Source organism: Leisingera sp. UBA4491 (assembly GCF_002388965.1).
Taxonomy (GTDB): domain Bacteria; phylum Pseudomonadota; class Alphaproteobacteria; order Rhodobacterales; family Rhodobacteraceae; genus Leisingera; species Leisingera aquaemixtae.
Map to the genome: position 1 here is coordinate 56694 of NZ_DGNN01000021.1, position 82630 is coordinate 139323.

Genomic DNA, 82630 nt, shown 5'->3' on the forward strand with positions numbered 1-82630 from the left:
TCCGGGCCCGGGCGCGGCCGCGGGCCAGAAGGGTGATCATCGGCAGCGTGAAAGACGCGGTCTTGCCGGTGCCGGTTTGGGCGATTCCCAGAACATCGCGCCCTTCCAGCGCAGGCGGGATTGCCCCGGCCTGGATCGGCGTTGGGGTTTCATAACCAGCTTCCTCAATAGCTTTGAGGACCTTGGGATTCAGGTTCAGATCGGTAAATTTTGTCATCTGTGTCCGTCATTGCGGACACTGACCTGGCCCGCGCGTGTGTGTTCCAGCCGGATCCGCAAATGGTCATGCGGGATGGCAGCTTCCGGCTCGTTGCGGGGCATATCAAAATCCCGGGCGATCGTCAATTAATGCCGGATTTTACAGTATTTTCGCCTGTGAACTATGCAGAAAGGAAACAAATCAGCCAGAATCCGGGCAGTGTTCTGCCAATTGCGGCGCTGCGGCCGGGCCGGCGAATCTGTTGGCGGCCGCAGCAGGACGCAGGAAAAACGCCCGGAGGGCCGGGCGTTTTTTGTTAAACCATCATTTCCTTGGTCGCGGTCAGTTTCAGATCGGGGTAGTCGCGCACCACCCGGTCGATGTCCCACTGCAGCCGCGTCAGATAGACAATGTCGCCGTCGTGGTCATGGGCGATGTGCTGCTTGTTGGCGTTGATGAACTTGTCCACCGCCGCCTTGTCGCCGCTGACCCAGCGTGCGCTGGTGAACTGGCTTGCCTCAAACCGCACCGGCAGGCCGTATTCCATCTCGATCCGGCTTGCCAGCACCTCGAACTGCAGCTGGCCGACCACGCCGACGATGAAGCCGGAGCCGATCGAGGGTTTGAACACCTTGGCCGCGCCTTCCTCGGCAAACTGCATCAGTGCCTTTTCCAGGTGCTTGGCTTTCATCGGATCACCCGCCCGCACCGTCTGCAGCAGCTCCGGCGCAAAGGAGGGGATGCCGGTCACCCGGATCGCCTCGCCCTCGGTCAGCGTGTCGCCGATGCGCAGCTGGCCGTGGTTCGGGATGCCGATGATGTCGCCAGCCCAGGCTTCCTCGGCCAGCTCCCGGTCGGAGGCCAGGAACAGCACCGGGTTCGACACCGACATCGGCTTCTTGGTGCGCACATGCGTCAGCTTCATGCCGCGCTTGAAATGGCCCGAGGCCACCCGCACAAAGGCCACCCGGTCGCGGTGCTTAGGGTCCATGTTGGCCTGCACCTTGAACACGAAACCGGCGACCTTCTTTTCTTCCGGGCTCACTTGGCGCGGCTCGGCCGACTGGGGCTGCGGCTCGGGGCCGTATTTGCCGATCCCATCCATCAGCTCCTTGACGCCAAAGGAGTTGATGGCGGAGCCGAACCAGATCGGGGTCATGTGGCCCTCGAGCACCGACTGCGGGTCCAGCGCGGGCAGCAGCTCGCGCGCCATTTCGACCTCTTCCAGCAGCTTCTCAAGCAGGTGCTCCGGCACGTGTTCGGCCAGCTTGGGGTCGTCCAACCCGTTGATCTGGATGCTTTCCGCCACCTTGTTACGGTTGGCGCGGTCCATCAGCTCCAGCCGGTCGCGCAGCATGTCGTAGCAGCCGATGAAATCGCGGCCCACCCCGATGGGCCAGCTGGCGGGGGTCACGTCGATCGCCAGCATCTCTTGGATTTCATCAATGATCTCAAAGGTGTCCCGGCTCTCGCGGTCCATCTTGTTACAGAAGGTCAGGATCGGCAGGTCGCGCAGGCGGCAGACCTCGAACAGCTTCTGGGTCTGGCTTTCCACACCCTTGGCGCCGTCGATCACCATCACCGCTGCATCCACCGCCGTCAGCGTCCGGTAGGTGTCCTCGGAGAAATCCGAGTGGCCGGGCGTGTCCACCAGGTTGAAGCGGAAGCCGCTGAAATCAAAGGACATTGCCGAAGCGGAGACAGAAATCCCGCGGTCCTTCTCCATCTGCATGAAGTCCGAGCGCGTCCGCCGCGCCTCGCCCTTGGCGCGTACCTGTCCGGCCATCTGAATCGCACCGCCATAGAGCAGAAACTTTTCAGTCAGCGTGGTCTTGCCGGCGTCCGGGTGCGAGATGATCGCGAAGGTCCGGCGCCGCGCAATTTCGGGCGGCAGTTCGGGGCGGTTTACAGCGGTGTCCAACATGAGCGCGCGTATAGCAGGAATGCCGGAAGAGGCAAGAAAAACAGGGGGTGCCACGCGTGCACCCCCCGTACACCCCCTGTGCACCGGGCGGCTGCCCTTTGAAAAGGTGTGGCGTTTCCTGCGCACGCCCCGCTTGCCGGGATTTAACCGGACTAGGGCAGGGTTGGGATCAGCGCGGGAGTGCCGCCCCGCTGCGAACCGCCGCCATCAAGGGAACGCCACGGGATGCCCAGTAAACGGTATTACGACAATGAGATGCAGCTGGAGCTGGACGACCTGCAGCAGAAGCTGCGCCGCGACTGGCTGGACAAGAGCCTGCCGGAGGATTGGGACGGCATCCTGAGCTGGGAGCGGCTGGACAAGCCCAAGACCCGGGTGACGATCCGGCTGGACGCGGACATGGTCAAATGGTTCCGCAAGCTGGGCCCGAACTATGGCCGCCGCATCAACTCAATCCTGCGGATCTACTGGCTGGCGCTGCTGGCCGGGCATATCCAGGCCCATGACAAGGACAACACGATTCTTCGCATTGCGGTGCGGGCGCGGCGGATGCAGCGGGATCTGCGGGAGCGCGGGGTGGGAGAGTGAGGGGAAAAAGAACAGAGAAAGATGGCATCTCCAATAGCAACTGCAGACCTGTGCTGTATTCTTCAACAAGAGCTTCAGTTAATAGCTCCTGTTGAAGATTGTGGTCACCGCGACTTAAATGCCTGAGATGTTTCGAATGCAGTTGCTAAGGTCTTTGAACGTCGCCTCAAAGGTGTCTCGGTTTTCTTTCATGTTCTCAAGAATTTTACCGCCTTGCTCAATTTGTTCATCACTTAAAGCAAAAACGGGGACGTTGTGTTTTTGAGATTGGGCGATCAGTGAGTTAAAGTCGGGAATGTTGGCTAGATTGTAAGGTTCGTCAGCTGCACCTGAGGCTACAAACTCAGCTTCCGTGATGATCATGGAGGACTTTTTTAGTACAGGTACTAGAGTATTATCTACATTGGCTTTAATCGTATCGATCCAATTTTGAAAAGATTTCGCGGGCGCTCCAGATCTAGGTCGGTAGCGCTGTGAAATAATTCCACAAAATTGCGGCGGCGTTTGAGGGATGGGGTAGGTTAAAGAAGTATTACGAAACGCAGCAACCGACGAACTCCAGCCTGGTAGGACCTTCGCCAAAGAACTGATTGCTTGATTGCAATAATAGTCTGGGGACGTTGGTACTATGAAATAGTCCGATGACATCAGGAAACACTGGTTTAGAGCGCCGACGCTTGGGCTCATGTCAATGAGCACAATGTCGATTTCGTTGTAAGTTGCAGTGATTCGAAGGAATTCGCCAATTGAGCCAGGTATGTTTTGGAGTGCCGGAATCGCGGTACTTGCACTCAGTGCAACAGAGATTTGTGTTTCGTGCAAGGCGAGGTTAATACTTCCTGCTAGCAAAAAGAGATTTTCGTGATTTGTACCAAAGGTCTCGATGGGTTTTAAATGGGACCCTGATCCGCTGAAAACAGGGTCGAGGCCATCGGCAATGTTTTGGCCGGGATTTTTAGTATAGAAACTGTCGAAATCAGCAACTCCAGCGAACCCCAATACGGTGCCGGTCAAATTACATTGTGGGTCGCCATCAACAATCAGTACTCGATACCCCTGATCCGCTAATGCCCATCCTAGGTTGAACGTGGTAGTGGTTTTGCTGACGCCACCCTTATGATTGAATAGGGAAACGAGTGGGGCCATGTTGCACGCTCCTGGATTTATGTTGTGCCGTTTAGTTTCGCATAGGTGGAGCGTAGGTAGCGTGAAATACTTCGAGTGTCCACTGGCGAGTGCATAATTTGCGAGGCAACTTCAGTGGTGAGCGTTTTCCTCTGAACCCAAGACGTTGCTTTTGTCAAAGGTCCTTTGGTTACATCACCGCAACGACGCCCTTTTCAACAGCCCCACCGCATCCGGCCTGTTCAGCAGCGCCCGGCTCACGTCCAGGCCATGCGTGCCGCGCTTGTGGGCGGCGGGCAGGGGGGCGTGCGGGTGTCCTGCGCGCGTGATCCAGATATCCTCCGGCAGCGCCGGGCGGGTGACGGGGTCGAGGAAGGTGCTCTCGGCGGCGATGCCCTCGGCGTAGATGATGTGGTGGCGGTCGAACAGGATCTGGAAGTAATCGGCAAAGCCGCCGTCCAGCACCACCACGCTGTCGCCGTTCACCAGGTCGCGGGCGCGGACCAGGATCTCGGGCGCGCCGGCGCCGATCTCGTCGCTGCGCTGGTAGACCATCAGCCGGTGGCCGGGGCTGACGATCAGGTCGCGGGCGTTGTTCAGGGCCCCCTTGCGGATCAGGACCGGGGCCAGATCGCCGACCGCGCGCAGGGTGGACTGGCCGACCCAGCGCACCTCCTGGATGCCGTCGTCGCGGGTCAGGACGCGGTCGCCGGGGCGCATGTCCTCGATCGGGCGCTGGGCGCCGGTGGACAGCGTGATGCGGGTGCCGCGGGTGAAGGAGACGCAGGCCGATTGCGCCAGCTTGCGCCGGGCGGGCTCGCGCACCGCCTTGACCAGCGTATAGGGCACCTGCGGCTGCAGGGGTGCCAGCGGCACCAGGTAGATGGCGGCGATATAGCCCTCGGCATCGGCCTCGACCAGCACCAGGATTTCGGTGTTGGGGCCGCGGTCGGGCATCAGGGTCAGCAGGCAATCCAGGTGCAGCGCGGCACCGGGGGTGCCAAGCGCGGAGGCCTCCGCCACAGAAAGGCTGCCGTCGTGACCGGCGGCGATGCCCAGCCGCCGCGGGGCGGAGGCGGCGTCCAGCATGTAGACGTCATCCAGCACTAGATCCTCAAGCACGCCCAGCGGGTCGCCGGTGTTGGCACCGTATTCGACGCGGAAATGCTCGGCCAGGCAGGCCTGGACGGAGGTGAGGCTGGCGGTCAAGGTCTGTCCCATAAGCGGCGTGTGTTTCGTTTCCACTGTGAACCCGCGCGGGGCGCTGTCCAATAGATCTGCTGCAGGAATGTGGCAGAAAACGGTCCGGAAGGGGCTGATTTTCCGGCGGTTTGACGATTGGCGCGGAGGGCGCGGGGCTGGTCTTCGCCGGGCAGGCGGTGCAAGCTCTGCGGCGACTGAAAAGATTCCCGAGGGAGGACGGCAATGGATCTGGGTATTTCGGGCAAGCGCGCGCTGGTTTGCGCCAGCAGCAAGGGGCTGGGGCTGGGCTGCGCCGAGGCGCTGGCGGAAGCGGGTGTGAACCTGGTGATGAACGCCCGCGGGGCGGAGGCATTGGAGGCGTCGGCGCAGGCGATCCGCGACCAGTATGGCGTGGATGTGGTGACGGTGGCCGCCGATGTGACCACGCCGGAGGGCCAGCAGAAGGTGCTGGAGGCGGCTGAGGACGTGGACATCCTGGTCACCAACGCGGGCGGGCCGCCGCCGGGCATGTGGACCGACTGGGACCGCGAGGATTTCATCAAGGCGCTGGACGCCAACATGCTGACCCCGATTGCGCTGATCAAGGCGCTGGTCCCGGGCATGATCGAGCGCGGCTGGGGCCGGGTGGTCAACATCACCTCGGTCTCGGTCAAGTCGCCGGTCCCGGTGCTGGGGCTGTCGAATGCGGCGCGGGCGGGGCTCACCGGCTATGTCGCGGGCACCGCGCGGCAGGTGGCGGGCAAGGGTGTCATCATGAACAACCTGCAGCCGGGCCTCCATGCCACCGACCGGGCCGAGGCGCTGGACGGCGGCGCGGCCAAGGCGCAGGGCATTTCGGTGGAGGACGCCAAGAAGCAGCGCTGCGCCACCATCCCGGCGGGCCGCTATGGCACCCGTCAGGAGTTCGGCGCCACCTGCGCCTTCATGTGCTCGCAGCATGCTGGATTCATGGTCGGGCAGAACATCCTGCTGGATGGCGGCGCCACAAACACCACGATGTAAGGAGCGCCGCATGGCCAGCGGGTTTTCCCTGAAGGACCAGCTGTTCAACCGCGAAAAGGTCCGCTATCTGGCGGGCCTTTTTTCCGCGGCTGAGGCCGGGTTTGATGCTGAGGCTTTTGAGGCCCAGGTGATGGCGGAGCTGCCGGCGCTGGAGCTGAAGCAGAGAATCGCGCTGATTGCGCAGGTGCTGGCGGATCATCTGCCCGCAGCCTTGCCCGAGGCAGCGCCCATTCTGCTGAAAGCGCTGCCGCCGCCGCTGGATCCCGGCAAGACGGATGATGACTTCGGCGACTTCATCTTTGCCCCCTTGGGGGAATATGTCGCCGCGCTGGGCCTTGAGGCGCACCGGGATCTGTCGCTGGACCTCTTGGAGGAAATCACCCAGCGGTTTTCGATGGAATGGGCGATCCGGCCTTTCCTGAACCGCTGGCCGGATGAGGTGCTGGCGCGGATGCAGGACTGGGCCGGGCACAGCAGCTATCACGTGCGGCGGCTGGTCAGCGAGGGCACCCGCCCGCGGCTGCCCTGGGGCGAGGCGGTGGGCCTTGCGCTCGGCGCCCCGCTGCCGCTTTTGGACCGGCTGCACGGCGATGGCGCCCGCTTTGTCACCCGCTCGGTCGCCAATCATCTGAACGACATTGCCAAGAAGGATCCGGATCTGGTGATGGACCGGCTGCAGCGCTGGCGCCAGGCCGGGCAGCAGCAGCGCAAGGAGCTGGACTGGATGACCGGCCACGCCCTGCGCGGGCTGGTGAAGGCGGGCCATCCGCGCGCGATGGCGATGCTGGGCTATGATCCGGATCTGGCGCTGGACGCGCGGATCAGGGTCCCGGAGACCGTGCGTATCGGCGGGGCGCTGGATCTCTCCTGCCGTCTGGACGGGGCTGCGGGCGCGCCGGTGCTGGTCGATTACATCCTGCATTTCCAGCGCCCTGCGGGGAAAACCTCGGCCAAGGTGTTCAAGCTGAAACAGGCAAAGATCAGCGGCGGCACGCTGGAACTGGGCAAGAAGCACAAGCTGAAGGGGGATGCGACCACCTTCAAGCTGGTGCCGGGGCCGCACCGGGTGGAGCTGATGGTGAACGGCAAGGTGCGCGCCGAGGCCGCGTTTGAGCTGCTGCCGGAAGGGTGAGGTAACGCAGACACTGCTCTTTCGCCCGGCGGCACGCCGGGCAGCGCCCGTCCGCCCCCATGGGCGGGCGCTTCGCTTCCGCCCGCGGACGGGCGTTGCCCTCAGAACTTTGTATCGCACACTCCATCACACTTGCGTCAGACCTCTCGCAGGACCGATTGAACGGGTGACTGGTGGCCGCTATCCAGTCGGTCCGCAACCCTCAAGGAAAGGCGTCCCCATGAACCACGAAAACGTGCAGGCTTATTACGGCGAGGTGCTGCAGGGCAGCGCTGATCTTCAGACCAACGCCTGCTGCACGCCGGACGACATGCCGGACCATGTGAAGGCTGTGCTGTCCAAGGTCCATGACGAGGTGCTGACCCGCTATTACGGCTGCGGCCTGATTGCGCCGGAGGCGCTGGAGGGCGCGCGCATCCTTGATCTGGGCTGCGGTGCGGGCCGCGATGTCTATGCGCTGTCGGCGCTGGTTGGGGAGCATGGCAAGGTGGTGGGTGTTGATATGACGCCTGCGCAGCTGGAGGTGGCGCGGCGCCATCAGGACCACCACGCCGAGGCCTTCGGCCATGCCCGGTCCAATGTCGAATTCCATCACGGCTATATCGAGACTCTGGACGCGCTGGATCTGGAGCCGGGCTCTTTCGACATCATCGTCTCCAACTGTGTGATCAACCTGGCCACCGACAAGGGCGCGGTGCTGCGCGGGGCGTATCATCTTCTGAAAGAGGGCGGGGAGATGTATTTCTCCGATGTCTACGCCGACCGCCGGGTGCCGCAGGCGCTGGCCGAGGATGAGGTGCTGTACGGCGAATGCCTGTCCGGCGCGCTCTATTGGAACGACTTCCTGGCCATCGCGAAAGAGGCCGGGTTCAAGGACCCGCGGATGGTGACCTCACGGCTATTGACCATCGAGAATCCGGTGCTGGAAAAGCGGGTGCAGCCGCTGAAGTTCCTGTCGGCCACCTACCGGCTGTTCAAGCTGCCAGCGCTGGAGCCGGCCTGCGAGGATTACGGGCAGGCGGTGATCTACAAGGGCACAATCGAGCACGCGCCGCACCGTTTCGTGCTGGATGATCATCATGTGATGGAAGCAGGCAAGGTATTCCCGGTCTGCGGCAACACCTGGATGATGCTGCAAGACACGCGCCTGGCACCGCATTTCGAATTCATCGGCTCGTTTGAGACCCACTACGGGATTTTCGAGGGGTGCGGCGGCAATTCTCCCTTTAACGGGCTGGAGCTGGACGGCACCGCTCAGGGGTGCTGCTAGAAGGAAGGCCGTAAACCAGGACTTGAAAGCTCAAACAGAGAGCGGCGCCCGGCCCGGCGGGGAGGGCGAGAAGCGCCCGCCCCGTGGGGGGCGGGACGGGCGCTGCCCGGCCTATAGGCCGGGCAGTAGGTTTTTCACGCAGTGCTGACCGCTTGCGGCGGCTGAGCAGGATTGCTATCCCGGCGTGACCCCAAGCGTTTTTATCGGAAAAGCCCCGAGGCCCCATGAACACTGCCCCAGCGAAGATGCACAGCACCATGGCCCCGCCGCGGCTGGAAATCCGCAATATCCGGCGCTTCTTCGAGGGCCGCGCGGTGGTGGATGACGTCTCGCTGAAGATCCGGGCGGGGCAGGTCACCTGCCTTTTGGGGCCGTCGGGCTGCGGCAAGTCCACCACCCTGCGGATGATCGCCGGGGTGGAGATGCAGGACAGCGGCGAAATCTATGTCGATGGCAAGCTGATCTGCGACACCGTGTTCCGGGTACCGCCCGAACGGCGCGAGATCGGGCTGATGTTTCAGGACTTTGCCCTGTTCCCGCATCTGAGCGTGGCCGACAATGTGGGCTTCGGCCTGAAGGGCAGCCGGGACGAGAAGCGCGCGCGGGTCGAGGAGCTGTTGAACCGGGTGTCGCTCAAGCGCTTCATCGACGGCTACCCGCACCAGCTGTCGGGCGGCGAGCAGCAGCGGGTGGCGCTGGCCCGCGCGATTGCGCCCAGGCCGCGGATCATGCTGATGGATGAGCCGTTCTCGGGCCTTGATAACCGCTTGCGCGACGGCATCCGGGACGAAACCCTGAGCCTTCTGAAGGAAGAGGACACCGCCGTCCTGCTGGTCACGCATGAACCGGAAGAGGCGATGCGGATGGCCGACGAGATCGCGCTGATGCGCGGCGGCCGGATCGTGCAGCAGGGCGCGCCCTACAACGTCTACACCCATCCGGTGGACAAGGCGGCAGTGGCGTTCTTCAGCGATGTGAACGTGCTGAAGGCGCAGGTGAACGGCGCGCTGGCACGCACGGCCTTTGGCGAGTTCCTGGCGCCGGGGGTGGCGGACGGCACCGCGGTAGAGATCGTGTTCCGCCCGCAGCATCTGCGCATCGACTTTGACCGCGGCGGCCAGGGCCCGCTGCCCACCCCCAGCGACGGCGTTGCCGCCCGCGCAGTGGTGGAGCGCGCCCGGTTTCTGGGCAGCGAGAGCCTGGTGGAGTTCAGGATGGATTTCGACGGCTCGATCCTTAAGGCGACGGTGCCAAACGTCTTCCTGCCGGAAAAAGGCCGCGTGATGTGGCTGACGGTGCGCCGCAACCGCTGTTTCGTCTTTCCTGCCTGAGTCTTAAGGGGCATTCTGCACCCGGTGAAACAGGAGATGCAGATGCAAGGCAGCTATCAGATCCGGGCGTTGACGCCTACGGAGATCCGCACCGCCGCGGACTGGGCTGCGCGCGAAGGCTGGAACCCTGGGCACAGCGATGCCGCGTGCTTTGCCAGCGTTGACCCCGAAGGTTTCTGGGGCGGCTTCCTGGACGGGCAGATGATCGCCTGCATCTCGGTGGTGAACTACGGGCAGGCGTTCGCCTTCCTCGGCTTTTACATCGTGGCGCCGGCGCACCGCGGCCAGGGCTATGGCTATGCCCTGTGGCAAAAGGCGCTGGAGCATGCCGGGGGCCGGGTTGTCGGCCTTGACGGGGTGGTGGATCAGCAAGCGAACTACCGCCGCTCGGGCTTTGAGCTGGCGTACCGCAATATCCGCTTTGGCGGGGTGCCCGCCGGCGGGCTGCAGGCCGCCGCGGATTTCGAGCTGTCGCCGCTGAGCGCCCCCGCGGCAGAGCTGGAGGCGCTGGACGCCCGCGTCTTCCCGGCGCCGCGCCCGGTCTTCTGGCAGCAGTGGCTGGGCGCGGCGGGGCATCACTCCTTTGCCGCGTACCGGGACGGACGCTTGGCCGGGTTCGGCACCCTGCGGCGCTGCGGCAGCGGCTGCAAGATCGGGCCGCTGGTGGCGGTCTCCCGCCCGGCGGCGGTGGCGGTGCTGGCGCGGCTGCTGCAGGAGCTGCCGCCCGGGCAGGAGGTGTTCCTGGATGTTCCGGAACCCCATGCCGCGGCGGTCGAACTGGCGCGCGGCCTGGGCCTGGCGCCAGTGTTCGAGACCGCGCGGATGTATCGCGGGCCTGCGCCGCAGCTGGAGACGGATCTGATTTACGGCGTGACCAGTTTCGAACTCGGGTAGGGGGCGCTGCCCCCGCCGCCGCTGGATAGGGGTTCCGCCCCGTTCAGCCCTGAAACCGTCCCCCGGACGGTTCCCGGGACGGGCTTCACCCCCGGAGTATTTTTGCAAAGGTGAAGGCCGCGCTTGCACACAGGCTGCCGGTGCGGCGGCGGTCAGCGCAGCGCGCGCCCGTAGCGCAGGAACAGATGCGCCAGCGTGCAGACGGCAACAATCGCCAGCAGGCCCAGGCCGCGCTCGTACAGGCCGTCGATGCCGGTGGGCAGGAAGAAGAACACCGGCGCCGTCAGCGTCCAGAGAACTGCAATGGCCCGCAGCATCCGCGTGTAGCCCTGGCCCATCTGCCCCGCCGCACCTGCCATCACCCAGGGCGCGACCGCCATCAGCACCCCCAGCGCGTAGACCAGGTAGATGTGGATCACGACGCCCTCGTTATCGCTGTCGCCGTATTCATTGCGCGCGCCGACCAGAAAGACGATCAGCCCCATCAGCGCAAAGGCGACGATCCCGAAGCTCCAGCCGCGGCCGCCCAGATGCACATGGGCAGCGGCGACGGCGATAGCGACCAGCGCGGCGGAAAAGGCGTACAGCCCCGAATCGACGATGAATTCATAGCGTCCAGCGCCAAGGTCGCTGATCGTGTCTGCCGCCCAGTCATGGCCGGGCACGATGACGCCGGCGGCAATCACCGAGGCGGCCAGCAGGACACAGCCGAGAACGGCATAGCACGCGAGCAGGATGATGAGGGTGGGGGCGCTGTGCAGGGCGGGGGGAAGCGAAATCTGGGACATGGGCGCGGGCTCCGGTTGCGTACAGCGACTCAACGCGGCGGCGCGGCCAGCTGTTCCGCGTTTGCAGCGCAGGCAGCGGAAGGTGCGGCCGCCCAAGCGGGGCGTGGCCCCAGGCCGCGGCTGGAGGCGGATCCGAAATCCGGTGCGGCGCGTGCAGAGCCGGGGCAGGGGGCTCTGCCCCAGGCGCTGCGCGCCTTCCCCGGAATATTTTCAGCCAGAAGAAGAGCGGATCTTAGCGTCCGTATGGATCGTAGTCCTGCAGGCGCTTGCCGGGCTCGTCCACGAACAGCTCCGGCAGGGCAGAGGCGTCTTCGATCAGGTCAACCCGGAACACCCGGAAATCCTTTCGCGTTTCGCACCACGCGGTCAGGGTCCAGACCCGGCCCCAGTATTCCATGTGCAGAGGGCGGATCTTCCGCTCTGTCAGGGTGCCGTCGATGCGGCGGTAACTGAGCTGCAGTTTCTGCCGCGCCTTTATCGCAGCACGCAGCGCCGGCATGTGCGCCAGGGCGCGGGCGGCGTCCGAGAAGGGATAGACCGCGAATTTCCAGGCGTCGGCCTCGGCAATGGTCTGCTCCGGCAGCACCGCGTCCACCTTGGCCGCCAGCGACAGGGCGGCGGCCTTCAGGTCCGGGTCGGCGGCCTCGGCCACGATGGCCATGCCGAGGTTCAGCGCCTCCAGCTCCTCCGGCGTCAGGGTCAGCGGCGGCAGGCTGATCTGCTCGCGCACCATGTAGCCGACGCCGCGCTCCCCCTCGACCGGCACGCCAGAGGCCATCAGCGTGTCCATGTCGCGGTAGATGGTGCGGGTGGAGACCTCCAGCCGCCCGGCGATGTCCTGGGCGCGGTGCAGCTTCCCGTCGCGCAGGATCTGGATGATTTCGAAAAGGCGGTCGGTGCGGCGCATGGGCCTAGCCTTTGCGCGGGGGAGGGAGGAGGTCAAGGGCTGCGCCTGCTGTCCTTTCAGCGGACAGGCGCAGCCCTCAGGTCTTAGGGCGTCATCTGCCACTGCACCTCTTCATGGCGCATGGCCGCGCTGTCCGGTGCAAGCGCTGCAACCACCTCGGCGGCAAAGTCCTGCTGCATGAAGGTCTGCGCCGCCTTTTGCGCCGTCGCCATGTCCTTCCACACCACATAGTCGGTCCAGCTGCCGTCCGCGCCCCGGCTCAGATGGCGGGTGACAAAGCCGTCCTGGGCGCGCACGAAGGCCTCGGTGCGCTGCATCAGCGCTGTGAAATCCGCAGGACTCACGCCCTCGGCCAGTTTGAAGGTCACGATTTCGGCGGCATGTTTGCTCATCACGTTTCTCCTTTGTTCATGTGATGGGCTGGATTTACCGCGTTGCAACTGACATAAACCTGTCAGTTGGATGCGGGCCGCCTGCAAAAACGATGAAATCCTTCGCTTGCAGGCGCTTTGCACGCGCGGAGTTGCTTTCGCTCAAAGCGGGCCGCGCGCTAAACCCGTAGCGAACAATTCCACCGGCGCTGCAAACCCGCGCCGGATCACGTAAGGAGAGATACTTATGCTCAACAACATCGGCCTGCCTGGCCTGCTGCTCATCGCCGTTGTGGTTCTGGTCCTGTTCGGCCGCGGCAAGATTTCCTCGCTGATGGGCGAAGTCGGCAAGGGCATCACCTCATTCAAGAAGGGCATCAGCGAAGGCAGCAACGAGCTGGAGCAGGACGCCTCGGACACGGCCAAGGACGTGACCCCCGAGACCGAAAAAGACAAGGCCTAAGCGCGGATGTTCGATCTTGGGTGGACCGAACTGCTGGTCATCGGCGTTGTCGCGCTGATCGTGGTCGGCCCCAAGGACCTGCCGGTGCTGTTCCGCAATGTCGGGCGGTTCGTGGGCAAGGCCAAGGGGATGGCGCGCGAATTCAGCCGGGCAATGCATGACGCGGCGGATGAGGCCGGGGTCAATGAGGTCGCCAAGGGCCTGAAGACTGCATCGAACCCCGTCGGCTCTGCCATGGACGGGATCAAGCAGGCGGCGCAGGAGATGGCTTCGTCGATCGACCCGGCGAAATTCGACCCCGGCAGCGAGACCGGCAAGCTGGCGGCGCAGCGCGCCGAGGATGCCAAGAAGATCCAGGCCTCCACCGCGCGCGCCGCGGCGGAGCGCAAGGCGCGCGAGGCGGAAGAGGCGCTGGCCAAGGCGGAAGCCGCCGAGGCGGCGCTGAAGACGGATGATGAGGCCAAATCATGAGCAACCCGGATGAGATCGACGACTCAACCGCACCGCTGATCGAGCATCTGGCCGAGCTGCGCACGCGGCTTATTCATTCGGTTCTGGCCTTCATCGCCGGCATGGTGATCTGCTTCACCGTGGCAACACCGGTGTTCAACTTCCTCACCGCGCCCTTGTGTGAGGTGCTGGCGGAGAGCGGCCAGGACTGCGCGCTGATCTTCATCAGCCCGCAGGAGGGTTTCTTTGTCGCGATCAAGATCTCCTTCCTTGGCGGCTTTATGCTGGCGTTTCCCTTTATCGGGTTCCAGCTGTGGCGGTTTGTGGCGCCGGGGCTGTACAAGTCTGAGAAGGGGGCGTTCCTGCCCTTCCTGGTGGCGTCGCCCTTCATGTTCATTCTGGGTGCCAGCTTTGCCTTCTATGTCGTCACCCCGCTGGCCTACGACTTCTTCCTGGGTTTCCAGCAGTTCGGCGCCACTGGCGAGGCGATCACTGGCGAGGAGGTCACACAGGGCCTGAGCGTGGTGTTCCAGGGCTCGGCGCAGGAATACCTGAACCTGACGATCAAGTTCATCGTGGCCTTTGGCCTGTGCTTCCAGCTGCCGGTGCTGTTGACGCTGATGGGCAAGGCCGGTCTGGTCAGCGCCGAAGGCCTGGGGTCTGTCCGCAAATACGCGGTGGTTGCGATCCTGGTGCTGGCAGCCCTGGTGACGCCGCCGGATGTGATCACCCAGATCATCCTGTTTGTGGTCGTTTACGGGCTGTACGAGATTTCGATCTTCCTGGTGGCCCATGTCGAGAAAAAGCGCGAGGAAAAGCTGCGCGCCGACGGCTACTATGACGATGAGGACGAGATGGATGCGCATCCCGACGATCCTCTGATGGCTGAGTTCGAGGCCGAGGACGGCAAGGACAAGTAAGCCGGAGACGGTTTGAAATGAGAAGGCGCGCCCGGAAGGGCGCGCTTTTTTTGCTTTAAGGCTCAAAAGGCATCTTGCCGGCTGCATCGGGGGCCCGGTGAAAGAGGCTCGTGTCGCCTGCCGCCGCTGCATTTGCATGCGGTTCCACTCCTGCCGGCAGCAAGTCCAGTGCAGGCAGAAGGCTTGATGGCGGACCCCAAAACCTGCAGCATCATACTAAGCACATTTGCCGCAGGCGAGTTCCACAAGGCGGTGTCCGGTTTAGTAACTAGGAGGTTTGTTATGCCTGATCTGATCCCAGCTGCCGCCAAAAAGAAGATGGAAAGCGAGTGCAAGAAGATTGCCAAGAAAGTGGGAAAAACCATAAAGCCAGAACTTGCCGGTAAGAAAATCGAAGACGCGGTGACAAAGGGCGTCTGTAAAGAAGTCAAATCAGTCGACAAAAAGGTCGTTCAATTCCTGGTCGATCAGCTTAAGAAAGAACTGGACAAGAAGAAGAAAGGGGCGGCGGGAAGCAGCCCGCCGGTTATCCCGAAAGCCACTGCCAAATGGTCTCCGAAGAAGCCGGGTGCCGGGGTGCCATCAATCACCATTCCGATCACCGAATGGGTTTTGGACCCCAAGCTGGACACCAAGGCTAAGTTTTCGATCAAGGTTTGGGCCGACCCCCGGGAGTTCGAAAAAAAGGACAAGGGAGTGATGGTGAACTTCACCGTGGTCAACTTCTGAAGGAAGTGACCGGGCTTCGGATCGACTCATTTGTGCGTGGCACATTTAAGGGGGCAATCTGTGCGCCAAGCACAATCCTGGGCTCCCGGAAGATGCGCGTGGCCTTCACCCAGCCCCCTTGCCGCTTGCCTCTGAACATGCTTTGAAATCCGGCAACTGACGGACGGAGGCCCCCCATGGACGAGAACGCATTGACCCGCATTGCCGAGGCGCTGGAGCGGATGTCTCCGGCGCCATTGGAAACCCCTGATTTCGACGCGGCCAGCGCCTTTGTCTGGCATGTGGGGCCAGAGCGGCTGGAACCGGTGGAGGCGGTGAACCGGGTCGATCTGGATCTGCTGGTCGGCATCAACCGCTCCCGCGATACGCTGCTGGAGAACACCCGCCGCTTCGCCCAAGGGTTCGCCGCCAACAACGCGCTGTTGTGGGGCGCCCGCGGCATGGGCAAGTCGAGCCTGGTGAAAGCCGTGCACGGCGCGCTGGCCGGGGATCACCCGGAGCTGAAGCTGGTGGAGCTGCAGCGCGAGGATCTGCCTTCGGTGGCGCGGCTTTTGAACCATCTGCGCGGGTCCCAGCACCGGTTCATCCTGTTCTGCGACGATCTGTCGTTCAGCCATGACGACCAGCATTACAAAAGCCTCAAGGCGGTGCTGGACGGCGGCATCGAGGGGCGGCCGGAGAACGTTGTGTTCTACGCCACCTCCAACCGCCGCCACCTGATGCCGCGGGACATGATCGAGAACGAGCGCTCCAGCGCCATCAACCCGTCGGAGGCGGTGGAGGAGAAGGTGTCCCTGTCCGACCGTTTCGGGTTGTGGCTGGGCTTCCACCCTTGCGATCAGGACGAATACCTGGCGATGATCGAGGGCTATTGCGCCGCCTACGGGATCAAGGCGGACGTGGAGGGCTTGCGCGCCGAGGCGATCGAATGGCAGGCGACACGCGGCGCGCGCTCGGGCCGGGTGGCCTGGCAGTTCTTCACCGATCTGGCCGGGCGGCACGGAGTGGCGCTGCGCTGAGACCGCTGAGTACAGTAAAAGAAAAGCCCGGCTGATTGGCCGGGCTTTTCTTTGTTAACAGTCTGTTAACGCCGTCAGTTCAGGTAATTCAGCGGGTCGATGCTCTCGAACCCGTCGCGCACCTCGAAATGCACATAGGCATCGTCGCCGCCGCGCAGGGAGGCGATGCGCTGGCCGCGGGCGACGGTTTCGCCCTTCTTCACCGTGATATTGGCGACGTTCTGATACACCGTCAGCAGCTTCTGGCTGTGACGGATCACCACGATCGGCACGTTGTTGGAATCCTTGGTGATCGCCGCCACGGTGCCCGCTTCGGCGGCATTCACAGGCGCACCGGCGGCTCCGGAAATGTCGATCCCGTCATTGCGGCCCTTGGAGTAGGTCTTGATGATCTTGCCCTGCACCGGATAGGCCATCGCCGCACTGCTGGCGCGGGTGGGTTTCGGCAGTTCCGGCTTGGGCAGGGTCTCTGCCGCGGGCTTGACCGCGGCGGGCGCGACCTTTTCTTCCGGCAGCGGCTTGCTGGCGCTGGGCGGCACCGGCGTCTGGGTGCCTGCGCCCGGTTCGGTCACGGCAACGGGGGCTGCGGCCGGGGTCAGTTCGGCCGCCGGTTGCTCCTTCAGCGGGATCAGCAGGAACTGGCCCTCGCGCACCGCAAAGTCGCTGCCCAGGCCGTTCCATTCCGCCAGCGATTTCACCGGCACCTGATACAGCCGCGAGATGGTATAGGCGGTCTCGCCGCGTTTCACCTTGTGGCGCACCGGTTCCGGGCCGCGCTGCACCTTGGCGGGCTGCGGTTTGGGCGCCGGCTGGATCGCGGTGGTGGTCACCGAACCCGGACTGGGAGAGGTCAGCGGCGCGGTCTCAATCGCCTGTCCGGCCAGGGTGGCGATATCCACCGAGCCCGGGGCGGCGGTGCCGTCCGCGGGGAAATCTGCCGGGGCGCGGCGCGGCAGCGCCAGCACTTCGCCCTGGCGCATCTTGTCACCGGCCGCCATGCCGTTGTAGCGGGCGACCTCCTCCGGCGGCAGGCCGATGCGCGCGGCGACATCCGCGACGGTGTCGCCGCGCTGCGCCACCGCCACCTGGTAAGAGGGGTAAGTTATCAGCCCGCGGCCATCCGGAGCGGGACGGCTGGAGGTGGCCGACTGGGCGGCGGTGGCGGTGTTGAAGGCGCCAAGCTGGCCGCGCAGGTCATAGTCCAGCGGACTTTGGCAGGCTGCCAGCACCCCGGCCATGGGCAGCAGCGCCAGCAGCCGGGCCCGGGGCAGCCGGAAACGGGGCAGCCCGCGGGACGCGGTCCGGGTGGGGGGGGTCCGGGTCATCTTGCTCTCCTCAAAACACGCTTCCCCCTTTTTCGCGGGGATTCTCTCGCGTCAATCACTATAGCCCATGCAATTCAGCGGGCGGCTGAATTCCGCCGCCAGTTTACGGGGCCAGCGCAGGAATATCAAACGCAGCTTGCGCAATTGCGGCAGCGGACCTAGCTGTCCTTGCCCAGCCCTTCAAGCAGCGGCACGAAGCGCACCGGGCGCAGCTCGTCATATTCCAGCCCGTCTTCGGTCTTGCGTACCCGGATCAGGGTCTGCACGTGGTCCGACTGGCCCACCGGCAGCACCATGATGCCGCCGGTCTTGAGCTGCGCCAGAAGCGGCCCGGGCGGGTCCTCGGCGGCAGCGGTCACGATGATGCGGTCAAAGGGCGCCTGGTCCGGCAGCCCGTGGCTGCCATCGCCGACCAGCGAGGTCACATTGGCGAGCCGCAGGCGGTCGAACACGGACCGCGCCTCGCGCACCAGCCGGGCGTGGCGGTCGATGGTATAGACCCGGCGCGCCAGCTTGGACAGGATCGCCGCCTGGTAGCCGGAGCCGGTGCCCACCTCCAGCACCGTGTCGCGCTGCGACAGCTGCAGCGCCTGGGTCATCATCCCCACCACCGAGGGCTGCGAGATGGTCTGGCCGCAGGCAATCGGCAGCGGCACGTCTTCATAGGCGCGTTGCGAGAAGATGCCGCGCACGAACAGGCCGCGGTCGATCTCCTCGATCGCCTCCAGCACCTTCTGGTCGGTCACCCCGCGCGAGCGCACGGAGTAGAGGAACTGCATCTTGGTTTCCGGATCGGGTCCGCTCATTGCCGCGCTCACTTGCCCGTCCATTCGACCGCCTTCAGCGCATCCAGGGCATCGCCCGCGGTCAGGTCGGCGCGCATCGGGGTGACGGAGATGTAGCCGTCCAGATTGACCGCAGCGTCGGAGCCGGGCGTGGCCTCGACATGCTGGTTGCCGCCGCGGATCCACAGGTAGCGGCGCCCGGTGGGCGACAGCTGCTCCTCGGCCGAGAAATGGCAGCCGGGGCGCCAGCCCTGCGGCGCCACCCGGGTGCCCTTGACCTCCGCGGCCGGGACCGGCGGGAAATTGATGTTGTAAAACAGCCGGTAATCTTGCGCATCCTGCGGCTGGGCGGCCAGGATCTTCTTAATCAGGGCAGCGCCGTGCACGGCAGCGGCCTCAAACGGATTGCCGGTCTCCCGGTTGGCGGGGCCGTAATACTGCGACAGCGCCATCGCCGGGATACCCTGCAAAGCGGCCTCCATCGCGCCGCCCAGCGTGCCGGAGTACAGCGCGTTTTCCGCCGAGTTGTTGCCGCGGTTCACCCCCGACAGCACCAGGTCGGGCCTTTGGCCGTGCATCACCACATGCAGCCCCGCCAGCACGCAGTCGGCAGGCGAGCCTTCGGCGGCAAAGCGGCGCTCGCTCAGCTGGCTGAGCATGGTGGGGCGGGTATAGCTGATGCAATGGGCGACGCCGGATTGCTCAAAGGCCGGCGCCACCGTCCAAACCTCGCCTTCCGGTCCTGCGACCTCATGGGCGATGGCCTCCAGGATGGTGAGCCCTTCGGCGCTGATGCCGTCGTCATTGGTGATCAGAATGCGCATGGGGTGTCTGCCTGCCGTCTTCAACCGGGTTTTCGATTGAATAGGACCTGTGCCGGAACGGGGCAAGGTTTTCGCTGGGAGAAGCGGCATCCGCCGCAAAGCGGGGCAGGGAGGCAACAGGCAGAGCCGCCGGGGGGGGCGGGGGCTCCCGCCGCTTTGGCCTGCATCGCAGATGCCGTCCCAAGCGTTGGGCCGGGCGCCGCGCGGGGGCGCGGCGCGGGGCCGGTTTCGGGCGTCAGTCTGCCAGGATCAGCGGCAGCAGGCGCGCGGCCTCGTCCTGGATCGGGGTCAGCGCCTCGCGGTCCTCGCCGGGGTGGAAGCGGGCGCGCAGGGCCGTGGCCATCGGCTGCGGCTCCAGAATGCGCACCTTGGGGCCGGTGCGTCCGGTTTCCGCCTGCCAGCTGCGGGCCAGCGCCATCTGCGCGGCCTTGGTGGCGCCATAGGTGCCATAGAACTTTTCGCCCGCCTTGGGGTCGTCAAAGAACACTGCGCGCCCCGTCCGGCCCAGCAACGGCGCCACATAGGGGATCAGCACCGAGGTGGCAGTGGCGTTGACCGCAACCGCCTTGGTCCAGTCCTTGGCCGCAACGGAAGGTGCCGGGCAGAGCGCGGTGGCATGGATCGCGGTGTGCAGCCACAGGTCCAGCTTGCCCCAGCGGTCATGGATGCCGCGGCAGAGCGTTGCCATCGCCTCCGGCACGGTGATGTCCATCGGTGCCAGGGTGGCGCTGCCGCCCGCGGCCTTGATGCGGTCGTCCAGCTCTTCCAGCGCGCCGGTGGTGCGCGCCACGGCGACGATGTGATGGGTGGGCGCAAGGGCCTCGGCCAGGGCGCTGCCCAGGCCGCGGGATGCGCCGGTGATGAGAGCGATTTTGTCTGTCATGGGCGCCTTCTTGGGCCGCGGGCGAAGGCAGGTCAAGAGGCAGCGGCCCGGGGCAAGAATTTTCGAAAATTCTTGGCAAATTTCTTCGAAGAAATTTGCGGCGCTCCCGCGCTTAGCTGCCGGGCATCGGCAGGCGTTTTGTCTCGCCGTTGGCGCTCAGCACCAGGCCCTCGGCGTCGATCGCCACCACCTGGCCCAGCGAGGACAGGCGGGTGCCGCGGGTCACGGTCTTGGTGCGGCCGTTGGGCAGGCGCACCAGCGCGGTCAGGCTGTTCTCGGGGCCGTAGATGCCCAGAAGGTTCAGCCGGTTGCGGTTCACTGCATTGCCTTGGGTGGCCAGTCCGGCCACCTTGGCGGGTGTGCCGCCCGCCGTTTCTGCGTTTGCCATGTTCTTCATCCCCGATGTGTCAGGGCGTATCTGGTCAATCGGCCGGGCCGGTTCAACCAGCCTGCGTGCGGCTCGGCGGGAAGCCGCGGACCGGCGGGGATGCAATCGGTGGAAGGCCGCCGCCGCGGCCGGTCGCACGCGCCTGCGCTGAAATGCCCCGTCAGGCGTCGAAAACCAGCGACGGCAGGTCGTGGCCATAGGCATAGAGCAGCTCCAGAAGCTCCTCCAGCTCGGCGCCGTCCTTTTGCAGCGGATAGAGCGGGTGGTTCTGCTCGGTGACCTGGAGCTCCGGATACTGGCCCTCCGGCCGCATCTCCAGAACGCAGCCCGCGGGCATCGGCATATCCGGCGGGATCGCATTGGCCAGCCAGGCCGGGCGGTCGCCCAGCTTTTCCGTCTCGCGCATCTCGAACAGGTCGAGATAGGCGTCGAAGTCATCGCGGCTGAGGCTGGCCCAGGTGCCCAGCAGAAACTCCTCGCCGCGGCTGCCGGGCAGCGGGATCGCCAGCACCGCGCGGACAAAGCGCAGATCGCCCAGACGGCAGAAATCGTCGGTCAGGATATCGCCGCGGGTGGCCAGGACGGCGGAGTTGTCCTCCACCTCCATATCCTCGGAGCAGATATCGGGCCGGTCGCAGCTCAGGCTCAGCAGTTGCGCAAAGGTGGCGCCGCAGCAGCGGCACTGGCGCGGAGAGGTCAGCATGCGGGCAAGATGCGCGTCCAAGAGGCGGCCTTTCGTCTGGAAGCATAAAAAGGCGCGGGCCGTCACGGCCAGCGCCTTGTCCATGCAGTGGTCGCGGCCCTCATACGCGGATGCGGCCGGAAGTTCAAACCCCCCTTTCCGCAAGGGGGCGGGGCGGGGTCAGCCGGAGGCCAGGTTGGGGGCGTTCCAGGAGGCGCCGGGGACCGGCATGTCCTGGATCTTGGCGCTGACCCGGCTGCTGCTTTCCAGCGCGTTCAGATACTCGCTGGTGACGCCGGTGACATAGTTGCCGTCAAAGCAGGAGCAGTCGAACTGCTCAATATCCGGGTTGCCTTCCTTGGCGGCCCAGATCAGGTCGTCGAGGTTCTGGTAGAACAGCGCGTCGGCGCCCAGCTCGTCGCGGATTTCCTCGATGCTGAGGCCGTTTGCGATCAGCTCGTGCTTGGTCGGCATGTCGATGCCATAGACGTTGGGGTACTTCACCGGCGGCGAGGCGGAGGCGACATAGACCTTCTTGGCGCCGGCTTCGCGGCACATCTGCACGATCTTCTTGATGGTGTTGCCGCGCACGATCGAATCGTCGATCAGCAGCACGTTCAGGTCCTTGAATTCCAGCGGGATCGCGTTGAGCTTGCGGCGCACCGACTTCTGCCGCTCGGCCTGGCCGGGCATGATGAAGGTGCGGCCCACATAGCGGTTCTTCACCAGCCCTTCGCGGTAGCGGATGCCGGTGGAATTGGCGACTTCCAGCGCCACGGGGCGGGCCGAATCGGGCACCGGGATGATGCTGTCGATCTCCAGCCCCGACTCCTCGATCTGCTTGGCCAGCGCCTGGCCCATGCGCAGCTGGGTCTTGTAGACCGACACCCCGTCCATCATCGAGTCAGGGCGGGCCAGGTAGACATATTCGAAGATGCAGGGGGTCAGCTTGCCCTCGACCGCCTGGAACTCGTGCAGGTTGCCGTCCAGGTCGACCAGGATCGCCTCGCCCGGCTTGACGTCGCGGGTTTTCTTGAAGCCGTTGATGCCAAAGGCCACGTCTTCGGAGGCAAAAGCGTAATCGGTGCCGCCGTCCGCCGCCGGGCGCGCCGCCATCGACAGGGGCCGGATGCCATGCGGGTCGCGGAAGGCCAGCATGCCGACGCCGGCAATCAGGCAGAGCACGGAATAGGCGCCCTGCACCCGCTCCATCGTCATCTTGACGCCGGCCAGGATGTTGCGGACGGGGTCGGCATTGCCGTTCACCTTGATCGCATCGGCGACCTTGTCGGCCAGCACGTTCAGCAGGATTTCCGAATCCGAAGTGGTGCGCAGGTGGCGGCTGTACTTGCCGGTCACCTTCTCGCGCTGCTCGGCGGTGTTGGTGATATTGCCGTTGTGAACCAGGTAGATGCCGTAGGGCGCGTTGACGAAGAACGGCTGCGCCTCGGAGGCGCTGAGCGAGCCCGCAGTGGGATAGCGGACGTGGCCCATGCCGACGCGGCCAGTCAGGGTCTCGGCGTCTGCGGGGCCGAACACATCCTTGACCAGTCCGTTTTCCTTGCGCTCGCGGAAGAACTCGCCGGTGTAGGTCACGATGCCCGAGGCGTCCTGGCCGCGGTGCTGCAGCATCAAGAGCCCGTCATAAATTTCCGCAAAGACATCCGTGTCCCGGCTTGCGATCCCCAAAATCCCGCACATTGGCTGGCTCCAATCCCACTTAGGCTTTGCTGTTCGGTTGATGCTGGAAGCGGTGGTGCCGGCAGTCTAGCGCATTTGTGCGCTTGGGCGCCAATCCGGCTGCTTTGGCCGCACTCCGGCCCGGTGCTTGGGCGCAGGCCCGGCCGCCGGCCTGAGGGCCGATTGCGGCAGCAGACCCCGGCGCCGGGCGCGGCAGGTCAGGTCCACAAAGGCAGGCGGGCAGCAGCGGCAAGGCGGTGAGGCTCCGAATCCGTTTCCTGTTCGCGCCCTCACATAGTGGCTTTCGCCCCTGCTGTCATCAAAGGATCACACTTCCCCGCTGCACTGCGGCGGCGGCGGGGCAGCACCCCTGCCGTCAGGGCAGCGTCAGCAGCGAGATGGACCCGACCAGCACCAGGCTCAGCGCCCAGACCAGATCCAGGTTGAACCATCCTTTGGACAGGAATTTCAGCCCCACCCAGCGGTAGATCCCATAGGCCAGCGCGCCGCCCGCTGCGGTCATCGCAGCGGTATGAAGCAGCGCCACCAGCGCGGCGATACCCGCATTGCCGGTGATCAGCGTGCCTGCGGCGGCGTGGCCTGCATCCGTCTCAACCGTGCGGCAGATCCCAAGGTAGATCGGCACCAGCATCAGCCCCGCGCCATGCGCCATCGCCGCCAGGAACGACCACAGCACCAGCCGCGACGGCGGAACCCGCGCCAGGAACCGCGGGTGGCGGCGGTTCCACAGCAGGTAAAGGCCCAGGGCGATCACCAGGCAGGCCGCACCAATCTGGATTTCCCGCTGCCATTGTGCAAGCACCATCAGCGCCGAGAACGGAAACAGGATCGCCGCCATCGCCAGCAGGTGCCCGGCCGCCAGCGCCGCCAGCGCCCGCCACAGGCTGCCCTGCTTCCGGTCCATCAGCGCGGCTGACACCGCCAAGGGCCAGCCCATGCCTGGGTTCACCCCGTGATAGATGCCAGAGGCGGCAACGGCCCCCCACAGGGCCGCCGCCGTGCTGATCTCTGCCACGCGTCAGGCGGAGGGGTAGCAGAAACTGTCGGTGGAGCAGTCGCCGCCCTCCAGCCGGATCTGGTGGCTGCGGTAGCCTTTGGGGAATTCCACATAGAAGTCCTTGTCCAGCTCCAGCCCGCCGTTTTCACCGGCATTGGCCATCACCATCTGGCCGCCCTCGGCGTCCGGATAGAACTGGTCATCCCAGGTGGAATAGAGCGAGTTGGTCCAGTAGACCCGCTTGCCGTCGCGGCTGATCTCGACCATCTGCGGGCCATAGGCAAAGTCCTTGCCGTTGGGGTGCTTGGCGTTCCGCGCAATGCCGCCGATCTCCACCTTGCCGGCCAGCTTGGGGTTCATCGGGTCGGACACATCATACTGATGCATCTCGCCCAGGCCCCAGCAGGCGACGTACAGGAACCTGTCATCCAGGCTCAGGTCGATATCGGTGACCAGGGGCGGCACCGCCTCGAACCCCTGCAACAGCGGCGGCAGGTTTTCCGGCTTCTCGGGCCGCGGGTCGATAGTGATGGTCTTCTTGGCCTCAAAGCTGCCGTCGGCCTGCTGCCACCAGGTGAAGATCGCGCCCTGCAGGTTGGTGGTGTCAACCACCACTCCGCAAAAGCCGTAATCCTTGGAGGGGTCATGCGCGGGCCGGATCTCCAGCGCCATCTGGTGGTTTTCGCCCAGGTCGATGGTCTGCACGTTCTTGCGCTGACGCAGGTTCCAGAAATGGATCGAGTGGCCGTATTTGTTGCTCAGCAGATCCTCCGCCACGATGCCGTTTTCGAACTGCGGCGGCAGGCCCCATTCCGAACTCACCATGTAGTCGCGCGGCAGGTTCCACCAGAAGTCATAATGCTTGTCCTGCTTGCCGCGGTCCATCTCGTAGCGGCCCAGGATCTCGAAGGTCTCGCAATCCATGATGAAGATGCCCGGGGGGCCGTCGGTGCCATCCTCGCCGCCGCCGCCCAGGGTGGAGACATAGATGCCTTCAGGGCCGCAGTGGATGGTGTGCGGGCGCGAATAGCCAGTCTTGGCAAAAACCTCCTCGGGCTCGATGATCTTGTGGATCTTCGCCGCGCGCGGCTCCTTCACGTCCACCACGTAGATCCGGCTGGAGCGGATGCCCGGAATGATCAGGTAGCGCCGCTCCAGAAACGCGTGGCCGGACAGCGGCGACAGCGACGAGGAGCAGGCGTTCCAGCCGAAGTGGTGAAATTCGTCGCCTTTGTTGGGCATGATCAGCTGATGCACGATCTCGCCATAGCTGTCGGACTTCGGGTCGACATCGACCACCGCCAGCCCGTCGGGCTGGGAGCCGTCGGGGCTCAGCATCAGGGTAAAGGCCAGCGTTTCCGCCGGGGCCTCCATGGCAAGCCTGGGGGTGGCATGAAAAGTGGGGTCAGGCCTCAAGTTCATCGTCAAATCCTCCCTGGAAAACAGGCGCCTGAAATTTTGGTCTTCTAGCTGCGCCCGGGGTGATGCTGTCACACATCCGGATTTCGGGCAAATTTTTTTGAATTGCGCCCGCCTTGGGGAATAATGTTCTGCCTGAATGGCCGTAATGCGCGCGTTTTGGCCGCTGCCAGGCCGGCCGGGCGGACCTCTGCACGATCGCCTTGGGTACGCCGCTGCAAAAGGAAAGGCCCGCAGCAAGGCGGGCCAAAGGTGGGGGAGGGAAAAACGGTTGGCGGTCAGGCCGCCAGAATGCGGTCCAGCAGGTTGTCCAGCGGCGCAGGCAGGCGGGCGTCTTCCGCGCCCATGCCGGTGTCCGCAAGGGCACGGCCCTCGCCGCTGGCCAGGACCTGGCGGGTTTCGGTCAGCGACAGATGGTGAAAGGCAGAGCCTTCGGAGTCATCGCCGGCGGGCAGCAGCATGCCGCTTTCGGCCCAGACCAGCTCTTCTTCCGCAAATTCGAAATGGATCCGGCCCAGACGCTCGGGCGCGGCGGCGGTGATGCCCTTGTAGCCGGCCAGGGCGATCAGCTTGGTGACCACAACCGGCAGCCCGAAAAGGCGCTCGGCGGTGTCCATCTCCAGCGCCACTTTCTGGTCTGAGGGCAGCATCAGATCGGTGTCATTGCCCAGGGCGCCGGCGGGGACATGCATGCAGGTGGTCAGGCGCGGCACGGCATGGCGGACCGCTTTCACTTCCTGGGCGCCGCCGTCAAAGGTGAACACCATGTCGCCGGGCTTGATGTCGCGGGCTTGCTTGAAGCCTTCTTCGGTCTCCAACAGGGTGGCGGGCAGAAAGCCGCCGCTGCGGATGCGGGCACGCTTCGGCGCCGGGTTGCAGGACTGCGGCAGGGGAGTGTTCAGCAGCATATCAACCGGCAGGAAGTCGGCGAAATCTGTGGTGTGATCCAGCTGCATTTTGTGTCCCTTCTGAGCGTCTTTGGCCCGGCGTCTTGCCGTTGAAGCCATCAGGCCCCCGAATTGGGACCAAATTGGGGCAGGGGTGCGGCCCCTTCCGGGATGCGGCGGATTTTTGGGGACAAAAGCACGGTTTTACCCGGCATTGTTAACCTTTTGACGGTGCAGCCTGAGGATTTGTTAAGAATTGACCGTCGTTTGACGCTCGGCGCCCGCGCGGCTCGAATCGCGATTCCTGTTGGTTAACAAGGTATTAACGCAAGGTTGCGCTGTTAATAATTACGGTGATGACTCTGTGGATAACTGTGTGAACGCTTTGATAGCAAAGAAAAACGGGCGCCACTGCGGCGCCCGTTCGGATCTGTCCCGGAAATGTGCTTTGCGCGGTTACTGCCCGCAGCTGCCGATCAGCGCCTCGTACTGCTGAGTGACCCAGCCCAGGGCCTGCTCGGGATTGCGCTCCTCGATCTTGCCGATCATGCGCTCGAACACCACCGCGGAGCGGCTTTCGTCAACCACGGTAAAGCTCTGCCCGGTCATCACTACCGCGTAGAGGAAGAAGGCAATCGCCACCAGAAGGATGCCGCGCAGCACCCCGAAGAAGAAGCCCGCGCCCTGGTCCACCCCGCCAAGCGCCGAGCGCTGCACCAGGGTCGAGAACAGCGGCGTGAAGAAGGAGACCACGATCAGCGCCAGCGCGAACACCGCGGCAAAGGCGGCGATGATCGACAGCTCGCAGCTGTCGGCGATGAATTCGCCGATCACGGGGATCTCCGCCATCAGCGGCTCGACCTGCGGCGCAAAGATGAAGGCGAGGATGCCGGCGGCGATCCAGCCGGCGATGGCCATGGCCTCGCGCACGAATCCGCGCGAATAGGCCAGCAGCGCCGATACGACGATGACCAGGGCCACGACCCCGTCAATGATTGTGAAACCTTCCATGTCCCTCGCCCGTTTACCTGCGGTATCAAATTTTTTGCGACTTTAGCCGGCCCCGAAGAATTCGCCAACAAAACCGGCCAGGTCGCTGGACTTTCGCAAGTTCAGGCCATTTACGGACACGGTTTTGCTGCCGCTTGGGGCAATCGCCGCCGTGAAACCAAGTTTTTGCGCCTCTTTCAACCGGTTTTCGGTCTGCGGTGCCGGGCGCAGGGCCCCGGATAGCGAAATTTCTCCGAAAACCGCGGTATCGGCGGGCAAAGCGACGTCTTCCCGCGCACTCAGCAGCGCCGCGGCCACCGCCAGGTCGGCGGCCGGCTCGGAAATCTTCATGCCGCCCGCCACGTTCAGATAGACATCCAGCCCGGCAAACGGAATGCCGCAGCGCGCCTCAAGGACGGCCAGGATCATCGCCAGCCGCGAGCTGTCCCAGCCGACCACCGCCCGGCGCGGCTGCGAATGCGGCGAGGGCGCAATCAGCGCCTGCATCTCGACCAGCACCGGGCGGGTGCCTTCGATGCCCGCAAACACCACCGATCCCGGGCTGGGCTCGCCGCGTTCGGACAGAAACAGGGCAGAGGGGTTCACCACTTCCGCTAGCCCGCCGCCGGTCATCTCGAAGACGCCGATCTCATCGGCCGGGCCAAAGCGGTTCTTGACCGCGCGCAGGATGCGGAACTGATGGCCGCGCTCGCCCTCGAAATACAGCACCGTGTCGACCATATGCTCGACCACCCGGGGGCCTGCGATCTGGCCGTCCTTGGTAACATGGCCCACCATGATCACCGACACCCCGTTGCGCTTGGCAAAGGTGGTCAGCTCATGCGCCGCCGCGCGCACCTGGCTGACGGACCCGGGGGCGCTGTCCACGTGATCGGCCCACATGGTCTGGATCGAGTCGATGATCGCCAGCTGCGGCTTCTCCGCCTCCAGCGTCGTCAGGATGTCGCGCAGGTTGGTCTCTGCTGCCAGCTGCACCGGCGCATCCGCCAGCCCCAGCCGCTGCGCCCGCATCCGCACCTGGGCCGAGGCTTCCTCGCCGCTCACATAGACCGTCTTCAGCCCCGCATGGGCAAACCGCGCCGCCGCCTGCAGCAGCAGGGTGGATTTGCCGATGCCCGGATCGCCGCCCACCAGGATCGCCGAGGCCGGCACCAGCCCGCCGCCCAGCACCCGGTCCAGCTCTCCCGCGCCGCAGCAGGTGCGCGGCGGCGGTGTTTCCCGCGCCGACAGATCCGTCAGCTGAATGGTGCGGCCGCGCTTGACGCCCAAGGATTTCTTGGCGGGACCGGAGGACAACCCCTGATCTTCGCTGATGGTGTTCCAGTCGCCGCAGCCTTCGCAGCGGCCCGACCATTTGGAAAAGCTGGCCCCGCAGGCCGAGCAGGAGAAAGTTGTTTTTGCCATGCCGGATCAGTGGCAGATGTTTCTGTTTTGTTCAAGAGGGCTGCGGCTGGCTGCACCGCCGGATGCGAGGCTCTGCCTCGCGCTCCGGGATATTTAGGGCCAGATGAAGATGGATCCGGTCTTCATCTGGCTGAAAATATCCCGGGGGAGGCCCGTGAGGGCCGGGGGCAGCGCCCCGGCACCCAGGTCAGTCGGCGCGCCGCGGCGGCTTCATCGCGACCACGCTGCCGGTTTCGGGATCGGTGCCGTCCGGCGGGCTTTGCAGCTGCGCCGACAGTTCCGGGAGCAGCTCGAACAGCTCCTCGCGCAGGCGGCCCAGGTGCGACTTTGCCAGCGATTCCTCGATTTCCACATCGCGGGTCCACTGGCGCAGCTCGTGCATCACCATCTTGGCATCCTCCAGCCGGGCCTGGAAGGCATCCAGTTCCTGCTGGCGCTGCTTCAGAAAGGTGCGGGCGCGCTCGACATTGGCGTCGGAATAGGTGCTGGCCAAATCCTGGCTGACCTGGCTCATCTGCGCCGCCAGTTCCAGCACTTCCGGTTCCAGGTCGCCCAGGTCCGGGTGGTTGCGCATGAAGGCCAGCCGTTCCTTCACCGCGTCGAACTCGGAGCGGGCGGTGAACAGCCCCTTGCGGTCGTCGGCATGGGCGGTGTGATAGGCGCGGGCGACATCCTCCATCTGCACGCTGAATTTGCGGTGCGAGTTTTCCAGCGCCAGCATGCGGCCGTTTGCTGGCAGGAAAAACGCCAGCATCAGCACCAGCGCGGTCAGCGTGATCTGCGCCACCATGCCGGCCTGCGGATAATAGGTCCCGTCCAGCCCCGCCTGCAGCGTCAGCCAGGGCCAGACACCGGCAGCAGACAGCGCTGTCGCCAAGACCGCGCCCAGAGCGGCAATGCAGATCAGAGCAAACGTGAGGCGCAGGAACAGCGCCTGGGATTTGAACAGGACAGTGTGAACAGCGGACATGAATACCCCTCCAAAATAGCGAAACCACCCGGGGGCCGGTGGCAGGGGGGGTGGCCTTCTCAGGCCGTCCACGGCGGCACCCTCGGAACACAACAACGCGGTTCGTCGGCAAAATGTTGCACAAGAATCAAATTTTTGGCAACTATCCGCTGATATCTTTCCTGAACGCCTGCGCCGTATTTGCCATGCCCAGCCCCAGCGAGGCCAGGATGCAGCCGGTGAACAGGTAGAGGCCCCAGGCGGTCTCGATGGTGGCGAGGCCAATGCCCTTGGCGAGGGTGATATAGAGCGCGATCAGGAACACATCGGCCATCGCGAGCTTGCCCAGCACATGCAGCACCGGCTTCAGCCGCGCGTCCAGCAGGTTCCACTGCACCAGCGCCAGGCCGATGGTTTTGAGGTAGGGGGCGAAGATCGCAAAGAAGGTGACGATCAGCGCCAGCACCGCGTCGCTGCCCCACAGGGATTGCAGCCCCGTGATCACCGAGATCTCGCTGAGGCCGAAGACCGGCAGGAGCCCCGCCCGCATCAGCGGCGCAAACCAGGCCACGGGGTAGAGGATCAGGAGCGAGAGGGTAAGTAGGCGGAGGGTCATCTGCGTCTCCAAAACTGGCAGCGGCCCGGGCCGAGGCCGGTCCGCGATGGGGCGCTGCCCCCGCCGTGCGGGGCGCGCGGCTCCCCCGGGATATTTGCAGGCAGAAGAAGAGGATCAAGCCCGTTCAAGCCGAGCTGTTACCGCACCGCCTCGATCGGCCCCTCGGCGCGGCCGTGGATGAACTGGTCGAGATAGGGATCGCCCGAGTGGTCCATCTCGGCGACGGGGCCGGTCCACTGGATCACCCCGCCGTGCAGCATCGCCACATTGTCGGCAATGGCGCGGACGGATGTCATGTCGTGGGTGATGGTCATCGCCGTGGCGCCCATCTCCACCACGATCTCGCGAATGAGGTCGTTGATTACGCCGGACATGATCGGGTCCAGCCCGGTGGTCGGCTCATCGAAAAAGATGATCTCCGGCTCCGCCGCAATGGCGCGGGCGAGGCCCACGCGCTTTTGCATCCCGCCGGACAGCTCCGACGGGAACAGGTCGGCCACATTGGCCTTCAGGCCCACGCGGCGCAGCTTTTCGATGGCGATGGCGCGGGCTTCCTCCGCTGGGCGCTTCAGCGTGCCGCGCAAGAGGCGGAAGGCCACGTTCTGCCAGACCGGCAAGCTGTCAAACAGCGCTCCGCCCTGGAACAGCATGCCGAAGCGGGCCAGGAACTTGTCGCGGTCGCCGGAGTCTGCGGGCTTGCCATCGACAAAGATCTGCCCCGAGTCCGGGGTGATCAGCCCCAGGATGCTTTTCAGCGCCACCGATTTGCCGGTGCCGGAGCCGCCGATGATCACCATCGAGGTGCCCTTGGGGATCTCCAGGGTCATGCCGTTCAGCACCTGGTTGTCGCCAAAGGCCTTATGGACGTTTTCCATGCGGATCATAGCGAGAAGAACACCCCTGTGAGGACAAAGTTGGCGGCCAGGATCAGCACCGCGGCGGCTTCCACCGAGCCTTTGGTGGCCCGGCCCACGCCCTGCGCGCCGCGGCCCGACTGCATGCCGTAGTAGCAGCCCATCATCGCCGCGATGGTGCCGAATGCCGCGCCCTTGACCAGCGAGGAGACGATGTCGAGCGGCTCCAGGAAGTCGACCGTGTTCTTGAGGTAGGCGGCGGCGTTGAAGCCGAGGTTCTGCACCGCCACCGTATAGCCGCCCATGATGCCGATGATGTCGCCGATGCCGACCAGCACCGGCACCGTGATCAGCGCCGCCAGCACGCGGGGCGCGACCAGGTACTTCATCGGATGGGTGGACAGCGTCACCAGCGCGTCGATCTGCTCGGTCACCTTCATGGTGGCGATCTCCGCCGCAATGGAAGAGGTCACCCGTGCCGCGATCATCAGGCCGACCAGAACCGGGCCCAACTCGCGCACCATGCCGATGGCGACGATCTGCGGCACCACGGCTTCGGCGTTGAAGCGGGCGCCGCCGGCATAGATCTGCAGCGCCAGCGCGCCGCCGGTGAAAATGGCGGTCAGACCGACCACCGGCAGCGACAGCCAGCCGATGTTCAGCAGCGCGTTCAGCACTTCCCGCGGGTAATAGGGCGGGCGCAGCATATGGCTGAAGGCCCCAAGCGCAAACAGCGCCGCGCGGCCAACAGCCGACAGCCCCGCCAGGGCGGTGCGGCCCAGCCGGGCCAGGAGAGCGATTGGAGTCATCCCAGATATGTCCGTGCCGATCGGTGGCCTGAGGAGGTCAGGATTTCATAGCCGATGGTGCCCGCCGCATCGGCGAGCATGTCCACGGTCTGGCGCTCGTTCAGGATTGCCATCATCTCCGGCACTTCGGCCAGGTCGGTGACATCCACGGTGATCAGATCCATCGAGACGCGGCCGACAACGGGGCAGGGGGTATCGCCTGCGTAAACCTGAATGCCGCCCTGGCCCATCGCACGGTGCAACCCGTCGGCATAGCCTGCGGCAACGGTGGCGATGCGGCTGGGGCGTTTGGCGACCCAGGCATTGCCGTAACCGGCGCTTTCGCCCGGCTCCATATCGCGGACCTGGATCACAGGCAGGTCCAGCTGCACCACCGGCAGCGCGTCCTTGAACGGCAGCCCGCCATAGAGGCCGATGCCGGGGCGGCAGAGGTCGAAGTGGTAATCGGCGCCCAGCAGCATCCCGCCGGTCGCCGCCAGCGAGCGGGGGATGTCCAGCCCGTCCGTCAGCTCGCGGAAGGTGTGCAGCTGGCGGGCGTTCATGCCGTGGCCCGGCTCATCGGCGCAGGCCAGATGCGACATCAGGAGCACCGGGTTCTGGCCCAGGGCGATTTCCGCCACCGCGGCCCATTCGCCCGCCTCCATGCCCAGCCGGTTCATGCCGCTGTCCAGCTGCACCCCGAACGGGTGGCCCGGCAGGGTCTCGAAATGGCGCAGCATCTGGTCCAGCGAATTCAGCATCGGCGTCAGCTGGAAATCGTTCAACAGCTTGGCGTCGCCCTCCATATGGCCGGAGAACACCGAGATGCCGGGGCCCGGCCCCAGCGCGCGGCGCAGCGCGCCGCCTTCCTCGGCCGCGGCCACAAAGAAGTTGCGCGCGCCCGCCCGGGCCAGCGCCTTGCCCACCCGGCCTGCATCCAGGCCGTAGCCGTTCGCCTTGACCACCGCGGCTGTCTCGCAGTTGGTCAGCGCATCCAGATTCCGCCAGTTGGTGACCAGCGCATCCAGGTTGATTGTCAATCTTGCCGTGCTCATGCGGTGTTCATGACATGGGCGGGGCGCAGGTCAAGGGGGAAAAACCGGAATGCCGGCGGAGGTTTGCCTTTGAAGAAGCAAAAAAGCCCGGTCCGGCGGGGGAGCCGGCCCGGGCTGGTGCTGATGGCCTGACGGTCAATGGATCCGGCAGGCAGCAGCGCTGAAATTCCGCGATCCGGGCCGCAGGGGCCGGGATCAGTGCTCGTCGTAGCCTTGCTGCCAGGCTTTGGCGAGGTTGCCGAAGCGGGTGAACTGCGCCTCAAACGACAGCTCCACCGTGCCGATGGGGCCGTGACGCTGCTTGCCGACGATGACTTCGGCCTTGGCGTGCAGCCGCTCCATCGCCTGCTTCCACTCCTCCATCTTCTCCAGCTCGTGGTCGCCGGGCTTTTCCCGTTCCTTGTAGTATTCCTCGCGGAACACGAACATCACCACGTCGGCGTCCTGTTCGATCGAGCCCGATTCCCGCAGGTCCGACAGCTGCGGGCGCTTGTCCTCGCGGTTCTCCACCTGGCGCGACAGCTGCGACAGCGCGATCACCGGGATGTTCAGCTCCTTTGCAATCGCCTTCATCCCCATCGAGATTTCGGCGATCTCGTTCACCCGGTTGTCGGCCATGCCGCGGCACAGCTGCAGATAGTCGATCACCAAAAGGTCCAGCCCGTGGGTCCGCTTCAGGCGGCGCGCCCGTGCGGCCAGCTGGGAGATCGGAATGGCCGGCGTGTCGTCAATGAACAGCGGGCAGCTTTCCAGATCCTTTGCCGCCTGCACGAAGCGGCGGAATTCGCTTTCGGTCATGTCGCCCTGGCGGATCTTGTGCGAGGAGATTTCCGACGCCTCCGCCAGGATCCGGCCTGCCAGCTGTTCGGCGCTCATCTCGAGGCTGAAGAACCCCACCACGCCGCCATCCAGCGCGCCTTCCGATCCATCGGGTTTCACCCCGCGTTTGTATGCCTTGGCGACGTTGAAGGCGATGTTGGTCGCCAGCGACGTCTTGCCCATAGAGGGGCGGCCTGCGAGGATGAGGAGGTCCGAGGGATGCAGGCCGCCAAGTTGTTTGTCGAGGTCTGTCAGGCCCGTCGAGATGCCGGCCATGCCGCCACCCCGCTGATACGCCTCGTTGGTCACATTGACCGCTTCTGTGACGGCCTTCAGGAAAGATTTGAAGCCGCTTTCCGTCTGGCCCTGCTCTGCCAGCTGGTAAAGCGCCTGCTCTGCCTCAACAATCTGCTCTTTGGGTTCTGATGCCACGTCAACGCGGCGTGCCTTTTCTGAAATACTCTGGCCCAGGGCGATCAGCTCGCGCCGGATCGCCAGGTCGTAAATCATCTGCGCGTAATCCCGCACCGCAAAAGCGGAGATCGACGCGCCGGCGAGCTTGGCCAGATAGGCCGGCCCGCCCAGTTCCTTCAGCCCCTCGTGGTCCTCCAGGAACGCCTTCAGCGTCACCGGCGAGGCCAGCGCGTTCTTGGAGATCCGCGCCGCCGCCACCTCGTAGATGCGGGCGTGGACCGGGTCATAGAAATGCGACGAGTCGATGATCAGCGCGATCTTGTCGTAGACCTCGTTGTTGGTCAGGATCGCGCCCAAAAGCTGCTGTTCCGCCTCCACCGAATGGGGCAGCTCGTTGTCCGGCATCGCGGCCGCCGGCGCCGCGGCCGGTTCGGGCATCGGGGCAGCAGGGGGCATATCGCCGTCGAAAGGGGTAATCTCGTTCATCACTGCTCTCGTCTTTCCGGCCGCCTTATACGGTGCGCGGGGCCATTCGCCTATCTGGGAATCTCTGGGGATTCCCTGTGGATATCCGCACCGGGCCTGTGGGCTGTTTACCGCAATGGGCCAGCAAGCCTGTCCTATGCAGGCTACATGATGCGGCCGTGTTTGGATAGGCCCCCATATCTGCGCATCAGCTGCCGCGGGGAACGATTCGAGGCGGGCTTTTCCACAGCCCGCCGGGGAGCGCTTAACTTTGCGTTAAGCGGATCTTCGCGTGCCGCGCCTGCTGCGGCCCTGGCGGCGGACTGGCGGGCAATCTGCCCGCCGCAGCCTCACTCTGCCTTGTTGGCTTCCTGCCAGGCGCGCGGATCCTTAAGGAATTTCTCCACCTCGGCCAGCGTCTCCTCGCTGAAGCTTTTCTGTGCCTTGGCTTCTGCCAGAACGTCCCACCAGGTGCACAGGTAATGCAGCTCAACGCCGTGGTCGCCCAGGCGTTTTGTGGTTTCGGGGAAGATGTCGTAGTAGAAGATCACCGCGGTGTGGCCGCAAGACGCGCCGGTTTCGCGGATTGCATCGACAAAGGACAGTTTCGAGCCGCCGTCGGTGGTCATGTCTTCCACGAGCAGCACCCGCTGATCCTCGGTCATCACCCCTTCGATGCGGGCGTTCCTGCCATAGCCCTTGGGCTTCTTGCGCACATAGGTCATCGGCAGCGCCAGCCGCTCTGCCACCAGGGCCGCGAACGGAATGCCCGCAGTCTCGCCGCCGGCAATGTTGTCAAACGCCTCAAAGCCCGCGTTGCGCATCACGGTCACCGCCATGAAATCCATCAGGGTGGAGCGGATGCGCGGGAAGGAGATCAGCTTGCGGCAGTCGATATAGCTGGGCGAGGGCAGGCCGGACGCCAGCGTATAGGGCGTCTCGGTATTGAAGTTCACCGCGCCGATTTCCAGCAGCATCCGGGCCGACAGGCGGGCGATTTCTTCTTTCGACGGGTAGGAAGAGGGGATCATGGCGGCGGGCATCCTTTGCGGCAGCGGTTTTGCTGTCCTTAAACCGGAACGCCACCGGTTTGAAGCCCCGGCGAAGGGCCGGCCCCCAATGATCGCGGGGGCCGGCCGCAGCGCGGGTCAGAAAAGGAAATCGTTGCCCGACAGGTCGGCGATCCCGATCCCGTCCAGCGTGATCGTATTGCCGTTGTTGTCGCTGATCACGGCATCGCCATCGCCGTTTTCGGACAGGTGGTTGTTCTTCAGATCGCGGAACGACTTGATGGGGGTGACTCCGGACAGGTCGATCTTTTCCTTGCGCCCGGCGGTCTCGAAATCCGACACGGTGTCGTCGCCGAAGGCGCCCCTGAAGATGAACCGGTCGGCGCCGCCTTCCCCGAACAGCTCGTCGTTGCCGCCGTCGCCGAGGATCTTGTCGCGCCCGGCGCCGCCCAGGATCAGGTCATCGCCGCCTTTGCCGGACAGCGTGTCATTGCCGCCCAGACCCATCAGGCGGTTGCCGCCGCCGTTGCCCAAAAGCTTGTCCGCGCTTTCGGAGCCGCGCGCGCGTTCGATGCTTTTCAGCGTGTCGCGGTCGCCGAACCCGTCGATGGCAAAGCCCTTGGCCAAGTCCACGGTCACGCCGTCCTCGCCGCCATAGCGCGCGTCGCGGTCATAGCGGACCTCGTCCTTGCCCTTGCCGCCGTTGATGGTGTCGTTGCCTTCGATGCCGCGGAAGTAGTTGGCCTTGCCGTTGCCAATCAGCTTGTCATCATGGGCGGAGCCGCGCAGCGCCTCGATGCTTTTCAGCGTGTCGGTTTTGCCCCAGCCGTCCGTCGCGGTGCCCTTGCCCAGATGCGCAATGACCCCATTCGGGTCAGTGGTAAAGGCAACCTGATCAAAGGTGCCGCTGCCGCCGTTGTAGGTGTCGCGCCCGTTGGAACTGACAAAATAGTCGTCGCCGGCGCCGCCATCATAGGTGTCGCGGCCCGGCGTGCCGTAGAACTCGTCGTCTTCGGTGGAGCCGGTGGCGGCCAGCGATGACCAGGCAATGACCTGACCCGGCGCCAGTGCCCCGGTGGGGTCGGTCAAGCCGGAGATCGAAGCGTCGAAGGCATTCCAATCCGCCGGTGAGCTCACTTGCGGCAGCGCGGCCCCGTCGATCACGAAATAGAACTCTGTGTCGGTGTTGTCGCCGGTTTCCAGGCTGACAGCCAGGATCACAGTGGTGCCGCCGGACCAGGTGATCTGCGTCATCAGGGTTTCGTCGGACAGGACGTCGAAACCCAGGTTGTCCAAGTTGACGCCGCCTGCAATCGCCTGAAGGACCTCGTCATCCATATCGATAAAGGCAACACCATCTTCGTCACGGTCGATAATGGAGTAAGTGAAGGTCGAGCTGGCGTCCGGAACCGTCACCTGCGCTTCGATATTGCTGACCGAAGACGGTTCGCCGTCCACAAAATCGACCCGCGCGCCACTGAACGTAAAAGTTGTCATACCCTTGCCCCTTACCGGTAAATGCCAGCGGCAGCCGCTGGCGGAAATCAATAGCCCGATACTTGAGTGGGGCTGCTGATTCCCGGCAAGGCGAAGGGGAGAGAAATTTTACTGTTGGTTAACAAGTGTTGCTATTCGGCACGCCAGTAAACCTCAAAGCCCGGATCAAACACGGTGACAGGCCCGTCGCCGGTCTCGATCTTCTCCGGGAACTGTACCGGCGCCTCACCCTTGGTCAGGGTCAGCGTCTGATCGCTCACCGGCAGGCCATAGAACGCCGGGCCGTGTTCGGAGGCAAAGCCCGCCAGCTTGTCCAGCGCGCCCTCTTCCTCGAACACATGCGCCAGCAGGGACATGGTGTTGGTGGCGGTGAAGCAGCCCGCACAGCCGCAGGCGCTTTCCTTGTTCGGGTCGGTGTGCGGGGCGGAGTCGGTGCCCAGGAAATACCGCTTGTCGCCCGAGACCGCAGCCGCCCGCAGCGCCAGCCGGTGCTCCTCGCGCTTGGCCACCGGCAGGCAGTAGTAATGCGGCTTGATGCCGCCCACCAGAATGTGGTTGCGGTTGATGATCAGGTGGTGCGTGGTGATCGTCGCGCCCAGATCACGCTCCTGGCTCGCCACGTAGTCAGCCGCGTTCTTCGTGGTGATATGCTCCATCACCACCCGCAGCCCCGGCGTGGACCGGCGGATCGGGTCCAGCACCCGGTCGATGAACACCGCCTCGCGGTCGAAGATGTCGATGTCGTGGTCGGTCACTTCGCCGTGGGTGCACAGCGGCAGGCCGATCTCGGCCATCTTCTCCAGCACCGGGCGCACCTTGTCGAAATCGCGCACGCCGGAGGCCGAATTGGTGGTCGCTCCCGCCGGGTACAGCTTCACCGCCTTGACCAGCCCGCTGGCATGGGCGGCGGCCACATCTTCCGGATCGGTGTCCTCGGTCAGATACAGGGTCATCAGCGGCTCAAACGCCATGCCGCCGGGCAGCGCCGCCAGAATGCGGTCGCGGTAGGCGGCGGCCTGGTCCCCGGTCACCACCGGCGGCACCAGGTTCGGCATGATGATGGCGCGGCCGAAATGGCGGGCGGTTTCGGGCAGCACGGCCTGCAGCATCGCGCCGTCGCGCAGATGCAGGTGCCAGTCGTCGGGGCGGGGGATGGTCAGCGTCTGGGTCATGCGCCCGCGTTACCACATGGCAGCGGCGAAACAAAGCGGCGGATTGACCGGGCGGTGCCGCCGTTCAGCGTTTGGGCGGGAACCGGAATTCGCCGCTTTCGGCCCGCTGTTCCAGCTCCTGCAGGCGGCGGCGGAACCGCGGCGCCCGCATCCGCTCGGTCACGTTGCGGCACACCAGCGCAACCAGATAGTTGCGGTCCTCGCGCTCCAGCCGGCCCAGCAGGTTGCGCAGGTAGAAAGAGTTGTTGCGGCGGCTGCGGAACAGCTTGTGAAACGCCGCCGCCGTCAGCTTGCGGCTGCCGGCCAGCGACAGGATGTGATACAGCATCTCCATCTCGATCAGCCGGGTCTGCACCGCATCGCCCAGATACGCCGCCCGCAGCCGGGTCACGTTCTTGCGGGCAAACAACGAGGCGTGCATGGCGTCCAGACGCTCCTGCGGATCATAGATCACAAAGGCCTGTTCCGCCGCATCCAGCATATCCGGCGCATAGCCGTAGCGGTCGGTGAACGACAGGCGGCGCATCTCGGTGAACCGGTCGTCCCATTCGGTCATCCGCGGCTCCAGGGTCGCCTGCGGCTGCACCGCCGCCACCACAGCGCCGGGGGCTGCCACCGAATAGGCCGCCGCCGCATAGCCGCAAGGCCCTGCGCCGTAGAAGATCACATTGTCGAACTCGTCGAAGAAGCCGTCATCGATCAGCTGGTCAAAAAAGCCGTAGATTTTTTCATCGCGGAACCAGGTGTCGCCGTCGGAGACCACGCACATATGCGACCAGCCCAGGTTCTTCACCAGGTCGAACCCCAGCGGCTGCGCCAGATCGGACAGGTTGTGAATGCCCTGCATGGTCTCAAAGGTCACCAGCAGCGTGTTGCCCTGGTCGATGAAGGTGGCGAAGTGGCGGCTGCCCAGTTGCTGGTGCATTCCGTACTCTTCCGCCAGGGCCGCCATCCGGGCCTTCCACTGCACAGGCTTCAGCCCGGAGAGGTCTTCTTCCAGATTTTCAAGTCCGTCCGGCATACCTGCTATCCTCTGCGCCCGTCGCAATACTGCGGGCTTGCTGCTCGGAGTCACAGTTAGGAGGCAATTGAGGCCAAATTTGGAAAAACTTCTGCCTCTTTAGGGCGTTGCAGCGTCCTTTCGGCGGCCTTCCGGCGCGGCGCCTGCGGTTCAGCTGCCGTCTTCGGGCTGCGCTCTGGCGGTCTGGCCCTGCAGGGCAAAGCCGCGAAGCAGCTCCGCCGCCGCCGGGCTCACCGCGCGTGAGGGCGGCGTCATCAGCAGCCGGGCAAAGAGCGCGCGGAAGGGCTCCTGCTGCATCAGCGCTGCAAACCGTTCATGGCGCCACGCCACCGCGCCGGCATGGAGCCGCGCCAGCTCCGGGTCGCGCAGCAGGCCCGCTTGCAGCTCTGCCCGCGCCGCGCTGCTGCGCGCGATGGAAGTGTCGCTGGCCGCGCAGTAATTGCGCTCCACCCAGTAATCCATCCCCAGCTCCGCCTGCCGGTTGACCCGGCCGCGGTCGGCCTTCAGCACATAGCTCTCCATCGCGCCCAGCGGGTAGTGGTTCAGCTGCGCCAGGCGCCCGTTCGGCTGGCCATAGCTGGAGAACAGCCGCTTGGTCTTGAACTCGGCGCCCAGCTCGCGCCCCTCGCAGTCGAACCAGCGGAAGCGGTCCAGCCGCGCCGCGTCTTTCACATCGCGGGGCCGGTGGACGCCGCATTTGCGGTAGGTGCCGTTGTTGCGGTACAGCGTCTTGAACATCACCGCCCGCCAGGGCCAGTGGATCACCTCCGGCGCGCAGCGGGTGAACTGTTCCGTCACCGGCACATCCTCAAAGCGCACGATCCCGGCATTGCCGAACAGCCGCCAGGTCAGCGTCACCGCATCCGCCTGCGGCAGCGCCGCCAGCAGGTCCGCCACCGTGCCATCGCCGGTCTTGATGCAGACAAACTCGTCGATATCCAGCACCAGCACCCAATCGGCCTGCTGCATCAGCGGATGCCGGTCCGCCTGTTTCAGCGCGGTGAACTGGATGCCGCCCTTGTCGTAAGGCCCCTCGTTGCGCACATGAGCGAGCTGCCCCAGCGCCTCCAGCCGGTCCAGCATCCGCGCCGTCCCGTCCTGGCAATTGTTGGAAAAGACCAGGAAATCGGTAAAGCCGGCGGCCCGGTGATGGGCCAGCCATTCCAGCAGAAAGGCAGCTTCGTTGCGCACGCAGAGGATCGCCAGAACCCGCATCGCTCTCAGGCCTCCCGGGTCGAGGCAGGCTGGCAGAACAGCTTGTGCGGGGCTTTGCGCATGGCGTGCTTCTCGGTCCTCGTAACCCGCGCCCGGGTCAGCGCATCTCTGTTGTGAAGTTTTACCTGCCCGGACGGGATTTACAACTCTGCGGCCGTCCAGGGCCGCCGCCGCCGCAGCGTTGCCGCGCCGCGCGGCTTGACCGGCGCCGCGCAGCGTGGCCTGTTGGGCGGGGCAAAGGGAGGCTCAGCATGCAGCAGGCGCAGTCAATTGATCAGGTTCAGCAGGTTCTCTCCGGCCAAGGCTATGTCTGCGGCCGGGCGCTGGCCACGGTGGTGTTCCTGTCGCTGAAACTGGGCCGCCCGCTGTTTCTGGAGGGCGAGGCCGGCACCGGCAAGACCGAGATCGCCAAGGCGCTGGCCGCGGGCCTGGGCCGCCGCCTGATCCGGCTGCAATGCTACGAGGGGCTGGACGCCGCCAGCGCCGTCTACGAATGGAACTTCGCCGCCCAGATGGTCGCCATCCGCACCGCAGAAGTTTCGGGCGAAGCCGCAGGCGCCGCCGGCCGCGCCGCGCTGCAGAACGAACTGTTCTCCGCCGATTACCTGATCGAACGCCCGCTGTTGCAGGCGATGCGCCCGGATGAGCACGGCGCGCCGGTGCTGCTGATCGACGAACTGGACCGCACCGACGAGCCGTTTGAGGCGTTCCTGCTGGAGGCGCTCAGCGACTTTCAGGTGACGATCCCGGAACTCGGCACCATCCGCGCGCCGGAGCCGCCGATCGTCGTGCTCACCTCCAACCGCACCCGCGAAGTGCATGACGCGCTGAAGCGCCGCTGCCTCTACCACTGGGTCGACTACCCGGATTTCAGCCGCGAGGTGGAAATCCTGAACGCCCGCGCCCCCGAGGCCAGCCAGCAGCTCAGCCGCGAAATCGTCGCCTTCGTGCAGGCCCTGCGCACCGAGGATCTGTTCAAGAAGCCGGGGGTGGCCGAAACCATCGACTGGGCCAATTGCCTGCTGGCGCTCGACGTCATCGCCCTCAGCCCCGAGGTGATTGCCGACACCCTCGGCGCCATCCTCAAGTACCAGGACGACATCGCCCGCCTGCAGGGCTCCGAGGCCAAGCGCATTCTGGATCAGGCGCGCGCCAGCCTGGACGCCGCCTGATGGTTCATCTTTCCAAAAATACTCCGGGGGAGGCCGCAGGCCGGGGGCAGCGCCCCCAGGGCCACTGATGCCTGACTATCCGCCGCTCACCCTGCCGGACGACCCCAAGCTGGTCCGCAACATCACCCATTTCGCCCGCGCCCTGCGCAAGGCCGGGCTGCCGATCGGCCCCGGCCGGGTGCTGGACGCGGTGCAGGCGGTGGCTGCCGCAGGCTTCACCAGCCGCGAGGATTTCTACTGGGCCCTGCACGCCTGTTTCGTCACCAAGCCGGAGCAGCGGCTGGTGTTTGCCCAGGTCTTCCGCCTGTTCTGGCGCGACCCCAGATACCTTGAGCAGATGATGGCCGCGATGCTGCCCGCAATCCGCGGCGTGCAGGAAGAACGCGCCGCCAAACCCGCCGAAAAACGCGCGGCAGAGGCGCTGCTGGACGGGATGCTCAACCCGCCCGAAGCCCCGGCGGAGGAGCCGGAGGGCACGGAGATCGGCATCGACGCCTCCCGCACCGCCTCGGCAGAGGAGCGCCTGAAAACCCTCGATTTCGAACAGATGAGCACCGCCGAAGTTGCCGCCGCCAAGCGCATCCTGGCGCAGCTCGCGCTGCCGGTGACGCCGATCCAGTCGCGCCGCCTGATGGCCTCTCCCAACGGGCGCCGGGCCGACTGGCGCCGCACCCTGCGCAAGGCCGCGCGCCAGGGCGGCGACCTGCAGCAGATCGCCCGCGCCAAACGCCGCATCCGCTGGCCCAACCTGGTGGTGCTCTGCGATATCTCCGGCTCGATGAGCCAGTACAGCCGCATCATCCTGCATTTCCTGCATTCCGCCGCCAACGCCAAGGGCGCGGGCTGGGCGCGGGTGCATGGGTTCACCTTCGGCACCCGGCTCACCAATATCACCCGCCACTTGCACCAGCGCGACGTCGACGCGGCGCTTGCCGCCGCAGGGGCGGAAGCGCAGGACTGGGAAGGCGGCACCCGGATCGGCGACTGCCTGCACGCCTTCAACCGCGACTGGTCGCGCCGGGTGATGGGGCAGGGGGCGGTGGTCCTGCTGATCACCGACGGGCTGGACCGCGGCGAGCCAGAGGCCCTGGCGCGCGAGATGCAGCGGCTGCAGCTGTCGTCACGCCGCCTGATCTGGCTGAACCCCCTGCTGCGCTGGGACGGCTTTGCCCCCAAGGCGCAGGGCATCCGCGCCATGCTGCCCTATGCCGACAGCTTCCGCGCGGGCCACTCCATCGCCTCGCTGGAGGAGCTGGCGCAGGTGATCTCCAGCCCCGCCGACGCGGGCGAGAAGGCGCGGCTGATGGCGCTGCTGCCGCCCGGCGGAAAATGAATTCCAAAACCGGAATGTGACTTGATCTGAATCAAACCGTTTCTTATGGCTCTGATATATTCTGAAAACAGAATGTAACGTGCGAAAGGAGAAATCATGCCACTCAACTGGAAAGCCGGGGGGCTCTTGCTGGGGCTGGTGTTCTTCCTGGCGGTGCTGCTGGTCAAGCCCATCGGGGTCTCGACCCAGTTCGTGATCCTCGACGGCATCCTCGCGGACGCCGTGAACCCGCAGCTGGTGACTCAGACCGCCGACGGGTATACCTCAACCAACGCCTATCTGGCGAAATCGGACGGCAAATACGCCAAAGCCATCGCCAATCCGCTGAACTACAGCTTCGTCTTCGTGCTGGCGATGGCGCTGGGCGGGCTGCTGTCGGCCAAGCTGCGCGGCGGCATCACCGGAGCGGAGCGCAACGTGCATGCCCTGTGGCGCGCCAACTTCGGCGACAGCACCGCGAAACGCTATGCCGCGGCCTTCCTTGGCGGCTTCATCGTGCTCTACGGCGCGCGGCTGGCGGGCGGCTGCACCTCCGGCCACATGATGTCCGGCATGATGCAGACCGCGCTGTCGGGCTACATCTTTGCCGCCGGCGCCTTTGCCGCCGCTATCCCCGTCTCGCTGATGCTGTTCAAGAAGGAGGCCTGAGCCATGACCACCATTATCCTGGCAATCGTGATCGGCGCTGCCTTTGGCGCGGTGCTGGACCGGATCGGGGCCTCCAACCCCAACTATATCGGCAAGATGCTGAACCTCACCAACCTGAACCTGGCGAAAAACATCCTGCTGGCGATCGGCACCGGCTCGGTCCTGATGTTCGGCGGCCAGATGGCGGGGCTGGTTGATGTTGGCCACATGTCGGTCAAAGCGGCCTATGCCGGCGTCTTCATTGGCGGGCTGATGCTGGGCGCGGGCTGGGCGCTGGCGGGCTACTGCCCCGGCACCGGCGTGGTCGCTGCCGCCTCGGGCCGCAAGGACGCGCTGTTCTTCATCGCGGGCGGCCTGTTGGGCGCGGCGGCCTATATGGTCACCTACCCGGCGTGGAAGGCCAGCGGCCTCTTGAACAGTTTCGCGGGCGGCAAGGTGACATTGGGCGCAGTGCCGGGCGCCGGATACGACGGCCTGACCGCGCTGCCCGGCGACCTTCTGGGGATCGTCCTGGGCCTTGGCTTCATCGCATTGGCCTTTGCCCTGCCGGAACGGCTGCTGCCGCAGAAACCTGCCGCGCAGCCTGCGGAATAAACCGCGCGCAGGGCAACAGGGGAGCGCCCGCCGGGGATGGCGGGCGCTTTCCGGTCTTTCGCCCGCCTTTTGCGGGCGCTTCGCGCTTGAAACTTCCCCTGCCAGCGCCGAGGTTTAAAGGCAGCCGCCGCCCGGGCGGCCCGGGGAGAGACGCAAGATGCAGCACACCGCCCAGTTTGAGACCGCGCCGGAGACCGCGCTGGAATGGCACACATCCGGCGCAGGCGCGGCCCTTGCGACCGTGGTGCAGACCTGGGGCTCCGCCCCGCGCCGCACCGGGGCGCAGCTGGCGGTGTCGGGCGATGGCAGGATCGAAGGCTCCGTTTCCGGCGGCTGCGTCGAAGGCGCGGTTGTGGTGGAGGCGCAGGAGGCGCTGGCGGACGGCAAGCACCGGCTTTTGGAATTCGGCGTCAGCGATGCGGACGCCTTTGCCGTCGGCCTCGCCTGCGGCGGCACCATCAAGGTTTTGGTGGAACCCATCGGCGCTGCGCTGCCCGCAGACCTTCTGGCGGAGCTGGTAGAGGCCCGCGCCAGCCGCGCGCCCGTGGCCTATGAGGTGAACCTGACAACCGGCGCCCGCCGCCTGGCGCGCGGCGCATACCCCGACCGGATGCGCATGGACCGGTCCGGGCTGGAGGACGATGGCGAGACCTTCGTGGCTGTCCACAACCCGCCGCTGCGGCTGGTGGTGGTGGGCGCGGTCCATATCGCCCAGGCCCTGGTGCCGATGGCGCGGATTGCGGGCTATGACCCGGTGATCATCGACCCCCGCGCAGCCTTCGCCTCAGCGGAGCGCTTCCCCGGCGAGGCCCTGATGGATGACTGGCCGGACGAGGCGGTCCAGAAGCTGGGCCTCGACAGCCGCACCGCGCTGGTGCTGCTGACCCACGACCCGAAACTGGACGACCCGGCGCTGCAGGCGGCGCTGGCAGCGGATGTCTTCTACATCGGCGCGCTGGGCAGCAAGAAAACCCACGCCGCCCGCGCCGCCCGGATGCAGCAGGCAGGCTTCACCGAAGACCAGATCAGCCGCATCCACGGCCCTATCGGTCTGGATATCGGCGCGGCGGGTCCGGCGGAAATCGCCGTCTCCATCCTCGCGGAAATAACCGCCGTCCTGCGCGGCAAACAGCCATGAGGTTCGGCCCGGTTCCCCTGAAGGACGCCGAGGGCGCCATCCTCGCGCACTCGCTGCAGGGCGCCAGCGGCAAGGTGGCCAAGGGCACGGTGCTGACGGCTGACGACCTCAAGGACCTTGCCGCCGCAGGCCACGAGACACTGACCGTCGCGCGGCTCGACCCCGCCGACATGCATGAGGACGCGGCGGCAGAGACACTGGCAAAGGCGCTGGTGCCGGACCCGTCCGCGCAGGGCATCCGGATCTCCGGCGCGGGCACCGGGCGGGTGAACCTCTATGCCACGGGCGCGGGCCTGGTGCGGCTGGACCGCGGCAAGCTTGAAGCCGTCAATGCGGTGGACCCGATGATCACCGTCGCCACCGTGCCGGACTATCACCGGGCCGATGCCGGGGGCATGCTGGCCACCATCAAGATCATCTCCTATGGCGTGCGTGCCGATGCCATCCGCCGCGCCAGCAGCGGGGCCGGGGACGCCATCCGGGTGCTGCCGCCGGTCCTGTCCTCCGCCACGCTGATCGAAACCACGGTGAGCGAGGACACCCCGCCCGACAATTTGCCTGACAAGGGCCGCGCCGCGATGGCAGGCCGGCTGCACCGGATGGGCCTCAGCCTGTCGGCGCGGGTGGTGGTGCCGCACCGGGAGGACGCGCTGGCCGAGGCGATTACCCGGGCACCGGGGCAGCTGGTGCTGATCCTCACCGGCTCCGCCACCTCTGACATTCACGACGTCGCACCCGAAGCGCTGCGCATCGCAGGCGGCACCATGACCCGCTTCGGAATGCCGGTCGACCCCGGCAACCTACTGTTTCTGGGCACCTGCCGGGACAAGCCGGTGATCGGCCTGCCGGGCTGCGCCCGTTCTCCGGCCCTCAACGGTGCCGACTGGGTGCTGGAGCGGGTGATCTGCGGTCTGCCTGTCCGCTCTGCCGATATCGCCGCCATGGGCGTCGGCGGGCTGTTGAAGGAAATCCCCACCCGCCCGATGCCGCGCCGCGATGCAGAAGGCTGACGCCGCAGCGCAGCGCGGGATTTGTGACGCAGGGTCACAACCTTGGGTAAGCCCTTCTGACGCGAATTTTACCCCTTGCCCCCCCGTTAAAACACTTCGCGGACGGCGCGGCCCGTGCTTAACTCCCGTCAGCCAGACAAAAACAAGCTAAAGGGAGGGTACTATGGCCAAGGTCTCCATGACCGTGAACGGCAAGGATGCCAGCGGCGAGGTTGAAGGGCGCACGCTGCTGTCCTCATTCCTGCGCGAGCAGCTGGGGCTGACCGGCACCCATGTGGGCTGCGACACCAGCCAGTGCGGCGCCTGCGTTGTGCATGTGGACGGCAAGGCGGTGAAGGCCTGCACCATGCTGGCGCTGGAGGCCGAGGGGGCCGAGGTCGCCACCATCGAAGGCCAGGCCAACGCCGACGGCTCGCTCAACACCATCCAGCAGGCGTTCCAGGACCACCACGGGCTGCAATGCGGCTTCTGCACGCCGGGCATGGTGATGTCGGCGGCAGCACTGCTGAAGGACAACCCCAAACCCAGCGAACAGGAAATCCGCGACTACCTTGAGGGCAACCTGTGCCGCTGCACCGGCTACCACAATATCGTCAAGGCGATCATGGCGGCCTCGGGCCAGGATGTCTCCTCCATCGCGGCGGAATGAGCGCAAGACCCCAGGCCGGACCGCGGCCTGAGCTGACCAAGGAGTAGGTGACAAAGAGGTGCGCCAGAGGCAGCACCCTCCAGGGAGGAAAGACCAGACATGCCCAAGGACCAAGGCATCGGCGCCAGCCCCAAGCGGCGCGAGGACGTGCGGTTCCTGACAGGAGCCGGAAACTACACCGACGACATCAACGTGAACGGCCAGGCCTACGTGCATTTCCTGCGCGCGGATGTGGCCCATGCAACCATCAATTCCATCGACACATCCGCGGCTGAGACGATGCCCGGCGTGGTGAAGATCTTCACCGGCGCCGATTTCGCCGAGGTGGGCGGCATCCCCTGCGGCTGGGGCGTCACCGACCGCCACGGCAACCCGCAGCAGGAGCCGCGACACCCGATCATCGCCGACGGCACCATCCGCCACGTGGGCGAGATCGTCGCTGCCGTGGTCGCCGACACGCTGGAGCAGGCCCGCGATGCGGCGGAAGCGATTGAGCTGGACCTGAGCGACAAGCCCGCCGTGGTGAACATGGCGTCGGCCTTGGCGGAGGACGCCACCAAGGTGCATGAGGACCTGACCTCAAACCTCTGTTATGACTGGGTGTTCGGCAATCCCGATGACGATGCGGTGCAGGCGGCCTTTGACTCTGCGGCGCATGTGACGACGCTGGAACTGGTCAACAACCGGCTGGTCGCCAACCCGATGGAGCCGCGCGTGGCGATCGGTGAATACACACGTGGCACGGACGAATACACGCTCCACACCACCAGCCAGAACCCGCATGTGATCCGCCTCCTGATGTGCGCTTTTGTGCTGGGCCTGCCCGAACACAAGGTGCGGGTGATTGCGCCCGATGTGGGTGGCGGCTTCGGCTCCAAGATCTTCCACTATGCCGAGGAAGCCTTCTGCACCTTCGCCGCCAAGGCCTGCGGGCGGGCGGTGAAATGGACCTCAACACGGGCCGAGGCCTTCATCTCCGACGCTCATGGCCGCGACCATGTGACCAAGATCGAGCTGGCGCTGGACGCGGACAACAACTTCACCGCGCTGCGCACCAACACGATGGCCAATATGGGCGCGTATCTGTCGACCTTCTCCACCTCGGTGCCCAGCTACCTGCATGGCACCCTGATGGCGGGGAACTACAAGACGCCGATCGTGCAGGTGAACGTCAAGACCGTGTTCACCAACACGGTGCCCGTCGATGCCTACCGCGGTGCGGGCAGGCCGGAGGCGACCTTCCAGCTGGAGCGGGTGATCGACAAGGCCGCGCGCGAACTGGGCGCCGACCCGATTGCGCTGCGCCGCCAGAACTTCATCACCGAGTTTCCCTATGAAACCCCGGTGGCACTGACCTATGACACCGGCGACTATGTGGCGACCATGGACAAGCTGGAGGAAGTCGCGGACATCGCCGGCTTTGCCGCACGCCGTGCGGAAAGCGAGAAGAACGGCAAGCTGCGCGGCTTCGGCGTCAACTGCTATATCGAGGCCTGCGGTATCGCGCCCTCCAACATCGTCGGCATGCTGGGCGCGCGGGCGGGCCTGTATGACGCCGCCACCGTGCGGGTGAATGCCACCGGCACCATCAGCGTCTTTGTCGGCGCGCATTCGCACGGGCAGGGGCATGAAACCTCCTTTCCGCAGGTGGTTGCGGATATGATCGGCATTGATGAAAGCATGGTCGATATCGTGCATGGCGACACCGGGCGGGTGCCCTTCGGCATGGGCACCTACGGGTCGCGCTCCATCGCCGTCTGCGGCTCCGCCATGGTGCGGGCGACCGAGAAGATCATCAGTAAGGCCAAGAAGATCGCAGCCCATCTGATGGAGGCGTCTGACGCCGATATCGAATTGAAGGACGGCCAGTTCACCGTTGCAGGCACCGACAAATCGGTGGCCTGGGGCGATGTCACCCTGACGGCCTATGTCCCCCACAACTACCCGCTGGAGGAGCTGGAGCCGGGGCTGGAGGAGACCGCGTTCTATGATCCCGCCAACTTCACCTATCCGTCCGGTGCCTATGCCTGCGAGGTGGAAGTGGATCCCGACACCGGCAAGGTCACCATCGAGCGCTTCGCGGCTGCCGATGATTTCGGCAATATCATCAACCCGATGATCGTCGACGGCCAGGTTCATGGCGGACTGGGGCAGGGCATCGGCCAGGCGCTCTTGGAAAACGCGGCCTATGACGAAGACGGCCAGCTGTTGTCGGCCTCCTTCATGGATTACGCCATGCCGCGCGCGGATGACGTGCCGTTCTATCAGGTGGATCATTCCTGCCAGACGCCCTGCACCCATAACCCCCTGGGGGTGAAGGGCTGCGGCGAGGCCGGCGCCATCGGCTCACCGCCCGCGGTGGTCAACGCGGTGATCGACGCGCTGCAGTCGGGCGGCAAGGGTGTCACCCATATCGACATGCCGCTGTCGCCCGCGCGGGTCTGGGCGGCGATGAACGGGTAAGGGTTCATGGGGGCTCTGCCCCCATACCCCCGGAGTATTTTCGGAAAGATGAAAGCCGGTCAGCCGGTTTTCGGAAAGGATACGCGATGTATGAATTCGAATTCGAGAAACCCTCGACCGTCGCTGAGGCCGTGGCCGCGCTGGCGGATGAGGACGCGCAGGCGCTCGGCGGCGGGCAGACGCTGATCCCGACGCTGAAGCAGCGGCTGGCGATGCCGTCGAAGCTGGTCTCCCTCACCGGCATTGCGCAGCTGAAGGAGCTGAGCGACAACGGCGGCATGCTGACCATCGGCGGCGCGGTCACCCATGCCGAGGCGGCCGAAGCCGCGGCGGGCCCCTATCCGGCGCTGGCGGATCTGGCCAGCCATATCGGCGATCCGGCGGTCAGGAACCGCGGCACCATCGGCGGCTCGCTGGCCAACAATGACCCGGCGGCCTGTTATCCGGCGGCGGCGCTGGGCAGCGGTGCCACCATCGTCACCAGCCGGCGCGAGATCACCGCCGATGACTACTTCCGCGGCCTGTTCGAAACCGCGCTGGAAGAGGGCGAGATCATCACCGCGGTACGCTTTCCGGTGCCGCAGAAGGCCAATTACCAGAAGTTCGAGCAGCCCGCCTCCCGCTTTGCGCTGGTCGGCGTGTTTGTTGCGAAATACGCCGCCGGCGTGCGGGTGGCCGTTACCGGCGCGTCAGAGGAGGGCGTGTTCCGCTGGCGCGAGGCCGAGGCGGCGCTGGATGCCAGTTTCGCGCCTGACGCGCTCGACGGCCTCAGTCTGGATGCCGGCGGCATGATCGGCGATCTGCACGGCACCAAGGAATACCGCGCCCATCTGGCGGCGGTGATGACCAGGCGGGCGGTGGCGGCGGCGGCCTGAGACCGGCTGAACCGCGGAGAAGCAGCAGGCACCGGGGTCCGGTGCCTGTTAGCGTTTGGGGCAGGGGGCACACCGTCCAAGGCATAAAAAGGCCCCGCAGGACGGGCCTGCGGGGCTGTGCCGTGCACCTGCGGCGCGGCTTACTTCTTGGCCAGCGGGCCGATCATCATGATCATCTGGCGGCCTTCCATCTTCGGCATGTTTTCGACCTTGCCGATTTCCTTGGTGTCTTCGGCCACCCGTTCCAGCAGCTCGCGGCCGAGGTTCTGGTGCGCCATCTCGCGGCCGCGGAAGCGCAGGGTGACTTTCACCTTGTCGCCGTTTTCCAGGAACTTGAAGACGTTGCGCATCTTCACGTCATAGTCATGAGTGTCCGTGTTAGGACGGAACTTGACCTCTTTGACCTCGATGATCTTCTGCTTCTTACGGGCTTCGCTCTCGCGTTTTTGCTGTTCGTACTTGAACTTGCCAAAGTCCATGATCTTGCACACGGGCGGGTTGGCATTGGGCGAGATTTCAACCAGATCCAGTCCGGCTTCGGCAGCCATTTCCATGGCCTTGGCCGGATGCACGACACCGGCGTTTTCACCATCGGCGCCAATCAGGCGGATTTCGGGGGCGCGGATTTTTTCGTTGACGCGCGGGCCGGTATCACGTTGCGGCGGCGCGTTATGAGGTCTGCGGGCTATGACTGCTATCCTTCTGTCATTGCAAAAAGTGCGGGAACGCTACTGCCCCCGCGCGTGTGATTCAAGACTTATGGGCGGTATGGCGGCAGGAAAGCTGTTTTTCAAGGCCGCATATCGCAGGCAGCCTTTGAAACGGGCGCTTTTGCGGCCTGTTGCGGCGGCCGGGGCGCGAGTGGCAACGTCCTGATAAGGCAGGGTTGCGGCGGGGTTCCGCCGGTTGGCTGCCGGCGGCGGCGCGGGCCCGCCCGTGAGGCCGCGTCCGGGAACTTTCCCCTTGAGCGGAGCCGCTTGCGGTCCCATTTGGCAAAGCAGAAGGCGAGAGACCGGCCAGCAGGGCCGGATCATGGAAGGAGCCCGTTATGAAAAAACTGTTGATCGTGATTGCCGTGGCCATTGCAGCGGTGGCTGCCTTTATGCTGCTGACCGGTCCGGAGCCGGAGGAGACCGTGCCGCAGGTGCAGGAAGAGCAGAGCAGCACCGTTCCGGAATCCTCCGAAGAGAGCACCGCCCCGGCTGAACAGGCTGCCGAAGACGCGGCGGCGGCTGTGGAGGAGGCGATTGAAACCGGCGCCGAAGCTGCCGGCGCGGCGGTTGAGGCTGTGCAAGACACGCTGAACCAGGCGGTGGATGCCGCTGCCGGGGCAGCCGGCGATGCCGTTGACGCGGTTCAGGAGTCTGCCGGTCAGGACGGCGGCGTGGCCGATTTGGCCGGTGAGGCCGCGGATGCGGCGGATCAGGCCGTGGATCAGGCAGGCCAGGCTGCGGATGCCGCAGCGGACAGTGCAGCAGGCGCAGCGGATGCGGCGCAGGATGCCGCAGCAGATGCCGCCACTGAGGATCTGAACAGCGCAACCGGATCGGTTGAGGGCGATGCCGCCGTGGAAACCGAAGGCACCGCCGGCAGCAATTAAGCGCTGCTGACGCCGCTTCGCGGCCGGTGACATAACGCCGCGCGGCCGGGCTGGACCGGCCGCCGGTTCAAGACGCTGTTCAGTGCGGCCCGGTCAAGGCGGCCCGAAAAAAGGCAGCTGTATCAGTGCGGGCGGGCCTGGGCCTGCTGGGCCACGCGGGCGATCTGATCCAGCGCGCTGTGGCCGCTTGCCGGGGGCTGCGGCGCCAGGAAGGCCAGGAAGGTTTCCCAGCCGGCGGCGTTGCTGCCCTGTTTGCGGGCGCGCTGGATCTGCAGCTGCGCCACGCCGACCAGGTCCAGCGGTTTGGACCCGTCATAGGCGCTGCCGGTGATACCGGCCAGATGGCTGCGGAATTTCGCGCCCATCGAGTTCAGCAGAAGCATCGGCCCGGTCACCGGCTGCCCGGCCTGCACCAGTGCGTCGAACATCTGGTCGATGTCCTGCGGCGCGATGGCGCGCGGGTCATAGCCCGCCTTGATGCCGGCAATCTTTTCGGGGATCGAGGGCTGCACCTGGTCGGTGCGGGCCTGAAAGCCTGCCACTGCAGCCTTGACGCGGGCCTTGCCTGCCTCTGTTCTGACGGACATGAAGACGGGCGCCTGCCCGGAGGCCATTTCATTCTGCATTTCGAGCTTCTCCGTTCTGGATACTTGCTCCCGGAATACAGAATCATCCCCAACAAATGATAAACGGGAGGCGGCGGCCTCCCGTCAAAACAGTGTCAAAAATGGGGCTGCCAGCGGCGGCCCCCCGGCGCCGGATCAGTCCAGGAACGCCTTTTCCACCACGAAATGCGCGGGCCTGGAATTGGCGCCTTCCTCCAGCCCGTAGGTGTTCTCGAACAGGTCCTTGAGCTCCAGGTTGAAGGCCAGATTGCCGCAGATCATCGCCCGGTCGCTTTCGGGGTTCAGCGGCGGCACGCCGAGATCGGCAAACGCCTCGCCGGAACGCATCAGGTCGGTGATGCGGCCCATCTTGGGGCTCTCCTCGCGGGTGGTGGTCGGGTAGTATTTGATCTTCTTCCAGAAGCCTTCGCCGATCACCTCGTTCAGCAGCTCGTCGTCCTTCAGGCTTTCGATCAGTTCGCGGCCATAGGTCAGCTCACCCGCCTCGCGGCAGGTGTGGGTGATGATCACCTCGTCAAATTTCTCGTAGGTTTCGGGCTCGCGCAGCAGCGATGCAAACGGCGCAAAGCCGGTGCCGGTGGCAAAGAACCAGATCCGCTTGCCGGGCACCAGCGCGTCATGCACCAGGGTGCCGACGGGCTTGGGGCGCAGGATGATCTCGTCGCCTTCCTTGATGTGCTGCAGCTTGGAGGTCAGCGGGCCGTCCTGCACCTTGATGGAGTAGAACTCCATTTCCTCGTCCCAGCTGGGGGAGGCGATGGAATAGGCGCGCAGGAGCGGTTTCTGCTTGCCGGTCTTGGGGTCCGGATCGCCCATCAGGCCGATCATCACGAACTCGCCTGAGCGGAAGCGCAAGGACGCAGGCCGGGTGCAGCGGAAGGAAAACAGCCGGTCGGTCCAGTGCTTCACTTGGGTCACGGTCTGGGCGTCGGGCAGGGCCGGCACCGCTTTGGCCGGTTTCGGGTCGGTTGCAGTGTCGGTCACGGGTGTCATCTCATTCATCGGTTCCACTGCCGGAGGAGTAGCCGGCACCTCTGATTAATCTTTGATACAGGTCAGGAAAAGCCCCCGTTTTGGAAAACCGGCCCCGCGCGTGACGCAACGGAACCGGTTCGAGGGGCGTTTCCCGGGGTCGGGGGCTGGCTTAGCGGGCAGCGGTGCTGCCGCGCAGGCGGGCCTGATAGCTGTGGTCCTGCCAGTTGGCGCGGGCCAGCCACTGGTCCTCGGGCTGGCGGGCGGCCAGTTCATCGGACAGCTCCACCTCGTCAAAGCCGGAGCGGCGGGCCATCGCGTACTGGTCGGCGATCACATGGCCGAAGGCGCGCAGGCGGCCCTCATAGCCCCTGAGCCGCAGCTGGCGGGCCAGGGTGAAGCCGCGGCCGTCGGCAAAGCTGGGGAACTCAACCCGCACCAGCTCGACGCCGTCCAGCGGCACGTCGTTCAGATTGGCGTCCGAGGCCAGCTCCAGCACGTTTGAGCCGTCAAAGCCGCCGGTCCAGTCATCAGCAGCAAAGCCGGTGTCGGTCACGATAACAGTCATCTCACTCACGCTCCTGTGCGTATGAATTTGCCATCCACCACATGGATGCCGCATTCTTCTTTGTTTTCGCCGCGCCAGCGCCCGGCACGGGGGTCTTCGCCTTCCTTGACCGGGCTGGTGCAGGGCGCGCAGCCGATCGAGGGATAACCCTTGGCCACCAGCGGATGGCGGGGCAGGCGGTTTTCATCCATATAGGTGCGCACGTCCTCGGGCGCCCAATGGGCCAGCGGGTTGATCTTGAGCCGTCCGGTGCCGTCCTCGACCTCGAAGAAGTCCAGCGCCGCGCGGCTGCCGGACTGGAACCGCTTGCGCCCCGTGATCCAGCCTTCATATCCGTCCAGCGCCTTTTGCAGCGGGATGGTCTTGCGCAGGGTGCAGCAGGCGTCCTTGTCGCTGAACCGCAGCGCCCCGTAGGGGTCTTTTTCGGCGATGTCATCGGCGCGGATGATGCGCACATTGCGCAGGCCCAGCCGCTCGCTCACTTCCTGCTGATAGATCAGCGTCTCGGTGAACAGCAGTTCGGTGTCCACGAACACAACCGGCGTCATCGGGTCGATGATCGCGGCCATGTGCAAAAGCACCACGGATTCCGCGCCGAAAGAGGAGACCAGAGCGATATGCCCTGCGTCCCGCAATGCGCCCTCCATCACCGAGGTGGCCGAGTGGTGGCGGTAGCGCGCATTGAGCGCTTCCGCCTTGGCGGCCAGCTCCCGGTCCCGAAGGGGGATTTCCCCTCCGGCGGGCGTGTTTCCGGCTGAATGGAACATCGGATCAGGCGACCTTTTTCTGAGCCTCGGGATAGAGCGCGGCCTTGAACGGCTCCATGCCGATCCGGCGGTAGGTTTCGAGGAAGGTTTCCTCGGCGCTGTCACGCCGGGCCATGTAGACATCGACGATGCGTTCCACCGCAGGCACGATCTCGTCATAGGCAAAGCCGGGGCCGGTGCGGGTGCCGATGGCCGCCGTCTCGGTGGCGTCGCCGCCCAGGGTGATCTGGTAGTTCTCCACCCCTGCGCGGTCCAGGCCCAGGATGCCGATGTGGCCAACGTGGTGATGGCCGCAGGCGTTGATGCAGCCCGAGATCTTGATCTGCAGATGGCCGATGTCGTGCTCCATCTTCAGTTCGTCAAAGCGGGTTGCGATTTCCTGCGCGACCGGGATCGAGCGGGCGGTGGCCAGCGCGCAGTAATCCATGCCCGGGCAGGCGATAATGTCCGAGATCAGGCCGATGTTGGCGGTGGCCAGGCCATGCGCCTTCAGCGTGGCGTGGATCGCGGGCAGGTCGTTCTTGCGGACATGCGGCAGGATCACGTTCTGCTGGTGGCTGATGCGCAGCTCGTCATAGGCGTATTGCTCGGCCAGATCGGCCATCACCCGCATCTGCTCCGCCGTTGCGTCGCCCGGGGTTTGCCCATGCGCCTTGATCGAGATGGTGGCGATGGCGTGGCCCTCGGCGCGGTGCGCGTGCAGATTGGTGTCGGCCCAGGCGCGGAACACCGGGTCGTTTGCATAGGCCGCGTCGAACACATCGGTCGGGCCGGAGAGGAACTCCGGCGCCTGGAAATGCGTCTTGATCTCTTCCAGCAGTTCTTGGTCGGTGCCGTCGTACTGGCCGCGGATCGCCATGAAGGCCTCCTCGGTCATCGCGCGGTAGGTGTCGATGCCGTTCTCGGAAACGGTGATCTTGATGCGCGCCTTGTACTTGTTGTCGCGGCGTCCCAGCACGTTGTAGACGGTCAGAACCGCCTCCAGATAGGGCAGCAGGTCTGCTTGCGGCAGGAACTCCCGCAGCACCTGGCCGATCATCGGGGTGCGGCCGAGGCCCCCGCCGACAATGACCTTGAAGCCGGTCTTGCCGTCCTGCTGCACCACCTGCAAGCCCACGTCATGCGCCTTGATCACGGCGCGGTCGGCGCTGCTGCCGGTGATGGCGATCTTGAACTTGCGGCCCAGGAACTGGAATTCCGAGTGGTCGGTGGACCACTGGCGGATCAGCTCGGCATAGGGGCGGGGATCGGTCAGCTCATCCGCGGCGGCGCCGGCGAAATGGTCGGCGGTGGTGTTGCGGATGGTGTTGCCGGAGGTCTGGATGGCGTGCAGGCCAGCCTCACCCAGCGCGTCCAGCATGTCCGGAATGTCGCGCAGTTTCGGCCAGTTGTACTGGATGTTCTGGCGGGTGGTGAAATGGCCGTAGCCCTTGTCCCACTTCTCGGCCAAGAGCGCCAGGGTGCGCATCTGGCCGGAATTCAGGGTGCCATAGGGGATCGCGACCCGCAGCATATAGGCATGCAGCTGCAGATAGACGCCGTTCATCAGGCGCAGCGGCTTGAACTCGTCCTCGGTGAGGGAGCCGTCGATGCGGCGCTCGACCTGGGCGCGGAACTGGGCGTTGCGTTCGGCCAGGAAGGCTTCGTCGAACTCGTTGTACTTATACATTGGCGTCAGCCTCCTGCTTGCCGTGGAAGTAGTTGGAGGGGCCGGTGCGGCGGAACTCCTCGCGGAAGTGGGTCGGCTCGGGGCCGTTCGGGCCTGCCTTGGCGTCGGCCAGATAGGCGCCGACGATCTTGATGTTCTGCTTCTCTGCTTCCAGCAGGCGCAGCTGGGCTTCGGCCTCGTCTGTGATCAGCTCTGCCTCCGACAGCTCGCGGGTCCAGGTGTCCTGGGCGGTGAAGTAGATCACGTCGCCTTCCAGCAGGTCGTTGGCGGTGATGACTTTGGGCGTAAAGGCGCGGGCCATTATGCAAGCTCCGTTTTGAGATCGTTCAGGGCGGCCGCCGCCTGGCGCGGGGCAAGACCCAGGAATGTGAGGGCAGGGCCGCCGAAACCGGCCGCGTCGAGGTCGGCGGGCAGGCGCTCCAGTGTGGTTTCCAGCACCCGCTGATCGGGGCGGGAGGCGTTCTCAACGATGGTCACCGGCGTGGCGCGGTCCGCACCGTGCATGATCAGGCGGCCCTGCACGAAACGCGCGGACTTCTTGCCCATATAGACCGCGGCCACCTCGCCCGGACGCGCCAGCGCAGCCCAGTCGTGATCGGCAAAGCCACTCATCGCGTGGCCGGTCAGGAACCGCACCGCGGTGTTGCGGCCGCGCTGGGTCAGGCTCTGGCCAATGGCGGCAGCCGCTGCCGAGGCCGCGGTGATGCCGGGGATGATGCTGTAAGCGATGCCCGCTTCCTCGCAGGCCGTCAGCTCCTCGTCCAGCCGCGCAAAGATCGCCGGGTCGCCGCCCTTCAATCGCAGCACCTTCTTGCCTTCTTTCGCCAGCTCCACCAGCCGGGCGTTGATGTCGGCCTGGGAGACCTGGGCGCCAAAGCCTTCCTTGCCGGCGTCTTCCAGCACCGCCTGCGGGCCGGCCAGAGCGAGGATTTCATCGCTGACCAGACGGTCGTGCAGGATCACGTCGGCGGCTTGCAGGGCGCGCAGCGCTTTCAGGGTCAAAAGCTCTGCATCGCCGGGGCCGGACCCGGCAAAGGTCACCTGGCCCGCAGCCATACAGTCCATGCGGCCACGGGTGTGAGTGGCGGCATTGGCAGCATGTGTCGTTGGTGCGGACATCCCTGTACCCTCTTCGGTGTGTTTGACTTAAGGGTAGATATAGGAAATATTCCCGGTATCGCGCTATATGGGCGCGGAAATAAGAACAATGGTTTTGCCGCGGCGGGACATCGGGCCGTTTGGTCCTCACATAAGGAGAAAACAGGAATGACGGTGCGGATCGACGGCACGGACCGGAAAATTCTGGCTGAACTGCAACGGGATGCCAGCCAGTCGCTGGACGAAATAGCCCGCCGGGTGGGGTCTTCCAAGACCCCTGTTTGGAATCGGATCCGCAAGCTGAAGGAGGCCGGGGTGATCGGCCAGCAGACGGTGCTGCTGGACCCGGAGGCGCTGGGGTTCGAGGCCTGTTTCTTTGTCCTGATCCGCACTTCGGAGCATGAGGCGGAATGGCAGGCCAAGTTCCTGCAGGCCCTGCGCGACCGCCCCGAGGTGCAGGAGGCGCACCGGCTGGCGGGCGACATCGACTATATCCTCAAGGTGCGGGTGCAGAACGCGCGCGCCTATGACGTGTTCTATCAGGCGCTGATTTCCGAGGTGAAGGTGCACAACGTGACCGCGCTGCTGTCGATGGAAGAGATCAAATCGACCACAATGCTGCCGCTGGGCGCCTGACCGGCGGCTGCGGTTCTGCAACAGCAGGCGGGACCGGTGTCCTGCCTGCTGTTGAATTTGTCACAGGGGCGGGCGCAGCAGCAGGTGGCGCCCGTCCTGCAGCCGCCAGGGCGATGTCTCACCAGTGGCAGCCTCCGGCATCACGCCGATGTCGGCCAGCAGATGCGGAGATGTTTCCGTCAACCGCTGCAGCTCGTGACGCGGCACCTGTACCGCGTCCTGAGACGCCGCTGCATGAGGCTCAGCTTTTCTCAGTCCCGTCAGGCCTGCAATCCAGCCAAGCACGCTGCGGGCAAAAGACCCGTGGGGCCGGGCACCCGCGTTATCACAATATGCAGTCATGGCTACTCCTCCGTTCTGGCCTTTGAGAGTTAGGGCCGCAGGGACTTGCGCGCAAACCAGTTAAACTTCACCATGGATCAGGAAAACTGACCCATGGTGAAATGATGCGCCTGCCGCCCCTCAATGCCCTGCGCGCCTTCGAGGCCGCCGCCCGCCATGAGGGCTTCATCGCTGCCGCGGATGAACTCTTCGTGACGCGCGGCGCCATCAGCCGCCAGGTGAAGATCCTGGAGGACCACATCGGCGTGCAGCTGTTTCACCGCAACGCCCGCGGGGTGGAGCTGACGGCGGCGGGGCAGCGACTTTATCCGGTGCTGACCGGGGCCTTTGCGATGATGCAGCGCGAGGTGGAGCGGATCGCGGCGGATGCCGCGGAGCTGCGGGTGATCTGCCCGCCCACGCTGTCGATCCGCTGGCTGCTGCCGCAGCTGGAGCAGTTCCGCGCCGCGCATCCGGAGATCAAGCTGCAGCTGACCACGGACTTCTACAGCAGCAAGGGGTTCAGGGCGGCGGAATACGATCTTGGCATTTCCGTTGAGAACCGCGCGGGGCGGCCGCCGGACATCGAGGTGCTGCCGCTGTTCGAAATGGTCCTCGCTCCGGCCTGCGCCCCGTCGCTGCTGCCGGCGCTGGAGGCCGGCCCCGAAGCGCTAGCCGGCCAGCGGCTGCTGCATGAGAGCCCGCGCCGCTTCGACTGGCCAACCTGGGTGCAGCATTTCGGGGTGGAGCAGGTGGACCCTGCAAGCGGCGAGGCGTTTCCGAACCTCGACATGGCCACCCGCGCCGCAGTGATGGGGGCCGGCGTGGTGATGGCGGATCTGGTTCTGTGCCAGGAGGAACTGGCCCGCGGCGATCTGGTGCTGCCGTTCCCTGAGATGACCTGCGGCACCCCGGACGGCGCCTATGCGCTGATCGGCGAGCGGCTGAAATGGCATGACCCCAAGGTGGCCGCCTTCCGGGACTGGCTGCTGAGCGGTCCTTGCATGGCGGCGCTCTCTGCCCTGCCGGAATGACATCCCGGCGCGGGGGGGTGGAAAGGGGGCGCTGCCCCCTCGGCGCTGGGGCGCCTCACCCCCGGAGTATTTAGCCAAAGGTGAAATGGGGCGCGCGCCGCGTCAGCGGCGCCGGGCCCAACCGGGCAAGGGGATCTGTGATCCCCGCGGCGCGGGCGGGAGTGCCCCGGTCCTTAAGAGCGGGTGACCAGCAGCTGCGTGAGCCCGTGGAAATGGTAGCTGTTGCTGTATTCGGGCTCTGCCGCCAGTTTCAGGTCCGGGCAGTGCTCGAACAGGATTGGCAGGGCGATCTGCATTTCCAGCCGCGCCAGCGGCGCGCCGACGCAGAAGTGCAGGCCGCCGCCAAAGCTTTTGTTCACCTTGGGCGGTCTTGCCGGGTCGAAGCGCTCCGGGTCGTCCAGCGCCGCCGGGTCGCGGTTGGCGGCGCCCAGAAGCAGCGCCACCTGCTCGCCGCGCTGGAAGGTGTGGCCGAACACCTCCGCCTCCTCATAGGCGTAGCGGGTGAACATGTGCAGCGGCGGATCAAAGCGCAGGATTTCCTCCACCAGCCCCTCGATCCCCTCCGGTGCCAGCCATTCCGGCTGCCAGCCCTGCTGCAGCATCGTCTTCACGCCGTTGCCAAGCGCATGCACCGTGGCCTCGTGCCCGGCATTCAGCAGCAGGATGCAGGTGCCGATCAGCTCATCGGTGGAGAGCTTGTCGCCTTCCTCCTCGGCCGCGATCAGCCGGGTGATCAGATCGTCGCGGGGATCGTCGCGGCGCTGGTTAATGTAGCCGCGCAAAAAATCCGTGAAGTCTTGCGCGGCCTGTGCCGCGGTATGTTCGGTCTGTTCCGTGCGCGCGGCCTGATACATCGCCACCATCCTGTGCGACCAGTCCAGGAGCTGCGGCGCCATCTCCTCCGGCACGCCCAGGAGGCGGCAGATGGTGATCACCGGCACCTGGGTGCAATAGGCGTCCAGGAGGTCGAAGGGCTGGTCCGGGAAGGCGCCGGTCAGCTGGCGGCACAGGTCGTGGATGCCCGGCGCCAGCGCCGCGATCTCGCGCGAGGTGAAGGCGCGCAGCACCAGTTTGCGCAGCCGGGTGTGGCGGGGCGGCTCGGCATCAAGCATCGAATGCGCCTCCGCTGCCAGGAAGGGGGCGAGATGGGCGGGGCCTTCGGTGCGCAGCTCCTCCGGCACCTCGCGGCCGAAGCGGCGGTCGCGCAGCAGCATGTGCACCGCGGAATGGCCGAAGGCGGCCGCCATGCCGTAATCCTGCCAGTGGTGCATCTGGCCGTCAGCCCTGGCGGCAGCATAGAAAGGATAGGGATCCTGCACAAAGGCGGGATCGGTCGGGGATTGGGTTAAAGTCTTCATATACCGGTTGTTGCCGCTGCATCTGGCCAATGCAAGGGGGGCTTTGATAACGTGCCGCCATGAAAACACAAAACCTTCTTCGCTGGAGCCTGCCCGCCGGGTTCCTTTTGGCCGTGGCGGCGCTGGCGCTGGCGGCGTGGTCCTATGGCTACCGGCAGGCGCTGGACAGCCTGGCCGAGCGCAGTGCGGCCGATCTGGCGCTGGCCTCGGACCGGGTGAGCACGCAGCTGCAGGTCTATCAGGAACTGGCGGTGCTGACCGCGGAGCATCCGGCGCTGGCGGATCTTTCCACGCCTGAGGCGCAGGCCGGGGCGGCCAATCTGCTGCGGTCGGTGGCGGACAAGACCGCGGCGCTGGATGTGTTCTTTGCTGCGGCGGACGGACAGGTGCTGGCCGCGGCCGAAGGGGTGACGGGCGCCGGCGTGGCGCAGCAGGATTATTTCATCCGGGCGATGCAGGGGGCCTTGGGCACCGGCCACGGGGTGCTGCAGCCGGACGGCCAGCGGGCCTATTTCTATGCCGCCCCGGCCTTTGCCCCGGACGGGCGGGTGCGCGGAGCGCTGGTGGTGGTGGCCGATGTGGCGGATGTTGAGCAGACCTGGCGCGGCTCGCTGCCGGCGGTGTTCTTTACCGATCAAACCGGCGAGGTGTTCATCGCCAACCGGTCCGAGCTGTTGTTCTGGCAGCGCGGCGGGGCGGCGGCAGAGGCGGAGGCGGGCCAGCCGGAGGTGACCGGCAGGCGCCGTTATGCCGGGCATGAGATCTGGTCGCTCAGGGGCAGTGCCTACCTGCCGCAGCAGGCGCTGCATCTGTCGGTGGACCTGCCGGTCATCGGCATGACGGGCGAGATCCTGGTGGATGTGGCCCCGGCGCGGCGGCTTGCGGTGCTGCAGGCGGCGGCGCTGGCGGCGGTGTGCCTTGCCCTGGGCGCGATGCTGTTCATCGTGATGGAGCGCCGCCGCACCCTGGCGGAGGCCAACGCGGTGCTGGAGAGCCGGGTCGAGCAGCGCACAAGGGCGCTGTCGGCGGCCAACCTGCAGCTGCGCCGCGAGGTGCGCGAGCGCGAGGAGGCCGAGGCGGCGCTGAAGCGCGCGCAGGAGGAGCTGGTGCAGGCGGGCAAGCTGTCGGCGCTGGGGCAGATGTCGGCGGGGATCAGCCATGAGCTGAACCAGCCCCTGATGGCGATTCAGCAGTATGCCGAGAACGGCGCCGCCTTTCTGGAGCGCGGCAAGGCGGCGCGCACCGGGGAAAACCTGGGGCGGATCTCGGACATGGCGGCGCGGATGGCGCGGATCATCAAGAACCTGCGCGCCTTTGCCCGCAATGAAAGCGAGCCGATGGGGCAGGTCGATCTGGTGCAGGTGATCAGCGCCGCGGCAGAGCTGACCGCGCCGCGGCTGAAGGCGGAGCAGGTGGATCTGCGCTGGCAGGCTGCGGATTATCCCGCGCCGGTCTATGCCTGGGGCGGCGAGGTGCGGCTGACGCAGGTGTTCGTGAACCTGATCAACAACGCCGCGGACGCCATGCAGGGGCAGGTGGAGAAGGTGATCTCGATCTCTGTCGACAGCGGCCCGCGGCTGCAGGTGCGGGTGCAGGACAGCGGCCCCGGCATCAAGGAGCCGGAAAAGATGTTCGAGCCGTTCTATTCCACCAAGGTGGTGGGCAGCTCCGAGGGGATGGGGCTGGGGCTGTCGATCTCCTATGGGCTGGTGCAGAGCTTTGGCGGCAACATCCGAGGCACCAACACCGGCGGCGGCGCGGTGTTCACGGTGGAGCTGGAACCCTGGAGCGAGGCCGGGCAGAGGGATGATGCGGCATGATCCGCAAGGTGCTTTTGGTGGATGACGATGCTGCGGTGCGCGAGGCGCTGGCGCAGACGCTGGAGCTGAACGAGCTGGAGGCGGTCGCGGCGGGGTCCTTTGTGGCGGCGAAGGACCATATCACCCGCGGCTTTGAGGGGGTCATCGTCTCGGATCTGCGGATGCCGGGGCGGGACGGGTTTCATCTGCTGGACTATGCCCGCAGCATTGATGACGAGCTGCCGGTGGTGCTGCTGACCGGCGAGGGCGACATTCCGATGGCGGTGAAGGCGATGTCGCAGGGGGCGTTCGACTTCCTGGAGAAACCCTGCGCCGCCGCCGACTTCCTGCCGGTGCTGGAGCGCGCGCTGAAGACCCGGGCGCTGGTGCTGGAGAACCGGCGGCTGAAGCGGCAGCTGGAAACCGGCGATCCGGCGTCCAGGCTGCTGTTCGGCAGCTCGCCGCAGGCGGAGGAGATGCGCCAGCGGGTGCGGGCGGTGGCGCCGACGGGGGCGGAGGTGCTGGTGACCGGCGCGCCGGGCAGCGGCATTTCCAAGGTGGCGGAGGTCATCCACCTGATGTCGCCTGCCGCGCAAGGCCCGTTTGTGAAGCGTCCCGCTGCCGGGCTTGCGGCAGAAACGGTGGCGGAGCTGTGCCAGGAGGCGGCGGGCGGCTCGCTGTTCCTGGATGAGGTGCAGGCGCTGCCGGAAGCGGCGCAGTATGCGCTGCTGGCGCAGCTTGAGCAGGGCTGCGGGGTGCGGATTATCGCAGGCTCCAGCGCCGGTCTGGCGGAGCTGGCACAGGCGGGGAAATTCAGCGCCGATCTGTTTTACCGGCTGGACGTGATGCGGGTGCGCATCCCCTCGCTGGCGGAGCGCCCGGGCGACATTCCCGTGCTGTTCCGGCATTACGTGGCGCAGGCGGCAGAGCAGGCGGGGATCGAGCCGCCGGAGATCAGCCAGGACCATCTGGCGGCGCTGATGGCGCAGGACTGGCCGGGCAATGCGCGCTCCCTGATGTCGGCGGCGATGCGGTTTGTGCTGGGAATGCCGGAGGAGGCTGCCGCTGCCGCCGGGCTGGGGCTGGCGGAGCAGATGGCGCAGGTGGAGCGGTCGCTGCTGATTGCGGCGCTGGGGCGGGCCAACGGGCGCGCGGCTGCGGCCGCGGAAGCCCTGAAGCTGCCGCGCAAGACGTTTTATGACAAGCTGGCCCGCTATGGCATCCGGCCCGAGGATTACCGCCGCTGAGGGCGTTGGGCGCGGGGCCTTTCGGTTCGTCTGATCCGGCGGTGATGCCGGGGCCGTCAAGGAGGCGGCGCCGCCGGAAAGCCCCAAGGGGGCCATGGGCGGAGGGAGGACGGGGGTCGCAAGCCCCCATGTCCGCTGAAGCCTTCGGTGCGGGACGCCCCTGCACCCGATGAAGAGGTGGTCTTGGGGGCCCTGTGATCTCCTGGCGGTGCGGGGTGTCAGTCCGCACCAGTGTCGCGACGGGAGGCAGTATCGCAGGAGCGGGTTAAGGCCGGGGAAGCGGCGCGTGCGGTGGGTGTGCAACACCCTAGCGGACACCCGGGCAGGCGCAGACCTCACGGTGGACAGCAGACGGCGAATCCCTTGCAGTTCTGTCGGGCGCTAACATTTGTGCGGTTTTCCGCACAAAGGCAGAAGCACCTTGTGCGGGATTTCGCACAGCTTTTGATCCGCTTCGCCAAGCTGCATCCAGAGGTCATCGTAACTGACTGTCAAATTGGGAAAATTCCGGGCGGCGGGTGATTCCCGAATCAAAACTTGAGCGGCTTTCCGCAACTTGGGATGCTCTGAGCGGGCTTCAGCCATGCGCTGAGGGCAACATAGAATTTTCTGATGATTTTTCTGGGAGGAAAGACATGAAATTCCTGACCACTGCTGCGACCGCACTGGCACTGGCCGTTTCCGCAGGCGCCGCAAGCGCGGCCTGTGACGACGGCGAAATCGTGGTGAAGTTCAGCCACGTCACCAACACCGACAAGCACCCCAAGGGGATTGCCGCGTCGCTGCTGGAAAAGCGCGTGAACGAGGAAATGAACGGCACCATGTGCATGGAGGTCTATCCGAACTCCACGCTGTATAACGACAACAAGGTGCTGGAAGCGATGCTGCAGGGCGACGTGCAGCTGGCCGCGCCGTCCTTGTCGAAGTTCGAGAAGTTCACCAAGCAGTTCCGCCTGTTCGACCTGCCGTTCATGTTCAAAAACATCGAAGCGGTGGACACGTTCCAGGCGTCTGAAACCGGCCAGGAGATGCTGAATTCGATGCAGCGCCGCGGCCTGCAGGGGCTGGCCTATTGGCACAACGGCATGAAGCAGATGTCGGCCAACAAGCCGCTGGTCGAGCCGTCGGACGCCAACGGGCTGAAGTTCCGCGTGCAGTCCTCTGACGTGCTGGTGGCGCAGATGGAAGCGATTGGCGGCTCGCCCCAGAAGATGGCGTTCTCCGAAGTTTACGGCGCGCTGCAGCAGGGTGTTGTGGACGGGCAGGAAAACACCTGGTCCAACATCTACGGCAAGAAGTTCTTTGAGGTGCAGGACGGCGTGACCGAGACCAACCACGGTGCGCTGGATTACCTGGTGGTGACTTCGGTCGACTGGCTGGACAGCCTGGAGCCGGAGGTGCGCGACCAGTTCCTGACCATCCTGAACGAAGTGACCGCAGTGCGGAACGCCGAATCCACCAAGGTGAACGCCGAGGCCAAGCAGTCGATCATCGACGCCGGCGGCGTGGTGCGTGAACTGACACCTGAGCAGCGCGCGTCCTGGGTCGAGGCGATGAAGCCGGTGTGGGAGAAATTCGCAGGCGACGTCGGCCAGGAGAAGATCGACGCCGCGCAAGCCATCAACGCAGGCCTGTAAGGCAGGCCGCTGCGGGGTGCCCGGTGCGGGCGCCCCGTGATCGCGGGCGGCGCGGGGATCCGCCGCCTGCACCCTTACTTTCCGCAAAACTTGGGAGGCAGCCATGGCGGGGTCCAGAACCGGCCCGAGCGGGCTTATCAACTCACTCGAAGAAACCCTGATCGCGCTCCTCCTGGGGCTGATGACGGTGATCACATTTGCCAATGTGATTGCGCGGTTTGTGTTTAATTCCAACATTCTATGGGCGCTGGAGCTGACGGTGTTCCTGTTTGCCTGGCTGGTGCTGCTGGGCGCGTCGTATGCGGTGAAAACCCATGCGCATCTGGGCGTCGATGCCATAGTCAACATGCTGGCGCCGGGCGCGCGCAAGGCGGTGGCGCTGTTTGCCGCCGCCTGCTGCATCGTGTTCTCGCTGCTGCTGCTGAAGGGCGCCTATGACTACTGGGCGGTGTTTGCCGACCTGCCGCCGACCTCTGGCCGCTGGTTCCCGACCGGGTTCGACATGAAGGCGCGCAGCCAGAGTTTTTATGAGGTGCAGGACGTGCCGATGGTGGCGGTCTTCAAGTTCCTGGAGGACCTGATCAACTACGGCGACTCCTACGAAAAACTGCCGAAAGTGGTGCCTTACGTGGTGCTGCCGGTGTCGATGCTGCTGCTGGTGTTCCGCTTCATCCAGGCGGCGTTCCAGATTGCCCGCGGCGAGGCCGACCGGCTGGTGGCGAGCCATGAGGTCGAGGACGAAATTGCAGAAGTGCAGGCGCAGCGCGGGGAGCATGACTGATGGAAGTGGTAATCCTCTTTGCGATGGTGATTGGCCTGTTGCTGATCGGGGTGCCGATTGCGGTGTCGCTGGGCCTCAGCTCGACCATCTTTCTGCTGATCTATTCGGACAGCTCGCTGGCGAGCGTCGCGGGTACGCTGTTTGAGGCCTTTGAAGGGCATTTCACCCTGCTGGCGATCCCGTTCTTCATCCTCGCCTCCAGCTTCATGACCACCGGCGGCGTGGCGCGGCGGATCATCCGCTTCTCCATCGCCTGTGTCGGGCATCTGCCGGGCGGTCTGGCGATTGCGGGCGTCTTTGCCTGTATGCTGTTTGCCGCGCTGTCGGGGTCGTCGCCGGCCACCGTGGTGGCGATCGGCTCCATCGTGATCGCAGGCATGCGGCAGGTGGGCTACACCAAGGAGTTCGCTGCCGGTGTGATCTGCAACGCAGGCACCCTGGGCATCCTGATCCCGCCGTCGATCGTGATGGTGGTCTATGCGGCGGCGGTTGAGGTTTCGGTGGGCCGGATGTTCCTGGCCGGGGTCATCCCGGGCCTGCTGGCGGGCCTGTTCCTGATGGTCACCATCTATGTGATGGCCAAGGTCAAGAACCTGCCCAAAGGCGAGTGGAGGGGCTGGGGCGAGATCATCACCTCGGGCCGCGAAGCCGGCTGGGGGCTGTTCCTGATCGTGATCATCCTGGGCGGCATCTATGGCGGCATCTTCACCCCGACCGAGGCGGCGGCGGTGGCGGCAGTCTATGCGTTCCTGATCGCGAGCTTTGTCTACAAGGACATGGGGCCGCTGTCGAACGGCGAAGGCGCACCGAAGACGCCGCTGATCAAGAAGCCTTATGCGCTGGTCACGGCGTTCTTCCATAGCGACACCAAGCACACGCTGTTCGAGGCGGGCAAGCTGACGGTGACGCTGCTGTTCGTGATCGCCAACGCGCTGATCCTGAAGCATGTGCTGACCGATGAGCAGGTGCCGCAGCATATCGCCAATGCGATGCTGTCGGCAGGTTTCGGCCCGGTGATGTTCCTGATCGTCGTCAACGTGATCCTGCTGATCGGCGGCCAGTTCATGGAGCCCTCGGGCTTGCTGGTCATCGTAGCACCCCTGGTGTTCCCAATCGCCATCGAGCTGGGCATCGACCCGATCCATCTGGGCATCATCATGGTAGTGAACATGGAGATCGGCATGATCACCCCGCCGGTCGGCCTGAACCTGTTTGTGACCTCAGGCGTGGCGGGCATGCCGATGATGGGGGTGGTGCGCGCGGCGCTGCCGTTCCTGGCGGTGCTGTTCGTCTTCCTGATCCTGATCACCTATGTGCCCTGGCTGTCGACAGTGCTGCCAAATGCGGTGATGGGGCCGGAGATCATAACGAAGTAGCTTTAAGGCAAAAAGAAACGCCCCGGGAAACCGGGGCGTTTTTCGTTTCAGGGGAGGGGCGCTGCCCCGCAGGATTGAATTGGAAGAGGGGCGCTGCCCCGCAGGTTTGAGTTGGAAGAGGGGCGCTGCCCCTCTTGGCCCTTGGCCAATTCACCCCGGAGTATTTAGGGGAAAGATGAAGCCCAGGCAGATTTCATCTTTCCAAAAATACTCAAATCCAACGCCCGCGCTGCTGCGCGCCGGTCAGCTGGCTTCCAGCGCGGCAATGATCGGGGAGAAATCTGCGGCCTTGAGGCTGGCGCCGCCCACAAGTGCGCCGTCGACGTTGGAGACGGCAAAGATCTCCGCGGCGTTGGAGGGCTTGACCGAACCGCCGTAGAGCAGGCGGATGCTGTCTGCGGTCCCGGCGCCGAAGCGGGCGGTGAGCTCGGCGCGCAGGAAATCGTGGACCTCGGCGATCTGTTCCAGCGTCGGCACCTTGCCGGTGCCGATGGCCCAGACCGGTTCATAGGCGATCACGGTGTTTGCGCCGGTGGCATTGGCGGGCACGGAGCCTGCGAGCTGTGTGCCGGCCACCTTGAGCGTGTCGCCGGCCTCGCGTTCCGCAAGGGTTTCGCCGATGCAGATGACGGCGGTGAGGCCTTCGGCCATCGCGGCCTCCGCCTTGGCGCAGACCTGGGCGTCGGTCTCGCTGTGGTCGGCGCGGCGTTCGGAATGGCCGAGGATCACGGCGGAGGCGCCTGCATCCTTGAGCATGGCAGCGGACAGATCGCCGGTATGGGCGCCGGAGGCCCTTGCGTGGCAGTCCTGGCCGCCGATGGCGATGCCCCGGGCGGCTTCTGCGGCGCGCGACAACAGGGTTGCGGGCGGGCAGATCAGGATGTCTGCGGCCGGGGCGGGGTGGCTTTCCGCGAGCGCTGCGAGCTCGGCCAGGGCCGCGCCGGTGCCGTTCATTTTCCAGTTGCCTGCTGCCAGTTTACGCCGCATGGGGGAGTGCCTCCGAATGTCCTGTCTGGGCGTGACTGGTAGCACCGGCAGCCGGGCGGCGCAATTCGCTTGGGCGGGGCAGGGCGATGCAAAAAGGGCGGGGAAGACCCCGCCCGCCGGTTTTGTCCTGGCAGCATTGGCTTAGTTGCCGGGAACCTCCTTGAAGGAGATCGACTCGCCGCAGCCGCAGGCCTCGGCCACGTTGGGGTTGTTGAATTTGAAACCGCTTTCCAGGAGCGACACCTCATAGTCGATTTCGGTGCCGAACAGGAACATCTGCGCCATCGGCGCGATCAGGATGCGGGCGCCGTCCTGTTCCACAACCTCGTCATTCGGGGCGGGCTCATCGACGTATTCCATGGTGTATTCCATGCCCGCACAGCCGCCTTTCTTGACGCCGATGCGCAGGCCGGCATGGCCGTCCTTCTGCATCAGCCTGGCGATCTGCGCCGCTGCCTTGGGCGTCATTGTCACAGCTTGCTTGCCGGGAATTCCAAACATCCGGGTCTCCAAAAGTCGCGCGTTGCTTAGTATCTAGGAGCGCCGTGCCGCGGTCTCAAGGGCGCGCGGGCAGCGGACCGGCGCATCAGCGATGCCGCCCGGGGGCGGGCGCGCCCCAAAAGGCTTACATGAAGCCCAGTTCGAGGCGGGCCTCGTCGGACATCATCTCCATGCCCCAGGGCGGCTCCCAGGTGAGCTGCACGTCAACGCTTTTGACGCCGGGCACCGGCGATACCGCATCAACGATCCAGCCCGGCATCTCGCCCGCCACCGGGCAGCCCGGCGCGGTCAGGGTCATGATGATCTTGACGTCGTTCTCGTCGTTGATGCTGATCGTGTAGATCAGCCCCAGTTCGTAGATGTTCACCGGGATTTCCGGGTCATAGACGGTGCGGCAGGCCTCGGCCACGGCCTCGTACAGCGGGTGGCTGACGGAGGAGGGCGCGATCAGCGGTGCGCCTTCGAGCGGTTCTGAAGGGTTGGTCATGATGGTCCCGGTCTGATTATCCGACGGTTTATATAGGAAATATGCGGCCCGGCGTCCAGAGGCGCTGGGCGCCGCCGCCGGAATGATCTGCCGCCGGGCTGTGCGGGCGGGTTTGATTTGGCGGGTCTGCGCGCTAAATCGTTGCTTCCCCATAATGAAATTGAAAGCTGCCTGGATGCAGCGGCCGGATGCCGCATGCCGGCCGGACCGTGGTGCCTGGCAGTAACGGGGGAGGGAGAGCCATGCCTGAGCCGAGTATGCCTGCACGGGCTGCCGCGATTGCTGGGCCGGCGCTTGCCGCGCTCCTGGGGACCGCCGCCGCGGCCCAGGATCTGAGCGGCTGGCGCTGGCAGCTGACGCCGTTTGTGCTGGCGCCCTCGGTCGAGAGCACGACAGAACTGGGCCGGGCTGCCGGGGATGTGTCATTTGAGGCAAGCGACGTGTTCGATCAGCTGCAGGCGGGCGGAATGCTGCAGTTCGAGGGCGTCCACAGCAGCCGGTTCGGGTTCCGGCTGCGGTATGCGCTGCTGGATGCCGATGCCACCGGCAGCAGCCCTGCCGGGGCGCTGCCTGTGACCTATGATCAGAATGTGGCAGAAGCGGTGGTGACCTACAGTTTCGGGCGCGGCCGGGACAGTTTCCAGCTGTTCGGGGGCGTGCGCCATTGGGATGTGGATGTGATTGCCGGCGTGCCCGGCGGCAGCGTGCGGCAGGGGGCGGAATGGACCGACCCGATTGCCGGGCTGCGCTGGCAGCGGCGCGTGTCGCCGGAGTTCAGCATCCTGCTGGAGGGCGACATCGGCGGCTTCGGCGCCGGGTCGGACCAGAGCTGGTCGGCGATGGGCGGGCTGGTCTATGACCGCTGGGAGCGCGCCTCGATCTATGTGATGTACCGCGGGCTGGGGGTGGATTACCAGGAGGGCACCCGCGGCACCGGCAGTTTCTTCCGCCATGATGCGGTGACCCATGGCCTGCTGGCGGGCATCGGGTTCAAGTTCTGAGGGCGGGCGGCAGCGCGGCGGCCCGCCCGCCGGATCAGTCGTTGATATCGCGGTCGAAGGTTTTGACCTGGCCCTTGGGCAGGGCAAACAGCCGTTTCAGCAGCAGCCAGGCGGCCAGCGACAGGCCGGCAAAGATCAGCAGCAGCAGGGGCAGGCCCCAGCTGGCGCCGGACACCAGCAGCAGCAGCGCCACAGCGGCGGCGCCGATGGCGAAGCCGAGGAAGACAAAGCCGGGCGCCAGGACTTCGAGGATGCCCAGCACCAGCGCTGCCGCGGCCCAGACCCACCAGAGCGTCCAGAAGCCATCTGCCATCACTTGCTTCCTTTCAGCAGCTTGAAGGCATCGCCAAAGGCTTCCAGCGCGTGGGCCGGGACCAGAATGGTCTGCTTGCCTTCACCCTTGCCAAGGGCGTTGAGCGATTCCACCTGTTTGAGAGCGACCTGGTACCGGGCGGCCTCGAGGCCATTTTCGGCAATCGCCTTGGCGACAACCTGGGTCGCGTAGGCCTCAGCCTCGGCCTGGATGCGGCGGGCCTTGGCGGTCTGCTCGGCGGCGTACAGCTCGGCATCGGCCTGCAGCTCGACCGCGCGCTTCTGGCCCTCGGCCTTGGTCACCTCGGCCCGGCGGGCGCGTTCGGCGTTGAGCTGCTGCAGCATGGCGTCGCGGGTGGCCTGGTCGAGGTTCACATCCAGGATCTCGGCGCGGGTCACTTCGATGCCCCAGTCATCCACCGCGCTTTCGACGCTTTCCTGGATGCGGGAAATCAGCTGGGCGCGGTTCGACTGCACCTCGTCCAGATCCATCTTGCCGATCTCGGCGCGCACGATGCCGGCCACGGTGGTGGCAATGGCGCCGTCCACATCGCGGATCCGGTAGACGGTCTTTTCCGGTTCAAGGATGCGGTAGAACACGGAGGTGTCGATCTGCACCAGCACGTTGTCCTTGGTGATCGCGTCCTGGGTGGCGTTCGGGAGCTGGCGCTCCAGGATCGAGATCTTGTGGCGGGCCACGTCGAGAAGGGGCACGATGAAGTTGATGCCGGGCCCCAGCACCGAATGCAGGCGGCCGAAGCGCTCGACCACGTATTTCTCCGACTGGGGCACGATCTTGACCCCCTTGAGCGCGACGATGATCAGCAGGAGGGCGCCCAGCAGATAGAGAAGATTACCGGACAAGAGGTCGAGCAGGTCGTTTTCGGTCATGAATCTGCCTTCTGTTTCAAGCTTCTGCGCGCAGGATTGTGCGGGCGCGCGGGGGAGGTCAAGGGGAACCTCGGATCAGGAGGCGGCGGGTTTGAGGCGCCGCATCGGGGCCGGGCGGACCCGGTCTTCGATCTCGTTATAGATCAGCGCGGCGATGTTCTTGGCGGAGGTCTTTTCGATCCCCTCCAGCCCGGGGGAGGAATTCACCTCCAGCACCTTGGGGCCGGTGGCGGACCGCAGCAGGTCGACGCCCGCCACATTGAGGCCGAAGGCGCGGGCGGCGCGCACGGCGGTGCTGCGCTCTTCCTTGGTGATGCGCACCGGGGTGGCGCTGCCGCCAAGGTGAAGGTTGGAGCGGAAATCGCCCTCGGCACCGGAGCGTTTCATCGCTGCCACCACCTTGGCGCCGACCACGAAGCAGCGGATGTCCTCGCCCGCGGCTTCCTTGACGAACTGCTGCACCAGGAAGTTGGCCTGGAGGCCGCGGAAGGCAGTGATCACGCTTTCGGCGGCCTTCTTGGTTTCCGCCAGCACCACGCCTTTTCCCTGCGTGCTCTCCAACAGCTTGACGATCAAGGGCGCGCCGCCGGCGATGCCGATCAGATTGGCGGTGTCCTTGGGCGAGGCGGCAAAGGCGGTGGCGGGCATGCCGATCTTGTTGCGGGCCAGCACCTGATGCGCGTGCAGCTTGTCGCGGCTGGCGGTGATGCCTTCGGAGCCGTTGACGCAGAAGGTGCCGAGCGCCTCGAACTGGCGCAGGAGCGCGGTGCCGTATTGGGTGACCGAGGCGCCGACGCGCGGGATCACCGCGTCATAGCGGGGCAGGCGCTTGCCGTCATAGTGGATTTCCGGCGCCAGCGCGTTGATCGCCATGTAGCAGCGGGTGGTGTTGATCACCTCGACCGTGTGGCCGCGCTTTTCGCCTTCTTCGACCAGGCGGCGGGTGGAGTAATTGTCCTCGCGGCTGAGCACGGCGATGCGCAGGGCGCGTTTGGGGGCGGTCTTGCGGATGCTGGCGGAGGAATAGACCGAGTAGTCGAGCTGCGGCTGGCAGAAGCGTTCGCCCGGCACCACGGTCATGTTCTCGGTCAGCGCCTGGCGGCCCAGCAGCATGTGTTTGGCCATGCCGCGCCGGTCGGTCAGCGTGAGTTCGACCGTCCAGGTCTGGCCCGCAACCTCCAGCTTGGTCTGGATCACGTAGCGCATTTCCTTTTCGCCGTTGGACGAGGTGACTTCGCGGCGGTCGGTGATCGGGGCGGAGCAGGGGATCTCCAGGTCGTACTGGCCGGGGATCGGGTGCACCATGAAGCGCACCTTGGGGGCGTTCTGCGGCCCGAAAGTTTCGATCTCAGTGGCGTGCAGCGAGGAGGTGCGGGCCCCGGTGTCGACCTTGGCGCGCAGCGCGGGCAGCCCCAGTTCCGGCAGGCTGACCCACTCCTCCCACCCGAGTTTCAGTTGCGGCGCCGGGTCTGCTGTGGACATGCGCGGGGCTCCTTGGCATTAGGGGGAATCGCCGCCTTTCAAATGCGGCAGAGAAGCGCAGGAATACGATATGGCTACCCTTTTCAACTTCGAAATGAAAGCAACGGACGGGAAAGCGCGCACCGGCGTCATCCAGACGCCGCGCGGCGAGATCCGCACGCCTGCCTTCATGCCGGTTGGCACGGCTGCAACCGTGAAGGCGATGATGCCGGAAAGCGTGCGCGCGACCGGGGCCGACATCCTGCTGGGCAATACCTATCACCTGATGCTGCGTCCGACGGCGGAGCGGATCGACCGGCTGGGCGGCCTGCACAAGTTCATGAACTGGGAGCGGCCGATCCTGACCGACTCGGGCGGGTTCCAGGTGATGTCGCTGGCGGGCCTGCGCAAGCTGACCGAGAAGGGCGTGACGTTCAAATCCCATATCGACGGCTCCCGGCATGAGCTGACGCCGGAACGCTCGATGGAGATCCAGCGGCTTTTGGGGTCTGACATCGTGATGTGTTTCGACGAATGCCCGGCGCTGCCGGCGGACCGCGACCGGATTGCTGAAAGCATGCGGCTGTCGATGCGCTGGGCGGAGCGGTCGCGCGAGGCCTTCGGAGACCGTCCGGGGCACGCGCTGTTCGGCATCCAGCAGGGCGGTCTGGAGCGGGACTTCCGCGAGGAAAGCGCCGAGGCGCTGAAGGCCATCGGCTTTGACGGCTATGCCGTCGGCGGCCTGGCGGTGGGCGAGGGGCAGGAGGCGATGTTCGGCTGCCTGGACTTTGCGCCGGACATGCTGCCGGAGGACAAACCGCGCTACCTGATGGGCGTGGGCAAGCCCGACGACATCGTCGGCGCGGTGGCGCGCGGCATCGACATGATGGACTGCGTGCTGCCGTCGCGCTCGGGGCGCACCGGGCAGGCGTTCACCCGCTATGGCGTAGTGAACATCAAGAACGCCCGGCACCAGGACGACCCGCGGCCTTTGGATGAGCAGTGCAGCTGCCCGGCCTGCTCGAACTACTCCCGCGCCTACCTGCACCATGTATTCCGTTCGAACGAGATGATCTCGGGCATGCTGCTGACCTGGCACAACCTGCATTACTTCCAGGAGATCATGGGAGGAATGCGGGAGGCGATTGCCGCAGGCACGTTTGAGGCCTGGCAGAAGGACTTCCACGACACCCGCGCGCAAGGCGATATCGAGCGGTTGTGAACGGGCGCGGCTGAACAGTCACTGTGCGCGGGCGGGCAGGTTCTGTGGCTGACGCCCGGTTGAAAGCGCGGGGCGGAGTGCTCAGGTCATTCCGGCAACGTTCCTGTTGCTGGACACTTTGACCGGAGGGACATCCCCGTGAGCCAAGAACTGTTTTCCGCCACCACCGCTGGCGCAATCGCGTTGAGCAACCGCATTGTCATGGCGCCGCTGACCCGCAACCGGGCTGATGACGAAACCGGCGAGGTGCTGGACCGGCATGCGGAATACTATGCCCAGCGGGCGGGCGCCGGCCTGATCATCACCGAGGGCAGCCAGATCAGCCCCGAGGGCAAGGGGTATATCCAGACCCCGGGCATTCACACCGCGGCGCAGGCTGCGGCCTGGCGCAAGGTCACGGATGCGGTCCACGCCAAGGGCGGCAAGATCGTTATCCAGCTGTGGCATGTCGGGCGTATCACACATGACTCGCTGCTGCCCGGGGGCACCAGGGCTGTGTCCTCCACCGATGCCGCGGCAGAGGCGCAGACGTTCACCCATGAAGGGTTCGTGCCGACGGCCAAGCCGCAGGCGCTGAGCGCGGAAGACATCCAGCGGGTGATTGCCGACTTTGTGCAGGCCGCGAAATACGCCAAGGACGCGGGGTTTGACGGTGTCGAGCTGCATGCGGCCAACGGCTATCTTCTGGAGCAGTTCCTGAAGGACGGGGTGAACACCCGCACCGATGCCTATGGCGGCTCCCCGGAAAACCGCGCCCGCATCGTTTTCGAGATTCTTGACGCGCTGCAGACGGTCTGGGAGGCCGGCCGCATCGGCCTGCGCCTGTCGCCGTTTGCCACCTTCAACGATGTGTCCGACAGCGATCCCGTGGGTCATTACGCGCCGCTAATCCAGAAACTGAACTCCTATGGCCTGGCCTATTTGCACATGGTCGAAGGCGAGACCGGCGGCGCCCGGGCCGGGGATTTTGACACCCTGCGGAAGATGTACGCCGGCACCTATATGGCCAACAACGGCTATGACCGCGGCACCGCGCTGGCGCGGACCGCCTCGGGCGAGGCTGACCTGGTGGCCTTCGGCCGCCCCTTCATCGCCAACCCGGATCTGGTGAACCGGCTGGCAGCAAACGCGCCGCTGAACGAAGGCGATCCGGACACTTTCTATGGCGGCGGAGATGAGGGGTACACCGACTACCCGGTGATGCAGCAGGCGGCTGAATAGCGCTGCTGCCCTGATCAGGGGCCGGCGGCGGGGCAGCGAACGCCCGGCCGCCGGTGCCATTTCAGCGGGTTTCGGCGCGCCCGTTCACCTGTTGTGAAGACCCTGTCTGCTACCCTCGCGCAAAAGCGGGGAGGATGGCGATGACCTGGTTGCGCGCATTTGTTCTGGCGGTTCTGCTGGGAAGCTCGCCGGCGGCTGAGGCTCAGACTGCGGACGCCGCCCGCTCTCCCGGATCGCTGGCGGAGGCATCAGGTTTTTTCAAGGCGCCGCCGCTGGATGGCTGCACCCTCACGCTGGAGGAACTGGTCAAGGGCAAGTCCAGCGCCTTGCGCGGGCGCTGGATCATGAAAAAGGGACCGGGCGAAATGGGTCTGGTCTCGGCCGGGCGGGTCGAAATGCAGCCGATGCCGCAGCGCAGCGGCGAAATTCTGTCGCTGGATTTCAGGAACGGCCGGCTGGTGGCGGGATCGCCCGTGCTGGGGTTCATGCCGGTCGCGGTTGAGGACCGCGCGCCGCCGGCGCCGGGCAGCGGGCTGCGGGCCGAAAGCGCCGGCCGCGGCGACCTGCCGGACGATGCGGAGGTGTTTCTGGACGAGATCGCCCTGGGCCCCTTGCCCTGCGGACCGGATCAGCTGCTGCGTCTGAACATTCAGGCGCAGCAGGACACCGGAACGGGGCATGTTTTGCAGCAGACATACCGATTGTTCTTGATCGATCAGTCGCGAATGAGCGGCACCTACAGCGAGACCGGGGCACCAGGCCGCATAGAGCGCGGCCTGGTGACGCTGGTGCGGCGCTGAATGGCGGAATCCGCCATGCTGACTGGCCGGATCCGGCGCCTGCTCAGGCGCGTTAGCGCTTTGGTCACCCTCCGGTCATTTGCGCCTTGTGGTCCGGGCGCGCTGCGGGCAAGGTGGGGCCAACCAAGCGGCGGGCAGGTTGAAAATCATTAACCATCCCCCCAGATAAAGACATCCAATGAGGAGACGCGCCAAGTGCTGCCGGGACCGGGGCCGGGCCGTCTTGCCAAGCAAAGGACCGAGTATGCAAGAGCCACTCAATTCCTCCTATCCCGTGCTGCCGCTGCGCGATATCGTGGTGTTCCCCCACATGATCGTGCCGCTGTTCGTGGGCCGGGAAAAATCGGTGCGCGCCCTGGAAGAGGTGATGGCGGACGACAAGCAGATCCTGCTGTCGAGCCAGATCGACCCCTCCGAGGACGACCCGGAAACCGATAGCATTTACACCGTCGGCGTGCTGGCCAACGTGCTGCAGCTGCTGAAGCTGCCCGATGGCACCGTCAAGGTGCTGGTCGAGGGCCAGACCCGGGTCAAGATCACCGAATTCCTGGAAAACGACGACTACTTCGAGGCGAAGGCCGAGGAGCTGGCGGAAATGCCTGGCGACGTCACCACCACCGAGGCGCTGGTGCGCACCGTGGGCGACGAGTTCGAGCGCTATGCCAAGGTGCGCAAGAACATCCCCGAGGAAGCGCTGTCTGCCGTGGGCGAGACCGCTGAACCGGCCAAGCTGGCCGATCTGGTGGCGGGCCACCTGGGCATTGACGTCGACCGCAAGCAGGAGCTTTTGGAAACCCTCTCCGTCAGCGAGCGGCTGGAGAAGGTCTATGGCCTGATGCAGGGCGAGCTGTCGGTTCTGCAGGTCGAAAAGAAGATCAAGACCCGCGTCAAATCCCAGATGGAGAAGACCCAGCGCGAGTACTATCTGAATGAGCAGATGAAGGCCATTCAGAAGGAGCTGGGCGACGGCGAGGAAGGCGCAGGCGAAATCGCTGAGCTGGAAGAGAAGATCGCCGCGACCAAGCTGTCGAAAGAGGCGCGCGAAAAGGCGGATGCGGAGCTGAAGAAGCTCAAGAACATGTCGCCGATGTCGGCGGAAGCCACGGTGGTGCGCAACTACCTCGACTGGATGCTGTCGATCCCGTGGGGCACCAAGTCGCGCGTCAAGAAAGACCTGAACAAGGCGCAGGAGATCCTGGACGCGGATCACTACGGGCTGGAGAAGGTCAAGGAGCGGATCGTCGAATATCTGGCGGTGCAGCAGCGCTCGGCCAAGCTGAAGGGGCCGATCCTGTGCCTCGTCGGCCCGCCGGGCGTGGGTAAGACCAGCCTGGGTAAATCGGTTGCCAAGGCCACCGGGCGCGAGTTCATCCGCATCAGCCTGGGCGGCGTGCGCGACGAATCCGAGATCCGCGGCCACCGCCGCACCTATATCGGTTCGATGCCCGGCAAGATCATCCAGGCGCTGAAGAAGGCAAAGACCACCAACCCGCTGATCCTGCTCGATGAAATCGACAAGATGGGCCAGGATTTCCGCGGCGACCCCGCCTCGGCGATGCTGGAGGTGCTGGATCCGGAACAGAACAACACCTTCATGGATCACTACCTTGAGGTGGAATACGACCTGTCGAACGTGATGTTCCTGACCACCTCGAACAGCTACAACATGCCTGGGCCGCTCCTGGACCGGATGGAGATCATTCCGCTGTCCGGCTACACCGAGGACGAAAAGCGCGAGATCGCCAAGCAGCACCTGATTTCCAAGCAGGTGAAGAACCACGGCCTGAAGGCCAAGGAGTTCGAGCTGACCGAGGACGCGGTGACCGCGATGATCCGCACCTACACCCGCGAGGCGGGGGTGCGGAACCTGGAGCGCGAGATCGCCAAGGTGGCGCGCAAATCGCTGACCAAGATCGTCAAGAAAGAGGCGGAGACCGTGACTGTCACGCCGGACAACCTCGACGAGTTCCTGGGCGTGCCCAAGTACCGGTTCGGCCTGGCCGAGAAGGAAGACCAGGTCGGTGTGGTCACCGGTCTGGCCTATACCTCCGTCGGCGGCGAGCTGCTGTCGATCGAGGCGCTGCGGCTGCCGGGCAAGGGCCGGATGAAGACCACCGGCAAGCTGGGCGATGTGATGAAGGAATCGATCGAGGCGGCGTCGTCTTATGTGCGCTCGGTCTCGCCGAAACTGGGCATCAAGCCGACGAAGTTCGACCATTGGGACATCCACGTGCACGTGCCGGAAGGCGCGACGCCCAAGGACGGCCCTTCGGCGGGTCTCGCGATGGTGACCTCCATCGTGTCGGTGCTGACCCAGATCCCGGTCCGCAAGGACATCGCGATGACCGGCGAGGTGACCCTGCGCGGCAATGCGCTGGCCATCGGCGGCCTCAAGGAGAAGCTGCTGGCGGCACTGCGCGGCGGCATCAAGACGGTGCTGATCCCGCAGGAGAACGAAAAGGACCTGCCGGAGATTCCGGACAATGTGAAGGAAGGCCTGGAGATCATCCCGGTGTCGCATGTCTCCGAAGTGCTGATGCACGCGCTGGTCTCGCAGCCTGAGCCCATCGAATGGGATGAAGCGGCTGAAGAGGCTGCCGCGGCCAAGGCGGCGCTGAAAGGCTCTGACGAGGGGGCGGGGGCAACCGCCCACTGATCCCGGCCTCAGCTTGCTGGAAAAAAGAAAGGGCGGTCCCGCGGGGCCGCCCTTTTTCAGGTGTTCTCTTCCGTTCTGGCCCTTCTGAGCGGGGCTGTTATGTCACTGGCACACCGGGCGCGCGCGCTCAGGCCGTCCTCCCGCCCGTCGCCGGCTGCGCCAGGGCGCATCCGCTCCCGTTGGGCGTGGCGCCGCACCCGGGGTGCGGCGCGCGGCCTGCCCGGAAGGGCCAGGCCGCCAGGCCCAAAGGCAGGATGGGGTCCGGCCGCAGGCCGGGGACCGTTCAGCCGCGGGAGTGCCCCGCGGCTGCGCCGGACTAAGGGATCAGGCGGCCTTGCTGGCCTTCTCCATCTTGGCCTGCACGGTGGCGATGGCCATTTCCGCCGGGCTGACGTCCGCCGCCTGGGCCTGGGTCAGGATCGCTGCCATGGTTTCATCCAGCGCCCGCAGCTTCTCGGCGACAAAGCCCTCGCGGTCCTTGATCTTCTGGATCTCGGTGGCGACGTTGATGATGCCGCCGCCGTTGGCCACGAAGTCGGGCGCATAGAGGATGCCGCGGGCATGCAGCGCCGCGCCGTCCTCTGCCGTGGCCAGCTGGTTGTTGGCGCCGCCTGCGACGATGTCTGCCTTCAGCTGGGGGATGGTCTGGGCGTTCAGGATGCCGCCGATGGCACAGGGGGCAAAGACGTCCGCCTCGGCGCCGTAGATCTCCGCCAGCGGCACTGCCTTGGCGCCGAACTCTTCGATCGCCCGCTCCACACGGCTCTCGTCGATGTCGGTGACAACCAGTTTGGCGCCGGCCTCGTGCAGGAACTGGCAGAGGTACCAGCCGACGTGGCCCAGGCCCTGCACCGACACGGTGACGCCGGACAGGTCGCGGCTGCCGTGCTTGCGGGCGCGGGTGGTGCGGATGGCGTTGAAGATGCCGCGCGCGGTGATCGGCGAGGGGTCGCCGCTGGCGAACTCGCCGTCCGCGAGGCCCGCCACAAAGCGGGTTTCCTCCGCCAGGATGGCCATATCCGCCGGGCTCATGCCCATGTCCTCGGCGGTGATGTAGCGGCCGTCCAGGCTCTCGATGGCGCGGGCAAAGGCGCGCAGCAGCTCAGGCGTCTTGTGCTTGGCGGGATCGCCGATGATCACCGCCTTGCCGCCGCCCAGCGTCAGCCCCGCGGCCGCGTTCTTGTAGGTCATGCCTTCGCTGAGGCGCTTCACGTCGGTCAGCGCTTCGTCTTCGCTGGCGTAGGGCCGCATGCGCAGTCCGCCGGCGGCCGGGCCCAGGCGGGTGGAATGCACGGCGATAAAGCCCAGGAGGCCAACGGACGGCTCCTCGACGCGGTAAATCTCTTCATGGCTGCTGGATGCGACGGCAGTCACTGTCATTTGGTTTGATCCTCCTAAACCTTCCCGGAATAATAGCGGGTCCGCAGCGCCGGTTTTCACCAAAAAGCGGTGCGGGAATCGGCTGTTTTGGTGGTAACCTCCAACAGGGGCGTCACGTTTAGGGAAAACCGCCATGGATTCGATTGACCGCAAGATTGTCGCCGCGCTTCAGCGCAACGGGCGGCTGAAGATTTCGGAACTGTCCGGCATGGTCGGGCTGTCGCCCACGCCCTGCGCCCGCCGGGTCGCCAGCCTGGAGGAGAGCGGCGTGATCTCCGGCTATTCCGCCCGCGTCGATCAGGCCAAGCTGGGGCTGCCTGTCACCATCTTTGTGGCTGTGGAGCTGGACAGGCAATCCACCGAAGCGCTCAGCGCCTTTGAAAACGCGGTGCGCCGGTTCGATCAGGTGATGGAATGCTATTTGATGACCGGCACACGGGATATCCTGCTACGGGTGGTGGCCGAAGATCTGCCGGATTTCGACCGCTTCCTGGAAGACAAGCTGATGCGGGTGCCGGGCATCCGCAACACGCGCTCCAGCTTTACCCTGCGCACGATGATCCAGCGCGACGCGCTGCCTGCCTGCTGACCAGGTCACGGCGCCGTCCGCGGGCGGCTGCAACCGCGCGTGAAGAAAATGCGCGCGAGGGGCAAAAATCTTCTGCCGGCCCTCTTGCGGAGCCTGCATCCGGGCGTTAAAAGCCTGCCTCACGGGTGATTAGCTCAGTGGTAGAGCGCTTCGTTCACATCGAAGATGTCAGGAGTTCAAATCTCTTATCACCCACCATTTTTCCGGAAAGGCGCTCCCTGCGAAGGTTGAGCGCCTTTTTCCGTTTCCGGGGTTTCGCTGGCGGCGGCTTGCGGCTACCAATTTGCCCGAGAAACCGGGCAGGGGGCGCGTGATGCAATTTCCGAAAATCTGGCTGCTGCGGCACGGGCAGACCGAATGGAACGCCGAGCGGCGCATCCAGGGCCAGCTGGAATCGCCGCTGACGCCGCTGGGGGTTCAGCACGCCCGCCGGCAGGCTGCGCTGATGGCGCCGGTGATGGAACAGGCCCCGGCCTGTTATGCCTCGCCCCTGGGCCGGGCGCAGCAGACGGCGGATATTGCCCTTGGCGGCGCGCCGTTTGCGACCGATCCCCGCCTGGCGGAAGCCTTTGCCGGAGATTTCCAGGGCATGACGCTGGCAGAGGTTGCAGCGCAGTACCCGCAGATCCACGGGGAGAACCCGTACAATCTGGACCTGTTCTGCGAAGCGCCCGGCGGCGAGGGGTATGACAGCTTCCATGGCCGCATCCTGGACTTCATGCAGTCGCTGACCGGCCCGTCGGTGGTGGTGGCGCATGGACTGTTGGGGCAGGTGATGCGCGGTATCGTCTGCGGGCTGAGCCGGGACCGGATGGCGGCGCTGCCGAACGGGCAGGGCTGTGTCTATGTGCTGGAAAACGGGGCGGAGACGGTTCTGGAGTGACCGGGCCGGGCTGGTCGAAAAATCTGCTTTTTACTCTTGAACTGCCGGGCGGCTTTGTCTAAATCCCCGCTCATCGGGTCGTTAGCTCAGTTGGTAGAGCGCTTCGTTTACACCGAAGATGTCGGGAGTTCGAGCCTCTCACGACCCACCATCCCCCCTTGCAGAACAAGACCGAAGTTCGCCCATGAGGCGGTGCTGATAAGTCGTTTTTCCTGCCGTTTCAGGGGGTTGTCTGGCGCAGGTCATTTTTTTCCCGGAAAGTTCGGAAAAAGGCAAAACACGGCTTGACGGCTTAGGGGGGTGGGAATATTACAGCCCAACATTCAGCAGCGATGCTGGATTTGCAGCGGGCGGTTGTAGCTCAGTTGGTTA

Annotated in this window: 82 protein-coding genes and 2 tRNA genes (1 of these 84 running past the window's edge); 37 read left to right on the forward strand and 47 right to left on the reverse strand. The window is 65.3% G+C overall.

Features of this window, described 5'->3' with window-relative positions:
• Together B2P87_RS11435 and B2P87_RS11440 are read right to left on the reverse strand one after the other, a co-directional pair.
• Positions 1–217, reverse strand: the 5' portion of a protein-coding gene (locus B2P87_RS11435) for a DEAD/DEAH box helicase (RefSeq protein ID WP_141890015.1). It extends 1187 nt beyond the left edge of the window; the window shows 217 of its 1404 coding nt (coding positions 1–217); the start codon lies at positions 215–217; its stop codon lies off the left edge, out of view.
• A gap of 298 nt (positions 218–515) precedes the next feature.
• Positions 516–2123 (reverse strand): peptide chain release factor 3, encoded by a 1608-nt coding sequence (locus tag B2P87_RS11440; protein WP_141890016.1) that lies wholly within the window; start codon positions 2121–2123, stop codon positions 516–518.
• A 225-nt stretch (positions 2124–2348) separates the two neighbouring features.
• On the opposite strand from B2P87_RS11440, the gene B2P87_RS11445 reads away from it, so the two are divergent.
• Positions 2349–2711: a BrnA antitoxin family protein gene (locus B2P87_RS11445; RefSeq protein WP_141890017.1), complete on the forward strand. Its 363-nt coding sequence runs from the start codon at positions 2349–2351 to the stop codon at positions 2709–2711.
• Positions 2712–2825: 114 nt separating this feature from the next.
• On the opposite strand, the gene B2P87_RS11450 is transcribed toward B2P87_RS11445, so the two are convergent.
• On the reverse strand, positions 2826–3857 hold the full coding sequence (locus tag B2P87_RS11450; RefSeq protein ID WP_141890018.1) for a ParA family protein: 1032 nt from the start codon (positions 3855–3857) through the stop codon (positions 2826–2828).
• Positions 3858–4031: 174 nt separating this feature from the next.
• Positions 4032–5057 (reverse strand): Hint domain-containing protein, encoded by a 1026-nt coding sequence (locus B2P87_RS11455; RefSeq protein WP_141890019.1) that lies wholly within the window; start codon positions 5055–5057, stop codon positions 4032–4034.
• A gap of 204 nt (positions 5058–5261) precedes the next feature.
• Between B2P87_RS11455 and B2P87_RS11460 the strand changes: the two genes are divergently transcribed.
• The 5 genes from B2P87_RS11460 (at position 5262) to B2P87_RS11480 (ending at position 10668) form a co-directional block, all read left to right on the forward strand.
• A complete protein-coding gene (locus tag B2P87_RS11460; protein WP_141890020.1) occupies positions 5262–6041 on the forward strand; it encodes an SDR family oxidoreductase in 780 nt (259 codons plus the stop codon).
• 10 nt (positions 6042–6051) lie between these two features.
• Positions 6052–7173: a hypothetical protein gene (locus B2P87_RS11465; protein ID WP_141890021.1), complete on the forward strand. Its 1122-nt coding sequence runs from the start codon at positions 6052–6054 to the stop codon at positions 7171–7173.
• A gap of 220 nt (positions 7174–7393) precedes the next feature.
• Positions 7394–8443 carry a methyltransferase domain-containing protein gene (locus B2P87_RS11470; RefSeq protein ID WP_141890022.1) on the forward strand — a complete coding sequence of 350 codons (1050 nt, stop codon included), beginning with the start codon at positions 7394–7396 and terminating at the stop codon, positions 8441–8443.
• A gap of 224 nt (positions 8444–8667) precedes the next feature.
• Entirely contained in the window at positions 8668–9774 is a 1107-nt protein-coding gene (locus B2P87_RS11475; RefSeq protein ID WP_141890023.1) for an ABC transporter ATP-binding protein, read from the forward strand.
• 42 nt (positions 9775–9816) lie between these two features.
• Entirely contained in the window at positions 9817–10668 is an 852-nt protein-coding gene (locus B2P87_RS11480; protein WP_141890024.1) for a GNAT family N-acetyltransferase, read from the forward strand.
• 152 nt (positions 10669–10820) lie between these two features.
• On the opposite strand, the gene B2P87_RS11485 is transcribed toward B2P87_RS11480, so the two are convergent.
• From B2P87_RS11485 to B2P87_RS11495, 3 genes are all read right to left on the reverse strand, one after another.
• Positions 10821–11456, reverse strand: coding sequence for a DUF998 domain-containing protein (locus B2P87_RS11485; protein ID WP_141890025.1), 636 nt, complete (start codon positions 11454–11456; stop codon positions 10821–10823).
• Between the two features lie 232 nt (positions 11457–11688).
• Complete coding sequence (locus B2P87_RS11490) at positions 11689–12363, reverse strand: helix-turn-helix transcriptional regulator (RefSeq protein WP_141890026.1); 675 nt, start codon at positions 12361–12363, stop codon at positions 11689–11691.
• 83 nt (positions 12364–12446) lie between these two features.
• A complete protein-coding gene (locus B2P87_RS11495) occupies positions 12447–12755 on the reverse strand; it encodes a hypothetical protein (protein ID WP_141890027.1) in 309 nt (102 codons plus the stop codon).
• A 226-nt stretch (positions 12756–12981) separates the two neighbouring features.
• On the opposite strand from B2P87_RS11495, the gene B2P87_RS11500 reads away from it, so the two are divergent.
• From B2P87_RS11500 to B2P87_RS11520, 5 genes are all read left to right on the forward strand, one after another.
• Positions 12982–13197: a twin-arginine translocase TatA/TatE family subunit gene (locus B2P87_RS11500; protein WP_141890028.1), complete on the forward strand. Its 216-nt coding sequence runs from the start codon at positions 12982–12984 to the stop codon at positions 13195–13197.
• A 6-nt stretch (positions 13198–13203) separates the two neighbouring features.
• Positions 13204–13668 carry a Sec-independent protein translocase protein TatB gene (tatB, locus tag B2P87_RS11505; protein WP_058287937.1) on the forward strand — a complete coding sequence of 155 codons (465 nt, stop codon included), beginning with the start codon at positions 13204–13206 and terminating at the stop codon, positions 13666–13668.
• Entirely contained in the window at positions 13665–14567 is a 903-nt protein-coding gene (tatC, locus tag B2P87_RS11510) for a twin-arginine translocase subunit TatC (protein ID WP_141890029.1), read from the forward strand. The genes tatB and tatC overlap by 4 nt, the downstream gene beginning before the upstream one ends.
• A gap of 282 nt (positions 14568–14849) precedes the next feature.
• The gene (locus B2P87_RS11515; RefSeq protein ID WP_141890030.1) at positions 14850–15296 is read left to right on the forward strand and encodes a hypothetical protein; all 447 of its coding nucleotides are present in this window, start codon (positions 14850–14852) and stop codon (positions 15294–15296) included.
• Positions 15297–15472: 176 nt separating this feature from the next.
• Positions 15473–16315 (forward strand): ATP-binding protein, encoded by an 843-nt coding sequence (locus B2P87_RS11520; protein WP_141890031.1) that lies wholly within the window; start codon positions 15473–15475, stop codon positions 16313–16315.
• 74 nt (positions 16316–16389) lie between these two features.
• On the opposite strand, the gene B2P87_RS11525 is transcribed toward B2P87_RS11520, so the two are convergent.
• From B2P87_RS11525 to B2P87_RS11635, 23 genes are all read right to left on the reverse strand, one after another.
• Complete coding sequence (locus B2P87_RS11525) at positions 16390–17640, reverse strand: peptidoglycan DD-metalloendopeptidase family protein (RefSeq protein WP_208764527.1); 1251 nt, start codon at positions 17638–17640, stop codon at positions 16390–16392.
• 158 nt (positions 17641–17798) lie between these two features.
• Positions 17799–18446, reverse strand: coding sequence for a protein-L-isoaspartate(D-aspartate) O-methyltransferase (locus B2P87_RS11530; RefSeq protein WP_141890032.1), 648 nt, complete (start codon positions 18444–18446; stop codon positions 17799–17801).
• Between the two features lie 8 nt (positions 18447–18454).
• A complete protein-coding gene (gene surE / locus B2P87_RS11535) occupies positions 18455–19249 on the reverse strand; it encodes a 5'/3'-nucleotidase SurE (protein ID WP_058287945.1) in 795 nt (264 codons plus the stop codon).
• A gap of 235 nt (positions 19250–19484) precedes the next feature.
• Entirely contained in the window at positions 19485–20132 is a 648-nt protein-coding gene (locus B2P87_RS11540) for an SDR family NAD(P)-dependent oxidoreductase (RefSeq protein WP_141890033.1), read from the reverse strand.
• Between the two features lie 112 nt (positions 20133–20244).
• Positions 20245–20520 (reverse strand): hypothetical protein, encoded by a 276-nt coding sequence (locus tag B2P87_RS11545; protein ID WP_058287946.1) that lies wholly within the window; start codon positions 20518–20520, stop codon positions 20245–20247.
• Between the two features lie 160 nt (positions 20521–20680).
• Positions 20681–21223: a DUF2199 domain-containing protein gene (locus B2P87_RS11550; protein WP_141892049.1), complete on the reverse strand. Its 543-nt coding sequence runs from the start codon at positions 21221–21223 to the stop codon at positions 20681–20683.
• A gap of 159 nt (positions 21224–21382) precedes the next feature.
• Positions 21383–22903, reverse strand: coding sequence for an amidophosphoribosyltransferase (gene purF, locus B2P87_RS11555; RefSeq protein WP_141890034.1), 1521 nt, complete (start codon positions 22901–22903; stop codon positions 21383–21385).
• A gap of 355 nt (positions 22904–23258) precedes the next feature.
• Positions 23259–23918, reverse strand: a complete 660-nt coding sequence (locus tag B2P87_RS11560; RefSeq protein ID WP_141890035.1) for a hypothetical protein — start codon at positions 23916–23918, stop codon at positions 23259–23261.
• 3 nt (positions 23919–23921) lie between these two features.
• Complete coding sequence (locus B2P87_RS11565) at positions 23922–25322, reverse strand: selenium-binding protein SBP56-related protein (RefSeq protein WP_058287949.1); 1401 nt, start codon at positions 25320–25322, stop codon at positions 23922–23924.
• 275 nt (positions 25323–25597) lie between these two features.
• A complete protein-coding gene (locus B2P87_RS11570; RefSeq protein ID WP_141890036.1) occupies positions 25598–26275 on the reverse strand; it encodes a Hint domain-containing protein in 678 nt (225 codons plus the stop codon).
• Positions 26276–26662: 387 nt separating this feature from the next.
• A complete protein-coding gene (locus B2P87_RS11575) occupies positions 26663–27217 on the reverse strand; it encodes a CvpA family protein (protein WP_008553790.1) in 555 nt (184 codons plus the stop codon).
• A 42-nt stretch (positions 27218–27259) separates the two neighbouring features.
• Positions 27260–28621 carry a DNA repair protein RadA gene (radA, locus tag B2P87_RS11580; RefSeq protein WP_141890037.1) on the reverse strand — a complete coding sequence of 454 codons (1362 nt, stop codon included), beginning with the start codon at positions 28619–28621 and terminating at the stop codon, positions 27260–27262.
• A gap of 187 nt (positions 28622–28808) precedes the next feature.
• Positions 28809–29591 (reverse strand): DNA repair protein, encoded by a 783-nt coding sequence (locus B2P87_RS11585; RefSeq protein WP_141890038.1) that lies wholly within the window; start codon positions 29589–29591, stop codon positions 28809–28811.
• Between the two features lie 142 nt (positions 29592–29733).
• On the reverse strand, positions 29734–30186 hold the full coding sequence (locus tag B2P87_RS11590) for a paraquat-inducible protein A (RefSeq protein WP_141890039.1): 453 nt from the start codon (positions 30184–30186) through the stop codon (positions 29734–29736).
• Between the two features lie 137 nt (positions 30187–30323).
• Positions 30324–31070, reverse strand: a complete 747-nt coding sequence (locus B2P87_RS11595) for an ABC transporter ATP-binding protein (RefSeq protein WP_058287954.1) — start codon at positions 31068–31070, stop codon at positions 30324–30326.
• A complete protein-coding gene (locus B2P87_RS11600) occupies positions 31067–31849 on the reverse strand; it encodes an MlaE family ABC transporter permease (RefSeq protein WP_058287955.1) in 783 nt (260 codons plus the stop codon). The genes B2P87_RS11595 and B2P87_RS11600 overlap by 4 nt, the downstream gene beginning before the upstream one ends.
• Positions 31846–32883, reverse strand: a complete 1038-nt coding sequence (gene alr / locus B2P87_RS11605) for an alanine racemase (protein ID WP_141890040.1) — start codon at positions 32881–32883, stop codon at positions 31846–31848. The genes B2P87_RS11600 and alr overlap by 4 nt, the downstream gene beginning before the upstream one ends.
• A gap of 195 nt (positions 32884–33078) precedes the next feature.
• Entirely contained in the window at positions 33079–34602 is a 1524-nt protein-coding gene (locus B2P87_RS11610) for a replicative DNA helicase (RefSeq protein WP_058287957.1), read from the reverse strand.
• Positions 34603–34931: 329 nt separating this feature from the next.
• Positions 34932–35612, reverse strand: coding sequence for an orotate phosphoribosyltransferase (locus B2P87_RS11615; RefSeq protein WP_039949719.1), 681 nt, complete (start codon positions 35610–35612; stop codon positions 34932–34934).
• 117 nt (positions 35613–35729) lie between these two features.
• Positions 35730–37088 (reverse strand): calcium-binding protein, encoded by a 1359-nt coding sequence (locus tag B2P87_RS11620; protein ID WP_141890041.1) that lies wholly within the window; start codon positions 37086–37088, stop codon positions 35730–35732.
• A gap of 131 nt (positions 37089–37219) precedes the next feature.
• Positions 37220–38260 carry a dihydroorotase gene (pyrC, locus tag B2P87_RS11625; RefSeq protein WP_141890042.1) on the reverse strand — a complete coding sequence of 347 codons (1041 nt, stop codon included), beginning with the start codon at positions 38258–38260 and terminating at the stop codon, positions 37220–37222.
• A 64-nt stretch (positions 38261–38324) separates the two neighbouring features.
• A complete protein-coding gene (locus tag B2P87_RS11630; RefSeq protein ID WP_141890043.1) occupies positions 38325–39281 on the reverse strand; it encodes a phosphoadenosine phosphosulfate reductase in 957 nt (318 codons plus the stop codon).
• Between the two features lie 150 nt (positions 39282–39431).
• Positions 39432–40496: a glycosyltransferase family 2 protein gene (locus tag B2P87_RS11635; protein WP_141890044.1), complete on the reverse strand. Its 1065-nt coding sequence runs from the start codon at positions 40494–40496 to the stop codon at positions 39432–39434.
• Positions 40497–40747: 251 nt separating this feature from the next.
• On the opposite strand from B2P87_RS11635, the gene B2P87_RS11640 reads away from it, so the two are divergent.
• From B2P87_RS11640 to B2P87_RS11680, 9 genes are all read left to right on the forward strand, one after another.
• Positions 40748–41668, forward strand: a complete 921-nt coding sequence (locus B2P87_RS11640; protein WP_141890045.1) for an AAA family ATPase — start codon at positions 40748–40750, stop codon at positions 41666–41668.
• Positions 41669–41735: 67 nt separating this feature from the next.
• Entirely contained in the window at positions 41736–43001 is a 1266-nt protein-coding gene (locus B2P87_RS11645) for a vWA domain-containing protein (protein ID WP_141890046.1), read from the forward strand.
• Positions 43002–43097: 96 nt separating this feature from the next.
• Entirely contained in the window at positions 43098–43649 is a 552-nt protein-coding gene (locus B2P87_RS11650) for a YeeE/YedE thiosulfate transporter family protein (RefSeq protein ID WP_141890047.1), read from the forward strand.
• Positions 43650–43652: 3 nt separating this feature from the next.
• Complete coding sequence (locus B2P87_RS11655) at positions 43653–44243, forward strand: DUF6691 family protein (protein ID WP_141890048.1); 591 nt, start codon at positions 43653–43655, stop codon at positions 44241–44243.
• A gap of 157 nt (positions 44244–44400) precedes the next feature.
• The gene (locus tag B2P87_RS11660) at positions 44401–45381 is read left to right on the forward strand and encodes an XdhC family protein (protein WP_141890049.1); all 981 of its coding nucleotides are present in this window, start codon (positions 44401–44403) and stop codon (positions 45379–45381) included.
• On the forward strand, positions 45378–46391 hold the full coding sequence (locus B2P87_RS11665) for a molybdopterin-binding protein (protein ID WP_141890050.1): 1014 nt from the start codon (positions 45378–45380) through the stop codon (positions 46389–46391). Before B2P87_RS11660 ends, B2P87_RS11665 begins: the two co-directional genes overlap by 4 nt.
• A 163-nt stretch (positions 46392–46554) precedes the next feature.
• Positions 46555–47040: a (2Fe-2S)-binding protein gene (locus B2P87_RS11670; RefSeq protein WP_058287968.1), complete on the forward strand. Its 486-nt coding sequence runs from the start codon at positions 46555–46557 to the stop codon at positions 47038–47040.
• 99 nt (positions 47041–47139) lie between these two features.
• Positions 47140–49503 carry a xanthine dehydrogenase family protein molybdopterin-binding subunit gene (locus B2P87_RS11675; RefSeq protein ID WP_141890051.1) on the forward strand — a complete coding sequence of 788 codons (2364 nt, stop codon included), beginning with the start codon at positions 47140–47142 and terminating at the stop codon, positions 49501–49503.
• An 86-nt stretch (positions 49504–49589) separates the two neighbouring features.
• A complete protein-coding gene (locus B2P87_RS11680) occupies positions 49590–50378 on the forward strand; it encodes an FAD binding domain-containing protein (RefSeq protein ID WP_141890052.1) in 789 nt (262 codons plus the stop codon).
• A 140-nt stretch (positions 50379–50518) separates the two neighbouring features.
• Here B2P87_RS11680 and infC read toward each other — a convergent pair whose 3' ends face one another.
• Complete coding sequence (gene infC / locus B2P87_RS11685; RefSeq protein WP_058287971.1) at positions 50519–51067, reverse strand: translation initiation factor IF-3; 549 nt, start codon at positions 51065–51067, stop codon at positions 50519–50521.
• Between the two features lie 359 nt (positions 51068–51426).
• Between infC and B2P87_RS11690 the strand changes: the two genes are divergently transcribed.
• Entirely contained in the window at positions 51427–51978 is a 552-nt protein-coding gene (locus tag B2P87_RS11690) for a hypothetical protein (protein ID WP_141890053.1), read from the forward strand.
• Between the two features lie 122 nt (positions 51979–52100).
• Here B2P87_RS11690 and B2P87_RS11695 read toward each other — a convergent pair whose 3' ends face one another.
• The 7 genes from B2P87_RS11695 to cobA form a co-directional block, all read right to left on the reverse strand.
• Positions 52101–52565: a hypothetical protein gene (locus B2P87_RS11695; protein ID WP_244270273.1), complete on the reverse strand. Its 465-nt coding sequence runs from the start codon at positions 52563–52565 to the stop codon at positions 52101–52103.
• A 174-nt stretch (positions 52566–52739) separates the two neighbouring features.
• Entirely contained in the window at positions 52740–53606 is an 867-nt protein-coding gene (locus B2P87_RS11700; protein WP_058287974.1) for a ferredoxin--NADP reductase, read from the reverse strand.
• Between the two features lie 142 nt (positions 53607–53748).
• On the reverse strand, positions 53749–54144 hold the full coding sequence (locus B2P87_RS11705; RefSeq protein WP_058287975.1) for a DUF934 domain-containing protein: 396 nt from the start codon (positions 54142–54144) through the stop codon (positions 53749–53751).
• Between the two features lie 5 nt (positions 54145–54149).
• Positions 54150–54911, reverse strand: coding sequence for a phosphoadenylyl-sulfate reductase (locus B2P87_RS11710; RefSeq protein WP_141890054.1), 762 nt, complete (start codon positions 54909–54911; stop codon positions 54150–54152).
• Between the two features lie 4 nt (positions 54912–54915).
• Positions 54916–56580 (reverse strand): nitrite/sulfite reductase, encoded by a 1665-nt coding sequence (locus B2P87_RS11715; protein ID WP_141890055.1) that lies wholly within the window; start codon positions 56578–56580, stop codon positions 54916–54918.
• Positions 56573–56881 (reverse strand): DUF2849 domain-containing protein, encoded by a 309-nt coding sequence (locus tag B2P87_RS11720; protein WP_008553694.1) that lies wholly within the window; start codon positions 56879–56881, stop codon positions 56573–56575. The genes B2P87_RS11715 and B2P87_RS11720 overlap by 8 nt, the downstream gene beginning before the upstream one ends.
• The gene (gene cobA, locus B2P87_RS11725) at positions 56881–57636 is read right to left on the reverse strand and encodes a uroporphyrinogen-III C-methyltransferase (RefSeq protein ID WP_141892051.1); all 756 of its coding nucleotides are present in this window, start codon (positions 57634–57636) and stop codon (positions 56881–56883) included. Before cobA ends, B2P87_RS11720 begins: the two co-directional genes overlap by 1 nt.
• Positions 57637–57846: 210 nt before the next feature.
• Here cobA and B2P87_RS11730 point away from each other — a divergent pair, with 210 nt between their 5' ends.
• Complete coding sequence (locus B2P87_RS11730; protein ID WP_008553370.1) at positions 57847–58314, forward strand: Lrp/AsnC family transcriptional regulator; 468 nt, start codon at positions 57847–57849, stop codon at positions 58312–58314.
• A gap of 60 nt (positions 58315–58374) precedes the next feature.
• On the opposite strand, the gene B2P87_RS11735 is transcribed toward B2P87_RS11730, so the two are convergent.
• A complete protein-coding gene (locus tag B2P87_RS11735; RefSeq protein WP_141890056.1) occupies positions 58375–58656 on the reverse strand; it encodes a hypothetical protein in 282 nt (93 codons plus the stop codon).
• A gap of 104 nt (positions 58657–58760) precedes the next feature.
• Between B2P87_RS11735 and B2P87_RS11740 the strand changes: the two genes are divergently transcribed.
• Complete coding sequence (locus tag B2P87_RS11740; RefSeq protein WP_141890057.1) at positions 58761–59669, forward strand: LysR substrate-binding domain-containing protein; 909 nt, start codon at positions 58761–58763, stop codon at positions 59667–59669.
• A gap of 173 nt (positions 59670–59842) precedes the next feature.
• On the opposite strand, the gene B2P87_RS11745 is transcribed toward B2P87_RS11740, so the two are convergent.
• The gene (locus B2P87_RS11745; protein WP_141890058.1) at positions 59843–61027 is read right to left on the reverse strand and encodes a cytochrome P450; all 1185 of its coding nucleotides are present in this window, start codon (positions 61025–61027) and stop codon (positions 59843–59845) included.
• Between the two features lie 59 nt (positions 61028–61086).
• Here B2P87_RS11745 and B2P87_RS11750 point away from each other — a divergent pair, with 59 nt between their 5' ends.
• From B2P87_RS11750 to B2P87_RS11770, 5 genes are all read left to right on the forward strand, one after another.
• Positions 61087–62847, forward strand: coding sequence for an ATP-binding protein (locus tag B2P87_RS11750; protein ID WP_141890059.1), 1761 nt, complete (start codon positions 61087–61089; stop codon positions 62845–62847).
• Positions 62844–64073 carry a sigma-54-dependent transcriptional regulator gene (locus B2P87_RS11755; RefSeq protein ID WP_141890060.1) on the forward strand — a complete coding sequence of 410 codons (1230 nt, stop codon included), beginning with the start codon at positions 62844–62846 and terminating at the stop codon, positions 64071–64073. Before B2P87_RS11750 ends, B2P87_RS11755 begins: the two co-directional genes overlap by 4 nt.
• Positions 64074–64708: 635 nt before the next feature.
• The gene (locus tag B2P87_RS11760) at positions 64709–65710 is read left to right on the forward strand and encodes a DctP family TRAP transporter solute-binding subunit (protein WP_141890061.1); all 1002 of its coding nucleotides are present in this window, start codon (positions 64709–64711) and stop codon (positions 65708–65710) included.
• Positions 65711–65813: 103 nt separating this feature from the next.
• The gene (locus B2P87_RS11765) at positions 65814–66491 is read left to right on the forward strand and encodes a TRAP transporter small permease (RefSeq protein ID WP_141890062.1); all 678 of its coding nucleotides are present in this window, start codon (positions 65814–65816) and stop codon (positions 66489–66491) included.
• The gene (locus tag B2P87_RS11770) at positions 66491–67867 is read left to right on the forward strand and encodes a TRAP transporter large permease (protein WP_058287985.1); all 1377 of its coding nucleotides are present in this window, start codon (positions 66491–66493) and stop codon (positions 67865–67867) included. Before B2P87_RS11765 ends, B2P87_RS11770 begins: the two co-directional genes overlap by 1 nt.
• A 243-nt stretch (positions 67868–68110) precedes the next feature.
• Here the strand turns inward: B2P87_RS11770 and tpiA are convergent, their stop codons facing one another.
• The 3 genes from tpiA to B2P87_RS11785 all read right to left on the reverse strand — a co-directional run bounded on the left by tpiA (position 68111) and on the right by B2P87_RS11785 (position 69842).
• A complete protein-coding gene (gene tpiA / locus B2P87_RS11775; RefSeq protein ID WP_141890063.1) occupies positions 68111–68854 on the reverse strand; it encodes a triose-phosphate isomerase in 744 nt (247 codons plus the stop codon).
• A 141-nt stretch (positions 68855–68995) separates the two neighbouring features.
• Entirely contained in the window at positions 68996–69355 is a 360-nt protein-coding gene (locus B2P87_RS11780; protein WP_141890064.1) for a HesB/IscA family protein, read from the reverse strand.
• 124 nt (positions 69356–69479) lie between these two features.
• Complete coding sequence (locus tag B2P87_RS11785) at positions 69480–69842, reverse strand: SUF system Fe-S cluster assembly protein (protein ID WP_058287988.1); 363 nt, start codon at positions 69840–69842, stop codon at positions 69480–69482.
• A 242-nt stretch (positions 69843–70084) separates the two neighbouring features.
• Here B2P87_RS11785 and B2P87_RS11790 point away from each other — a divergent pair, with 242 nt between their 5' ends.
• Positions 70085–70843, forward strand: coding sequence for a hypothetical protein (locus B2P87_RS11790; RefSeq protein ID WP_141890065.1), 759 nt, complete (start codon positions 70085–70087; stop codon positions 70841–70843).
• A 34-nt stretch (positions 70844–70877) separates the two neighbouring features.
• On the opposite strand, the gene B2P87_RS11795 is transcribed toward B2P87_RS11790, so the two are convergent.
• The 3 genes from B2P87_RS11795 to rimK all read right to left on the reverse strand — a co-directional run bounded on the left by B2P87_RS11795 (position 70878) and on the right by rimK (position 73528).
• On the reverse strand, positions 70878–71156 hold the full coding sequence (locus tag B2P87_RS11795; RefSeq protein WP_141890066.1) for an NfeD family protein: 279 nt from the start codon (positions 71154–71156) through the stop codon (positions 70878–70880).
• Positions 71156–72046 carry an SPFH domain-containing protein gene (locus tag B2P87_RS11800; RefSeq protein ID WP_141890067.1) on the reverse strand — a complete coding sequence of 297 codons (891 nt, stop codon included), beginning with the start codon at positions 72044–72046 and terminating at the stop codon, positions 71156–71158. The genes B2P87_RS11795 and B2P87_RS11800 overlap by 1 nt, the downstream gene beginning before the upstream one ends.
• 75 nt (positions 72047–72121) lie before the next feature.
• Positions 72122–73528 (reverse strand): 30S ribosomal protein S6--L-glutamate ligase, encoded by a 1407-nt coding sequence (rimK, locus tag B2P87_RS11805; RefSeq protein ID WP_058287991.1) that lies wholly within the window; start codon positions 73526–73528, stop codon positions 72122–72124.
• A gap of 70 nt (positions 73529–73598) precedes the next feature.
• On the opposite strand from rimK, the gene tgt reads away from it, so the two are divergent.
• The 4 genes from tgt (at position 73599) to lon (ending at position 79406) form a co-directional block, all read left to right on the forward strand.
• Positions 73599–74729, forward strand: coding sequence for a tRNA guanosine(34) transglycosylase Tgt (gene tgt / locus B2P87_RS11810; protein WP_141890068.1), 1131 nt, complete (start codon positions 73599–73601; stop codon positions 74727–74729).
• A 138-nt stretch (positions 74730–74867) separates the two neighbouring features.
• Positions 74868–75950: an alkene reductase gene (locus B2P87_RS11815; protein ID WP_167510244.1), complete on the forward strand. Its 1083-nt coding sequence runs from the start codon at positions 74868–74870 to the stop codon at positions 75948–75950.
• Between the two features lie 140 nt (positions 75951–76090).
• Entirely contained in the window at positions 76091–76750 is a 660-nt protein-coding gene (locus B2P87_RS11820; protein WP_244940790.1) for a hypothetical protein, read from the forward strand.
• 244 nt (positions 76751–76994) lie between these two features.
• Complete coding sequence (gene lon / locus B2P87_RS11825) at positions 76995–79406, forward strand: endopeptidase La (RefSeq protein ID WP_058287995.1); 2412 nt, start codon at positions 76995–76997, stop codon at positions 79404–79406.
• Between the two features lie 324 nt (positions 79407–79730).
• Here the strand turns inward: lon and B2P87_RS11830 are convergent, their stop codons facing one another.
• Entirely contained in the window at positions 79731–80786 is a 1056-nt protein-coding gene (locus tag B2P87_RS11830) for a Glu/Leu/Phe/Val family dehydrogenase (RefSeq protein ID WP_141890071.1), read from the reverse strand.
• Between the two features lie 133 nt (positions 80787–80919).
• Here B2P87_RS11830 and B2P87_RS11835 point away from each other — a divergent pair, with 133 nt between their 5' ends.
• The 4 genes from B2P87_RS11835 to B2P87_RS11850 all read left to right on the forward strand — a co-directional run bounded on the left by B2P87_RS11835 (position 80920) and on the right by B2P87_RS11850 (position 82409).
• Positions 80920–81375: an Lrp/AsnC family transcriptional regulator gene (locus B2P87_RS11835; protein ID WP_058287997.1), complete on the forward strand. Its 456-nt coding sequence runs from the start codon at positions 80920–80922 to the stop codon at positions 81373–81375.
• A 123-nt stretch (positions 81376–81498) separates the two neighbouring features.
• Positions 81499–81573: transfer RNA gene (locus B2P87_RS11840), tRNA-Val, on the forward strand.
• 115 nt (positions 81574–81688) lie between these two features.
• Complete coding sequence (locus B2P87_RS11845; protein WP_141890072.1) at positions 81689–82258, forward strand: histidine phosphatase family protein; 570 nt, start codon at positions 81689–81691, stop codon at positions 82256–82258.
• A gap of 75 nt (positions 82259–82333) precedes the next feature.
• A tRNA-Val gene (locus B2P87_RS11850) sits at positions 82334–82409 on the forward strand.
• Positions 82410–82630 lie beyond the last annotated feature (221 nt).

Bases quoted from the DNA above. Each gene is read 5' to 3' on its own strand.
- B2P87_RS11785 (WP_058287988.1), bottom strand. From the start codon at position 69,842: ATGACCAACCCTTCAGAACCGCTCGAAGGCGCACCGCTGATCGCGCCC.
- B2P87_RS11745 (WP_141890058.1), bottom strand. From the start codon at position 61,027: ATGAAGACTTTAACCCAATCCCCGACCGATCCCGCCTTTGTGCAGGAT.
- pyrC (WP_141890042.1), bottom strand. From the start codon at position 38,260: ATGACCCAGACGCTGACCATCCCCCGCCCCGACGACTGGCACCTGCAT.
- B2P87_RS11765 (WP_141890062.1), top strand. From the start codon at position 65,814: ATGGCGGGGTCCAGAACCGGCCCGAGCGGGCTTATCAACTCACTCGAA.
- B2P87_RS11520 (WP_141890031.1), top strand. From the start codon at position 15,473: ATGGACGAGAACGCATTGACCCGCATTGCCGAGGCGCTGGAGCGGATG.
- B2P87_RS11615 (WP_039949719.1), bottom strand. From the start codon at position 35,612: ATGATCCCCTCTTCCTACCCGTCGAAAGAAGAAATCGCCCGCCTGTCG.
- tatC (WP_141890029.1), top strand. From the start codon at position 13,665: ATGAGCAACCCGGATGAGATCGACGACTCAACCGCACCGCTGATCGAG.
- B2P87_RS11530 (WP_141890032.1), bottom strand. From the start codon at position 18,446: ATGAGCGGACCCGATCCGGAAACCAAGATGCAGTTCCTCTACTCCGTG.
- B2P87_RS11730 (WP_008553370.1), top strand. From the start codon at position 57,847: ATGACGGTGCGGATCGACGGCACGGACCGGAAAATTCTGGCTGAACTG.
- surE (WP_058287945.1), bottom strand. From the start codon at position 19,249: ATGCGCATTCTGATCACCAATGACGACGGCATCAGCGCCGAAGGGCTC.
- B2P87_RS11710 (WP_141890054.1), bottom strand. From the start codon at position 54,911: ATGTTCCATTCAGCCGGAAACACGCCCGCCGGAGGGGAAATCCCCCTT.
- tpiA (WP_141890063.1), bottom strand. From the start codon at position 68,854: ATGCGGCGTAAACTGGCAGCAGGCAACTGGAAAATGAACGGCACCGGC.
- radA (WP_141890037.1), bottom strand. From the start codon at position 28,621: ATGGCAAAAACAACTTTCTCCTGCTCGGCCTGCGGGGCCAGCTTTTCC.
- B2P87_RS11645 (WP_141890046.1), top strand. From the start codon at position 41,736: ATGCCTGACTATCCGCCGCTCACCCTGCCGGACGACCCCAAGCTGGTC.
- B2P87_RS11490 (WP_141890026.1), bottom strand. From the start codon at position 12,363: ATGCGCCGCACCGACCGCCTTTTCGAAATCATCCAGATCCTGCGCGAC.
- B2P87_RS11800 (WP_141890067.1), bottom strand. From the start codon at position 72,046: ATGACCGAAAACGACCTGCTCGACCTCTTGTCCGGTAATCTTCTCTAT.
- B2P87_RS11770 (WP_058287985.1), top strand. From the start codon at position 66,491: ATGGAAGTGGTAATCCTCTTTGCGATGGTGATTGGCCTGTTGCTGATC.
- B2P87_RS11705 (WP_058287975.1), bottom strand. From the start codon at position 54,144: ATGACTGTTATCGTGACCGACACCGGCTTTGCTGCTGATGACTGGACC.
- rimK (WP_058287991.1), bottom strand. From the start codon at position 73,528: ATGTCCACAGCAGACCCGGCGCCGCAACTGAAACTCGGGTGGGAGGAG.
- B2P87_RS11690 (WP_141890053.1), top strand. From the start codon at position 51,427: ATGAAAAAACTGTTGATCGTGATTGCCGTGGCCATTGCAGCGGTGGCT.
- tgt (WP_141890068.1), top strand. From the start codon at position 73,599: ATGGCTACCCTTTTCAACTTCGAAATGAAAGCAACGGACGGGAAAGCG.
- B2P87_RS11495 (WP_141890027.1), bottom strand. From the start codon at position 12,755: ATGAGCAAACATGCCGCCGAAATCGTGACCTTCAAACTGGCCGAGGGC.
- B2P87_RS11525 (WP_208764527.1), bottom strand. From the start codon at position 17,640: ATGACCCGGACCCCCCCCACCCGGACCGCGTCCCGCGGGCTGCCCCGT.
- B2P87_RS11845 (WP_141890072.1), top strand. From the start codon at position 81,689: ATGCAATTTCCGAAAATCTGGCTGCTGCGGCACGGGCAGACCGAATGG.
- B2P87_RS11440 (WP_141890016.1), bottom strand. From the start codon at position 2,123: ATGTTGGACACCGCTGTAAACCGCCCCGAACTGCCGCCCGAAATTGCG.
- B2P87_RS11460 (WP_141890020.1), top strand. From the start codon at position 5,262: ATGGATCTGGGTATTTCGGGCAAGCGCGCGCTGGTTTGCGCCAGCAGC.
- alr (WP_141890040.1), bottom strand. From the start codon at position 32,883: ATGAGCACGGCAAGATTGACAATCAACCTGGATGCGCTGGTCACCAAC.
- B2P87_RS11515 (WP_141890030.1), top strand. From the start codon at position 14,850: ATGCCTGATCTGATCCCAGCTGCCGCCAAAAAGAAGATGGAAAGCGAG.
- B2P87_RS11790 (WP_141890065.1), top strand. From the start codon at position 70,085: ATGCCTGAGCCGAGTATGCCTGCACGGGCTGCCGCGATTGCTGGGCCG.
- B2P87_RS11610 (WP_058287957.1), bottom strand. From the start codon at position 34,602: ATGAACGAGATTACCCCTTTCGACGGCGATATGCCCCCTGCTGCCCCG.
- lon (WP_058287995.1), top strand. From the start codon at position 76,995: ATGCAAGAGCCACTCAATTCCTCCTATCCCGTGCTGCCGCTGCGCGAT.
- B2P87_RS11570 (WP_141890036.1), bottom strand. From the start codon at position 26,275: ATGCAGCTGGATCACACCACAGATTTCGCCGACTTCCTGCCGGTTGAT.
- B2P87_RS11500 (WP_141890028.1), top strand. From the start codon at position 12,982: ATGCTCAACAACATCGGCCTGCCTGGCCTGCTGCTCATCGCCGTTGTG.
- purF (WP_141890034.1), bottom strand. From the start codon at position 22,903: ATGTGCGGGATTTTGGGGATCGCAAGCCGGGACACGGATGTCTTTGCG.
- B2P87_RS11470 (WP_141890022.1), top strand. From the start codon at position 7,394: ATGAACCACGAAAACGTGCAGGCTTATTACGGCGAGGTGCTGCAGGGC.
- B2P87_RS11755 (WP_141890060.1), top strand. From the start codon at position 62,844: ATGATCCGCAAGGTGCTTTTGGTGGATGACGATGCTGCGGTGCGCGAG.
- B2P87_RS11590 (WP_141890039.1), bottom strand. From the start codon at position 30,186: ATGACCCTCCGCCTACTTACCCTCTCGCTCCTGATCCTCTACCCCGTG.
- B2P87_RS11675 (WP_141890051.1), top strand. From the start codon at position 47,140: ATGCCCAAGGACCAAGGCATCGGCGCCAGCCCCAAGCGGCGCGAGGAC.
- B2P87_RS11740 (WP_141890057.1), top strand. From the start codon at position 58,761: ATGCGCCTGCCGCCCCTCAATGCCCTGCGCGCCTTCGAGGCCGCCGCC.
- B2P87_RS11575 (WP_008553790.1), bottom strand. From the start codon at position 27,217: ATGGAAGGTTTCACAATCATTGACGGGGTCGTGGCCCTGGTCATCGTC.
- B2P87_RS11835 (WP_058287997.1), top strand. From the start codon at position 80,920: ATGGATTCGATTGACCGCAAGATTGTCGCCGCGCTTCAGCGCAACGGG.
- B2P87_RS11475 (WP_141890023.1), top strand. From the start codon at position 8,668: ATGAACACTGCCCCAGCGAAGATGCACAGCACCATGGCCCCGCCGCGG.
- B2P87_RS11480 (WP_141890024.1), top strand. From the start codon at position 9,817: ATGCAAGGCAGCTATCAGATCCGGGCGTTGACGCCTACGGAGATCCGC.
- B2P87_RS11700 (WP_058287974.1), bottom strand. From the start codon at position 53,606: ATGAATGAGATGACACCCGTGACCGACACTGCAACCGACCCGAAACCG.
- B2P87_RS11565 (WP_058287949.1), bottom strand. From the start codon at position 25,322: ATGAACTTGAGGCCTGACCCCACTTTTCATGCCACCCCCAGGCTTGCC.
- B2P87_RS11795 (WP_141890066.1), bottom strand. From the start codon at position 71,156: ATGGCAGATGGCTTCTGGACGCTCTGGTGGGTCTGGGCCGCGGCAGCG.
- B2P87_RS11720 (WP_008553694.1), bottom strand. From the start codon at position 56,881: ATGGCCCGCGCCTTTACGCCCAAAGTCATCACCGCCAACGACCTGCTG.
- B2P87_RS11760 (WP_141890061.1), top strand. From the start codon at position 64,709: ATGAAATTCCTGACCACTGCTGCGACCGCACTGGCACTGGCCGTTTCC.
- B2P87_RS11735 (WP_141890056.1), bottom strand. From the start codon at position 58,656: ATGACTGCATATTGTGATAACGCGGGTGCCCGGCCCCACGGGTCTTTT.
- B2P87_RS11595 (WP_058287954.1), bottom strand. From the start codon at position 31,070: ATGATCCGCATGGAAAACGTCCATAAGGCCTTTGGCGACAACCAGGTG.
- B2P87_RS11820 (WP_244940790.1), top strand. From the start codon at position 76,091: ATGACCTGGTTGCGCGCATTTGTTCTGGCGGTTCTGCTGGGAAGCTCG.
- B2P87_RS11465 (WP_141890021.1), top strand. From the start codon at position 6,052: ATGGCCAGCGGGTTTTCCCTGAAGGACCAGCTGTTCAACCGCGAAAAG.
- B2P87_RS11665 (WP_141890050.1), top strand. From the start codon at position 45,378: ATGAGGTTCGGCCCGGTTCCCCTGAAGGACGCCGAGGGCGCCATCCTC.
- B2P87_RS11635 (WP_141890044.1), bottom strand. From the start codon at position 40,496: ATGCGGGTTCTGGCGATCCTCTGCGTGCGCAACGAAGCTGCCTTTCTG.
- cobA (WP_141892051.1), bottom strand. From the start codon at position 57,636: ATGGCTGCGGGCCAGGTGACCTTTGCCGGGTCCGGCCCCGGCGATGCA.
- B2P87_RS11650 (WP_141890047.1), top strand. From the start codon at position 43,098: ATGCCACTCAACTGGAAAGCCGGGGGGCTCTTGCTGGGGCTGGTGTTC.
- B2P87_RS11670 (WP_058287968.1), top strand. From the start codon at position 46,555: ATGGCCAAGGTCTCCATGACCGTGAACGGCAAGGATGCCAGCGGCGAG.
- B2P87_RS11550 (WP_141892049.1), bottom strand. From the start codon at position 21,223: ATGCTGACCTCTCCGCGCCAGTGCCGCTGCTGCGGCGCCACCTTTGCG.
- B2P87_RS11620 (WP_141890041.1), bottom strand. From the start codon at position 37,088: ATGACAACTTTTACGTTCAGTGGCGCGCGGGTCGATTTTGTGGACGGC.
- B2P87_RS11540 (WP_141890033.1), bottom strand. From the start codon at position 20,132: ATGACAGACAAAATCGCTCTCATCACCGGCGCATCCCGCGGCCTGGGC.
- B2P87_RS11445 (WP_141890017.1), top strand. From the start codon at position 2,349: ATGCCCAGTAAACGGTATTACGACAATGAGATGCAGCTGGAGCTGGAC.
- B2P87_RS11750 (WP_141890059.1), top strand. From the start codon at position 61,087: ATGAAAACACAAAACCTTCTTCGCTGGAGCCTGCCCGCCGGGTTCCTT.
- B2P87_RS11630 (WP_141890043.1), bottom strand. From the start codon at position 39,281: ATGCCGGACGGACTTGAAAATCTGGAAGAAGACCTCTCCGGGCTGAAG.
- tatB (WP_058287937.1), top strand. From the start codon at position 13,204: ATGTTCGATCTTGGGTGGACCGAACTGCTGGTCATCGGCGTTGTCGCG.
- B2P87_RS11600 (WP_058287955.1), bottom strand. From the start codon at position 31,849: ATGACTCCAATCGCTCTCCTGGCCCGGCTGGGCCGCACCGCCCTGGCG.
- B2P87_RS11715 (WP_141890055.1), bottom strand. From the start codon at position 56,580: ATGTATAAGTACAACGAGTTCGACGAAGCCTTCCTGGCCGAACGCAAC.
- B2P87_RS11830 (WP_141890071.1), bottom strand. From the start codon at position 80,786: ATGACAGTGACTGCCGTCGCATCCAGCAGCCATGAAGAGATTTACCGC.
- B2P87_RS11680 (WP_141890052.1), top strand. From the start codon at position 49,590: ATGTATGAATTCGAATTCGAGAAACCCTCGACCGTCGCTGAGGCCGTG.
- B2P87_RS11640 (WP_141890045.1), top strand. From the start codon at position 40,748: ATGCAGCAGGCGCAGTCAATTGATCAGGTTCAGCAGGTTCTCTCCGGC.
- B2P87_RS11695 (WP_244270273.1), bottom strand. From the start codon at position 52,565: ATGTCCGTCAGAACAGAGGCAGGCAAGGCCCGCGTCAAGGCTGCAGTG.
- B2P87_RS11455 (WP_141890019.1), bottom strand. From the start codon at position 5,057: ATGGGACAGACCTTGACCGCCAGCCTCACCTCCGTCCAGGCCTGCCTG.
- B2P87_RS11655 (WP_141890048.1), top strand. From the start codon at position 43,653: ATGACCACCATTATCCTGGCAATCGTGATCGGCGCTGCCTTTGGCGCG.
- B2P87_RS11485 (WP_141890025.1), bottom strand. From the start codon at position 11,456: ATGTCCCAGATTTCGCTTCCCCCCGCCCTGCACAGCGCCCCCACCCTC.
- B2P87_RS11585 (WP_141890038.1), bottom strand. From the start codon at position 29,591: ATGTCCGCTGTTCACACTGTCCTGTTCAAATCCCAGGCGCTGTTCCTG.
- B2P87_RS11450 (WP_141890018.1), bottom strand. From the start codon at position 3,857: ATGGCCCCACTCGTTTCCCTATTCAATCATAAGGGTGGCGTCAGCAAA.
- B2P87_RS11780 (WP_141890064.1), bottom strand. From the start codon at position 69,355: ATGTTTGGAATTCCCGGCAAGCAAGCTGTGACAATGACGCCCAAGGCA.
- B2P87_RS11545 (WP_058287946.1), bottom strand. From the start codon at position 20,520: ATGGCAAACGCAGAAACGGCGGGCGGCACACCCGCCAAGGTGGCCGGA.
- B2P87_RS11660 (WP_141890049.1), top strand. From the start codon at position 44,401: ATGCAGCACACCGCCCAGTTTGAGACCGCGCCGGAGACCGCGCTGGAA.